We start from the raw sequence: 105,180 nt of genomic DNA, 5'->3' as shown, positions 1-105,180 counted from the left end.
GTGCAGCGGGAGCACAGGAACGCGCATGTGGTGATCGTGGGGGGTGACGATGTCAGCTATGGGGCGAGGCCCAAGGACGCGAAGAACTGGCGGGAAAAGATGCTGGCCGAGGTGGGGAGCCAGTTCGACCCCACGCGCACGCATTTCATGGGCAAGCTGCCCTATGCGGACTACAAGCGGGTGCTGCAGGTGTCGTCAGCGCATGTGTATTTGACCTATCCGTTTGTGCTGAGCTGGTCGTGTTTGGAGGCGATGGCGACGGGGTGCCGGATGGTGGCGAGTGATGTGGGGCCGGTGAGGGAGGTGATGGAGGAGGGGATGTCTATGTGCAGGCCGTTGAATGCGGGGGCCTTGGGTACTGCGCTGTCTCAGGCCTCAACGTCCTGGTCCGGGCACTCGCAGGAGCGGGAGCTCCTCCAGTCGATGCGCCGCGACGTTCGCCATCGCTATGGGACGGCGGAGGGCTTGCATCAGTTGGGCCAAGTGATCGATCCGGCCCTTGGGGCTGTGCAGCACCCAAGGCAGGCCTCTGCGGCGGCCTCGATGGTGGAAACTCCGAGGCAGGTAATGGCATGTATGGAAAGTGTTAGACCATGACGATTTCCCTGAAGACCAAGCTCCTGCTGGCTGCCGTGGTGCTGCTGGTGGGCAGCTGCAAAGTGCACTCTTTGTATGAGCGGCGACTGTATGAGCGCCCGGTAAAGGAACCGTCGCCGTGGACGGAGTTCGTGCCCGTCAAAGGGCAGCCGCTCCCCGTGCCCAAGCAATGGCTGGCCGATGAGGAAGCCCGGAAAGCGCATGACCTGGTGCTGCCGCAGAACCTGGGGCAGTTGATGGTGCCCTTCGACTTTGAAGCGGCGCGTTGGAAGGCCTGGCTGCCGCAGGGCAAGAGTGTGGGGGATCAGTATCTGGAACACCTTTGCACTTATGAGGCAGGGGAATGGGTGTTCAAGGTGACGGAGCCGCAGGACGGGATTTATATAGCAAGGACGGCTGAATATATGCCGAATGATGGTCTATACAAGGTGTGGGATTATGAGGCCCCCCTATTGGAAAATAGCTGGAACGTTCGTAAAGATGTGTCGGAAGATGCTGAAAATAGGCGTGTGGTATTTAAAGATGGCCCCGGTTCATATGTTGGTTGGGCAGGTGATGATAATAAATCGCACTATCGATTCGTTGAGATTCCCAATGTGGGTAGAATTTGGCAGAAGAAGTTTGATGCGCCCTATTTGCATTTGTGGGGTTATCATGAGGAGGTGATCAATCCGGCGAGGATTCCAGAGGTGCCAATGCAGGCTAAGGGGATTGACAGGCCAACGGCTCGGTACGGAATTACTTGGCGTGGTTTGAGGCGATTGCAAGATCGCGAGAACAGGATATCTGGTTACGAGCAGATGGCGTACGACTTGGAGACGGGGGAAGTCATTGCGCTTCGCCGGCAATTCGCAAGAATGCAACCATTTGGCGGAAAGCCGACTTTTGGCGCTCCGGATGTATGTGAAAGAATCAAAAGAGGTCCCAACTACCAGGAGTGGAGTCATGGGATTGCGGTGATTTCAATAAGATCCGTGAACCCTGCAAGTGCCAGCTTGTTTGTGGATCCATACCCAAAAAACTTTAAGGAGGAATGAAAAATGTCTGACGCAAAATTTGATGCAAAATACTACTATCTGCGATACCTGGCGCAGGTGGCTGCAGAGTCATATTTAAAAGTCAAGGACGCCGCTGGCAATGTGGTTCTCTTGGGGGGGGTGGATCTCGATAACGCGTTGAGGCTTGGGGCGAATAGAAAAGACTCTGGTCTTGGTAGCAACGGCCATACCCAATTGACGGATCAGCAGATCGCAGAGTTCCTCTCCACCTACCAACTCATCGATCAGTGGGCAGATAACCCGACGGCCATCGGTAATTCGTTCACGGCGCCGCTGAAGCTGGCCAATGGCACGATTGTGCCTTCCAATACCGGGTTTTCAGCGACGCTGATGGCGGTGAAAGATAAGCCGGGTGAGTATGTTTTTTCAATCCGCTCAACAGAGATTTCCGGATGGGAGTCTGGCGGGGACAAGTCGCGCGATGGGGTAGGTGCTGATTTCTTTGGAATTACTACTGGTGGAGGGTATGCTTGGGCACAGATAGACGCTATGCGTTATTATGTTCAGTGGCTTCGTGAGAATAATATTCTTCCCAGTGGTGCCAAAGTTCACGTGACTGGATTTAGCTTGGGTGGGCACCTTGCTCTTGCATTTGAGCAGCTATATGGTGCTGGGCAAGGTGGCTTTACATTGGTGGATGGCACGACATTTAACGGCGCAGGGTTGGGAGGGAAGTCCGCTGGATCTGGTCTGACGGAAATGTCAAACTATTATCGATCACAGCTTGCGTCGCCAACATGGTTGCCAGATCTTGATATTGATGATCCTGATAATAAGATGCTGGCTACGCAGTACAAGAATGCTAAGGCTGCGGCCAGCGCAGGTGCAAAGCTTCCGGAGGTAAACATATATGAAGACGCTCGGCACGCATGGGCGCAGGCGGCGGCAAAGAAGAAGTTTGATACGAAATGGGTGGCTGGCGGTGTTTTCTATCCAAGCCTAGGTGCTAGTCCTGGCTACGAAAGCAGTGTCGTAAAGGGTCTTTACGGTAAGGAGTTGGCTGGAAATATGAATATGACAGCCACGTCTGGGTACCATCCGGCCACAATCGGGATTCCAGTTGAATCCCAGCCACTTTTGGAAGGTGGCCTCGGATCTGATGGGGACTACACCAATGGTCATTCCATAACGCTAGTTGGAGACTCGTTAGCGCTGATTCGGGCTCTCCAGAAGCTGGATCCGACGCTCAGCCTTGAATCCTACGAGAAATTTGGAAAATGGGCATCGAATAAGCGTACGGACAACCTTGCTGGCGCTGACTATGAGTTTGATGTTCTTGAGAACTTGCTGGATGCACTAAGAAGGCTTCTGCAGGGTGACTCCATTGTGAGCACTAAAGTGGTGCCTGGTGGTAAGCCTGTTTCCCAGGGGTTTAGTGATCCTGAGGCTCGTGCGGAATATTACAAAAATATCAATGAACTGGCCTCGTTGGAAAAATTTGCAACGTTGGAGAAGAAGGTTAAATTTGTAGACCCACAGTCAGTTCCTGATAGTAAGAAGGCATGGGTTGAATTTATTGAGTTGGAGAGAACGGATTTCTCAGCATTTTTGACGTTGTATACGCTCAGTCCCTATCAAATCAAAGCAGTTGATGGGGCGGCTAACGTCGCGCTAGAGTCTGCATTGAATTCTGGTTGGAAGGATATATATACGAAGTGGAAGGCGGATCAAAACCTCTCTCCTTCGGAGCAAACATTCAGCAATCAGTGGCTGGAGGCTCGTCAGCAACTGCTTTTCGCGCTCCTTCGTGCTAATGCGCTGAACAAGGATGCTTTGTTGGCAGAGGTCCCTGGTGTGAGTGCAGGGCTGCTAGCTGACGCCAAAATTAAACGGACAGTCACTATTTCTGGTGGCAATGGTTCAGAAATTCGCTTTGGTGACGACAAGGCCAACGTAATTACAGCAAGTGAAATATCGAAGTCCGAGTTGTATGGGCAAGACGGTAACGACACTCTGACGGGCGGGCAGTTTGCTGACTATCTGGAAGGAGGTGATGGTGACGATAGTCTCGTCGGAGGTAAGGGGCTTGACACGCTTCGCGGCGGCGGCGGCGGCGACAAACTCTTCGGCGGCGACAACGCCGACTTGTTGCATGGCGGCAAAGGTAAGGATGAGCTTGACGGCGACGCGGGCGACGACGCGCTGTTTGGCGGAGCCGGTAGCGACATCCTGCGCGGTGGCGCCGACAACGACTTCTTGTTCGACGTTGGGGACGCCGAGCAAAACTCTTTGCGCGGCGGCTCCGGGAGCGACTATCTGGAGGTCAAGGGCGGTACCGGCGCCAGTATCCTGGACGGCGGCATCGGCAACGACCAGCTGCTGGGCAGCAAGGAAGCGAACAACATACTATCGGGTGGCAAAGGGAATGACTCCATCGCCGGCGGTGATGACATGGACATCATCGACGGCGATGGCAATGCGGACGGCGAAGGAGGTGGCCTTCCAGACGGCGCTGATCTGATCGAGGCCGGCGGCGGCGCCGACATCATCACCGGCGGCGGCGGTGCCGACCTGCTTCGTGGCGGCAGCGGCGATGACACCTACAAGTTTGACCTTGCCAATTTCGGGACCGATACCATCGAGGACTGGCAGGGGTCCAATGTGCTGCAATTTGGCGCGACCCCGCTGACGACGGCTGCTTACAACGCTGAAAAGAGGGCCTGGGTGGCCGGCAACGGGCTGGAGATCCGCAAGCTTGAATCCGGCGGTCGGGTCACGCTGGCCATCAGCAATCCTCTCGATGCCAAGAGCACGCTCTACCTGCGGAACTGGGCGCCGGGTGATCATGGCTTGACGCTGACGGGTGCGCCTGCCGCACCGGCCAAACCTGCTACGACGCCCCGCACGCAAACCGCCCGGCCCGAAAACAATAACGTCGATTTCATGAGAGGTGAGGACGGCGACGCCATGGACGGCGGCGCTGGCAATGACATCCTGCGCGGCACCGACGAGAACAGCCTCCTGTTGGGAGGCAGTGGACATGACCTCCTGGATGGTCGCGATGGTGATGACTGGATTGATGGCGGCGACGATGCCGACTTGATCCTGACTGGCAAAGGCAAGGACGTTGTCTACGGTGGTGCAGGCGGTGATCTGGTCCGTGTGGGCTACAAGTTCGACATGTACCGGGACCGGGTGGATTACCAGGATACGGACCCGGCGAAGATCTTCTACAACGAGGGCGCGGCCATTGGCGAATGGCTGTGGACGGGAGACGTCGATACGTCGACGCAGTTCTACTACTACGTCAGCGACAACGAGAATCCGACGAATCCAAACCGCACGCAGTACACGATTCCTCACCCGGAGCTGGCCAATTTCGACATCAGCTTCAAGGCGCAGTTGGGCAAGGAATCATCGCCACCGTCCTATCTGTGGTGGATGACTTCAGTCGGTGCCACGGTGCCAAGCCTGGAGCCCTCCGTCGACGTGACGATGACCCTTGGCTACAAGATGTGGGTGTGGCGCGATATCGAGCTAAAGCAAAGTCTGAAGCCCGATCCAGCCCAGCTTGGGCAGCCCAAGGAGTTCAAGCTCTCGCTCAGCAACGGAAAGTGGATCCTGCCCGCAGGTACAAACGCCGCTGGAGCCCAGGTCTGGGGGGGAGCAGGTGATGACGTCATCTATGGCGCCAACGACAACGACAAGCTGCAGGGTGACACCGGCAACGACCTGCTGGTCGGCTATGACGGCAACGATGAACTGGCTGGCGGGGACGGCAAGGACTCGCTGTCCGGCGGCGACGGCCGGGACCTGCTGGATGGGGGCATCGACGCGGACCAACTGATCGGAGGGCTTGGCGCTGATGTGATCTATGGCGGCACTGGCGACGACCAACTGGTGGGGGACGCCCCCTACCAGCTGGAAACGAAGGACTATCCGAAGGCATTGAATCGCAATGCCATGGGGGGCGACTTCCTGGATGGGGGCGCCGGCAAGGACACGCTGTGGGGTGACCATGGCGACGACCTGCTCTACGGAGGCACCGAGAACGACCTCGTCTTTGGTGGCGAGGGCGATGACCGAGCCTTCGGAGATCAGGGCGACGACACACTGTGGGGCAATGCCGGTGGTGATCACCTCGATGGCGGCCTTGGCAAGGACGTTCTGCTGGGTGGAGACGGTGGCGACCTGCTGCAGGGCGGAAGCGGAGAGGACAAGTTGGAGGGCGGGGCGGACGACGATCGGCTCGATGGCGGAGACGACAAGGACCTTCTCGTCGGCGGCGCTGGCAGCGACCAACTGCGAGGTGACCTCGGTGATGACGTGCTGCAAGGAGATGCTGGCGGCTCTGCAGACGGTGCAGACATCCTCGAGGGCGGAGCAGGCAACGACCAACTCGTGGGGGGTGGGGGCAGCGACCGCTACGTCTTCAATATCGGAGACGGTAAGGACGTCATCACTGATGACGGTGCCGGCGGTGCACGCAACATGCTTCTTTTCAAGTTCTCGGCAGACGAGGGTAGGGTCAAGCTTCAAAGCTCGGGCAAGGACCTGCTCGTCACCTATGGAAGCACTGATTCGATCCTGGTGAAGGGCTACTACGTCTCCAAGGCCTTCGGCCTCGGCTTCGAAGGCGTGAGCGCTGATGACAGCGACCGCGGGGAGGCCCAGCGCCCGATCGAATCCATCGTCTTCGAGGACGGCACCGTCTGGACCACGGAGGACATCCTGGCCATGGCACCGCCCCCGGAGGAGCCGCCTGCCACGGAGGACCCGTACGCGAACCTGGCACCGCTCTACTTCATCAATTCGCTGCTGAGTCGGGAAGAGACCCAGGCGGCGGGCAAGCACACGCTGAGCTTCTCCTTCTCCAACGTGCCTACTCCGGGCGCCACGGGCGCGGCCTTGTTCACCGCCGAGCAGCAGCAGGCCGTGCGCGAAGCACTGGCCTGCTACAGCGATGTGCTGAATCTGTCATTCACGGAGGTGGCCAGCGGCACGGCCTCGGACCTGACCTTCTACCTGGACGATCTCGCCTCGGCTGAGAAGTCCGCCTACAGCGGCTATGCGGAGCCCTCCACGGGCGCCATCCACTTCAACAGCACGCTCTACAGCGAGCAACTGCTGGACGAGTTCGGCCAGCTGGTCACCCGCGGCTCCCTCTCCAAGGGCTCGGCCGGCTTCCCCATCATCCTTCACGAGGTGGGCCACGCCCTGGGGCTGAAGCACCCCTTCGAGGGCCCGACGCTGCCGGCGCGCGAGGACAACTGGGACAACACCCTGATGTCCTACACCGGTGGCACGCGCATGCCTACGGAACTGGCGGCCTTTGACGTTGCGGCACTGCAGTCGCTCTATGGCGTGGCGGGCAGCCGAAATGCGGGAGACAACCGCTATGGCCTCTCGGATCGTTTCATCGCCGACAGCGGCGGGGTGGACACTGTGGACGCCAGTGCCGAAACGCAGGACGTGACGATCCAGCTGGCGCCGGGCAGCTGGAACTACCGAGGTGCCAAGAGTACGAGCATCCTCGCGGACGGCCAGTCCTTCATCGGGCTCACGACGCAGATCGAGCACGCCGTGGGCGGCTCCGGCAACGACACGCTGAGTGGCTCCGACGGTGCCAACAGCCTGCGTGGCGGCGCCGGCACCGACACCCTGAGCGGCCTGAAAGGCAGCGACACGCTGGAAGGCGGCGCAGGTGCCGACACCTACTTCTTCGCCCTGGGCGACGGTGCCGACACCGTGGTGGACAGCGGCGCAGACAGCAAGCTGGTTTTCGACAAGGGCGTGAGCCTGGCCAGCCTGGACTACGTCGACGGGCAGCTGCGCTACGGCGCGCTGGGTGACGCCATCACGGTGTCCATCAACGAGATCGCCAGCGTGGCGATGGACGAAGGGACCCTCTCCGGCGATGTCCTGCGGCAGATGCTGGTGGGCGACGTGACGCTGGCAGAGGGCGATGTGAACGGCCAGCTGCTGGGCTCGGCCAACCGCAATCTGACCGGCAACGCGCTCGACAACCTGCTCACCGGCAATGCCGGGCGCAACCTCATCGTCGGCGGCGCAGGTAAGGACACGCTCAAGGGCGCTGCAGGCGACGACTCGCTGCAGGGGGGGGGCGGTGACGACACCCTGGATGGCGGCGCCGGGAATGACCAGCTGTATGGCGGCAGCGCGACCGAGGCCGGTGGTGGCAACGACACCTACCTGTTCGGGCGCGGAAGCGGCCAGGACACCCTCTTCGAATCGCTGACTGATGCCGACCAGGATCGCGTGCGCTTCGTGGGCCTGACCGAGGCCGACGTCGACTTCAGCTCGCGCGGCAGCGACCTCGTCATCCAGGTCAAGGGCTCGGACGAGCAACTCACGATCGCCGGCTATTTCGCCTCGGCCGAGGCGCGCACGGTGGAGAGCCTCGAGTTCGAGGGAGGCCTGGTCCTGGACAAGGCAGCCGTCAGCACGCGACTGACCACCAACTTCATCGGCACGGCCGGTGACGACACGCTGACGGGCTCGGCCCTGGCCGACCGCATCGAGGGGGCGGCGGGCAACGATTCGCTGTCCGGTCAGCTGGGCGATGACACGCTGATCGGCGGGGCAGGCAATGACACCCTGGAGGGGGGCGCAGGCAATGACCTGCTCTATGGCGGCAACAGTACCGACAACGGAGGCGGCAACGACCTCTACCTCTTCGGGCGCGGCAGCGGCCAGGACACGATCTTCGAATCGCTGACGGAGGCCGACCAGGACCGCATCCGCCTGGTGGGGGTGTCCGAGCGCGACGTCGCCTTCCAGAACGTGGGCGGCGACCTGCTCATCAGCATCGAGGGGACGGACGACCGCCTGCGGGTGGTCGGCTACTTCTCTTCAGGCAGCGCGCGGACGGTGGAGACCATCCAGTTCGGCTCGGGAACCGTGCTGGACAAGACGGCCGTGAGCCGACGCCTGCCTATCCTGCTCAATGGCACGGCGGGCAATGACACGCTGAAGGGCACCAGCGGCAATGAGCGCATCAGTGGCGCCGACGGCAATGATGACCTGAGCGGCAACGACGGCAATGACACCCTCATCGGCGGTGCCGGCAATGACTTCGTGATGGGGAACGGAGGCGCAGACACCTACGTGTTCAGGCGCGGCGACGGCCAGGACGTGCTGTTCGACAGCCCGGACTATCTCGATGGCGGCAACGCCGATCGCCTGCAGTTCGGACCGGGCATCGCCCTGTCGGACCTGGTCCTCACGGCTGTGGCCGACCTGCCTTCAGACAACCCGGACTTCAAGAACACCGATGGCCTGAACTCGACCGCGCTGCTGGTGCAGCTGCGCGATTCGACGGACCGCCTGCTGGTGCGCGACTTCTTCACCGATACCGGTTTCATCGAAGAGTTCGCCTTCGCGGACGGTACCGTCTGCACCGAGGCGCAACTGCTGGAGCTGGTGAAGAAGCCGGTGGGTACCGACGGCAGCGAGGCAGTGCGCGGAGGCGCGGGCGCGGACCTGGTCCGCGGCCTTGGCGGTGACGACGTACTTCGCGGCCTGGGTGGCGATGACACCCTGGAAGGCGGCGATGGCAATGACAAGCTGCTCGGCGACCAGGGTAATGACTCGCTGCTCGGCGGGGCTGGCAAGGACACGCTCATCGGGGGGGCCGGCAACGACCGCCTGGAGGGCGGGGATGGCCTGGATCAGCTGAATGGCGGGGATGGTGACGACCTGCTCATTTCTCGCGGCGACGACGATCGCCTCTCCGGCGGCCAGGGCAACGACACGCTGGACTCCGGCATCGGCGGCCTGTCGACCGGGAACGCGACCTTCTACGGTGACCAGGGCAGCGACACCTTCATCCTGCGCGCCGGCATGGGCCGGATCTACCTCACGGTCAACGAGGACGACCCGACCGCCGTGGACGTGATCCAGATGCCGGACTTCAAGCTCGATGATGTGCTCATTACCCAGAACGGCTCGTCGCTGATCATCACGTCGAAGGCCAATCCCAAGGATGTGGCGACCATCGCCGGTCCGTGGAAAAACGGCAGCACCTCCACCATGGTGCTGGATAGCATCAAATTTGCCGACGGCACCGAGCTGACGACCGACCAGCTGATCCGCCTGTCACTCACCGGAACACCGAACAGCGACAGGCTCAAGGGCTCTGACCTGGGTGACACCATGGACGGTGGCGGCGGCTATGACCTCCTGTACGGCCAGGATGGCGACGACCTGATCCGCGGTGGCACCGGCAACGACTCGCTCTACGGCATGCGCGGCAGCGACACGCTGGAAGGCGGCGAGGGCGATGACGAGCTTTACGGCACGGGTGAGGGCATCAGTGTCGGCGACGGGTCCAACCTGCTGGTTGGCGGAGCCGGCAACGACAAGAACGTTGGCGGACTCGGCAACGACACCTATGTGTTCGGCCGCGGCGACGGCTATGACTCGATCGAGGACACGCAAGGCGGATCGGACGTCCTGAAGTTCGGCGTAGGCGTGCTTCCCACTGACGTCCAGCTTGTCCGCGACGGCAACGACCTTGTTGCCGTGATCGACGGCAGCAGCACGCAGGCCCGCATCAAGGGCTTCTACGGCGTCGCGAACCGACCCGTGGAGAGCATGGTGTTCAGCAATGGCGTGAGCTGGGACCTGGCCAAGATCGAATCCCTGGCCATCAGTGGCACCGTCAATTCGCTGACGGGCACGGCTGGCGACGATGTGTTCGTGGTCGACAACGCCAGCGACACCATCACCGAGGCGGCCAACGCCGGCATCGACGAGGTGCGCAGCTCGGTGACCTACACGCTGCCCAACAACGTCGAGAACTTCACGGCGACGGGCCTGCTGAACCTGGTCATCCAGGGCAATGACGGAGACAACGTGCTCCGCGGCAATGTCGGCAACAACGTATTCCGCGGTAGCAAGGGCAATGACCAGGTGTTCGGCGGACTGGGAGACGATACCTACTACATCGAGCAAGGCACCAAGGGGCTCGTCATCACGGAGCTTGCCGATGAGGGCATGGACACGCTGCTCCAGCTCGATGGGGACTGGGGATGGAGCTGGTGCGACGTCACCCTTCCGGCCAACGTCGAGCGCCTGATCATGGGCGCGTCATCGACGACCTGGAGCAACGGCTTCAAGGAGGACATTCCTCGCTATGGCACAGGCAACGTCCTCGACAACTACATCAGTGGTGACCGCGCTGCGGCCAACTATCTGGACGGACTCCAGGGGCGAGACACCTTGGTCGGGGGCAGCTGCTCGGATGTGTTTGCCGTGGATCGCGAAGATGATGTCGTCGTCGATGGCTACGCCAACGAGAAGGGCGATGTCAACACTGCCGTCCGACTTTTCCGGGACGCAGAGATCGTGTTTGGCACAGGGGATCTGGTGGTGTCCACGGCCGCCCGGTACACCTTGTCGGCGAACATCGAGAACCTGTTCCTGAAGGGGATCAGTCCAGCGAATGGAACGGGCAACAGTCTCGCTAACGTCATCGTTGGCAATGACGCCGTCAATCGGATCGACGGCGGGGGCGGCGATGACAAGTTGTTCGACAACGCCTACCGCACCAACGACTGGGGCAATCCGGCCAGCCCCGATGCCTACGCCTCCGACAGCGACACCCTGTTGGGTGGCGAAGGCAACGACCAGCTGACCGCCTTCAACGGCAATGACTCGCTCGAGGGCGGTGCGGGTGACGACGTGTTGACGGCCCGTGCGGGCCGCACGGTCTTCGTCGGCGGCCTGGACAACGACCTCCTGCAGGGGGGCGGCCAAGGCGCCACCTACCGCTATGCAAGGGGGGACGGGAACGACACCATCGACTGCACGACTTTCGTCGGCGGCAATGGAAAGGACGCGCTGGAGTTCGGTCCCGGCATCAATGCAGCCGACGTGACGCTGGAGCAGACGGGCACGAACAATGCCGACCTGCTGCTGCGCGTCGCGGGCGGTGGCAGCGTGCTGGTCAAGTCCTACTTCAAGGTCACGGAGGCCGACGCGAACTACCGTGGCAACGCCCTCGATTCGATCCGCTTTGCCGACGGTACTGCCTGGAAGCCCAATGCAGTGCTGATCAAGCTGGGCTTGCCCCATGACGTCGAGGGCACCGAGGGCAACGATGTGCTGCTGGGCGATGCCGGCGTCAACGAGATCCATGCCTATGGCGGGGACGACCAGATCAGCGGCGATGCCGGCAATGATCGACTCTATGGCGATGCCGGAACGGACACGATCTCTGGCGGCACCGGCAACGACCTGCTGGCGGGTGGCGCCGGCAGCGATGTCTACCGCTTCTCGCGCGGCGATGGCGTCGACGTGATCCAGGAACTGGCGCTGGTGGCGGAGGCCAACACGCTGGAGTTCGGTCCCGGCATCAGGCCTGCCGATATTGTCTTCACGCGGGCCGATTCACGGACCCCCTCCTACGCCGAACCGAGAGGCAACAGCCTGGTGCTGTCCATCAAGGGCAGCACTGACCAGGTGGTCATCGAGAACTACTTTGCCCGGGAAGATTGGTCCAACGCGAACCTGCCGCTCACGACCATCCGCTTCACGGCCGACGGGAATACCTGGACGCCCGCCCAGTTCGCGAGCCTGGCCCGCTGGAAGGTGGGCAGTGCCGGCAACGACACGCTCAGCACCGGAACGGACGGCGGCCTGCTCGAAGGCCTGGCCGGCAATGACTCGCTCAAGGGCAGCGACTACGCGGACACCCTGTTCGGCGGTGCCGGCAACGACACGCTGGACGGTGGGCGGGGCGCGGATTCGCTGGTCGGTGGCGATGGCGATGACACCTACCTCAACCCCGAAGACCAGGCGCTCATTGTTGAGGGCGTCGATGGCGGCTTCGACACCCTGGTCGGGCGCAACGACCTGCGTGGCTTGGCCAATGTCGAGGGTCTGGTTGCGAACCCCGTGGCCTGGCTGATCTATGGCAACGAGCTGGGCAATCGCATCACGGGCAACGCCGACGACAACAAGATCTACGGCGGGGCCGGCAACGACACGCTGGACGGTGGATCGGGTGGTCTCGACGAGCTGAGAGGCGAGGCAGGCGATGACACCTATCTCATCAAGGACACGGCCAAGAATGCGCTGGTCTCGGAGCAGGCCAACGAGGGGGTGGACACGATCATCAACCAGGACCTGTCCTCGGTGAACTACGTGATCTCCCTTGGCGCCAACATCGAGAACTACCGCTGGGAGGTGGGCGCTGCGCACAACATCAACGGCAACGAGCTGGACAACCAGATCACCGGTGGCGGCGGTGCCGACAGCCTGTTCGGTGGAGCCGGTAACGACACCTTGATCGGCAACGGGGGCAATGACTCGCTGCAGGGTGATGCCGGCAATGACTCCCTGGTCGGTGGCGACGGGCGGGACAGTCTCTACGGGGGCGTCGGCAACGACACGCTCGACGGCGGCACCGGCGACGACTTCCTTGTCGGTGGCGAGGGCACGGATGTGTACCTGTGGGGCCGCGGCAGCGGCTCGGACGAAATCTCCGGGTCGGTTTCCGACCTGACCGATTGCGTCAAGCTGACCGGCGGGCTGCTCGAGGCCGACCTGCTGGTCGGTGCCTCGGGCGCTTCAGGCCTGGACCTGCGCCTGTCGGTGCGGGGCATTTCTGAGGTGTTGACGGTCACCAACTTCTTCGCAGCCGGCTCTCAGATGACGCTGGCAATGGCGGATGGCCTGGTGCTCGACGTCGCCGCAGTGCGTGCCAAGCTGAGCTTTGAGGGCACGGCCGGGGATGACTTCATCGCAGGAACGGCAGCCGCCGACCGCCTGGATGGCAAGGGCGGCCAGGACACGCTGCAAGGCGGCGCCGGTCAGGACACCTACGTGATCCACAGCGGGCTCGAAACCATCAACGACCCCGACTCGGACAGCATCATCCTGCTCGCGTCGGATCTGCCCCCTGGGATGGGCTATCGCACCTCTTCCGCGGCGCGCGTCGAGCTGATGGAAGGGAGCCTGGCTACCATCTCCATCGACGGAAGCAACCCCGTCACGCTGGTGGGCAATGCCGATGGCAACCAGATGTCCGGCGGCGCCGGCAATGACACGCTCGTCGGCAATGGTGGGAACGACACCCTGACTGGCGGCGCCGGATATGACACCTACCGGGTGAGGCTTGATGATGGGCTGACCATCGTCAACGAATCCCAGGGCCTGGGCGACGGCGGTGAGCTGAAGCTCTCGGCCGCGGCACCGGGAACGTCCGTGCAGCTGTGGGTGAGCAGCGTGGACGGATCGCTGAACATCGAGCAGAACGGCGAACTGCGCGTCAAGGTCGGCGGCTTCCAGGTTGGGAACGATCTGGCGCAGCGGCCCATCAATTCCATCACGCTGCCGGATGGCACGGTGCTCACCGGCGACCTGCTCTCTGGTGCGGCCTTCGGTCGTTCCGGGAACGGCAACGACGAGTTGATGGGGTCCGCGCACGACGAGGTGCTGTGGGGGCTTGGCGGATCGGACACGCTGCATGGCGGTGGCCGCGACTGGCTTGTGGGCGGGGATGGGGCCGATCGCTATGTGATCGATGGCACCACGCTGCAGTCTCTCTACATCGAGGACAACTGGGCCGATGCCGGCAGCGCCTCCTCCATCAAGCTCGAGGGCATGCAGGCGACCGACGTGCGTGTCGCCAATATGTACGGCCTGCTGGTGGTCTACCGGTCGACGGACGGTGCGGAGATCCTGCTGTCCGGCTGGAACGACGCCAATCCGACGGGCGCCATCAACAGCCTGCAGAGCCTGACCTTTGCCGATGGCACCGTATGGACCCAGGCGCAGCTGCTCAGCAAGATGGACATGACGGTCGTCTCCAGCGGGGTCGACTACTGGCAAGGTGGCGCCGGCGCCGACGTGGTGGACCTGATGGCGGGCAACGACTATGCAGCCGGTGGCGGAGGTGACGACAGCCTGGCCGGCGGCGATGGCAACGATCTCATGCAGGGCGGCGACGGTGCCGATACCTTGCTGGGCGGGGAGGGCAATGACAGCCTCCAGGGCGAGGCCGGGGACGACCTGCTGATCGGCGGCCTGGGCAATGACGAGTTCACCGACGCCGGCCACGGCAATGACGTCTTCGACGGCGGCGAAGGGGACGACACCCTCTACGCCTCCAACTTCGGTCAGGAGAAGTCGGTGGTTCTGGCCTGGACCGGCGAGGGGCAGGACGCCATCTCTGGCGACGTCCATGGCTACGTCGACGCAGGCGCTGGCGACGACACCGTCAGCACCACGAGTCAACGCCCACTGTTCCTGGTCGCAGGCAAGGGCAACGACGACCTGAGCATCGGCAGCGATGTGGTCATCGCCGCCTTCAACCGCGGCGACGGGCAGGACCGCTTCTCGGATGCCGGCTCCTACGATCCGGTTCAAGATGCTGAGACCAAGATCCGGGTGCTGTCGCTGGGTGGAGGCATCCGCCTCTCCGACATCCAGCTCAGCTTCCCCGAGGGCGATGGCTGCGTCATTGACCTGGGCTCGGGCGACCTGATCCAACTGGTTCGTTCGCCGGCTCGCTGCGCACCCACGCGCCTGCAGCTGATCGAGCAGGGTGTGGTCCGCGTGTTCGACCTGACGGCCGTCGCAGCAGCCTATGACGTATGGAGGTCCAACGGCGGCGAGGCGAACGGGCCCTTCGACGCCCGCGCCCAGTTGCTCGCCCACGAGCAGGTGCTGTCGGCCAACACCGCCTATGGTGGACAGATGGCGGTGGACTACGCGACGGGGCGCCTGCATACGCGTGCCGACGCGGCGTCGCTGCTGCCCTTCTTCGATCGGGCGGATCGTCTGCTGGTTCCGGTGGCCTATGCGGGCACCGGCGTCAATGGCACCGCCAACGCCGACCTGCTGACCGGGACGGCCGAGGCCGATGTCATGAACGGCCTGGCCGGCAATGACACGCTGGATGGCGGCCTCGGGGCCGACACCATGGCCGGTGGCGCAGGCGATGACCGCTTCCTGGTGGACAACACCGGGGACGTCGTCGTGGAGCAGCCCGGCGAAGGCTTCGACACCGTGCGTGCGTCGGTGAGCTATGTGCTGCCGGATGAAGTCGAGGTGCTGGAACTGCAGGGCACGGCGTCCATCAATGGCAAGGGCAATGCGGGCAGCAACCGCGTGGTCGGCAACCCGGGCGCGAATCTGCTGGATGGCGGAGCGGGTGCCGACACCCTGATCGGCGGTCTCGGGAATGACGTCTACGTCGTGGATGACGCGGCGGATGTGGTCACCGAGAACGCCGGCGAGGGCACGGACACCGTGCAGGCCTGGATAAGCCGCGGCCTCGACACCGACGTCGAGAACCTGAGCCTGATGGGAACGGCGGACCTCGCCGGCACGGGCAATGCGCTCAACAATGTGCTGACCGGCAATGCGGGTGCGAACCGCCTGGACGGCGGCGCAGGCGTTGACGTGCTGCAGGGCGGTGCCGGCAACGACACCTACGTGGTGGACAGTACGACCGACACCCTCACCGAACTCGCCGGCGAGGGCCAGGACGCCGTGGAAAGCACGGTGAGCTATACCCTGGGTGCCAACCTGGAGAAGCTGACGCTGATGGGCGTGGCTGCCATCAACGGCACGGGCAACGAGTTGGCCAACACCCTGAACGGCAACGCCGGCAACAACCTCCTCGACGGCGGCACGGGTGCCGACACGATGGCGGGCGGTGCCGGCGATGACACCTACACCGTCGACAACGCCGGTGACGTGGTGAGCGAAGGCACCAGTGCCGGCAACGACCTGGTGAAGACCTCCTTGAGCCTGACACTGGCCGCCAATGTCGAGCGGCTGCTGCTGACGGGCAGCGCCAACCTCAATGGCACGGGCAATGCCCTGGGCAACACGCTGACCGGCAATGCCGGCGCCAACACCCTTGATGGCGGGGCCGGGTCGGACACGCTCATCGGCGGCGCTGGCGACGACATCTATGTGGTCGACGTCCTGGGCGACCAGATCACTGAGAACCTCAACGAAGGCACCGACACTGTGCAGGCCAGCCTGACCTGGACGTTGGGCACCAATCTGGAGAACCTCACCCTGCTGGGCAATGCGGGCAATGCAGGCACCGGCAACGAGCTGAACAACGTGATCACCGGCAATTCGGGCAGCAACAAGCTGACCGGCAATGCGGGCAATGACACGCTGGACGGCGGCGCTGGGGCCGATACCCTGCTGGGCGGGGCCGGCGACGACGTCTATTACGTCGATGCCGGCACCGACGTGGTGACCGAAAACACCGCCGAGGGCACGGACACCATCTTCACGTCTATCGGGCGCAACCTCGACATGAACGTGGAGAACCTGACTCTCACCGGCACGGGCAACGGCAACCTGACCGGCAACGGCTTGGGCAACGTGCTGACCGGAAATGCCGGTGTCAACCGCATCGAGGGCGGCGCTGGCCTCGACACCCTGGTGGGCGGCGCAGGCGACGACACCTATGTGGTCGACACCGCGACGGACACCATCACCGAGCTCGTCGGCGGAGGGACGGACACCGTGGAGTCCTCGGTGAGCCAGACCCTGTCTGCCAATGTGGAGAAGCTGGTCCTGACCAGCACAGGCTCAACGACCGGCACGGGCAATGACTTGGCCAATACCCTGACCGGCAACAGCGGCGCCAACATCCTGGACGGCGGCACGGGTGCGGACACCCTGATCGGCGGTGCGGGCGATGACGTCTACATCGTCGACCAAGCTGGCGACGTGGTGACCGAGAAGGCCGCTGAGGGCACCGACACCGTGAAGTCCTCCGTGACCATCACGGCGCTGGCGGCCGAAGTCGAGAAGCTGGTGCTGACGGGCAGCGCCAACCTCAACGGGACCGGCAATGCCCTGGCTAACACGCTGACCGGCAATGCCGGCGCCAATATCCTCGACGGCGGTGCCGGCCTTGACACCATGACCGGCGGCGCGGGCGACGACACCTACCTGGTCGATACCCTCGGCGAGGTCGTCACCGAGCTGCTGGGCGAGGGCACGGACACGGTGCGGGCCAGCCTGAGCTGGGTCCTCAGCTCCAACGTGGAGAACCTGGTGCTGCTGGGCACCGCAGGCAACACCGCCACGGGCAACACGCTCAACAACGTGCTGACCGGCAACAGCGGCGCTAACCGCTTCGACGGCGGCGCGGGCATCGACACCCTGATCGGTGGTGCCGGCGATGACGTCTACGTGGTGGATACCGCGACCGATGTCATCACCGAACTCGCCAACGAGGGGACGGATACCGTGGAGGCATCGGTGAGCGTCACCCTGGCGGCGAATGTGGAGAAGCTGGTGCTCACGAGTACCGGTTCCACCAGCGGCACCGGGAACGATCTGGCCAACACTCTGACCGGCAATGCGGGCAACAACACCCTGGACGGCGGGCTCGGGGCCGACAACCTGATCGGCGGAGCCGGAGACGATACCTACATCGTCGACAACGTCGGCGACGTGGTGACGGAGCTGGCCGCCGGTGGCAACGACACGCTGAAGGCCTCGGTGAGCATCGCCAGCCTCGCGGCGGAAGTCGAGCGGCTGGTGCTGACCGGGACGTCCAACCTCAATGGCACGGGCAATGCCCTGGCCAATGCCCTCACCGGCAACGCCGGCGCCAACATCCTGGATGGCGGCGCAGGCCTCGACACGATGACGGGCGGTGCCGGCGACGACACCTACCTGGTGGACGTGAGCGGCGAGGTGGTGACGGAATTGGCAGGGGAGGGGACGGACACCGTCAAGTCCGCGGTCTCCTGGAGTCTGGCGGCCAACCTGGAGAACCTCACCTTGCTGGGGACTGCAGGCAACACGGCCACCGGCAACTCGATCGCCAATGTGCTGACCGGCAACGCCGGCGCCAATGCACTGGTCGGCCTCGACGGCAACGACACTCTGGACGGCGGCGCCGGGGCGGACACGCTGACCGGCGGCACCGGGGCCGACACCTATGTCTTCGGCAAGGGTGCAGGGACCGACCTCATCGTCGAGAACGACAGCACCGCCGGGGTCAAGGACGTCGTCAGCCTGGGCGTGACCAAGAGCGAGCTCAAGTTCACGCGCAGCGGCAACAACCTGGTGGCCAGCATCAACGGCACCACGGACAGTCTGACCCTGCAGGACTGGTACCTGGGCACCCAGTACCAGGTCGAGGAGTTCCGCTTCAGCAATGCCGAAGTACTGACCAACGCCCAGGTGCAGGCGCTGGTGGTGGCGATGGCGGGCTTCGGCGGCGCGGCCAGCCTGGGCGTGCTGGGCGAGCCGCTGAGGCAGCAGCATCCGGTGCAGCTGGCGGCTGCGGCACTGTAAGCCACCAATGCGTGGCCGCTCGATCGCACGATCGAGCACGAGAGGGGGCTTCGGCCCCCTCTTTCTTTGTCTGATCAAGGCACGGGCCGTCACGCCCGGGGGAGGGGGCGATTGGCAGCACCACGCTGACGGTGCCGGTGGTGGCGCCGATGCTCAGGCCGATGCTAGGGCTGGTGAGGCGGGCGCGCTGAGGACACGGCCTCGGCGTCAGCGCACCTTGCTGACCCATTCGGCCTTAGGATCGCGCCAGCCGCAGGTTCCGGCGAGGCAGGCAAGCGACCGTTCCGGAACCTGCATTGATCTGCTTCAGTGGCACGCCGCCCATCCATTTGCAGGCCACCATGTTGACAGTCAGACGAGGGGGCATCGGCTTCCAGACGCACGCCCAAGGCCCGGGCGGACCTGTTCCCAAGGTGCTGTCATCAGGTGAAAGTCATGGCGCGAGCTTCGTGGCGGGCACCTGGGTGCATGCCAGGGACGGCTTGAAGCCGATCGAGTCCATTCAAGTGGGAGACGAGGTGCTGTCCAGACCGGACAGTGGCGTCGGCGAGCCCTGCTACAAGCGCGTGCTGCGGACCTTCAGGCGAGACGGCGAGGAGGTCTGGCTGCTGGACGTTGTGACAGCCGACGGCGATGAGCAGGTCAGCCTGGTCTGCACGGCAAACCACGCGTTCTGGGTGAAGGGCGTGGGCTGGACCGCGTTGGCGGATCTGGAGCCAGGGGATGACTTGGAGCGGGTCGACTCGCGGGGGCGTCCGGCGCCTTGCTTCGTGCTGCGCGTGCTGAGGATCCTGGCCACCGACCATGAGCACATGGGCTGGGCCGGTGACAGTTTCAGCCGGGACTTCGACGGCCCGACCATCGACCTGCGGCACGGGCGGGTGGCGGTATCAGCCTTGCAAGACGATGCACGCAACGCCGCGGCAGAGGCAGGCGGTGTGCCCCTGCGTCACGCGGTGTTCAATATCGAGGTGGAAGACTTTCCCACGTACTTCGTCGGCGAAGCGGGGGTATGGGTGCATTGCTGTGCAGACCGCGCGGTGAGCCGGGCGCGGGCTGGGTAGCGGACGAGTGCGGCGAGCCCACCGCCCGCAATGATTGCCGATCGAGGTGTGATGCGTCTGTCAGCCTTTCGAACAGCACCAGGGCGCCCGAGGTGTCCACCACCGCGACGGCCCTGTTAAAGCCCTGCTTGCGGGCTTCTGCCAGCGCGGCCTTGAGCGCCTGGTGGGCCGGCTCCTTGTTGACGGAGTTGCCGTAGGGCAGGGCCTGGGCTTGCGCGTCGGCGGCAAGCGCCAGGCTCAGCGACAGAGCACAGAGGAATCGAACGCGTGTCTTCATGGGAGCCTATCCTGGGGTGTCGGCCTGGCCGTGGGCCGGCTGACCCGGGGCGGTGCGGCTGCGATGTTGGTGCCGCCTGCCGGCTGCGTCCATTCGCCGCTTCAGGGGATAGGGGATGAGGGGATCACTGTCTGTCTCCCCGGACATTTCTGTCTTGCCAGCCCGGCGCCTCACAGGTACCGTGCTGCCCAGCCGCGCCAGGCAGTTGGTAGAGCGCGCCCCCAATTCAACAGCCCCGGCGCGCGCACGAGTCTGCAGCACCCTGCACCGTGAGCCGCCGCATCAGCGAGACGACTTCCGATGAGCCTCCCCGACATCGTCACCTCCATCGCCGGCAACGCCTGCCCGGCCCAGATCCCCAGCCTGCCGCAGCACCACGACGCCGAGGCGCGCAAGGCCCGGGCTTTCCAGCTCTCCATCGCGCGGACGCAGTACAACTACATGCAGAGCTACCTGGAAGGCGTGCCGCTGTCGGCCGACCTGCCGGATGCCGAGAAGTTCAGCCTGGACTACGAAGCGCAGGTGGTGCAGGTCTTCCTCGCGCTGACCGACAACTTCAAGCGCGTGGTGCTGATGCTGCTGGAGCGCGAACTGCTGGCCGACGTGCCCACGGCCGCGCTGCGCCGCGTGGAGGAGGCCTATGCCAAGCTCAACAAGGACTTCAGCATCCTTCACCCGCTGCGCGACATCGAGGAGCTCAAGGACTTCTTCGAGGCCCTGGCCGGCCTGCCTGCCGCGCTGGAGACCCTGGGCAACCTGCCCAAGGACCTGGCCAAGATGGCCGTCGGGCTGGACGCGGTGTTCAAGGAATTCCTTGCGAACGGACCGACGGCCTTCCTGAAGTCCACGCTCTTCGACATGCTCAGCGAGGAGCCCGGCCGCAACTACCTGCAGGCCCAGGGCATCGAGGACTACGAACGCCTCTTCGTGAGCCTGCCCACGCCGCTGATGCTGTCCATCCAGCAGCAGCCCTGGATGCCCCAGGGTCAGGGCAAGCCCTGCCAGCAGGACTGGTTCTTCGGCTGGCTGCAGACGGCCGGCTACAACACCACGATGCTGCGCGCCGTGGTGCCCGCACCCGTCTCGCCGGACGTGGACGACCCGATGGAAGGCATCCAGAAGATGCCGCTGGCGGACCTGCTGGCCAAGATGCCGGTCACCGACGCCATGCTGCAGAAGGAGACCGGCCAGGCCGGCCTGACCCTGGCGCAGGCCGCGGAAGCTGGCCGGCTCTTCGTGTGCGACTACGCCCTGCTGGAAGGCGCCTGGGCCGACCCGCTGCATGGCGAGCAGCGCTACATGGCCGCGCCCATCGCGCTCTTCTACTGGAACCCCACGCCGCCGGCCGGCTACCCTTCGCTGCCCGAGGGCGTGCTGCAGCCCATCGCCGCGCAGCTGGCCCAGAAGCACGACCCCGAGACCGCGCCCATCTACACACCCAAGGACGCGGGCAACGCCAACGACGCCAAGGGCTTCAAGTGGCGCATCGCCAAGTACTTCGTCAACGTGGCCGCGGCGATCCAGCATGAGGCCATCGCCCACCTGGGCGCCTGCCACCTGGTCATCGAGCCCATCGTGGTGGCCGCGCGCCGCCAGCTGGCCGATCAGCACCCCATCCTGAAGCTGCTGGCGCCGCACTTCCGCTTCACGATCAACATCAACGACTCCGCCATCCACAGCCTCATCATTCCGGGCGGCGTCGTGGCCACCAATGTGGGCCCGGCCATCGAGTGCACCCTGGGCGTGCTGGCCCAGGCCCACCAGGCCTACCGCTGGGACGACAACCATCCCGAGCGCCTCTTCCGCATCCGCGGTGTGGACGGCCTGCCCAAGTTCCCCTTCCGCGATGACACTCTGCTGCTGTGGCAGGCCACCCATCGCTTCGTCGAGCGCTACCTGCGCCTCTACTACAGCAGCGATGCCGAGGTGGCTGGCGACTACGAGCTGCAGGCCTGGATCCACGAGATGACCGCACCGCAGTTCGCCGGCTTCAAGGGCATGCGCGGGCTGACTGCCACGGGCGACCCCAAGAAACCCTGGCGCATTGACAGCCTCGCCTACCTGATCGAGGTGGTGGCGCAGATCGTCTACATCGCGGGCCCGCAGCATGCGTCGGTCAACTACGCGCAGTACCCGCTGATGTCCTACATGCCTTCGGTGGCCGGCACGCTCTACGACCCGGCGCCCGCACGCAGCACCGTGGTGGACAGCGAGCAGGACTGCATCCGCTGGTACCCGCCGCTGGATGTGTCGCTCTACACCTTCTCCTTCGAGTACCTGCTGTCGGGCGTGCAGTACGACACCTTCGGTCGCTACGAGCACAACCCGCGCAATCCTTACTTCGAGGACCCGCGCGTCGGCCCCCTGGTGGCCGAGTTCCAGACCGACCTGGCCCTGGCCGAGCGCGAGATCCGCGAGCGCAACCGCCTGCGTCCGGTCGAATACCCCTTCCAGCTGCCGTCCCAGATCCCGAATAGCATCAGCATCTGATCGACGGCAGCCAGGCGGCGCGGGGCAGGGGCTCCGCTGCCGCAGGGCTGGCAAGGAGTGATGACGATGGCAAAGAAGATCCTGGTCCTCAGCGGCAGCCTGCGCGCGGCCTCCCGCAACACGGCCCTGGCCCGCTATGCCCTGCGCAACGCCCCCGAGGGCCTGCAGCTGGAGATGGCGGACCTCAGCGAGTTCCCCTTCTACAACGCGGACCACCCCGCACCGCCCCCGCCCGTGGCCCGCTTCTTCGAGCAGCTGCGCCAGGCAGACGGCCTGCTGCTGGCCTGCCCGGAGTACAACTACTCCATCGCCCCGGTGCTCAAGAACGCGCTGGACTGGGCCTCACGCGAGAAGGACAACCACCTGCTCGCCGGCAAGACCGTGGCCCTGATGGGCGCCGGCGGCGGCATGGGCACCTCGCGCGCCCAGTACCACCTGCGCCAGGTGGCCGTGGCCCTGGACCTGCGGGTGCTGAACAAGCCCGAGGTCTTCTGCAGCGCCTTCACCGCCGGCCTCTTCGACGAGCAGAACGAGCTGGTGGACGAGCGCATCCAGGGCCTGGTGAAGCAGCTGCTGGACGCGCTCAAGACCGCCCTGGCGCGCTGAGCCTGCCTTTTCGCCGCGGGGCACGAGACTGGGCTCAAGACCTGACCCTTGCCCTGTGCTTGTCCTGTGACCCTTGCCCTGTCAGCGGCCGCAGTCTCTGCGGCGCTGCGGGGTCAGGTCTTGCCTTGAGCCCGGGCGGCCATGCCCGGCCAGGCCCGTGCGGGGCCGGTCCGGCGGGGCTCAGACCTGCGCGTCCAGGCGCGTCCAGCGCCGGCGCCCGGCCCGCTTGGCGCGGTACAGGGCCTGGTCGGCGTGGCTCAGCAGCATCTCGGGCGTGCTGGCCTCGCTGGCCTGCAGGGTGCTGCAGCCCAGGCTCAGGCTCACATGCGGGGCCGCGGCGGACTTGGCATGCGGGATGGCCAGGGCCTCGATGGCCTCCAGGCAGGCCTGGGCCAGGCGCTCGGCGGCGGCGCCGTCGGTGTCCGGCAGCAGCAGCGCGAACTCCTCGCCGCCGTAGCGCGCCACCAGGTCGCTGCCGCGGCTGGCCACGCCCTGCAGCAGCTGGGCGACGGTCTTGATGCAGCGGTCGCCCTCGAGGTGGCCGTAGTGGTCGTTGAACTGCTTGAAGTGGTCGATGTCCAGCATCAGCAGGGACAGCGGCGTGCCATGGCGCAGGCTGCGCCGCCATTCGATGGCCAGGCGCTCGTCGAAGGCGCGGCGGTTGGCGATGCCGGTGAGGCCGTCGCGCATGCTCATCTGGCGCAGCTCCTGGGTACGGCGCTCCACCTTCTCTTCCAGCTGTTCATAGAGCCGCGCATTGGCCAGGGAGATGGCGGCCTGGGAGCTCAGCAGCTCCAGGGTCTGCTGGTGGCGCGGGGTGAAGGCGTTCTCGAGCTGGCGGTTCTCCAGGTAGATCACGGCAACCAGCTTGCCCTGGTTGATCACGGGCAGGCTCAGCACGGACTTGGGCTGCTGCTGGCGCAGGTAGCGGCTTTGTGCGAAGCGCTCGTCCTCGGCCGGGCGGTTCAGCAGCTGCGTGCGGCGGCTCAGCTTGGTGTACTCGATCAGGCTGCTGGGCAGCAAGGCCTCCGGGCCCTTGTTCAGCTCGTCCAGCGGGCGGCCGATGCGGCTGGAATCCATGCGGTGGTGCTCATCCAGGCCGCCAATGACCTCCACCACGAGCTGGCCGTCGTCGTCCAGCACGATGGCGCCCCGCTCGGCGCCGGCGTTCTCCAGCAGCACCCCCAGCATCTGCGGCAGCAGGGCGTCGAGCTGGATCTCCTGGGTCAGCAGCTGGTTGGCCTTGAGGAGGGAGTGCAGGTCCAGGCGGCTGATCTGGTCCAGGGAGTCCCGCTGGTAGGGGCTGCTGCGGCTCTGGCTGCTCTGCGATCCCCGCGCGTTGGAGAAGGCCACGCCGGGCCAGCCCGTCTCGAGCTGCCGGCACTTGACTGCGGCGCCCCAGCGGCGGTAGTGGTAGTGGGCCTCGCGGATGAAGTTGCGTGCCAGCTGCTGCTGGTTCTGCTCGGCCCAGAAGCGGGCATAGAGCTCATTGGCCAGGGCGGCGCAGGGCGTGAAGCCGCTGGCCTGGGCCTGTTCGATGGCGCGGGCGTAGCAGTCCATGGCACGCTTGCTGTCGCCCTCCACGCGAGCCAGCTCGGCCGCGAGCATCAGCTGCTTGTGCCCGAAGTTGCTTTCGCCATGCGCGGCCCAGGTCTCGAAGCGGGCCAGCAGCTGGCGCGCGACCTCAACGGGCTGCTCCTGCTCCGCAAAGCCCTCGCGCAGATGGCCCAGGGCCGAGTAGAAGCTGGCCTCGACCATGGAGGGGCTGTCCGGCAGGCACAGGGCCACCATGGGCAGCAGGGGCAGGGCCTGGCGCCAGCCGTTGGCGTCGTCCAGCAGGAAACTGTGGCGCAGCCGCGCGGCCACCATCAAGGCCAGGGGAATGCTGGGCCGCAGCGGCTCGGCCTGCAGGAGTTCGCTGCTGCGGCAGCTGTGGGTGTCGAAGCTCAGCGGCGCTTCGGTGCGTCCCATCAGGGCCAGCAGCGGCTGCAGCACGCCGTGGCGCAGCATGGCCTCGGTGGCGGGCTGGCGAGTCTTGTGCAGGAACTTGAGGCCACGCTCGCAGGCGAGCTCCAGGCTCTCCAGCGACGTGCCCAGGGCGAAGTGGTTGACGGCGCTGAGCAGGGCGCAGTAGCCCGCCGCAACGGGATTGACGCCGCTCTGGCCCAGCTCCCAGCCCAGCTCGACCTGGGTGATGGCCGGGGCCAGGGGCTCGCACCAATGCTGGTAGAAGGCGCTGAAGTACTGGTAGACGGTGATGCGGAAATAGACGGCGTCCCGCTGTTCGGCCAGCTGGCGGGCCAGGTGGCCCAGGGCATAGCACTCGGGATAGGGTCGCTGCATCACCGAGCGCGAGGTCATGTGCGCGACATAGGCCACGCAGCTGAGATCGCACTGACCGTGCCGCAGCGTGGTGCTCATCATGCGGCAGGCGTTGAGCACGAAGGCGGCAAAGCGGCCGACCTGGTAGGCCGAGTAGGCCAGGGCCATGCCCAGGCGCATCTCCAGCAGGGCCTGACGGTCCTGCATCTCGGGGGCCCGAAGGATGGTGTCCTCGCCCTGCTCGGCCAGCAGCTGCTCGGTGCTGGCGAACTCGGCCGGGAAGCGGGCCTGGGCCTCTTCCTCGGTGGCAGGGAAGGGGCGGCCGATCTCGGCCAGGCCTTGCAGCAGGACGCCGACGGCATCGGCGAAGCGCCCCTGGGTGTGGTACTGCGCCGCCTGCACCAGGCCCAGCTCCACACGGCCCTCGGCGCTGGGGCACGCCGCCTGGGCGCGCGGATACAGCAGCTCGGCGGCCTGGAAGTTGCCGGCGAGGTACTCGGCCTCGGCCAGCTCCTTGTAGAGGCCCAGCGTGCCGTCGGGATCCTGCTGCCAGGCGTCGTCGGGCAGCAGCGCGTGGGCGTGACGCAGGAAATCCACCGCGGTGGCATGGGCCGAGGCGGCCTTGGCGCGCAGCCCGGCGCGCAGGTTGAGCCCGCGCAGCACGGCGAGCTCGGCGGGGTCATGGATCAGGCCGCGCCCCGCATTGAGGCAGGCCAGGATGCTGAAGAGGCGCTGCTCGCGCTGCGCTTCGTCGCTGTCGGCCAGCAGGCGGCGGCCGCAGCGCAGTTGCAGGGCCGCCTGCTCGTGCGGCGGGGTCAGGTCATGCGCGGCCTGCTGCACGCGGTCATGCAGGAAGCGGTAGCGCGCCTCGGCCAGCAGGGTGGGCGTGCCGGTGAACTTGTAGCCCTCGTCCAGGGGCAGCACCAGGCTGGCCTGCAGGGCCGGCCACAGCGCGCGGGCGCAGGACTCGCCATCGAGCTCGCTGACGGCCATCAGCTCGCTGAGCGAGAAGCTCTCGCCCAGGTGGGCCGCGCTGGCCAGCAGGTGCTGGGTGAGGGGCGGCAGCACCCGCATGCCGTCCAGCATGAGGGTCACGACGTTGTCCGTCATGTCGCGCTGGCGGATGCGGGCGATGTCCCAGGCCCAGCGGCCGCTGCGGCGCTCGTAGTGCAGGTCGCCCAGCGCATGGAGCCGGCGCAGGAACTGGTTGAGGAAGAAGGGGTTGCCGCGGGTCTTCTCCAGGCACAGGCTGGCCAGGGGCGCGATCTCGGCGGCGGTGCTGTGCAGGCTGTCGGCGATCAGCTGCGAGACGTGCTCGGGCTGCAGGTGGTCCAGGTGCAGGCGGCCGGGGCTGGCGTGGCCGGCCTGCCGCAGGCTCATCAGCATCTGCGGCAGGGGATGGCCTTCCTCCACCTCCTGGTCGCGGTAGGCGCCCACCACCAGCAGGCAGCAGTGGCCTTCCTGGTCGGACAGCAGGTGCTGCAGCAGTCGCAGGCTGGGGCCGTCCACCCACTGCAGGTCATCCAGGAACAGGGCCAGGGGATGGGCGCTGCTGGCCAGGGCCCGCGTGAAGGCGGCGAAGGCGAAGTGGAAGCGCTGCTCGTTCTCGGCGGCGGGCAGGGCGGGCAGGGGCGGGATCTCGCCGATCAGCAGGCTCAGCTGAGGCAGCAGGGCGGCGACGGAGCCAGCGGTGTCGCCCAGGGCCTGGCGCAGGGTCTCGCCCCAGTAGCCGCGGCGGTCCACGCCTTCGGAGGCCAGCAGCTCGACAAAGGGCTGGAAGGCCTGGCACAGCGCCGCATAGGGCTCGTTGCGGCGGTATTGGTCGCACTTGCCGCGCAGGAAGTAGCCCCGGCGGGCCAGGACGGGCCGGTGCAGCTCGGCCACCAGCGCAGTCTTGCCGATGCCCGACGCGCCGCTGACCAGCAGCAGCTCGGCGCGGCCCGCACTGGCGCGCTCGAAGGCGGCCAGCATGGAGGCGGCCTCGGCTTCGCGGCCATACAGCTTCTGGGCGATGCAGAAGCGCTCGGGCGTGTCATGGCGGCCCAGCTCGAAGGCCTGGAGATGGCGGTGGTCCGCCCACTCGCGGGTGCAGCGCTCGAGGTCCTGCAGCAGGCCGTAGCTGCTCTGGTAGCGCTCGTCCGGGTACTTGGCGAGCAGCTTCTGCACCAGCAGGGACAGGGGCTCGGGAATGCTGCTGTCCAGCTGGTGCAGGGGCGTGGGCATCAGGGCCAGCTGGGCGTGCAGCAGGGCCATGGGGTCGCTCAGCTGGAAGGGGCGGCGGCCCGCGAAGAGCTCGTAGAGGGTGATGCCCAGGGAATAGAAGTCGCTGCGGTAGTCCACCTCCAGGCTGGTGCGGCCGGTCTGCTCGGGGGAGATGTAGTCCAGGGTGCCGCGCAGGCCGGGCCCGGGCAGGGCTTCTTCGCGATCCAGCGGCGAGGACAGGGCGAAATCACAGAGCTTGAGCCGCATCTGGCGCAGGTCCACCAGCACGTTCTTGGGGGCGATGTCGCCGTGGATGAGCCGGTGGGCGTGCACGTCGCTCAGCGCGCGGCACAGCTGCACGGCCAGGCCCAGCTTCTCGCTCAGGTCCAGGTGCTGGCCTTCGATCAGCTGCGCCAGGCTGCTGTTGGCGAAGGCTTCCATGGCCAGCACCAGCTTGCGCCCATCCTGGTGCAGGGCATGGGCCTTGATCACCCACTCGGAGTCAATCGATTGAAGGGTCTGGAACTCATGCCGCCAACGCGCCAGCAACTCGGGCGCTGGCTGCTCGCTGTCGGAGTACTTGAGAACGACGCGTTCGCCGTCCGGCGCCACGGCGGCAGCCACCACGGTGTCTGCATTGGCGTAGATGACGTCGGTCTGGCGGTAGCCGGCAATGAGCATCGGGGCGGAAGTTGGGACCGGGAACAAGGCCGTCCAAGCCTTCTCCTGGCAGAAGGCAATGGGCGGATGAAGACAGTCGACAGAGTGTCGCAAATGACTGATGACAGTCAGCAGGAAAACACCGATGGAGTTCGGGGCTTCCATCAGGAATGTGGCAAAGAAGCCCTCCTGGGTACGGCTGTGGCGCTGGGGCGCTTCAGCGCCGGTTCAGTGCCGGCTCATTGGCCTCGCATCAGCCAGGGCAGCGAGGTGATCAGCACCCGTCCCCAGGACGGCCCCGAGCGCTGCGGCGAGCCTCGGAGCCGGGATCCCGCCTGGAAGCGTCCGCAACGTTGGCCCGGGCCCATTGCAGGACATGCGCCAACGCGGCCGCTCCCGGCGGATGACGGCCGCAGATGCGCATCGCGCGCATCGCGGCAGCGCACAAAGAAGAACACCCTGGCTGCCGGCAGGCAGGCCAGGGTGTTGTCCGGGCATCGGCCGCCTGTCAGCGGCCGGGCCTCAGCAGCCTCAGACGTTCACGCCCTTGGCGGTGTCGGCGTACTCCTCGATCTGGTCGAAGTTCAGGTACTTGTAGATGCTGCTGGCGTCCTTGTTCACGATGCCCACGGCCTCGTGGTACTCGGCCACGGTCGGGATGCGGCCCAGCTTGGAGCACACGGCGGCCAGCTCGGCCGAACCCAGGAACACATTGGTGTTCTTGCCCAGACGGTTGGGGAAGTTGCGGGTCGAGGTGGACATCACCGTAGCGCCCTCGCGCACCTGGGCCTGGTTGCCCATGCACAGCGAGCAGCCCGGCATTTCGGTGCGGGCACCGGCCGTGCCGAAGGTGGCGTAGTGGCCTTCCTTGATCAGCTCGTTCTGGTCCATCTTGGTCGGCGGGGCGACCCACAGCTTGACCGGGATGTCACGGGCACCGCCCAGGACCTTGGCGGCCGCACGGAAGTGGCCGATGTTGGTCATGCAGGAGCCGATGAAGGCTTCGTCGATCTTGGTGCCGGCGACTTCGGACATGAACTTGGCGTCGTCCGGGTCGTTGGGGCAGCAGACGATGGGTTCCTTGATGTCGGCCAGGTCGATCTCGATCACGGCGGCGTACTCGGCGTCGGCATCGGCCTCCAGCAGGTCGGGCTTGGCCAGCCAGGCTTCCACGGCCTTGATGCGGCGCTCCAGGGTGCGCTTGTCCTCGTAGCCGTCGGCGATCATGTTCTTCATCAGGACGATGTTGGAGGTCAGGTACTCCTTGATCGGTGCCGGATTCAGCTTGATCGTGCAGCCGGCGGCGGAGCGCTCGGCCGAGGCGTCGGACAGCTCGAAGGCCTGTTCCACCTTCAGGTCGGGCAGACCTTCGATTTCCAGGATGCGGCCCGAGAAGATGTTCTTCTTGCCCTTCTTCTCGACGGTCAGCAGGCCGGCCTTGATGGCGTACAGGGGGATGGCATGCACCAGGTCACGCAGGGTGACGCCGGGCTGCATCTGGCCCTTGAAGCGCACCAGCACCGATTCCGGCATGTCCAGGGGCATCACGCCGGTGGCGGCGCCGAAGGCGACAAGACCTGACCCCGCCGGGAAGGAGATGCCGATCGGGAAGCGGGTGTGGGAGTCGCCGCCGGTGCCGACGGTGTCAGGCAGCAGCAGGCGGTTCAGCCAGCTGTGGATCACGCCGTCGCCCGGGCGCAGGGAGACGCCGCCACGGTTGCTGATGAAGGCGGGCAGCTCGCGGTGCATCTTCACGTCCACCGCCTTGGGGTAGGCGGCGGTGTGGCAGAAGGACTGCATGACCAGGTCGGCCGAGAAGCCCAGGCAGGCCAGGTCCTTCAGCTCGTCGCGGGTCATGGGGCCGGTGGTGTCCTGCGAGCCCACGGTGGTCATCTTGGGTTCGCAGTAGGTGCCGGGGCGCATGCCCTTGCCTTCGGGCAGGCCGCAGGCGCGGCCGACCATCTTCTGGGCCAGGGTGTAGCCCTTGCCGCTGTCCACCGGGGCCTTGGGCAGGCGGAACAGGGTGGAGGCCGGCAGGCCCAGGAACTCGCGGGCCTTGCCGGTGAGGCTGCGGCCGATGATCAGGTTGATGCGGCCGCCGGCGCGCACTTCGTCCAGCAGCACTTCGCTCTTGAGCGCGAAGGTCTCGATGACCTCGCCGTTCTTCACGATCTGGCCAGCGTAGGGCAGCACGTCGATGACGTCACCCATCTCCAGCTTGCTCACGTCCACTTCGATGGGCAGGGAGCCCGAGTCTTCCTGCGTGTTGAAGAAGATGGGGGCGATCTTGCCGCCCAGGGTCACGCCGCCGAAGCGCTTGTTGGGCACGAAGGGGATGTCCTCGCCGGTGGCCCAGATCACGCTGTTGGTGGCGGACTTGCGCGAGGAGCCGGTGCCGACCACGTCACCGACGTAGGCGACCAGGTTGCCCTTCTTCTTCAGGTCCTCGATGAACTGGATGGGGCCGCGCTTGCCGTCTTCCTCGGGCTTGAAGGCCGCGTCGGGACGGGTGTTCTTCAGCATGGCCAGGTAGTGCAGCGGGATGTCCGGGCGGCTCCAGGCGTCGGGGGCGGGGGAGAGGTCGTCGGTGTTGGTCTCGCCGGGCACCTTGAAGACGGTGACGGTGATCTTCTGCGCGACTTCGGGGCGCGAGGTGAACCACTCGGCATCAGCCCAGCTCTGCATCACGGCCTTGGCGTGGGCGTTGCCTGCCTTGACCTTTTCGGCGACGTCATGGAAGGCGTCGAACATCAGCAGGGTCTTCTTCAGGCCGGTGGCTGCCACTTCGGCGACCGAGGCGTCATCCAGCAGGTCGATCAGGGGCTTGACGTTGTAGCCGCCCACCATGGTGCCCAGCAGCTCGGTGGCCTTGGCCTTGGAAATGAGACCGACGGCGATGTCACCGTGCGCCACGGCTGCCAGGAAGCTGGCCTTGACCTTGGCGGCGTCGTCCACGCCCGGGGGCACGCGGTGGGTCAGCAGGTCGACCAGGAAGGCCTCCTCACCGGCCGGCGGGTTCTTGATCAGCTCGATCAGCTCGGCCACCTGCTTGGCATCCAGGGGCAGCGGCGGGATGCCCAGCGCGGCGCGCTCGGCGGTGTGTTGGCGGTAGGCAGTCAGCATGAGGGGACTCCAGGGACAGGGAAAGGAAGATGACTCTCAAGGCTTGGGCGCAATGACGCGCAGGCCCTTGAAATAGTCACGAAAGAAACCGGCGTCACGGGTGATCAGGCCCTGGCATTGCAGCAGGGCATGGGCACCGATGAGGAAGTCGGGAACGGAACGCCGCGCCTGTGGCAGCTCGGACTGGCCCTGCAGGCGGGTGCGGTAGCGGCGCTGCATCTCGCCCGCGCGCAGCGCCGAGCGCAGCTCCAGGGGGGAGTAGCTGATGCCGATGGCTTCGAGCGTCTCCAGCACGATGTCGCTGTGGCCCAGACCGGCCACGACCTCGCTGACCACCACTTCGCAGGCCACCACCGGGCCGGCGGACAGCGCCACGCGCAGCAGCTGCTCGGCCTGCTCGGCCTGCGGGCCGTCACCGATGTAATCGACCAGGATGGAGGTGTCGACGGCAATCATGGGAAGGGGTGCCAGTCAATGAGGGTGGGGGGCGGGCTTCAGGCTTCGTCGGGTGGCGGATAGGGGTCGCCCGGGGCGCGGCCGCGGAGCTCGCGCATGACGTCGTCCGAGCTGGTGCCCGGCGGGAGCTTGATGCGGCCCCGCATGCGCGACAGGGCATCCCCCACATCCTTGCGCAGGATGATGCGACCGCCGTCCAACTCCACCTTGAGGGTGGTGCCTTTGGTCAGTCCCAGGGCGTCGCGGACGGCCTTGGGCAGGGTGATCTGCCCGCGTTCGGCAACAGTCGCTTCCATGCTCATGCTCCTCGGGGTATGCCGCTGAAAGTATGCATTGATTGTACGTACTTCTGACGCATCCCCAAGCCCGACAGGGAGACTCGGGCATGAAAAAAGGAGGCCGCAGCCTCCTTTCTGATTGAGCGCGGACGGCTCAGTTGCTGGCAGTCGTGCCCGGCGTGATGCCGATGCCGGTGCCGGGCTGCGGCGCGGCCGCGCCGTCGGCCACGAAGGCGCGCTGCTCGGCGTGCTGGCAGCTGTCCACCATGCGCTGGCCGGCCTTGGCGTTCATCAGCATGGACTTGGACGGGATCTGCAGCCACACCACGCCGGCATGCTTGTCCTCCAGGCGGACGGCGCCGGTCGTGGTGGGCTCCGGCGTCATGTTGTAGACCATCTTGCCGAACTGCAGGCGGAAGCGGCCGGGCTTGTCCGGGTGGGGGGTGATGTGGACCTGCTGGTTGAACTCGCACTGGGCGTCACCGGCGTGCACGCGCGGGGCCACGGCCAGTTGCTCTTCAGACAGGGTGGCATCCTCGGGCGGGGGCAGGGGGGCGACGGCCGTCTGGGGCTTCAGCTTGGAAGCCAGGCGGTTCTTGGGCGCCGCCGGCGTTTCCTTGGCGGCAGCAAAGGCCGTGCCTGCAAGCAGCAGGGCGCAGGCGCCCAGGGCGAAGGAGAGGGTGCGGAGGTGTTGCATGAGAAATCCTGTGCAGATGCTTGATTGTGCAAGCAAATGTGCTGCAAGTGTGCTGTTTGTGGCTGCCTTGTGAGGCCCCGTGGACGACCGGCGCAAGCATGCGCCCCATGCGACCGGCTGTCTATGCCAGAAATCCCTTCAACTGCAAGAAAACGTGAGGCCTTCACTGGGCTGCCCGCGGCGGGTGGCCGGGCGCCTCAGCCGCTGAAGTAGGCCGCTTCGACCTCCGCCGGCAGTGCCTGACCGGTGCGGTGGGCGCGCTCCAGCACCTGCCAGAAATAGCGGTAGCTGGCGCGGTCGTGCAGGGTGTCCCGGTGTTGGATGGGGGCCCAGGAGGCCGCCTGTGCGGCCTGGATGATCTCGATGGCCTCATCGATCTCGGCCATGCGGGGCGCGAAGGCCTCGATGATGGGGCGGATCTGGTTGGGGTGGATGCTCCACATCCGGGTGTAGCCGAACTCGCGTGCGGCGCGGCCGGCGGCCATCTCCAGGGCGTCGGTGTTCTTGAACTCGGTCACCACGCAGTGCGAGGGTGTCTTGCCGTGCGCATGGGCGGCCGCGGCGATCTCCAGCTTGGCGCGCACGACCAGGGGATGGCTGAACTGGCCGTCCACGGTCAGGCCGGCGCGGGGGATGGCGCCGCGGTGGGCCGAGACGAAGTCCATCAGGCCGAAGGACAGGGACTCGATCCGCGGATGCGCCGCGATGCGCTGCACATCGCGCAGCGCACCGTGGGTCTCGATCAGTACGTGCACGGGCAGCTCGCGCTGCAGGCCCAGGCGCGTGCGGGTGGCGTCGATGAAGGCGACGGCGCGGTCCACGTCCTCGAAGGACTGGGGCTTGGGCACCATCAGGTAGGCCAGTCGCTCGCCGCCGCCGGCCAGCAGGCCCTCCACATCGGCCTCGAAGGCCGCATGGCCCAGTGGATGCACGCGGGCGCCCACGCGGCCGTGGCGGTTCTGCGGGTCGTTGAGCACCTCGTTGACCAGCAGCACATGCTCGACCTCGCCGCCCACGGGCGCGCCGTCCTCGCAGTCGAGGGTGATGTCGAACACGGGCCCCATCTCGGCCTGCAGCTCCAGGCTCTTGCGCATGCGCGCCTCGACGCCGCAGTAGTGGTCGACGACGGGCAGCAGGGTGGCGGCATCGCCCTCTTCAAAAAGGGCCAGGCGAGGGTGCGGCGCGGTGCTCATGGGCGGGCTCGATGGATCGGTGGCTGAAATGAGAAAGGGCCGGCACGGGGCCGACCCTTCACCGTATCACGAAGCGTAGTTCGTGATGCTGTCAGGCGCTGCGCTGATTACAGCAGGTGCTTGACGCCGTTCTGCTCTTCCAGCAGTTCGTTGAGGGTCTTGTTGATGCACTCTTGCGAGAAGGCATCGATCTCCAGGCCCTCGACGATCTTGTACTCGCCGTTCTCGCAGGTCACGGGGTAGCCGAACATCACTTCGGCGGGGATGCCGTACTCGCCCTTGGACGGGATGCCCATGGTGACCCACTTGCCGTTGGTGCCCAGGGCCCAGTCGCGCATGTGGTCGATGGCGGCATTGGCGGCCGAGGCGGCCGAGGACAGGCCGCGGGCGGCGATGATGGCGGCGCCGCGCTTGCCGACGGTCGGCAGGAACACTTCACGGTTCCACTGCTCGTCGTTGATCATGGCCTTGACCGACTGGCCGCCGATGGTGGCGTAGCGGTAGTCGGCGTACATCGTGGGCGAGTGGTTGCCCCACACGGCCAGCTTTTCGATGTCGGCCACGGCCTTGCCGGTCTTGGCGGCGATCTGCGAGGCCGCGCGGTTGTGGTCCAGGCGCAGCATGGCGGTGAAGTTCTTGGCCGGCAGGTCCGGGGCCGACTTCATCGCGATGTAGGCATTGGTGTTGGCGGGGTTGCCCACGACCAGCACCTTGACGTTGCGCGAGGCCACGGCGTTCAGGGCCTTGCCCTGCACCGTGAAGATCTGGGCGTTGGCGGCCAGCAGGTCCGAACGCTCCATGCCGGGGCCGCGGGGGCGGGCGCCGACCAGCAGGGCGAAGTCGGTGTCCTTGAAGGCGGTCATCGGATCGCTGTGGGCCTCGATGCCGGCCAGCAGCGGGAAGGCGCAATCTTCCAGTTCCATGATCACGCCCTTCAGCGCGTTCTGGGCCTTCTCGTCGGGGATCTCCAGCAACTGCAGGATGACGGGCTGGTCCTTGCCCAGCATTTCGCCGGAGGCGATGCGGAACAGCAGGGCGTAGCCGATCTGGCCTGCGGCGCCGGTGACGGCAACGCGAACGGGTTTCTTGCTCATGGAGGTCTCCGAAAAGGATGAAAAAGCTGTTCGTGGCGCCACTGGTTGCGGTGCACGGCGGTCATCCTGAAACGAGCGAGACCGAAGGGCGGGCAGGCGGCGGCGCGGTGGCCGCAAGTGTAGGTCAGAGTCCGGGCGTTTCCCCTATTGACCCATTTCAACGCTGCCACTTGAGGCCGGGCAGGCGAGATTATGCGGGGTCCTTTGCATAAAACTGACTGTCTTATGTCTTATAGAAGACATTTTTGAGAGGATTTACGGAATCCGCTCGACGGGGCAGGGTGCCCTGTGCTCGAATCCTGGCCATGCCGAATCCACCTGCAGTCCCGAGCACGCCTGGCCCTGCGCTCCAGCGTGGCGAGGCTGCGTCCGGCGCGTCCGGCGGGCAGGCGTCGCCCGCGTTCTCGCCGCTGTATCGCCAGATCAAGGGCCTGATCATCCAGCGCCTCCAGGCCGGCGCCTGGAAGGCCGGCGAGGCCATTCCCAGCGAGATGGAGCTGGCCGCCAGCTTCGGCGTCAGCCAGGGCACGGTCCGTAAGGCTATTGACGAACTTGCGGCCGAGAATCTGCTGGTGCGCCGCCAGGGCAAGGGCACGTTCGTCGCCACGCATGCGGAGCAGAAACAGCAGTACCGCTTCCTGCGCCTGATGCCTGATGAAGACCAGGAACCGGGCCTGGGCCGCCAGCTGCTGGACTGCCGCCGCCAGCGTGCGCCGGCCTGGATCGCCCGCCAGCTGCAGATGCGTGCGGGCGACGCCATGGTCGAGGTGCGCCGCCTGCTGCACAGCAAGGGCCGTCCGGTGGTGCTGGATGACATCTGGCTGCCGGGCAGCCTGTTCAAGGGTTTGACGACCGAGCTGCTGAACCAGCACCGCGGTCCTTTCTATGGTTTGTTCGAGTCGGAGTTCGGGGTGCAGATGATCCGTGCCCAGGAAAAGATCCGGGCCGTGGCGGCCGATGAAGAGGTTGCCGCGCTGCTGCAGGTGGAGGTCGGTGCGCCGCTGCTGAGTGTGGAGCGCCTGTCTTTCACCTATGGCGATCGTCCGGTGGAGCTTCGGCGGGGCCTCTACAACACTTCCACACACTTTTATCGCAACGATCTGAATTGACCCTCTGAAAGAAAGAGGTTCGCAGCGGTGAAAGGCAAGGCCTGACCCTGTTGCGTTGCAATAAAATCCTCAGGTTTCACATTGATTACCAAAGGTCGGGTATGACGGACATCTCCTCCTCCACGACGACAAAGCAACGGCCGGTCTACCGCAACATCAACATCTTTACCGATGTGCGGACGTACCGACTGCCCGCGGCGGGTTTCGTCTCCATCCTGCATCGCATCAGCGGCTTGCTGATGTTCCTGCTGCTGCCCTTCGTCATCTGGATGCTGGACACCAGCCTGAGCACCGAGATCTCCTTCGACGTGTTCAAGAACGCCTTCGTGGCGGGCCTGGGTCCCATTCCCGGCGTGCTGGTCAAGCTGGTGACGCTGGCCCTGATCTGGGGCTATCTGCATCACTTCATCGCCGGCGTGCGCCACCTCTGGATGGATGCCACCCACAGCGTGAGCAAGGAGCAGGGCCGTTCCAGCGCCGTGCTGACGCTGTCGCTGTCCGTGCTGCTGACCCTGGCCCTGGGCGCCAAGCTGTTCGGCCTGTACTGATCAAGACTGAGGTTCACAGAATGAGTACTTACGGAACCAAGCGCATCGTCAGCGGTGCGCACTATGGCCTGCGCGACTGGATGGCCCAGCGTGCAACGGCCGTGCTGATGGCCCTGTTCACCATCGTGCTGCTGGCCCAGATCCTGTTCACCAAGCAGCCCCTGGGCTACGAGCTGTGGTCGGGCATCTTCTCGCAGCAATGGATGAAGTTCGTGACCTTCGCGACCATCATCTCCCTGGCGTACCACGCCTGGGTCGGTGTGCGCGACATCTGGATGGACTACGTGCCGGCCGTGGGCGTTCGCCTGGCCCTGCACGTGTTCACCCTGGTCTGGTTGGTGGGTTGCGCGGGTTGGGCGATCCAAGTCCTCTGGAGGCTGTAAAAAATGCAAGTTGGAAGCTCGCTCGCAAAGCGCAAATTTGACGTGGTGATCGTGGGTGCCGGTGGTTCCGGCATGCGCGCCTCGCTGCAACTCTCGCTGGCCGGCCTGAACGTGGCCGTGCTGTCCAAGGTCTTCCCGACCCGCTCGCACACTGTGGCTGCCCAGGGCGGCATCGGTGCCTCGCTGGGCAATATGTCGGAAGACAACTGGCACTACCACTTCTTCGACACCGTCAAGGGCTCGGACTGGCTGGGTGACCAGGACGCCATCGAGTTCATGTGCCGAGAGGCCCCGAAGGTCGTGTACGAACTCGAACACTTCGGCATGCCCTTCGACCGCAACCCGGACGGCACCATCTACCAGCGCCCCTTCGGCGGCCACACGGCCAACTACGGTGAGAAGCCCGTGCAGCGCGCCTGCGCCGCGGCGGACCGCACCGGCCACGCGCTGCTGCACACCCTGTATCAGCAGAACGTCAAGGCCAAGACGCAGTTCTTCGTGGAGTGGATGGCCCTGGACGTCATCCGCGACGCCGAGGGCGACGTGGTCGGCGTGACCGCGTTGGAAATGGAGACCGGCGAGGTCCACATCCTGCAGGCCAAGACCGTGCTGATGGCCACCGGCGGTGCCGGCCGCATCTACGCGGCCTCGACCAACGCCTTCATCAACACCGGCGACGGCCTGGGTATGGCGGCGCGTGCCGGCATCCCGCTGGAAGACATGGAGTTCTGGCAGTTCCACCCCACCGGCGTGGCCGGCGCGGGCGTGCTGCTGACCGAAGGCTGCCGCGGCGAAGGTGCCATCCTGCGCAACGCCAACGGTGAGCGCTTCATGGAACGCTACGCCCCGACCCTGAAGGACCTGGCCCCGCGTGACTTCGTGTCCCGCTCCATGGACCAGGAAATCAAGGAAGGCCGTGGCTGCGGTCCCAACAAGGACTATGTGCTGCTGGACATGACCCACCTGGGCGCCGAGACGATCATGAAGCGTCTGCCCTCGGTGTTCGAGATCGGCCACAACTTCGCCAACGTCGACATCACCAAGGAGCCGATCCCCGTGGTGCCGACCATCCACTACCAGATGGGTGGCATCCCCACCAACATCAACGGTCAGGTGGTCGTGCCCAAGAACGGCAACCCCAACGAGGTCATCAACGGCCTGTACGCGGTGGGCGAGTGCTCCTGCGTGTCGGTGCACGGCGCCAACCGCCTGGGCACCAACTCGCTGCTGGATCTGGTGGTGTTCGGCCGTGCGGCGGGCAAGCACATCGTCGAGTTCAACCTCAAGAACCGCGAGCACAAGCCCCTGCCCAAGGATGCCGCCGACCAGACCCTGGCCCGCCTGGCGCGCCTGGAGTCGGCCTCCAATGGCGAATACGCCCAGGACGTCGCCAACGATATCCGCTCGACCATGCAGAAGCACGCCGGCGTGTTCCGCACGCAGGCCGTGATGGACGAAGGCGTCAAGAAGATCATGGAAGTCGCCGAGCGCGTGAAGTCCATCGGTCTGAAGGACAAGTCCAAGGTCTTCAACACCGCGCGTGTCGAGGCCCTGGAAGTCGAGAACCTGATCGAGGCCGCCAAGGCCACGATGACCTCGGCCGCCGCCCGTCCGGAGTCCCGTGGCGCCCACGCCCACGATGACTTCCCCAACCGCGACGACGCGAACTGGATGAAGCACACCCTGTGGTACTCCGAAGGCAATCGCCTGGACTACAAGCCGGTCAAGCTGACCCCGCTGACCGTGGAATCTGTGCCGCCCAAGGTGCGTACCTTCTGAGGACAAGAACATGAGCCAAAAACGTACCTTCCAGATCTACCGCTACGACCCGGACAAGGACGCCAAGCCCTACATGCAGACCCTCGAGATCGAGCTCGAGGGCAACGAACGCATGCTGCTGGACGCGCTGATCAAGCTCAAGGCCGTGGACCCCACGCTGAGCTTCCGCCGCTCCTGCCGCGAGGGCGTCTGCGGTTCCGATGCCATGAACATCAATGGCAAGAACGGCCTGGCCTGCCTGACGAACATGCGCTCGCTGCCGCAGGTGGTGGTGCTCAAGCCGCTGCCGGGCCTGCCCGTGGTCCGCGACCTGATCGTGGACATGACGCAGTTCTTCAAGCAGTACCACTCCATCAAGCCCTACCTGGTGAACGACACGCCGCTGCCCGACAAGGAGCGCCTGCAGTCGCCGGAGGAACGCGAGGAGCTGGACGGCCTGTACGAGTGCATCCTGTGCGCCAGCTGCTCCACGAGCTGCCCGAGCTTCTGGTGGAACCCCGACAAGTTCGTGGGCCCTGCCGGTCTGCTGCAGGCCTACCGCTTCATCGCGGACAGCCGTGATCAGGCCACCGCGGAGCGCCTCGACAACCTCGAGGACCCGTACCGCCTGTTCCGCTGCCACACCATCATGAACTGCGTGGACGTCTGCCCCAAGGGCCTGAACCCCACCAAGGCCATCGGCAAGATCAAGGAACTGATGGTGCGTCGCGCCGTCTGATGCCCGGATCCGCCCTGGACTCTTTGCAAAGGCCTTCATTCGTGACAACCTTGTCCGATGCCCTCATCGACGAGAGAGCCCTCTCCAAACTGAAGTGGCGCTGCCGCCGCGGACTGCTGGAGAATGACCTCTTCATTGAGCGGTTCTTCAAACGTTACGAGACCGTGCTGACCGAGCGTCAGGCCGAAGGCCTGCGCCAGCTGATGGACCTGTCGGACAACGATCTGATGGACCTCCTGCTGGCGCGCAAGGAGCCCGAGGGCGAGTCGGTCACGCCCGAACTGCTGGAGGTCCTGGGCATGCTCAGGACCCCCCTCTGATCTGTCAGCGCCGCTGACCTGTTTTTCCAAGAAGTCATAAGGAACGCCCCATGACACCGTCTGACGTCAAAGCCACCCTGTCGTTCTCCGACGGCAGCCCCAGCATGGATCTGCCCATCTACAAGGGCTCCGTGGGTCCCGATGTGATCGACATCCGCAAGCTCTATGGCCAGACGGGCAAGTTCACCTATGACCCGGGCTTCCTGTCGACCGCCTCCTGCAACTCGACCATCACCTACATCGATGGCGACAAGGGCGAGTTGCTGTACCGCGGCTATCCCATCGAGCAGCTGGCCGTCAATTGTGACTACCTGGAAACCTGCTACCTGCTGCTGAACGGTGAGCTGCCCAACGCTGACCAGAAGGCCGAGTTCGAGAACCGCGTGATGCACCACACGATGGTCAACGAGCAGATGCAGTTCTTCCTGCGCGGCTTCCGCCGTGATGCACACCCGATGGCCGTGATGACCGGCCTGGTGGGCGCGATGTCGGCCTTCTATCACGACAGCACCGACATCAATAACCCCGAGCATCGCGAGATCGCGGCCATTCGCCTGATCGCCAAGATGCCGACGCTGGTGGCCATGGCCTACAAGTACACCATCGGCCAGCCCTACATCTATCCGAAGAACGATCTCTCGTACGCCGGCAACTTCATGCGCATGATGTTCGCCACGCCCTGCGAGGACTACAAGCCCAATGACGTGCTGGTGCGCGCCATGGACCGTATCTTCACGCTGCACGCCGACCACGAGCAGAACGCCTCGACCTCCACCGTGCGCCTGTGCGGCTCGTCCGGCACCAACCCCTTCGCGGCCATCGCCGCCGGCGTGGCCTGCCTGTGGGGCCCGGCTCACGGCGGCGCCAACGAGGCCTGCCTGAACATGCTCAACGACATCCAGCAGATGGGTGGCGTGGCCAAGATCGGCGAGTTCATCAAGCAGGTCAAGGACAAGAGCAGCAACGTCAAGCTGATGGGCTTCGGCCACCGGGTCTACAAGAACTACGACCCGCGCGCCAAGCTGATGCGCGAGACCTGCCATGAAGTTCTGGGCGAGCTGGGCCTGCACAACGACCCGCTGTTCAAGCTGGCCATGGAACTCGAGAAGATCGCGCTGGAAGACGAGTACTTCGTCGCCCGCAAGCTCTACCCGAACGTGGACTTCTACTCGGGCATCGTGCAGCGCGCGATCGGCATCCCCGTGCCGCTGTTCACCGCCATCTTCGCGCTGGCCCGTACCGTGGGCTGGATCGCCCAGCTGAACGAGATGATCGCCGACCCCGAGTACAAGATCGGCCGTCCGCGCCAGCTCTTCGTGGGCGCCACGCCCCGCAACGTCAAGCCCATCGCCGAGCGTTGATCCTTCGCCCCGGCCGGCTTGCGCTGGCCAGGGTGAATGACTGGAAGCCCCGTTGCAGTGATGCGCGGGGCTTTTGCTTTGTGGCCTGGGCTCGGTTGGGTGGGGGCTGGTCGCGCGCTGCTCCGGGCCGCTGCGCGCCTCGGCGCCACGCAAGGCGCCCAGCCGGGACGGCGCCACCACCGGGCAGAAGCACTGAGCGCAGGCCAGGAAGGCATGCCATGCCAGACTCGCCCCTGCGCGCCCTGCGCGCCTCGGTACGACGCAAGGTGCTCGGCCGGAGCAAGGAGTTCAGGCTCGAGAAGAGCAGGGGATGCATGCCCCAGCGCAGGCCCGGGGCAGGGCGCTCGCGCTATGCTGGCCGGATGACTCGACCGCCCATCCTCGATCCGCGCGCCGTGCCGGTGGCCTCCCGTGACGACGGTCTGCCGGCGGTGCCGGCTGAAGTGCTGACGGCCGAGGCCCTGCGCGCCCGCTTCCGTGCGCCGCCGGACTGGGCGCCGGAGCTGCCGGGCGATGGCGGCGTGCTGGCCCAGCGTGAGCCGGCCTCGGCGGCGGTGCTGGTGCCCCTGGTCCAACGCCCTGGCGGTCTGCAGGTGCTGCTGACCCAGCGCACGGCGCATCTGCGGGACCACGCCGGCCAGATCAGCTTCCCTGGCGGGCGCACGGAGCCGGAGGATGCCGACGCCGTCGCCACCGCCCTGCGCGAGGCCCAGGAGGAGATCGGCCTGCATCCACACCAGGTGGAGGTGCTGGGCCAGCTGCCCATCTACCGCACGGTGACGGCCTTCATGGTGCATCCCGTCGTGGCCCTGGTGCAGCCCGACTTCCGCCTGGTCCTGGACGAGTTCGAGGTGGCCGAGGCCTTCGAGGTGCCTCTGGCCTTTCTGATGGATCCGGCGCGCCACCAGCGCCATGTCTTCCGCTGGCAGGAGGGGGAGCGGCAGTTCCTCTCCATGCCCTGGACGGGGTCAGATCTTGCTGGCGTGTCGCGTGAGTACTTCATCTGGGGCGCGACGGCTGCCATGCTGCGCAACTTCTACCGCTTCCTCTCCGCCTGAGGGGCGCAGGGCCGCTATCATGCGGGCCCATGAACTTCTTCGCCGTCCTGCTGGCCCTGATCTGTGAGCAGCTCAAGCCGCTGCCGCATGGCAATGCCGTGCACGAGGGCGTGATCAGCTGGGTGCGCTGGACGGGTCGCAACTTCGACGCCGGCAAGGAACGCCACGCCCTGGTCGTCTGGGGCATCACGGTGCTGGGGCCGGCGCTGCTGGCCGCGGCGATCTACGGCCTGGTGCGCCACTTCACCGTGCTGGGCGCCCTGGCCCTGGACGTCCTGGTGCTGTACCTGACCCTGGGCTTCCGGCAGTTCAGCCACTACTTCACCGACATCCGCGACGCCCTGGAGCGCGCCGACGAGCTGGAGGCCCGCCGCCTGCTGGCCGAGTGGCGGCACCTGGACGCCAGCGAGCTGCCCCGCACCGAGCTGCTGCGCCATGTGATCGAGCATTCGCTGCTGGCCGCGCACCGCCATGTCTTCGGCGTGTTCTTCTGGTTCATCGTGCTATCCACCGTGGGCCTGGGGCCGGCGGGCGCCATCCTCTATCGCATGGCCGAGTTCGCCAGCCGCTACTGGGCTTTCAAGAGCCGCACCATCGACGCGCCCACCAATGAGCGTCTGATGCAGCTCTCCCGCCAGTTCTTCGGCTGGGTGGACTACGTGCCCGCCCGCCTGACCGCCACCGGCTTTGCCATCGTCGGCAACTTCGAGGAAGCGGTGAACGGCTGGCGGCGCGACGCCGGCCTGTGGATGCACCCCAACGAGGGCATCATCCTGGCCTCGGCCGCCGGGGCCCTGGGCGTGCAGCTGGGCGGCTCGGCCGCGCCGGGCGTCACGCCGGATCGCAGCAAGACCTTCGAGGCCGGGGGAGACATGGACGCCACGCGCGCCGAAGGCTCCACCCCTGGCATGCCGCCCGCGCTGGGTCATCTGCAGAGCGTGGTGGGCCTGGTCTGGCGTTCCGTGGTGCTGTGGATGTTCCTGCTGGCCTTGCTGACGCTGGCCAATCTGCTGGGCTGATCACTCCGCCCGGCCCAGGGTGCGGGGCCTGGTGCGGCCCCTGGTGCGGGTCTCGGCGCCCGCTGGCCTCAGGCCTCTCTCACGTCCGCGATCACCTGCTCCCCGAAATCCGGCCGCGCCAGGTAGCGCAGCACGGCCGCGGCCGTCTGGGCCGGGCTGCTGAGCTGCTGTTCGGCCTTCAGGGCGCTGAACCGCGGCTGGTCCGGGAACGCGCCGGGTGCGGCGCTGCGCAGCTGCTGCTGCATGTCGGTGTCGATGACGCCCGGCGCCAGGGAGACGATGCGGGCCGCCTTCAGCCCTTGGCTCGCCCGGTGCGCCTCGTCCAGGGCCATGGCCCGGGACAGGTGGTCCATGGCCGCCTTGGCCGCGCAATAGGCCGCCGTGCCAGCCATGGCGCGCCGCCCAAGTCCGGACGAGATGTTCAGCACGCGCAGCTCGCCCGGCACCTGGCGGCAGGCGTCCAGGAAGGCCGCGCTGAGCAGCAGGGCCGCCTCCGCGCCCACGCGCAGGGCACTGGACAGCTCGGCCAGGGGCGTGTCCTGCACCGCGCCCGGGTGGGTCACCACGCCGGCGTTGTTGATCAGCGTGAGGCTGTCGAAGCGGTCCAGGGCTTGAGCCTGCAGCCACTGCTTCAGGGCCTGAGCCACGGGCAGGGGCTGGGCGAGGTCCTGGCGCCACTGCTGCAGCACGCTGCCGGTGGAGGCGGCCAGGCCGTAGAGCGCTTCGTTGTCCCGCCGGGCAATGCCCAGGACCTGGTGCTCGGGGCTGGCCAGCAGCTCGCGCGCGAGGGCCAGGCCCAGGCCGCGTGAGCTGCCGCTGACGATGTAGAGATGGCGCTTGGGGCTGTTCATGCCTGCATTCTCGCGCTGGATTGCCTCGGATGGCGCCGGGCTGGGCGCTCAGAACGGGGGTGGGCTCTGCAGCTGCAGCGCCGGCACCTCGCCCAGGGCGGGCAGGCCCACCTCGCAGGCGTGCAGCAGCAGGCGCGGGGCGGCCTGCTGCAGGGCGGGCGGCGCATAGAGCGCATCGCCGAGGATGGGGTGACCGATGGCCAGGCAGTGCACCCGCAGCTGGTGCGAGCGCCCGGTCAGCGGCAACAGTTCGACGCGGGTCTGCTGACGGGCGGTGTCGCGCTTCAGCACCCGCAGAAGGGTCTGCGAGGGCTTGCCGCGCTGATGGCAGACCATCTGCCGCGGTCGATTCGGCCAGTCGGTGACCAGGGGCAGGTCGATGGCCTGCTCATCGGCTTCGACCAGACCGCCCAGTACCGCCACATAGCGCTTCTCGACCCGGCGCGTGGCGAAGGCATCGCTCAGCAGGCGCTGCATCTCGGGGCTGCGGGCGAAGACCAGCAGGCCGGAGGTGGCCATGTCGAGACGGTGCACCACCAGCGCCTCGGGGAAGCGCGCCTGCACGCGGCTGGCCGCGCAGTCCTGCTTGTCCTCGCCCCGGCCGGGCACGGACAGCAGGCCGCTGGGTTTGTCCACGACCACGCAGCCCGGGCCCGCGTGGACCCAGCCCAGCTGCAGCGTCTCGGGCGCCGGTGCGGGTGGCAGTGCGTTGGTGGCGCTCAGAACTGCTCCACCCAGCCGCTCTGCACGGCGGACTGGGGATTGGACCCCGCCTGCCGCACCCGCCGCAGGGACTCCTCGACCTCCAGGCCGAGGCCCTTGAGCACGCAGGCCGCCACGGTGCCGGTGCGGCCGATGCCCGCGGCGCAGTGCAGCAGCACGCGGTCGCCCACGCGCAGGCTGTGGATCAGCGTCTCCACGCCCTGGCGGAAGGCCTCGGGATTCGCGCCCAGGCCGAAATCGCGCATGGGCAGGTGCTGCCAGCGAAAGGGCAGGCGGCCCTCGCTGACGGCCTTGTGGTACAGCGGCGAGAGCTGGGCCACTTCGTCCAGCGGATTGAGGCAGCTGACCAGGCTGAGCTGGCGCAGCCGGGCTTCGTCGAGGAATGCGCCCCAGGGCTCCAGGCGGCCGGGCATGGACTGCAGCCACAGCCGGCCGCTGATGTCGGGAGGGAGTTCGAGTGCACGGAATGGCATGGCGGGATTGTGCCTTCGGTGCCTGCCGATGTCAGCGGCGCGCTCGTGGTTAATCAACGTTTTGTTGATAAATTAAAAGCCTGCCTGCATCATGCCGCCATGACGAATCGACAGCCCACCGCGGCCGCCCCCGCACCATGAGCGCCGCACTCCATCCTCCGCTGCCCCAGCCCGAGGCCCCGCAGATCCGCCATCCCTACTGGGTGCTGGGCGCCGTCTGCGCGCTGGCCCTGATGAGCACGGTGGGCGTGTCCATGCCCTATCCCATCCTGGCGCCCATCTTCGTGGACGGGCCGGCGGATGCCTTCACCCACTTCCTGGGCCTTGACCCCAAGCTGCTGATGGGCCTGGCCCTGGCGGTCAACCCGCTGGGCATCCTGCTGGGCAGCCTCTTCATCGGGCCGCTGTCCGACCGCTACGGCCGCCGCGCCACCCTCAATGTCACGCTGACGGCCACGCTGCTGGGCTATCTGCTGACCGCCTATGCCCTGCATCAGCGCTGGTTCCTGGTCTTCGTGCTGGCCCGCTTTCTGACCGGCATCACCGAGGGCAATGTGGCCGTGGCCCGCGCCCTGGTGGCGGACCTGCACGGCCAGATCGACCGCACCCGGGGCCTGGCCTGGCTCAATGCCTGCCTCTATGCGGGCTGGCTGCTGGGGCCCCTGGTCGGCGGGCTGACGCTGGGCCTGGGCGAGCCCGTGCCCTTCGTGCTGGCCGGCCTGGCCATGCTGCCCTGCCTGGTGATCCTGGGGGCGGGCGTGCCCGCCGGCAAGCGCGTGAGCGGGCCTCTGCATCTGCTGCAGTCCATGCGCGAGCAGCAGGCCCTGGGGCTGCTGCGCGAGGACCCGGTGCTGGCGCGCCTGGCCCTGCTGCAGTTCCTCTACACGGTGGGCGTGACGGCCCTTTATGAATTCGCGCCGCTGTGGATGCTGGAGCAGGCCGGGCTGGGCAGCCGCGGCATCGCCTACGTCACCGCCGCGCAGTGCGCCACCATGACGCTGGCCAGCGTCATGGCGGGGCGCTTCGGCAGCGGGCGGCGAGCCCATCCCCTGCGCGACGCCGCCTGGCTGGCCCTGCTCGCGGCGCTGGGGCTGACCCTGCTGGCGGTGCTGCCGTCCACGCCGGGGCTGGTGATGATCGCCTTCCTGGGCCTGCCCCTGGCGCTCTACAACGCGGTCATGCCGGCCTGGATGTCCGAGCGCTTCGCCAGCCATGGCCAGGGGCGGGTGATGGGCCTGCTGTCCACCATCTTCTGCCTGGCCAATGTGGTGGTGGCCCTGCTGGGGTCAGGTCTTGCCTTGCTGTCCTCGCGCTGGATCATGGGCCTGGGCGGCCTGACCTGCGTGCTGGCGGCCTGGCAGCTGGTGGCGCTGGCGCGCGCGGAGCGTCAGAGGGATTTGCAGCAGGAGGGCCAGGCATGAAGACCGAAGCCCGCCAGCGCCTGCTGCAGCAGCTCAAGAGCGGCGGCCCGCAGACGGCGGCGCAGCTGGCCGAAGGCCTGGGCCTCAGCGGCATGGGCGTGCACAAGCAGCTGCAGCAGCTGGCCGACGAAGGCCTGCTGCTGTGGCAGGACGAGGCCGGTGCCGTCGGTCGCCCGCGCCGCGTCTGGCGGCTCAGTGCCGCGGGCCATGCCGAGTTCCCGGATCGCCATGGCGAGCTCACGGTGCAGCTGATCCACCAGGTCCGCAGCCTGCTGGGCGAGCCCGCGCTGGAGCGCCTGATCGATGCCCGCGAGCAGGACAGCGAACGCCGCTACCAGGCCGCCCTGGCCGGCAAGCGCAGCCTGCGCAGCGCCCTGGTGGCGCTGGCCGCCGAGCGCGAGCGGGAGGGCTATATGGCGAGGGTCGAGCGCGCGGGCGCGGGCGCGGACTGGCTGCTGATCGAGGACCACTGCCCCATCTGCGCGGCCGCCCAGGCCTGCCAGGGCTTCTGCCGCTCGGAGCTGGCCCTGTTCCAGCGCTGCCTGGCGCCCTGGGGGCAGGTGCAGCGCACGGAGCACCAACTGGCGGGCGCGCGGCGCTGCGCCTACCGCGTCAGTCCGCACCCCTGAGGACGACGCGCAACCACGGATCGAGCTGCAGCAGCTCCTGCGCCAGCGCCTCGCGCGCCTGCGTGGCGGCCTGGGTGCAGCGCTGTTCCCAGCGCTGCCGTTCGGCCTCCAGCGCGCGGATGCGGTCCTGAGCATTGGGTCCGTCCATGGCACGCAGACTGCGCAGGGCCTGTCGCAGGACCGAGCCGTGCAGCTGCACATTGGCCTGCAGGTCAGGCTCGGCGAGCAGGCGGGCCAGGAGCTGCCAGGCTTCGCCTGGCCGGCCCCGGCGGTTCAGCAGGTCGGCCAGGGTTTCCTCGGCCGACCAGCGCCAGTAGCGCGTCCGGTCATCGACGGACCATTGCGCCAGCAGCTGGTTCAGCAGGATCTCGGCCTCGTCCAGCCGGTGCAGCAGCACCAGCAGGTGGGCCACGGCCAGCTTCAGCACGCCCTGGAAGATGGCATGCAGGCGGCCGTCCTGGGCCAGCGAGCGCGCCCCGCCCAGCTGGCGCTCGGCGCGGCGCAAGGCGAGGCGGGCCATCACCCGACCTTCCTCATCGCCGCGGTCCAGGGCCTGCTCGTGTGCGGCGGCCATGGAGACCAGCAGATTGGTGTAGGCCCGCATGCGGTCGCCGCTGTCGATGGACTCGCGGGCCAGGGAGAGGGCCCGCATGTGCAGCAGCTCGGCCTGGTCCAGCTCGCCCAGCCGGGCGTGGACATGGCCCAGGCAGCTCAGGCAGGCGGACAGCGGCTCATGCAGCTGCTCGCGCTCCAGGTAGCGCACGGAGGCGCGGGCCAGGGGCAGGGCTTCGGCAGCCAGTCCGAACTCGCACAGGGCCAGGGCGGCCTGGCGCAGGGCATGCGGGAGCGCCGTGGACGCCGGCCCGCCACTGAGGGCGGCCGCAGCGGCCAGGGCCTGGCGGCAGCTGCCCAGCAGATCACCGGTCTGCCAGGACTGGATGGCCCGCGCAAGCAGGGCCTCGCCCGTGGCAGGGGCCTCCGGGGCGTCGGCGGCGGGGCGGGGAACCTCGGCCGGGGCGGCATCGGGGTGCTGCGGGTACTGCGGGGACTGCATGCCCGGACTCTATGCCAATTCCTTGGCGCCTCGCTCCCGGGATTCACCGCTAGACTGGGGCGAGAACCGTGATGCCAGATCCTGCCATGCCCGCCGACAAATCTTCCGAAGAAGTCCGTGCCGCCCTGGACCGGCATGCCGACACCCACGAGTGGTTTGCGCTCTTCGAGCTGGCGCCGGTGTCCCTCTGGCTGGAGGACTTCAGCGCCCTGGCTCAGCTCTTCCGCCGGCTGCGGGCCGAGGGCGTGAGCGAGCTGCGACCCCACCTGCTGCGCCATCCTGAGGACCTGCGGGTGTGCACCGAGGGCCTCCGTGTGCTGTGCGTCAACCGCAGGACCCTGAGCCTGTTCGGCGCCCGGGACCAGGCCCATCTGGTGGCCAATCTGGGCGCCGTCTTCCGGGACGACATGCTGGACCACCACGTGCAGGATCTGGAGCGGCTGTGGCGCGGCGAGCTGAGCTACGAGAGTCAGACCGTCAACTACACCCTGGACGGCCGCCGCCTGGACGTGCGCCTGTCTGTGCGCGTGCTGCCGGGGCATGAGACGGACTGGTCAAGGGTGCTGCTGTCCCTCGAAGACATCACGGCGCGCGTGCAGGCCCAGCGCGAGCTGCAGGCCAGCGAGCGCTATGCCAACGGCCTCTTCGAGCACTCGCCCGTCTCGCTGTGGGTGGAGGACTTCAGCGGCGTCAAGCGCCTGCTGGACGAGGTCCGCGAGCAGGGCATCACCGACTTCCGCACCTTCACCGACGTCCATCCGGATTTCGTCGAGCGCTGCATGGCCCAGATCCGCGTGCTGCGCGTCAACCGCCAGACCCTGCGCCTGTTCCGCTCGCCCGACCAGGCCACCCTGGTGGCCCGCCTCAGCGACGTGTTCCGGGACGAGATGCGCCGCCCCTTCACCGAGCAGCTCATCGAGCTGTGGAACGGCCAGATCTTCCAGCAGCGCGAGACCGTCAACTACACCCTGGACGGCGAGCTGCTGCACGTGCACCTGCAGTTCAGCGTGCTGCCGGGGCATGAGCACGACTGGTCCCTGGTGCAGGTCTCGCTGACCGACATCAGCGCCCGCAAGAAGGCGGAGGCCTACCTCGAGTTCCTGGGCAAGCACGACGCCCTGACCAAGCTGCGCAACCGCAGCTTCTTCAGTGACGAGATCAACCGCCTGGAGCGTCGCGGGCTGGCGCCGCTGGGCATCCTGCTGCTGGATGTCAACGGGCTGAAGCGCTTCAACGACGAGACCGGCCATGCCGCGGGCGACGCCCTCCTGCGCCGTGCCGGCGAGGTGCTGGCCAAGGCGGTGGAGGCGCCGATGACGGCCTCGCGCATCGGCGGGGACGAATTCGTGCTGCTGATGCCCGGTGCCGACGAGGCCGCCGTGGAGGCCATGCAGGCCCAGGTCGAGGAGCTGCTGGAGCTCAACAATCAGTTCCATGCAGGGGCGCTGCTGGAGATGTCCGTCGGGCGGGCCGTGTGGCGCGGTGGCGAGCGCATCGAGGCCGCCGTGCATCGCGCCGACACGATGATGTACGAACACAAGAAGGCCTTTTACGCCGCCCGGACGCATGACCGGCGCGCCTGACCGCCGCTGCGGCGGCCCGGCTCAGGACACCATGTAGGCCGCCGATCCCGTGCTCAGGAGACGTCCCTGGGCATCCATGAACTCCATGCGGGTGCTGGCCACGCGGCTGCCCAGGCGCAGCACCTCGGCCCGGGCCCGGAAGCGTTCGCCGATGGCGGGGCGCAGGTAGTCCACCCGCAGGTCGATGGTGCCCAGCTTGTTGAAGCGCTGCAGGCGGGCGGCCGGGAGCTCGTCGCGGTGGCGGTCGCCGATGGCCGTCATCACGGCCAGGCCGCCCAGGGCGTCCAGCGTGGCCGAGATCACGCCGCCATGCATGCGGTGGTGGGCGAAGTGGCCGATCAGCTCGGGGCGCATGGCCACGGTGGCTTCCGCGGCCTGCGCCTCCAGTGCGGTGACCTGCAGACCCAGCACCTTGTTGAAGCTGATGTGCTCCTCGAAGATCTGGCACAGGGCGGTCGTGAAGTCGGCCTCGAAGACCGTGCGGGGCGGCGTGCTGCTCATCCCCCGACACTAACCCAGCGGCCGTCCGCCGGGGCCTGGGGCCTTCCCCTGCAGAATGACGCCCAGGCGACAAGCCGCGGGGCCGCCGAGCCGGCTTAAGCCGGGGCTAAGACGTCTGCCGGTCCTGCGCAGCACACTAGCGCCGATGATCAGCGTCCATTCCCTCCGTTCCTTCCGTCCGGCAGCGCTGCTGGCGGCCCTGGCCTTCAGCGCCACCCTGCATCTGGCGCAGGCGGCCGGCTTCAGCCTGCCGCAGGCGGCGGCCGAGGAGCCCGCCTTCCTGGCGGCCCTGGGCGTGCCGGCGCAGACCCCGCTCCGTTACCAGGACGAGGACGGCCGGGACCTGCCCCGTGAGGCCTTCTACCAGCGCCTCAAGGCGGCCGAGGGCAGGCTGAGCGTGGCCATCGCCAAGAGCGCGCAAGGAGTGGCCCTGCAGCTGCAGCCGCCCGGCAGGCGGCCGGACGCCACGCGCTTCAAGGTGTCTCCGGGCGATGCCGTGCCCGGCTTCTCGCTGCGCTCCCTGGATCAGGCGGCGCTGTCGCCGGACACGCTCAAGGGCCGCTACACCCTGATGAGCTTCTACTTTGCCGGCTGCGCCCCCTGCGTGGCGGAGGTGCCTGTGCTCAACGGGCTGCAGGCGCGCATGCCGGAGCTGCGTCTGGCCGCCGTCACCTTCGACGACGAGGCCACCAGCCGGCGCTTCGTCCAGGACCACGGTCTGCGCTGGCCCGTCTACCCCCAGGCCAAGCCCTTCCTGCAGTCCCTGGGCGTCAACAGCTTCCCGGCCTTCGCGCTGCTGAGCCCCGAGGGCAAGGTGGTGAGCATCGGGCCCCTGCACGAGCTCCAGCGCAGCGAGAAGCCCGTCGAGCTGCTGCAGCGCTGGGTCCAGGAGCAGATCGCCCGCGATGCAGGCAAGACCTGACCCCGGACCTGACTCAGGCGCCGCGGTGCCTCACTTGCTGTCCGGCGTCTTGCAGGTGCTCATGCCAAAAGGCAGGTAGGCCGGGCAGAAGCGCAGCAGGCCGGTGGCAATGAAGACCAGGCCGATCCAGCCCCAGGCGCCGATGAAGCCCAGCAGGGTGGCAGCGATCAGGACGACGCCGGCAATGACGCGCATGGCGCGGTCCAGGGTTCCGACATTGGCTTGCATGTGAGTACTCCTTCGGGGTTCAGTGGGTGAGGGGGGTGAGGGGGGTGGCAGGCTTGAGCAGGGCGCCCTCGGCATCCCGCACTTCCGTGGTGATGGCGATGCCCTGGCCCACGCTCTGCGTCACGGTGCAGAAGGCCTCGAACTGGCTCAGTACGCGATCCAGGTGCTGCAGCTGCGCGGCGGGCACGCCCAGCTGCAGTTGAGCGCGCATGGCCAGCACCCGCACCCGGCCTTCGGCATTGCGGCCGACCTGGGCCTCCACACTGCAGCGCAGCGGCTCGGGCGCCTGCTTGTACTTGCGCAGGGCGAAGAGCAGGGAGTCCGAGAGGCAGTTGGCCACGGCCGCGCACAGCAGCTGCACGGGCGACGGGCCCTGGCCGGTGCCCAGGGGGGGCGGCTCATCGGTCAGCAGGGCGGGGACCTCGCCGCCGAAGCGGGTGTCGAAGCGGTAGTCCGCCTGCTGGACCAGGTCGACGCGAACGAGTTCATCGCTCATCAGGCATGTCCTTTCTGGAGATGGGATTGAAGCCAGCGCAGCAGCTCGGCAGCCGGCATGGCGCCGCTCTGGCGCGCGATCTCGCGGCCGCCAAGGAACAGCGCCAGGGTGGGGATGCTGCGGATGCCCAGCCGCGCGGCGGTCTGAGGGCAGGCTTCCGTGTCGACCTTGACGCAGCGCACGCCGGGCGCCTGCGCGGCCGCGGCCTCGAACTGCGGCGCCATCATGCGGCAGGGACCGCACCAGGCCGCCCAGAAGTCCACCAGCACGGGAGCCTCGGTCTTGGCGATGTAGTCGGCGAACAGGGCGTCAGCGAGGGCCAGCGGGCGGGGCGGTGCGATCTCGGCCCCGCAGCGGCCACAGACCGGCTGGTCCTGCAGGCGCTCGGGCGGGACGCGATTGGTGGCGCCGCAATGGGCACAGACCAGATGCATGGACATCTCCTTGGTTCAGCAGCCCGGGCGCACCCCGAGCTTTCGCAGGATCGATTCCATCATGCACCAGCGGGTGAAGCCGCTTTGCAGCAGGTTCAGGCCGACAAAGGCGGTGAAGGCCAGCCACCATTGCGAGTGGAACACGGGACTGCCGGGCAGGCCCAGGGCCAGGGACAGCAGCACGAAGAAGCCGGCGGCGATGCGCACGATTTGCCAGGAAGTCATGTCAGTCTCCTTCAGTGGGTGAGGGCATGGGAGCGGGGGCCTGCAGCAGGTGCAGGCGGTGGCGGTAGGCGACGAAATAGAGGGTCGGGATGACGATCAGCGTCAGCAGGGTCGAGACCAGGATGCCGAAGATCAGCGAGATGGCCAGGCCGTTGAAGATGGGATCGTCCAGGATGAAGAAGGCGCCCAGCATGGCGGCCAGGCCCGTCAGCAGGATGGGCTGGGCGCGGGTGATGGCGGAGCGCAGGATGGCCGTCTCGAAGGCCAGGCCGGCCCGCAGCTGCAGCTGGATGAAGTCCACCAGCAGGATGGAGTTGCGCACGATGATGCCGGCCAGCGCGATCATGCCGATCATGCTGGTGGCGGTGAACTGGGCGCCCAGCAGCGCGTGGCCGGGCATCACGCCGATCAGGGTCAGGGGGATGGGCGCCATGATGACCAGGGGCGTCAGGTAGGAGCCGAACTGGGCCACCACCAGCAGGTAGATCAGCACCAGGCCCACAGCGTAGGCGGCGCCCATGTCGCGGAAGGTCTCGTAGGTGATCTGCCATTCGCCGTCCCATTTGAGGGCATAGCCGCGCAAGGCGTCGTCGGGCTGGCGGATGAAGTGCTCGTCCACCGGCCCGCCGTCCGGCGCCCGGATCTGGGCGATGGCGCTGCGCATCTGGAACATGCCGTAGAGCGGGCTGTCCACGCGCCCGGCCATGTCGCCGGTGACGTAGTTCACCGGCAGCAGGTCCTTGTGGAAGAGCGGCTGCTCGCGCTGCGTGTCGGACACCGTCACCAGCTCGCGCAGGGGCACCAGCGCGCCCTGGGCCGAGCGCACGCGCAGCGAGAGCAGGGCGTCCAGGCTGCCCTGCTGCTCGGGCGGCAGCTGCAGCCAGGCGGCCGTGGGGTACTTGCTCTGGTCATGCAGCCACAGCACGGCCTCGCCGGCCTGCGCCGTGCGCAGGGTGCTGACGATGGCCGCCTGGCTCACGCCCAGCTGCGCCGCGCGGGCGCGCTGCACCAGCAGCAGCTGGCGCGGGGCCGCGGCGATGCTGCTGTCGTCCACGTCGACCACGCCGGCCTGCTGCTCGAAGACCTGGCGCACCTGGCGGGCCAGCTGCTGGCGGCCGGCGTCGTCGGGGCCGTAGACCTCGGCCACCAGCGGGGCCAGCACCGGCGGACCCGGCGGCACCTCGACCACCTTCAGCTTGGCGCCGAAGCGCCGGGCGATGGCCTGCAGCGGCGGGCGCAGGCGCGTGGCGATCGCGTGGCTCTGGTCCTTGCGGTGCTGCTTGTCGACCAGGCTGACCTGGAGATCACCCTGCTCGCTGCCGGAGCGCAGCCCGTACTGGCGCACCAGACCGTTGAAGTTGATGGGCGAGGCCGTGCCGGCATAGGCCTGGTAGTGCAGCACTTCGGGCACGGTGGCCAGGTAGGCGCCCAGCTCGTGCATCACCGCGGCCGTCTGCTCCAGCGGCGTGCCGGCGGGCAGGTCCACCACCAGCTGCAGCTCGGACTTGTTGTCGAAGGGCAGCATCTTCAGCATCACCAGGCCGGCCATGGGCAGGGCCAGGGACAGGGCGATCAGCCCCGCGATGCCCAGGCCCAGCAGGCGGCGGCTGCGCGGGCCCTGCTTGGCGTCCAGCAGCGGCGTGAACAGCCGCGTGAAGACGGGCGCCAGCTTCGCCGAGAGGCCGTGCAGCGCGTCCGGATCCGCCGCCTGGTCGGCCGGCAGGGCCTTCATCCACAGGCGGGCCAGCCAGGGCGTCACCACGAAGGCGATGGCCAGGGACAGCAGCATGCCCATGCTGGCATTGATGGGGATGGGGCCCATGTACGGCCCCATCAGCCCGCTGACGAAGGCCATGGGCAGCAGAGCGGCAATCACCGTCAGCGTGGCCAGGATGGTGGGGCCGCCCACCTCGTCCACGGCGCCGGGGATCAGCTGCGCCAGGCCGCGGCCGGGATGCAGCTGCTGGTGGCGGTGGATGTTCTCGACCACCACGATGGCATCGTCCACCAGAATGCCGATGGAGAAGATCAGCGCGAACAGCGACACCCGGTTGAGCGTGAAGCCCCAGGCCCAGGAGGCGAAGAGGGTGACGGTCAGCGTGAGGATCACGGCCGTGCCCACGATGGCTGCCTCGCGCCGGCCCAGGGCCAGGAAGACCAGGGCCACCACGGAAGCCGTGGCGAAGAGCAGCTTCTGGATCAGCTTCTGCGCCTTGTCGTTGGCGGTGGCGCCGTAGTTGCGCGTCTCCTGCACCTGCACGTCGGCGGGGATGATGGTGTTGCGCAGGGTGTCCACGCGCTGCATCAGGGCGTTGGCGACGTCGATGGCGTTCTCGCCGGCCTTCTTGGTGATGGCCATCGTGATGGCCGGATATTCGCCACGCACGCCGGAGGCCGCACCAGGCGGCAGCGGTGCGCCGCCTGTGCCATGCCAGACATAGCGGCTGGGCGTCAGCGGGCCGTCCACGATGCGGGCCACCTCGCGCAGGAACAGGGGCTTGCCCTCGCGCACGCCCACCACCAGCGCCTCCAGGTCCCGGGCCGAGGCGAGCCAAGGGCCGGCTTCCAGCGCGACGGCCTGGCCGCCCTGCAGCAGATCGCCCAGGGGCAGACCCATCTGGGCCGACTGCAGGGCCTGGCGCAGCTCGCCCAGGCTCAGCCCCGCCTTGGCCAGGCGGGCGGCATCGATGTGGATCTGCACGGCGCGGCCCGGGCCGCCCAGGCTCACCACGTCACGGGTGCCGGGCACGCGCTTGAGCTCGCTCTCCAGGCTGTGGGCCACGCGTTCGAGCGCATAGGCCCCGGTCTCGGGCTGCGTGCTGAAGAGGGTGAGGCTGACGATGGGCACGTCGTCGATGCCCAGGGGCTTGACCAGGGGCTGCTGCACGCCCAGGCCGGCGGGCAGCCAGTCCGCATGGCTGCTGACGGTGTCATGCAGGCGCACCAGGGCCTCGGTGCGCGGCACGCCCACCTTGAACTGCACGGTCAGCACCGCGAGGCCCGGCCGCGAAACCGACATCACATGCTCGACGCCCGCCATCCGCGACAGCACCTGCTCGCCGGGGCTGGCCACCATCTGCTCCACGTCCTTGACCGAGGCGCCGGGGAAAGGCACCAGCACCTGGGCCATGGTGACGTTGATCTGCGGCTCCTCCTCGCGAGGCGTGACCATCACCGCGAAGATGCCCAGCAGCAGGGCCACCAGGGCCAGCAGGGGCGTGATCTGCGCAGACTGGAAGAAGGCCGCGATGCGACCCGAGACGCCCAGTGCAGGCTTGTCCATTGATTTCATGAAGCCTCCCGCTCAACGCACCCGGGCGGCGGCCTGCGGCTCCAGGGCCACGCGCTCGCCGGCCCTGAGGCCGCTGAGGATCTCGATCTCGCCGCCACGGCGCTCACCCAGGCGCACCTGGCGCAGCAAGGGGCGGCCTTCGGCGTTGAGCACATAGAGCCCCGTCATCTCGGCGCGCCGGACCACGGCCTCCGCGGGCACGAGCAGGACCGCGGGCCCTGCCGGTTCCGGCGCGGTCCCGCCGAGCCGGATGCGGGCAAACTGCCCCGGCACCAGGCCCTTGAGCGTGGACGGCAGCTCGGCCCGCAGCTCCACGGTGCCGCTGCCGCTGTCGACGGTGGGCAGCCATTGCACGCGGCTGGGCATCTGGCCCTGCATGCCGAGGCCGGGGATGTCCACCAGCACGGTGTGGCCCGAGCCCTGGGCGAGCTGGGCCTGGGCCTGCGGCACATGGGCGGTGACGCGCAGGGCGGCCGGGTCGTAGAGCACGGCGAGGCTGCGGCCGGGCAGGGCCATGTCACCCTGCACCACGGGCACCTCGGCGATCACGCCGGCATAGGGCGCGCGCAGCTGGTACCAGGCGCTCTGGCTGCGCGCTGCGCCGGCCTGGGCCAGCTGGGCCTGCACCTGAGCCTCGGTCGTCTTGAACTGGGCTTCCGCCTGATCCAGGGCAGCCTGGCTGATGAAGCGCTGGCGGAAGAGCTGCTGCTGGCGGTCCAGCTCGCGCCGCGCCAGCTCCAGTTGCGCACGGGCGACCTGGGCCTGGGCCTCGCTGGCCTGGGCGCTCTGGTCGGCGCTGCGCGCGTCCAGACGCATGAGGAGCTGGCCGGCCTTGACGGCGTCTCCCGGCTTGATGCGCAGCTCGAGCACCGCGCCAGCCACCTGGGCGGCCAGCGTGGTCTGGCGCAGGGCCTCGACGCGAGCCTCGTGCGCCTGGCTCAGCCCGCCGGTGCCGGCCTGCACGGTGTAGGTCTTGAGCGCCGGCTGAGCCGCCTCGGACGCCAGGGCCGGCAGGCCGGCCAGGGACCAGGCCAGTGTCAGCGCGGCGGCCGGAGCCCAGGCGGGCAGGCGCCAGAGCGGGAGCGGGGGGGGAGGGGTCTTGCGCATGATGGGTGTCGCGGGCTGGACAGAGGGCTGTGTTGGATTTATTATTTGCGCAATCACGCAAATAGTCAAATGAATCTGAACCGGCAAGGCGGACCGAAGCCCGCCTGCCGCCGCGCCGGAGGTCGGCCTTCCATGCCCCAGTCCCGTTCTGATGCTGATCCGCCGCTGCCCGTGCCGCCGCCGGCGGCCGTCGCGCTGCATTGCGGCATCCGCGACCTGCCCGACAGCGCCCTGGAGCAGGTGGCAGGCTTCTTCCAGTTGCTGGCCGAGCCCAGCCGGCTGCGCGTGCTCAACCTCCTGCGCGAGCAGCCGCAGTGCGTGGGAGATCTGGCCCGGGCCTGCGGCAGCAGCGCCGCCAACATCTCCCGCCACCTGGCGCAGCTGCAGCGCCACGGCCTGGTGCACCGCGAGGGCCGGGGCACCAGCGTGTACTACCGCATCGCCGATCCCTCGGTCTACGCGCTGTGCGACCTTGTCTGCGGCCAACTGGCCCGCCAGCAGGCCCATCTCGCCGAGGCCGGGGCCCGCTTTCTCAAGCCCTGAACGCCCGACGCTCACGGTCCCTCTTGAACGCAACGGAATCCCGCAATGAACCCTCCCCTGCTGTCACTCGATCCCCGTGCCGCCCTGGAAGCCCTGGCGCAAGGGGCCTGGCTGGTCGATGTCCGCGAGGCCCACGAGGTCCGGAGAATGGCGTATGGCGTGGAGCGGGTGCTGCACCTGCCCCTGAGCGAGCTCGAGCGGCGCCACCACGAGCTGCCCATGGATGCCGAGCTGCTGATGGCCTGCGCGGCCGGCGGCCGCAGCCAGCAGGCCATGCACTACCTCCGCCATCATGGGCACCGCAAGGTACGCAACCTGGCAGGGGGCATGGCCGCCTGGCTGGCCCACGGCCTGCCGGTGCGGGCTTCCTGAGGGAATCGGCCGCCAGCCGCAGGCCCGGATTCGCGGCATCTGTCGCATATCAAGGCTTGTCCCTGTGGCGTAGACGCCCATGCAACGGGCCGGCCGTCGCCCGCTTCCTCTAGGATGGTTGGATGGTGTTGCGCATCCTGCTGGTTTTGTCATGCCTTCTGGGATTCCCGGGCCTGCCGGCCCCGGCTGCGGCGCAGCCGGCGGCCAAAGTTCTGCGCGTGCTGGCCTGGCCGGGCTATGCCGATCCGGAGGTGCTGCAGGGCTTCACGCAGAAGACCGGGGCGCGGGTCGAGCTCACCGTGGTGGGATCGGACGAGGCCATGCGGCAGCGCCTGCTGGCCAACAAAGGCCGGGACTTCGACGTCTTCGCGCTCAACACCGCCGAGCTCCAGCAGTACATCGATCAGGGCATGGCCCTGCCCATCGAGCTCCAGCGCATCCCCAACACCCGCCGCCAGCTGACGCGCTTTCGCGAGCTCTCGTCCATTCCGGGCCTGAGCCGCCGGCGCGAGGGCCAGCTGCAGGTCTTTGCCGTGCCCTACACCTTTTCTGAGATGGGCCTGATCTACGACCGGCGCCAGGTCACAGCCCCGCCTGCCTCCCTGCAGGAGCTGTGGGATCCGCGCTGGAAGGGCAAGGTCTTGGCCTATGCGGGCGGCACCCACAACTTCTCGCTGGCCGCCCTGGCCCTGGGACAGAGCCAGCCCTTCCGCATCGAGGACTCGCGCTGGCCGGCGGCCGTGGACAAGCTGGTCGCCCTGCGGCGCAATGTGCTGGGCTTCTACAGCCTGCCGGAGGAATCCGTGCAGCTCTTCCTGCGGCACCGCGTGGCGCTGATGTACGCCAACTACGGCATGCAGCAGGTGCACCTGCTGAAGGCGGCCGGCGCCGACGTCGGCTATGTCATCCCGCGCGAGGGGGCGCTGGCGTGGCTGGACTGCTGGGCCATCTCCGCCGCAACACAGCAGGTCGAGCTGGCCCACGCCTGGATCAACTTCATGCTGGAGGAGCCCGCCAGCAGCCTGCTGGTGACGCGCCAGGGCCTGGCCAACACGGTCAGCGAATCGGTGAGCAGCGCGCCGCAGGTGACGCTGCGCTGGCTGGAGCCGGTGGAGGATGAGCAGCGGCGCGAGCAGCTGTGGTCCCGCATCCAGTCCGGCGACCGGCCGTCCAAGGTGCTGCAGCGATGAAGGGCGGCATCTCCTGGCGCCTGGGCCTCGCCCTCGCCCTGAGCGGCGTGCTGGCCGCCGGGCTGACGGGCTATTACGCCTACAGCGCCAGCCGCCAGCTCCTGGTGTCCGCCGCCGAGCAGCGCCTGGTGACGGCCACCCGGGTGCTGGTCCGGCAGCTGGCCGTGGGCCTGGACGGCACGGCCCGCGACGTGCTGATGGTGGCCGGCCACCCCGGGGCTGGCCGTATGCTGCTGCGCACCGACCCCGAGCTGGTGGCCCGCAACGAGACCACCCTGGCCCAGCTGTTCCGCCAGATGCTGGAGACGCATCCGGAGTACTTCCAGATGCGCCTCATGGACGCGGCCAACCATGGCCTCGAACGGGTGCGCGTGGACCGCGACGACATCGGCGTGACCCGCGTGCAGGGCGAGGACCTGCAGGAGAAGGGCCACTATCCCTACGTCTACGAGGCGCTGCGCCTGGGTGCCGGCCAGGTCTATGTCTCCCGTGCGGTGATCAACCACGAGGTCGGCGCCCATGCCGGCCATGGCAAGCCGGCGCTGGAGGTGTCCGCGCCGGTGCTGGATCCCCATGGCGTGGCCCTGGGCGTCATTGTGATCAATGTGGACCTGAACGGTCTCTTCGGTCAGCTGGCCGCCGACCTCCCGCCGAGCCTGCAGCTCTACCTCAGCAATGCCCAGGGCGAGTACCTGGTCCATCCCGACCGGAGCAAGACCTTTGCCTTCGACCGCGGACAGTCCTCGCTCGTGCAGGACGAGTTTCCCGGCGTGCGCGAGCTGCTGGTGAACCCGCCCGCCCAGGACGAGCAGACCGTGGTGACCCGCTCCGAGGGCAGCGATGCCTCCGTGCAGGTGGCGGCCTTCGTGCGCCAGCCGGCTACCGCGCTGAAGGCCGAGGAGGACTTCGTGCTGGGCCTTTCGCAGCCCCTGTCCGAGGTGCTGTCTGAGAGCGACAGCCTGGGGCGCATGGTGCTGCGCATCGTCGCGGCCTTCAGTGCCATGGCGGTGCTGCTGGCCGCCCTGCTGGCGCGCGCCCTGACGCGGCCGCTGGCGCAGATCGTCCGTGCGGTCGAGGGCTTCGTGGGCGGGCTGCGCAGCGACGAACTGCCCACCGACCGTCGGGACGAGATCGGCATGCTGGCCCGCTCCATCGAGCACATGCAGCTGCAGATCAGCGGCCAGTTCGCCAAGCTCGCCCAGAAGCAGCACGAGCTGGACCACCTGGCCAGCCACGACAGCCTCACCGGCCTGCAGAACCGGCGCTTCTTCATGGATCGCCTGGACCACGCCCTGGCCCATGCCCGGCGCGACCAGGGCCGCCTGGCCATGCTCTTCGTGGACCTGGACGGCTTCAAGGAGATCAATGACAGCGTGGGCCATGCGGCCGGCGATGCCGTGCTCAAGGCCCTGGCCCTGCGGCTGCGGCACCTGGTGCGGGAGTCCGACACCGTGGCCCGCATCGGCGGCGACGAGTTCGTGATCCTCATCGACCAGGTCAGCGACCCCGAAGACGTGGACGTGGTCGCCCGCAAGATCCGCGACGCCCTGGCCGAGCCCGTGCAGTGGGAAGGGCGCGAGCTGCGGGTGGGCGCCAGCGTGGGGGTGGGGCGCTTCCCCGAGCATGGCCAGGACGCCGAGACGCTGATGGTCGCGGCCGATCAGGCCATGTACCGCGCCAAGAGCGGCGGTGGCGGCCTCATCTGCCATGCCGAGGCGCCACCGCGGCGCCTGCCCTGAAGAAGGCCGGGCCAGTCTGCCGCCCGATCAGGGCCGCCGCGCGCGGCAGCGCATGGCCATCAGCAGACCGAATCCCAGCAGGGACAGACCATGCAGCCAGGCCGCGCAGGGCAGCAGGTGCGAGGCTGCCACACCCACCTGGCCCAGGGCCCGCAGCAGCAGGCTCAGCGCCATCAGGCCCAGGGGCGCCAGTGCCCAGGGGCTGTAGCGCGGCTGCAGGCGCAGCAGGGCGGGCAGCATGATGGGCGCATGGCCGAAGACCATGGCCATCACGAAGCCCAGCCACAGCCAGTGCCAGGCCAGCTGCGGCAGGCCCAGCAGCCCCGCCAGTGCGGCCGCCGCGGCCCAGGCGTAGCCCAGCAGCAGGCAGTGCGCCGTGTGGCCGGCCCAGGCCTTTGCGCGCCACTGGCGGCGGGCGATGTCGAAGACCAGCAGCCACAGGGCCAGGCCCAGCAGCAGCGGCCAGGCCAGCCGCGCGGCGAGCGCAGGCTGCCAGAGGCTCAGGCCGCCGCTGGCCAGCAGCCCCGCCCACAGCAGCAGGAAACCGTGGCGGGCCAGCGGGCTTAGGGGCAGCAGCCGGCACAGCTCGCGCCGCTCGCCCGCGATGGTCAGCAGCAGGAAGAGGGAGCCGTTCCAGCGCAGGGCGAAGTCCGAGCCCTGCGCCTGCCCGGCCACGGCCATCAGCAGGGGCAGGGCGGCGCTGGCCTCGATCAGCAGGGGCAGGGACCAGGCCCGCGAATGCCCCGCCCACAGGTACAGCGCCAGCAGGCCCAGCGCGGCAGCGGCCCAGAGACCCAGGGCCACGCCGGGCAGGCCGGCAACCAGGACCACGCCGGCCAGGCCGCAGGCCAGGGGCACCGCAAAGCCACGGCCCAGCGCGGCCGCCCGCTCCAGTGAAATCAGGGTGGCGAAGAAGCCGCCCAGCATCAACAGCCCATGGTGCTGCAGGGCCTGCTGGGCGATGAAGGACAGGCCCACGGGCAGGCCGCCCAGGCGCTGCAGCCCGCCGGCCAGGGCCAGCAGCAGGTTCAGCAGGGCCAGGGGCAGCGCGAGGCGCAGGCCCAGGGGCAGGGGGCGGCGCGCGTGGGTGTTCATGGGGCGAGGGTGACGCCGGCGGAGCTCAGGCCCAGCCCAGGCGCAGCCGCAGGGCGGTGGACATGCGCTGGGGCGTCCAGGTGGCGTCCCAGTCCATCTCGACCGCCACCGCCCAGTCCGCAGGGCAGGCCTGGCGCAGGGCGGTCTCGGCATCCTCGATCAGCACGTCGGCCATGGGGCAGGTGGCGCTGGTGGGGATCAGCGTCAGGGTCACGCCGGCGGGGCCCACCACGAGGCTGTCCACCAGGCCCAGGTCCACGATGCTCTCGCCGATCTCGGGGTCGGCCACGCGGCGCAGCACAGCCATGAGGCGCTCACGCTCGGGGTCGGCTGAGGAACTGATGGCAGGGTCAGGTCTTGCGTCGTCCATGCGGGCTCCGGGTTGCGCTGTCAGCGCGGCACGAAGAAGCTGGCCTCGGCCTGGAAGGCGGGGGCCTCGGGATGGTCGAGGTCGCGGGCCAGCAGCTGCACGCGGCGCGCACCGCTCTCCCGGACCACGCCCGGCGGCAGGCGCAGCTGCACGGGCAAGGACACGATGGCGGCCGGCGCCACCTCCACCCGTTCACCGCCCAGCACGCGCAGGCCTGGCAGGCCGGCGGCCTCCAGCGTCAGGTGCAGGGTGCGCTCGCTGCGGTTGAGCAGCTGCAGGCGGTAGACGTTCTCGACCTGGCCATCGTCGACCAGGCGGGCCATGACCCCGCGGTCCTTGATGACGTCGATCAGCAGGGCGCTTCGCTGGCTCAGCTGCCAGACCATCAGTGCGCCCAGGACGGCCAGGGCGCCGCCGTAGATCAGCACCCGCGGCCGCAGGGTGCGGCGCCACATCTGGGCGCGTGTGAGCCCCTGGGCCACGCCGTTCTCCGTGGCGTAGCGGATCAGGCCGTGCGGGGCGCCGATCTTGTCCATCACCTGGTCGCAGACGTCGATACAGGCGGCGCAGCCGATGCACTCGTTCTGCAGGCCCTTGCGGATGTCGATGCCGGTGGGGCAGACCTGCACGCACAGGGTGCAGTCCACGCAGTCGCCGCGGCCCTGGGCCAGCACCTCGGCCGACTTGCGCGAACGTGCGCCGCGCGGTTCGCCGCGTCTGGCGTCGTAGGTGATGATGAGCGAGTCGGCGTCGATCAGGGCGCTCTGGAAGCGGGCATAGGGGCAGATGTACTTGCACATCTGCTCGCGCAGCCAGCCCGCGTTGCCATAGGTGGCGCCGGCGTAGAACAGCACCCAGAACAGCTCCCAGGGCGAGAGCGCGAACTGCATCAGCGCCGCGCTCAGCTCGCGGATGGGGCTGAAGTAGCCGACGAAGCTGAAACCGGTGAACAGGGCCAGCAAGATCCAGCCGGCGTGCTTGGCGGACTTGCGGGCCAGCTTCTCGGGGCTCCAGGGCGAGGCGTCCAGGCGCATGCGGGCCTGGCGGTCGCCCTCGGTGTGGCGCTCGATCCAGAGGAAGAGCTCCGTGTAGACGGTCTGCGGGCAGGCATAGCCGCACCACAGCCGCCCAGCCACGGCGGTGAAGAAGAAGAGCAGCAGGGCGCTGAAGACCAGCAGGGTCGCCAGGTAGATCAGGTCCTGCGGATAGAAGACCAGACCGCCGATGTAGAAGCGCCCGCCCACCAGGTCGAAGAGCAGGGCCTGTCGGCCTTCCCATTGCACCCAGGGCATGCCGTAGAAGAAGAGCTGGGTCAGCGCCACCAGGGCCCAGCGCCAGTTGGCGAAGCGGCCGCTGACGGAGCGCGGGTAGATCTTCTGCTCGGCCACGTAGAGCGAGCTGCCGGCCGCTGCGGCAGCGGCCTGGATGGGAATGACGCGGCGGGCCGCCGGGTCGGCGGCGGGGGGCTCGGCGGAGGACATGCGCGGGGTCAGGCCTTGAGGGCGCGGATGGGGAAGTCGGGAGGCGGGCGCAGGGGCAGCTTGCGGCCCGGCGGCGGGAGCAGCTCGGCCAGCGTGTGCTGGTCCAGCTCGCCCAGGAAGGCCGCGAGCGCTTCCTTGAAGATGCGGGTGAGGCGGCAGCGCTGGGTCAGGCGGCAGTCGCTGCCATCGCCCAGGCATTCCACCAGCATGAAGTCGGGCTCCACGGCGCGCACCAGGGCGCCGAGGTTGATCGCCGAGGGCTCATGCGCCAGGCGCATGCCACCGCCCTTGCCGCGTACGGTGGTGATCCAGCCGCCCAGCCCCAGCTGGTGGGTGATCTTGGTCAGGTGGGCCTCCGAGATCTCATAGGCTTGTGCGATCTCGGCGGTGGTGCACAGGCGCTCCGGATGGCTGCCGAGGTAGATCAGCAGTCGCAGCGCGTAGTCGGTCATGGTGGTGAGGCGCATGGGGGCATTGTCTCCCTGCCAGGCTCAACCGGGCTGGCCATCTGCGCGGGTGCGCACCAGGAACGGTGCATAGCGCCACAGATAGAGCGCGAACGAGACGCTCCACAGCAGGGACGAGGCCAGGCCCGCTTCCATCAGCCACTGCGGCCGCAGCAGCGGCAGGGCCACGCGGACCAGGGCTGCGGCGAACATGCAGAGGTAGGCGAGGGTCTCCACCGGACCGGCCTGCAGGCGGCGCCCGGTGTGCCCCAGGGCCGTGCGGGTGATCATGCCCAGGGTGATCATGCCGATCACGCCCACCGTCAGCGCATGGGTGGCCGGGCCGCTGGGCAGCTGCCACAGCAGGGCGGCGATGCGCAGCAGCAGATGCACCGGCAGCCACAGATAGGCGGCGTGCAGCACCCACACCAGCGGATTGCGCCAGGTCTTCCAGGGCTGCCACAGCAGCAGGCGCCAGCTGTGGGCCAGCAGCGCGAAGCTCAGCACGGCAAAGCTCAGGCCGCCGCCCACGCCCAGGGCGTCCAGCACGAGGAGGGCGATCACGCTGCCCAGCGAGGCCTGCTCCACCCAGGGCTCGCGCCGCGCCTGCATGCCCGGCACGCCGTTGTTGGAGAACATGGGCACCACGCGCCCGGCCATCACCGCGATCATGAAGAGCACGATGTCCAGCCCCAGCGGCAGGCCGGCGGCGCTCAGCAGCGGCAGGTTCAGCAGGCCCATGCTGCCCAGGTGCAGCAGCGCGCTGCCCAGGCCCATCAGGACCAGCAGGCCGACGAAGAAATAGTTGCGGCGGTTGTTCCCCTTGTGCAGGGCCTGCCACAGGCCCCAGGCCGCGGCCCAGGGCACGGCCACATTGAGCAGCAGCGACAGCCAGGCCCAGGGGCTCAGCACCGCCAGCCGGGCCAGCACCCACAGGGCCGCGAGGGCCTGCAGCGGGCGCCCGGTCGGCGTGGCCTGGCCGGACCAGTTGCGCCCGGCCGTGAACAGGAAGCCGATCACCACCGCCAGCGCATAGCCGAACACCATCTCGTGCGCGTGCCAGGCCGGGCCCTTGAGCAGCGCGTGCGGCAGCCAGCCACTGAACTGAAGCGCCCACAGGGGCACCATCAGCAGAGCCTGCAACGCGGCCAGCAGGTAGAAGGGCCGGAAGCCCAGGGCCCACAGGGCGAAGCCATCCCGCCGGGCCGGCGGTTCCTCAAGGCGCAACAGGACGGTGCTCATGGTGTCAGTCTTTCTTTCGAAGCCGTCAGGGCGAGGACTCAGCCTCCGCAGCAGCCACAGCAGCTCTTGCCGGCGGGCTTGCGGGAGATGCGCACGCGCCACTGCTCGGGGCCGGATTCCAGCGCTTCCCACTCGAACTGGCCGGGCCACATCACCTGGAACTGGCGGTGCAGGGGCTCTGGGTTGTGGTCGTTGCTGAGCTCCAGCCACCCACCGACGGGCAGGGCTTCGAAGGTGCCGAAGATGGCCGGGTGGCGCTCCTGCGGTGGCAGGCTGGGCACATGGATGTGGGGCATGGCGGTGGTGTTCATCTTTAAACCTTCATGTTAGATGTAGGAATTGTGCCGATCGGGATGATGTAAAGCAATATTCAGGATATTTCTTTTGACCTGGATCAAGTGGTGCCGGCCGCCTGGGCGGCGCCGCTGGCCCTGGTGCTCAGTCTTCGGGCATGGACAGGCGCTTGACCGCCTGCACGAAGCGGCTCAGCGTGGGCGACAGCGAGCCGGCCGGCAGCCGGGCGTCGATCAGCTGGAAGCGGCCGCGCTCCTGGAGCGCCTGGTCCAGCGCCATGCGCAGCTCGCCCACGGTGGCGGCGCGGTGGCCGGCGCCGCCCATGCCGGCGGCCATGGCGGCGAAGTCCCAGTCGCCGCGGCCGTGGTACTGACCCTCCGGCTGGAAGGTGCGCAGCATCTCCCAGCTGCTGTTGTTGAAGACCACGACGATGGGATCCACGCCCAGGGCCCGGGCGTTGCCCAGCTCCCAGCCCGTCATCTGGAAGGCGCCGTCACCGACGAGGATCAACGGCCGGCGACCGGTGGCCACCTGCAGGCCCAGGCCGGCGGGCACGCCGTAGCCCATGCTGGCGTAGTAGCCCGGCGCGAGCAGGTCGCCCGGGGCCAGGTCCAGGGCACTGAAGAGGCAGTCGCCCACATCGCTGGCCACGGGCATGGCGCCGTGGCGCTGCTGGAACTCGTTGAGCACGCTGATGATGGCGCCCGGGCTCAGCGGTGCGTCCGCGCTGGGCAGCAGGGGGGCGGGCCAGGGCTGGGGCGGCGCGGCCGGGCGCAGGGGCCGGGTCAGCAGGCGCAGCAGCAGGGCCTCGACCAGGTCCTTGATGGGCACGTCGTGGTAGCTGTGGTGGCCCATCTCCACCTGGCCCTGCCACACGCGGATGCCGTGGCGGAAGTTGATGGGCCGGCGGGCGGCGGCGAAGTTGGTGTCGCTGAGGATGGCGCCCAGCAGCAGCAGGCCGTCCGAGCTCTCGATCTGCTCGGTCAGCGCCGCGTCGCCGGCCAGGCCCAGGTAGGTGCCCAGCAGGGGCACGCCGGCATCGTGCAGCAGGCCGCGACCCATCAGCGTGGTGGCCACGGGGATGTCCAGGCGCCGGGCCAGCTCGGCCACCTGCTCCTCGATGCCGTAGCGGCGGATCTCCACGCCCACCAGCATCAGCGGATGACGGGCCTGGCGCAGGCGGGCCAGCAGCTCGTCGGCGCAGGCGGCCAGGCGCTCGGCGTCCACGGGGCGCGTCTGTCGCGCGGGCACGGGCTCGCAGGGGCGGGCGGGCATGTCGCGCGGGATCTCGAGGTAGACCGGCCCGGCCTCGCGCAGGGCCGAATCCAGCACGCGGGCGATCAGGGCCGGCGCGGTGCGCGGGTCATCCAGGCGGGCCTGATCGACGGTGATCTCCTGGAAGATGCGCCACTGGCTGTCCAGGGACTTGACCTGGTGATGCAGCATCAGCCCGCTGGCCGCCTCGTGCGCGGCCGGGGCGCCGGACAGAATCACCAGCGGCACCCGTTCCGCATAGGCACTGGCCACGCCGTTGACGAGGTTGAGCGCGCCGGCGCCGTAGGTCACCGCGGCCACGCCCAGGCCGCCCCGGGCGCGCGAAGCCGCATCCGCCGCGAAGGCCAGCGCGGGCTCGTGCGAGAGCGGATGCAGCGGCAGCACCGCGGCCTTCTGCATCTCCAGGAACAGGGGCAGGGCGAAGTCGCCTGGGATGCCGAAGACCTCGGTGGCGCCGCGCGCCTGGAGAGCCTGCAGCAGGGCTTGGGTGAGATTCATGGCGGGCTCCGGCAGGCGGCGGTTCGAGGCGTCAGAGAGGGCGCCCGAAGGCGGTGGCGGGCAGCAGGGGGCCGATGGCATCGAGGGTGTTCTTGAGCATCAGGCCGAACTCGGTGTCGCCTTCCATGACGAGTGCGCGGTCGAAGAAGAGGCGGTCGGCGTCCTCCTCGCCGCGCAGCAGCCGCCACAGGGCCGGCGTGCGGGCGCGGATGCGCAGCAGCACCGGCGCCTCGCGCGGGGCCAGCATGAATCCGGCATCGCCCAGCTGCAGGCGCAGGCGGATGCCGGGTTCCAGCAGCTCCAGCTCCATCACCTTGTGAGACAGGCCTTGGCGCTGGCTGGCATCCAGGCGCGGCAGCAGGACCTGGTCCAGCAGGCGAGCGGCGACGAAGGAGGGCGGCTCCACGGGTAGGCGCCGCACCACGCCGCGGACGTGGTCCAGCAGCATCTGGTGCAGGCCGGCCGGGGCCGGGGGGCGTGCAGTGGCGTCGCGCGGGGAGGCTTGCATGGGAGTCCTTTCAGGCCAGGGCCTGCATGCCCGGCTGCTGGTGGGCGAAGCCATGGACCAGGCTGCCGGGCAGGTCCAGGGATTGCAGTTGGGCCAGGGCCTCGTCGGCATCGGCGCCCTGGCGATAGACGGCGTCGAAGAGCGCCAGCACGCGAGAGAAGCCGCCGCTGCAGGGTGAGAGCCGCAGGGCCTTCACGCCCGCGGCGCGCACGGCCTCGTGTTCCTGGAGCAGGCACTGCAGGCCGGCAGACTGCGTCGAGATGCCGTTTAGCGCGAGGAAGGGCTGGCCCTCGCTGGTGCGCAGCAGCAGGCCGTCGGCGTCGTCACGGCAGCGGAACTCGCACTGGTCCTTGCTCAGGCGATGGTGGCGCGCAGTGAAACAGCGGGCCGAGAAGGCCAGGGGCATGCGGCCGAAAGTCAGCAGCTCGGTGGCCACGGGCCGGCCCTGCGCCTGCACCGGATCCAGCGGCGGATTGCAGCGAGCGAGGGCCGCGAGAGACATCTCCGCCGGCGGCACCCAGACGTCCGCGCCCAGGCTGGCCAGCTCCTCCAGCGCGGGCCGGTTGTAGACGTTGATATGCGGCCCCAGCACCAGCTGGCTGCGGCGCTCCTGCGCGGGCAGCTCGCGGGTGAGGCCGTGCCAGACCTGCAGGGCCGAGGCGTCACCCGCCTCGAAGTCCATGGGCGTGTCGGCACTGAGGGCGGCCTCGGCCAGGCGGCGCAGGCCGCGCAGCTCGGCCTCTGACATCAGCAGCGGCATGCTGGCCAGGCGCACGCGCTTGCCGGCCTGCTGCAGCTCGCGCGCGATGGCCAGCCAGTCCTCCAGCGAGAACTCGTTGCGGCGCGAGCAGGTGACCTCGCCCAGCACGATGGCATGGGCGGGGCTGTCCGCCAGCTCGGCGTAGAAGTGCATCAGCGTCTGGCGCGGCCACCAGTACTGCAGCGGGCCGACGGTGAGGGTGGGGGCGTTCATGGGACTCATGGAGGGGCGCTCGCTGCGGTTCATCGCCAGGGGCGGTCGAAGGCGCCCAGGGTGCTCTGCTGGCCCTCGGCCCAGTGCGAGAGCGCCTGCTGCCAGGCGGGCGTGACGGTGTAGCGCTCGCCCGAGGCGGCGCGGTCGATGGCTTCTCGCCAGACCTTGCTGACCTGGGCCACATAGGCCGGGCTGCGCTGGCGACCCTCGATCTTGAGGGCCCGCACGCCGGACTCGATCAGCTGCGGCAGCAAGGCCAGGGTGTTGAGGCTGGTGGGCTCCTCCAGTGCGTAGTCGCGCTGGCCCTGCACGTCGAAGCGGCCCTTGCACAGCGTGGGGTAGCCGCGCGCCTCCTCGGGCGCGTAGTGGTCGATCAGCACGCCGTTGAGCCGGGCCTCGACGCCGTCCCCGCGCTCCTGCCACTGCACGGCCGAGGGGGGCGAGCACACCCCATGCGTGTTGGGCGACTGGCCCGTCGCGTAGGAGGACAGCGCGCAGCGCCCCTCGACCATCACGCAGAGGCTGCCGAAGCCGAAGACTTCGATCTCCACATCGGTATGGCGGATCACATGCTGAACCTGCTGCAGCGTCAGCACGCGGGGCAGCACGGCACGCTGGATGCCGTAGCGCTCGCGGTAGAAGTTGATGGCCTCGTAGCTCGTGGCCGAGGCCTGCACCGAGAGGTGCAGGCGAAGCTGCGGATGGGTCTTGGCCGCATAGGCCAGCACCGCGCTGTCGGCGACGATCAGCGCATCGGCGCCCAGGCTCGCGGCGCTGTCCACCGCGGCGAACCAGGGGGCCAGGTCTTGCGACTGGCCGTAGGTGTTGAGCGCCATCAGCACCTTGCGCCCGCGCTGGTGCGCATAGCTCATGCCGCTGCGCACCTGCTCCAGGTCGAAGTTGAGGCCGCCGAAGTTGCGGGCATTGGTGGCGTCCTTGAGGCCCAGGTAGACGGCGTCAGCGCCCGCATCCACCGCCATCTGAAGGGCGCGCAGGCTGCCGGCCGGACACACCAGTTCTGGCTTGTTCAGGCTCATGAATAGAAGGGGCGGGCCCCCGCTTTTTAAAGTTGCAAAATATATGAACCTTATTCGCGCATGGTTTTGCGCCCGCGCAAATGCGGGTGGCCCCGCGACCTGGGGGAAGCGCTGATCCGTCGGAAGGGCCGGGCGTTGATGCCGCTCAAACTGGATCGATCAGCGGCGCCGCAAAGTGTGGCTTGTGCACGATTCAGTGGCACGACTCCGAGGAGACCCGCATGGGATCGATCGACTACGCATCGACGGCGGCGCCAACACCCGAGGGCGCCCTGGAAAGGACGCATCGCCGGCGCGCCGCCGCGATGGCTCAACCGCTTATTTCCGAACGTGTGGCAGCACCGCTGCGCGAAGTGCTGATAGAGGCCGGCCAGTGGCGCCGCGTGCCCGCCGGCCAGCCCCTGTTCGAGCAGGGCGAGCACTGCGAGACCATGTGGCTGCTGCTGGAAGGCAGCGTCTGCCTGGGCCACCACGACAGCCAGGGCGAATGGCGCCAGTTCCGCCTGGCCGAGGCCGGCGAGTGGATGGGCTGCGCCGCCTGCTGGCTGCGCGAATCCCACAACCTGCGCGCCGTGGCCGCGGTGGACGTGCTGGCCGTGGGCATGAGCCGCGCACAGATCGACGCCTGGGCCGCCGAGGACCCGGCCGCCTGGCGCGCGGCCATGGAATCCGTGGTCGATGCCCTGGCCGAGCTGCAGCTGCAGCAGACCCGCCAGGCCGTGCGCCGCGAAAGCCTGGATGCGCTGGGCCGCGTGTCCGAGTGGCTGCTGGACATGTGGCGCCGCCAGGGCAGCACGGTGCGCTTCATCCAGCGCAAGAAGTACGTGGCCTCGCAGCTGGCGATCACGCCCGAGACCTTCTCGCGCTGCCTGCGCCAGCTGGAGGAGGAGCAGTGCATCAGCGGCGCAGGCTACGAGCTGCAGATCCTGGCGCCCGACCTGCTGCGCCAGAAGGCCAGGCCGCGTTGCGAGGACAAGGCCGCTGCGGCTCGCGCAGGCGCCTGAGCGGCCGGCCCACGGCAACGCGGGACAGGGGGCCGGCATGCCGCTAAGCTCTGGGCTGGCAAATTTCCGGAGCCGCCCATGCAAGCCCCCGTGCACCGCTTTTCCGACCTCTTCGCCCAGCTGGGCCTGGCCAACGACGCCGCCAGCATCGAGGCCTTCCTGCTGAGCCATTCCCCGCTGCCCGACACGCTGCGGCTGGAGGAGGCGCCTTGCTGGAATGCCGCGCAGGCCGCGCTGCTGTGCGAGGAACTCCGGGCCGATGCCGACTGGGCCGAGCTGGTGGACCAGCTCAACGCGGCCCTGCGCTGAGCGGCGCCTCGACCGTGGCATCCGCTACGGTGGCGCGCTAGCGTCGGCGGGGCTGGCCTTCAAAAAGGCAAACTGCATCAAGGATTCCTGGCGCCTGCATCCCTAGACTGGCCACTTCGTCAAGCAGAGGCAGGGAGTCTCGCGATGGAGTTCATGCGCCGCCGTCAATGTCTTCTGTGGGTACCGGCCCTCTGGCTGGCCGGCCAGGCCCACGCCGAGGTCCGTGACCTGCCCGATGCCATCAACAAGGCCGGCCGCCTGCGCATGCTGAGCCAGCGCTGCGCCAAGGCCTATATGGCCCTGGGCCAGAAGGTGCGATCGGAGCAGGCGGAGAAGGTCCTGTCCGATTCCATGGCTCTGTTCGACCGCCACCTGGTCGAGCTGCGGGCCTTTTCACACAGCCCTGCCGTGGCCAAGGTCTACGAGCAGATGGATGGCAGCTGGAGCGCCTACAAGCTGCTGCTGGTCGGCGAGCGGCCTCATCCCAAGGGTGCCGAGGCCGTGATGGCGGCGGCGACCCAGGTGCTGGCCCAGGCCCAGCAGGGCACGGGGCTGCTGGAGCAGGCCTCGGGCAAGGCGGTGGGTCGCCTCGTCAACCTGGCGGGGCGGCAGCGCATGCTCAGCCAGCGCATGGCCTCGGCCTACCTCGGTGCCGCCTGGGGCGTGCAGAGCGAGGGCCTGGTCAAGCAGCTGAATCAGGCCCGCGAGGAATTCACGCAGGCCCAATCCAACCTCAAGGCCGCGCCTGAGACCACGGCGGCCCTGCGCTCGGAGCTGGAGATGGTGGACCAGCAGTACGTCTTCTTCGACGCCGCGCTGCGCGCCCTGCGGCCCGGCAACACCGACACCCGCTCGCTCAGCGAGGTCTTCACCACCAGCGAGCGCATCCTGCAGCTCATGGACGAGGTGACGCAGCAGTACGCCCGGCAGGCCTGAGGTCAGGGGGCGCTTTCTGCCGCGGCTGGCCCAACAGGCCATGGACCGGGAGAGGGCCCGCCACGAGGTCCACCGCAAGGCCCACCCGCAGGGCATGCCGGACCCCACGGCCCTCGCCCGAGCCAGGCGCTCCGGCGGCGCGGCGGGTGCCAAGTCCCGGCGTCTGCAGGGGATGCCGCTGCATGCTAGGCTGCCGCCCCATGAGCAAGCCCACACTGATCTACTTCGACGCCCCGGTCAGCCGCGGCGAGGAATGCCGCCTGGCCCTGCACCTCGCAGGGGTGGATTTCGAGGACCGGCGCATCCCGTCCGCCGACTGGCCGGCGCTGAAGCCCTCGACGCCCTATGGCGCCATGCCCATCCTGGAGATTCCCGGCCACGCGCCGCTGGGCCAGACCAACGCCATCCTGGTGCTGATCGGCCGCCGCCACGGCCTGCATCCCAAGGACGACTTCGAGGCCGCGCGCCACGAGGCCATGATGGCCCACGTGGAGGACCTGCGCGCCGCGGTGGGCCCCACCATCCGCATGGAGGCCGAGGAAAAGCGCCGCGTGCGCGAAAGCCTGGTGGCCGGCTTCCTGCCCGACTGGGCGGCCGCGGCCGAGCGCAACATCCTGGCCCAGCCCTTCTTCGGTGGCGCGCAGCTGAACGTGGTGGACCTGAAACTGCACATGGCCGTGCGCTGGTTCCTGGGCGGCAAGGTCGATCACATCCCGGCCGACATCTTCGCGGCCTACCCGCGCCTGATGGGCGTGCACGACGCCGTGCGCGAGCACGCCGGCGTGAAGGCCTGGTACGCCAGGGGCTGAGCGCGCACAGCGCCCGGCGCCTCGACGGCCGGGCCGTGAGGGGCTTGACCTTCCCACCGGGGCAAGCCTCACAGTGCGACTGCCGCGACATGCGCGGCCGTCCTCTTACACTTCGAACATGAGCACCTTCTGGCGGATCGCACTGGCATGGATGCTGGCCCTGGCCTTGCCCCTGCAAGGCCATGCCGCCCAGCGCCTGCTCGCCAGCGCCTTCTCGCCGGTGCTCGCCGGTGTTGAACACATTCAAGCCCGCGATGCAGCCGGCGAGCCCGGTCTGCACGAGGGCCTGATGACCGGCCTGGCGAGCGCCCATGCCAGCCATTGCGACCAGACCGCCGCCGCCGCGGATGGCGATCCCGCCAAGCCCGCCTCCACGGGCAGCTGCAGCGCCTGCGCCTCCTGCTGTCACGCCGCGGCCCTGCCTCCGGCGGTGCCCCAGCTGCCCCTGATGCCTCTGGCCCTGCCCGAGGCGCCCGAGTTCCACCTGGCCCTGGCCTTCGTGTGGCTGGACGGGCTGGAGCGCCCACCCAGGCCCGCCCTGCGCTGAAGCGCGCGCGGCCCTTCGGCGCCGCCACACCGTGCGGCCCTGTCCCGGGCCTTCCATCCTTGATGCCGTCGATGCCAGGCCTGCGCACCCGAGCCGGGCCGGTCGGCGTTCAACGCACCCGCTGCCCGTCGACGCCTGCGCCAGCCCATGGCGGCCGGCTCCGTCGGGCGAGCCCTGACGATTCCCAGGGTCTCCACGCCAATGAACGATCTGCCCATGCACCCCCACATCACCCGAGTCCGCCTGTCGCGGCTGGCCCTGGCGCTGGCCCCGCTGCTGCTGGGCGCCTGCGCCAGCCTCAGCCCCGATGAGGGCATGGCCCCCCTTCAGTCCACCGCGAGGCAGCAGCTCCAGGCCGAGCTGCAGACGGCGCGCACGCCGCAGGACCAGGACCGCATCGCTGCCCGCGTGGCCGAACTGCTGCGGCAGCCCCTCAGCGCGGACAGCGCCGTGCAGATGGCCCTGCTCAACAACCGCGGCCTGCAGGCCGGCTTCCAGTCCCTGGGGATTGCCGATGCCGAGCGGGTGCAGGCCAGTCGCCTGCCCAATCCCGGCTTCCGCCTGGGCCGACTGAAGCAGGGCGAGGAGCGCGAGATCGAGCGCACGCTGGGGCTGGACCTCGGGGCCCTGATCAGCCTGCCCCTGCGCCGCCAGCAAGCACAGCAAAGCCTGGTGGCCCAGCAGCGCGAGGTGGCGCTGCAGATGCTGGCCCTGGCCGCCGACACCCGCAAGGCGTTCTACGAGGCCGTGGCCGCGCAGCAGATCGCCGCCTACCGCCACGACGCCCGCGAAGCTGCGCAGGCCGCCGCCGAGCTGGCGCGTCGCATGCAGCAGGCCGGCAACTGGAGCGCTCTGGACCAGGCCCGGGAGCAGGGTTTCCTGGCCGAGGCCCGGCTGGGTGCCCTGCAGGCCGAGCTGGCACAGGGCCGCGCCCGCGAGCGGCTGGCGCGCCTGCTGGGTCTGGCCAGTCCCGATGCATTGCAGCTGCCGGACCGGTTGCCCGCGCTGCCGGCCCAGGTGGAGGCGCCGCCGGACATCGAGCGGCAGGCCCTGCAGGGTCGCCTGGACCTGCAGGCGGCCCGGGCTCGGATGGAGGCCAGCGCCCGCGGCCTCGGGCTGAGCCGCGTGACCCGCTTCGTCGATGTGCTGGAACTGGACCTCAAGCGCAACAGCGCCAGCGAGGCCCCGCGCCAGACCGGCGTCGAGCTCGGCTTCGAGATTCCGCTCTTCGACTGGGGCGAGGCGCGTGTCGCCCGGGCCGAGGCCCAGTACCTGCAGGACGCCCACCTGGCCGCGCAGGCTGTGATCGAGGCCCGCTCCGAGCTGCGCGAGGCCTACCAGGGCTACCGCAGCGCCCATGAGCTAGCCCGCCACTACCGCGACGAGCTGCTGCCCCTGGCGCGGCGGGTTTCGGAGGAACAGCTGCTGCGCTACAACGGCATGTTCATCGGCGTCTTCGAGTTGCTGGCCGATGCGCGCACGCAGATCGGCACCGTCAGCGCCTCCATCGAGGCCCTGCGCGATTTCTGGATCGCCCGGGCGGACCTGGACCTGGCCCTGGTCGGCCGGCCCGCGCTCGCACCGGCCGTGGCGCCCGCCCCCTCGAACAGCGCCCGCGGCGCCGCGCACTGAAAGGACAGCCCATGTTTTCCCGACGCAATTTCTTCCGTGGTGCCGGTGCGCTGACGGCCGCCGTGTCAGCCGCCTCCGTCAGCCGCGTGGCCCTGGCCGCGCTGCCCGAGGCCGTCCAGCAGACCAGCCCCGACACCCAGCCGCCCGTGGCGCCCAGCGCAGGCCGCCCCTACCGCCCGGTGGTCACGCTCAATGGCTGGACGTTGCCCTTTCGCATGAACCAGGGCGTCAAGGAGTTCCACCTCGTGGCCGAGCCCGTGCTGCGCGAGCTCGCGCCCGGCATGAAGGCCCGGCTGTGGGGCTACAACGGCCAGTCGCCCGGGCCCACCATCGAGGTGGTGGAGGGCGACCGCGTGCGCGTCTTCGTCACCAACCGCCTGCCCGAGCACACCAGCGTGCACTGGCACGGCCAGCGCCTGCCCAACGGCATGGATGGCGTCTCCGGCCTGACGCAGAAGGCCATCCAGCCCGGGCAGACCTATGTCTACGAGTTCGTGGCCCGCCGCCCCGGCACCTTCATGTACCACCCGCATGCCGACGAGATGACGCAGATGGCCATGGGCATGATGGGCCTGTGGATCACGCACCCCAAGGGCCGGCACCCGCTGATCGAGGAGGTGGACCGCGACTTCTGCTTCCTGCTCAACGCCTTCGACATCGATCCCGGCTCCGCCACGCCGCGCATCATGACCATGCTGGACTTCAACCTCTGGTGCTGGAACAGCCGTGTCTTCCCCGGCATCGACACGCTCAATGTGCGCAGGAACGACAAGGTCCGCATCCGCGTGGGCAACCTCACCATGACCAACCATCCCATCCACGTGCACGGCCACGAGTTCACCGTGACCGGCACCGACGGCGGCCCTGTGCCCAAGACTGCGCGCTGGCCCGAGGTCACCACCGACGTGGCCGTGGGCCAGATGCGCCAGGTCGAGTTCGTCGCGGACGAGGAGGGCGACTGGGCCTTCCACTGCCACAAGAGCCACCACACCATGAACGCCATGGGCCACCAGGTGCCCACCATGATCGGGGTGAAGCAGCAGGACCTCGCCGGGAAGATCGCGAAGCTGGTGCCCGACTACATGGCCATGGGCGAAAGCGGCATGGCCGAGATGGGCAGCATGCAGATGCCCCTGCCGGACAACACCCTGCCCATGATGACGGGCGACGGCCCCTTTGGTGGCGTCGAGATGGGCGGCATGTTCTCCATCCTCAAGGTGCGCAAGGACCAGAAGCCCGGCGACTACAGCGACCCGGGCTGGTACCGCCACCCGCCCGGCACCGTGGCGCGCGAATGGACGGGCGGCCTGCCCGATGCCGAGCGCTCCGGCACGGCAGGCGGCCAGTCCATGCCCCGCCAGGCCCCCTCGGAGACCGAGCTGCGCGCGCGCAAGCCAGGTGCTCATGGAGGGCACGGCGGGCATGGCGAGCATTGAGGGCGGCCAGCGAAAGGCATCACGATGAAGACGAACGAAACGGCAAGACCTGACCCCCAGCGCCGCCACGCCCTGCAGCTGGCCCTGGGCCTCGGCGCCCTGGCCATGCCCGGCCTGGCTCTTGCGGTGGCGCCGCGCGTGCAGGTCTGGAAGGGCCCGGCCTGCGGCTGCTGCACGGACTGGATCCGGCATCTGCAGGCCCAGGGCTTCCAGGTCGACGTGACCGAGGGCGGCAACACCCAGGCGCGCCAGCGGCTGGGCATCCCCCTGGCCCTGGGCTCCTGCCACACCGCGCTCGTGGGCGGCTATGCCCTCGAAGGCCACGTGCCCGCCCGCGAGATCCGCCGCCTCCTGCAGGAACGCCCGCAGGCCCTGGGTCTGGCCGTGCCCGCAATGCCCCTGGGGTCGCCCGGCATGGACGGGCCGGCCTACGGCGCTCGCAAGGATCCCTACGAGGTGCTGCTGCTCCTGAAGGACGGCAGCACCCGTGTCTACCAAAACTATCCATGAAGGACGTACGCATGCACACGATCAAGCTCAAGCTCAATCCCAAACACCTCGCACTCGCCGCACTGATCGCCGCGGGCGCTCCCCTCGCGACACCTGTCCTGGCCCAGAGCACGGCCGCCTCCACGCCGGCCAGCGAGCTGAGCGAGGGCGAGATCCGCAAGGTCGACAAGGAGGCACGCAAGCTGACCATCAAGCATGGCGAGCTCCGCAATCTGGACATGGCCGCCATGACCATGGTGTTCCAGGTGAAGGACCCGGCCATGCTGGACCAGGTCAAGGCCGGCGACCACGTGCGCTTCAAGGCCGAGCGCAAGGGCGCCAGCCTGGTGGTGACGGAGCTGCAACCCTCGCTGCGCTAAGGCCGCCCCCCTTGACCTGAGGCAAGCCGCCGCTGCCGCCGCCTTCTATGCTTGCGACCATGCAACTCGCCAAGCGCCTTCGCTGCTGGATGGGCTCCGGCCTGTCGCTGGCCCTGCTGTTCATGCAGCTGGCCACGGCGGCCTATGCCTGCCCGCAGCTGGCGGCTGCTTCGGCAGCGGTCGCGATGGCGGCCCGGATGCCGGGCTGCGAAGGCATGGGCGCCGGCATGGACGAGGACCAGCCCCAGCTGTGCAAGGCCCATTGCGAGAAGGACGCGCAGGGCAGGGCGCTGTCGGCCGTGCCTGACCTGCAGCCCAACGCCTCGGCGCCGGCCCTGCTGATGGGCGTCGTCACGCCGCTGCAGCCGGCTCTGCCGCCGCTTCTGCAGCGCATGCATGCCGGCGCGCCGCTGCGCCCGCCCGGGGCGCCGCCCTTGTACCTTTCACTGCTGATCCTCAGGAATTGAGCTGGACCCGCGTCGCCGCGCATGGGGCGCGGCCGACCGTCGTCCTGTCTCGATGCCGAGGATCATCATGTCTGCCTTTCTCCCCGGCCGTGCGCGCAGTCGCCCGGCCCCTGCCGGCGCCGCCTGTGCGCGGGCAGCGCTCCTGACCTTCGCCCTGCTGGCCGGTCCGGCCATCGCGCTGGACCCGACCGAGGCGCTGCGCCTTGCCGAACAGCTGAACCCCGCCCTGCGCGCCCAGCAGGCCAGTGCCGACGGCGCCCGGGCTTCGCAGGGCGCCGCCGCCGCACTGCCCGACCCGCGCCTGAGCCTGGGCGTGGAGAACCTGCCCACCAGCGGCCCCGACCGCTGGAGCCTGACGCGCGACTTCATGACCATGCAGCGCCTGGCGCTCATGCAGGAGGTGCCCAACGCCGCCAAGCGTGCCGCCCGCGCCGAGGCCGCCCAGGCCCGTGCCGACCGGGAGCGCGCACTCCTCGTGCTGCAGCGCCTGCAGCTGCGCCAGGCCCTGGGCACGGCGTGGATCGCGGTGCAGTCCGCGCAGCGCGGGCGCGACCTGCTGCAGGCCCTGGTGGACGAGAACCTCCAGCTGCAACGCACCCTGCCGGCCCGCATCGCCGGAGGCAGCGCGGCGGCTGCCGAGCTCGTGATGGCGCGCCAGGAAGCCCTGGCCCTGGCTGACCGGCAGGATGAGCTGACGCGTGAGCTGCTCAAGGCGCGCGCGGCTCTGCGCCGGCTTGTCGGCCCGCGGGGCGACGAGCCCCTCAGCGGCGAGCTGCCCCTGCCCCCCGTCCAGGCCGAGGCGCTGCGGGCCCGCCTGCATGCCCATGCCGAGCTCGCCGCCTTCCCGGCTCAGCAGGCCCTGGCCCAGGCCGAGCTGCGCGAGGCCGAGTCCGAATCTCGCGGCGACTGGGCCTGGGAGCTGGCCTACAGCCGCCGTGGCCGGCAGTGGGGCGACATGCTCTCCTTCCAGCTCAGCTTCGACCTGCCTTGGCAGCGGGAGCGCCGCCAGCAGCCCATGGCCGCAGCACGCCAGCGGGAGCTGGAACGGGTGCAGCTGGAGCGCGAAGAGGCCGAGCAGCGCCACCGCCTGGCGCTGGAGGAGGACCTCGCCGAGCTGCAGTCCCTGGCAAGTCAGCACGAGCGCCTGTCCTCGCTGGGCCTGCCCCTGGCGCAGGACCGGCTGAGCCTGGCCTTGAGCGCCTACCAGTCCGGCAAGTCCGACCTGGGAGCGGTGCTGGCGGCGCGCGCCCAGCTGCTGGAGCTGCGCCTGCGCCAGAACGAGCTGCAGACACGGCAGGCGCTGCTGCAGCTGCGCCTGAACAGCCTGGCCGAGGAGTGAAACCATGAATCGCAAGATGATCCCCTGGGCCCTGGTCCTGCTCGCGCTCGGCGCGGGTGCCGGCTGGTGGGTGTCCCGCTGGAGTGCCAGCCCCACGTCGCCGGCTGCGTCCGCCGAGCGCCGGGTGCTGTACTGGTACGACCCCATGGTGCCGGGCCAGCGCTTCGACAAGCCCGGCAAGTCCCCCTTCATGGACATGCAGCTGCAGCCCCGCTATGCCGACGAGCCCGAGCCCGGCGGCCCGGCCCTGCAGCTGGATGCCCGCACCGTGCAGGCCCTGGGCCTTCGCACGGTACAGGTGCAGCGGCGTGAGGTGGCCGCGGCGGTCGAGGTGCCGGGCACGCTGCAGCTGAACGAGCGCGATGTGAGCCTGGTGCAGGCGCGCAGCGGCGGCTTCGTCGAGAAGGTGCACGCCCATGCGCCGGGTGAAGTCATCGCGGCGGGTGCGCCCCTTGCGGACCTGCTGCTGCCGGACTGGCTGGCCGCGCAACGGGAGTTCCTGGCCGTGCGAGCCCTGGGCGACGCCGCCCTGACCGACGCCGCCCGCCAGCGCCTGCCCTTGCTGGGCATGCCGGCGGCGCTGGTCGCCGAGGTCGAGCGCAGCGGCCAGGTGCAGGCACGGCACACCGTCGTGGCGCCGCGCACAGGCCTGCTGGCCGAGCTGATGGTGCGCCAGGGGATGACGGTCTCGGCCGGCATGAGCCTGGCCCGCATCAATGGCCTGGACCCGCTGTGGTTCGAGGTGGCGGTGCCGGAGCAGCAGGCCGGTGCCATCGCCCTCGGGCAGGAGGCCGAGCTGCGCCTCGCGGCCTACGGTGCCGACGTCTTCAAGGCCCGCGTGAGCGCCGTGCTGCCCGAGGCCAGCCGGGAGACGCGCACCCTGCGTCTGCGTCTGGAGCTGCCCAATCCGGGCCTGCGGCTGCAGGCCGGCCTGTCCGGCCACGCCCGCCTGCAGGGGCCGCCGCGCACGGCCCTGCTGCTGCCCAGCGAGGCGGTGGTGCGCAGCGGGCGCCGTGCGATCGTGTATGGGGTCGATGCCCCTGGCCGCTTCCATCCCGTCGAGGTCCAGCTGGGCGCCGAGCTGGGGGACGAGCTCGTCATCACCGGCGGGCTGGAGGCCGGGCAGTCGGTGGTGGCCTCGGCCACCTTCCTCATCGACTCGGAGGCCAGCCTGCGCGGGGTGCTGCCCCTGCCGGCCGCGAGTGAGCCTGCGCCGGTGGCTCAGTCCGTGAGCCACAGCGCGCTGGGCCGCATCGAGGACCTGGGGGCGGGCGAGCTGATGCTGTCCCACGAGGCCATCCCGGCCCTGCGCTGGCCGGCCATGACCATGGGCTTCAAGCTGGCCGAGCCACGCCTGGCAGCCGGGCTGACGCGGGGGCAGGCTGTGCGGTTCAGCTTCGTGCAGCGGGGCGACGAGCCCGTGATCACGGCGATCCAGCCCGTTGCGCCGGCAGCCGCGGCCTCGCGGACCGGAGGCCGGCCATGATCGCCCGGTTGATCCGCTGGTCCGTCGGCAACCGCTTCCTGGTGCTGCTGGCGACCCTGCTGCTGACCGGCTGGGGCCTGTGGGCCGTGCGCGGCACGGCCATCGACGCCTTGCCCGACCTGTCCGACGTGCAGGTCATCATCCGCACCTCCTACCCGGGGCAGGCGCCGCAGATCGTCGAGAACCAGGTGAGCTATCCGCTGTCCAGCACCATGCTCTCGGTGCCCGGCGCCAAGGCCGTGCGTGCCTTCTCCTTCTACGGCGATTCCTTCGTGTACGTGCTCTTCGAGGAAGGGACCGACCTCTACTGGGCGCGCTCCCGTGTGCTGGAGTACCTCAACCAGGTGCAGGGCCGCCTGCCGGCCTCCGCGCGCCCGGCGCTGGGACCGGACGCCACCGGCGTCGGCTGGATCTACCAGTACGCCCTGGTGGATCGCAGCGGCCGCAACGATCTTTCCCAGCTGCGATCCCTGCAGGACTGGTTCCTGAAGTTCGAGCTCAAGAGCCTGTCCGGCGTGGCCGAGGTGGCCAGCGTGGGCGGCATGGTGCGGCAGTACCAGGTGGTGCTGGACCCTCTGCGGCTGAGCGCGCTGGGCATCACCCAGGCCCAGGTCCGCGAGGCCCTGACGGCCGCCAACCAGGAGACCGGCGGCTCGGTGCTGGAGCTGGCCGGCGCCGAGTACATGGTCCGGGCCGACGGCTACCTCAAGACCCTGGACGACTTCCGCGCCGTGCCGCTGGCTCTGCGCTCGGGCCTGCCGGTGCGCCTGGGTGACGTCGCCACCGTGCAGCTGGGCCCAGAGATGCGGCGCGGCATCGCCGAGCTGGACGGCGAGGGCGAGGTGGCCGGCGGCGTGGTGATCCTCCGCTCCGGAGGCAACGCGCAGGAGACCATCGCGGCGGTGCGCGCCCGGCTGGCCGCACTGCAGGCGGCGCTGCCGCAGGGCGTCGAGATCGTCACCACCTACGACCGCAGTGCCCTCATCGAGCGTGCCGTCAGCAATCTGAGCCACAAGCTGCTCGAGGAGTTCCTCGTCGTGGCCCTGGTCTGCGCCGTCTTCCTGTGGCACCTGCGCTCGGCCCTGGTGGCCATTCTGGCGCTGCCCCTGGGCGTGCTGGCCGCCTTCATCGTGATGCGTTACCAGGGCATCAACGCCAACATGATGTCTCTGGGCGGCATCGCCATCGCCATCGGCGCCATGGTGGATGCGGCCGTGGTGATGATCGAGCACGCGCACAAGAAGCTGGAGGCCTGGCAGCATGCGCACGAGGGGCGGATCCCGTCCGGCGGCGAGCGCTGGCAGCTCATCACCGAAGCCGCCGTGGAGGTGGGACCGGCGCTGTTCTTCTCGCTGCTGGTGATCACGCTGTCCTTCGTGCCCGTCTTCACGCTGGAGGCGCAGGAAGGGCGCCTCTTCGGCCCGCTGGCCTTTACCAAGACCTATGCCATGGCGGCGGCGGCGGGGCTGTCCGTCACCCTGGTCCCGGTGCTGATGGGCTTCTGGATCCGCGGCCGGATCCCGGATGAGCAGCGCAACCCCATCACCCGCGCGCTGATCGCCGTCTACCGACCCGCGCTGGAATGGGTGCTGTGCCGGCCGCGCGGCACGCTGGCCCTGGCCCTGCTGGTGCTCGCCAGCACGACCTGGCCCTTGATGCGCCTGGGCGGCGAGTTCCTGCCCGCCATCGACGAGGGCGACCTGCTCTACATGCCCTCGGCCCTGCCGGGACTCTCGGCCCAGCGTGCGACCGAGCTGCTGCAGCTGAGCAACCGCATGATCCGCACGGTGCCCGAGGTCGAGCATGTCTTCGGCAAGGCCGGCCGCGCCGAGACCGCCACGGACCCGGCGCCGCTGGAGATGTTCGAGACCACCGTCAAGCTCCGGCCCCGCGAACAGTGGCGCCCCGGCATGACGCCGGAGAAGCTGGTGGAGGAGCTGGACCGGGCGGTGCGCATCCCCGGCCTGTCCAACCTGTGGATCCCGCCGATCCGCAACCGCGTGGACATGCTGGCCACGGGCATCAAGAGCCCCATCGGCGTCAAGGTCAGCGGCCCGGATCTGGCGGCCATCGAACGCATGAGCCTGAGCATCGAGCAGGTGGCACGCACGGTACCGGGCGTGAGCTCGGCCCTGGCCGAGCGCCTCACCGGCGGACGCTATCTCGACGTGCACATCGACCGAGCTGCCGCTGCCCGCTACGGCCTCAACGTGGCCGATGTGCAGGCCGTGGTGGCGGGCGCCATCGGCGGCGAGAACATCGCCGAGACGGTGGAGGGCCTGGCTCGCTACCCCATCAACCTGCGCTATCCGCGTGAATGGCGGGACTCGCCGCAGCGCCTGGCCGAGCTGCCCCTGCTGACGCCCGCGGGCCTGCAGATCACCTTGGGCAGCGTGGCCCGGCTGCGCCTGGGCGAAGGCCCGCCCATGCTGCGCAGCGAGAACGCGCGACCCACAGGCTGGGTCTATGTCGACGTGCGCGGCCGCGACCTGGCCGCGGTGACCCGCGAGCTGCGGGCCGCCGTGGCGAGGTCGGTGAAGTCGGAGCCCGGCACGAGCGTCGCCTACTCCGGCCAGTTCGAGTATCTGGAGCGCGCCAATGCCAGGCTGCAGGTGGTGGTGCCGGCCACGCTGCTGATCATCTTCCTGCTGCTGTACCTGACCTTCCGCCGGCTGGACGAGGCCTTGCTGATCATGGCCACGCTGCCCTTCGCGCTGACCGGCGGCGTCTGGTTCCTCTACCTCATGGGCATGCATCTGTCGGTGGCCACCGGGGTGGGCTTCATCGCGCTGGCGGGGGTGTCGGCGGAGTTCGGCGTGGTGATGCTGGTCTATCTGCGGCATGCGCTGGAGGCGCGGCAGCGCGAGGGCGAGGCGCTGTCGCGCGCCGAGCTGCTGGACGCCATCCGCGAAGGTGCCGTGCTGCGCGTGCGGCCCAAGGCCATGACGGTGGCGGTGATCCTGGCCGGCCTCCTGCCCATCGTCTTCGGAAGCGGCACGGGCATCGAGGTGATGAGCCGCATCGCCGCGCCCATGCTGGGCGGCATGCTCAGCGCTCCGCTGCTGTCGCTGTTTCTGATCCCGGCCGCCTTTCTGCTGCGCAGGGGCAGGGCTTGAGCCGGCGCAAGCTCCGCGGCGATGCCAGGCTGCGCTCGTTATGCATGGGTGTATATTGCGCTCGATTGAATCCACCGCCTCCACAAGCCACAAGGACTGCGCACCGTCATGCTCCTTCCACACCGTCTCCTGCTGAAGGCCGCGCTTGGCGGCGCCATGCTCGGCGCACTGCCGGCCCTGGCGGCTGATCTCACCGTCTCCGCCGCGGCCAGCCTGGGCAATGCCTTCAAGGAGATCGCACCGGCCTTTGAAGCCCGCCACCCCGGCACGCGCGTGCTGCTCAATGTCGGGGCCTCGGACGCTCTGCTGGCCCAGATTTCCAAGGGTGCGCCGGTGGATGTCTTCGCCTCCGCGGACCAGGAGACCATGGACCGCGCCGAGGCACAGAAGGCCTTGCTCACGGGCACGCGGCGCGACTTCGTGGCCAACAGCCTGGTGCTGGTCGTGCCTGCGACCGGCGCGGTGGCTCTCAAGGCCCTGACAGACCTGCAGCTGCCTGCCGTGCAGCGCGTGGCCCTGGGCAAGCCCGAGGGCGTGCCGGCGGGACGCTATGCCAAGGGCGCCCTGGAGGCCGCCAGGCTGTGGCCTGCGGTGGCGCCCAAGGCTGTCTATGCCAGCAATGTGCGGCAGGCCCTGGACTATGTGGCACGGGCCGAGGTGGACGCCGGCTTCGTCTATGCCACCGATGCGGCCGTGCAGCAGGAGAAGGTCCGTGTGGTCGCCGTGGTGCCGACCGTCTCGCCCATCCGCTACCCCGTGGCGGCCGTGGCCGGCGGCGGCAATGCCGAGGCCGCCCGCCAGTTCATCGACTACCTGCTCTCGCCGGCCGGCCAGGCGGTGCTGGCCCGCCACGGATTCCAGAAGCCCTGAGGCACGGCTCAGATCATGCTGTCCCAGGGCGCCGAGAGCCGCACGGCGCTGTGGATGATGCCCACCATGGAGTAGGTCTGCGGGAAGTTGCCCCACAGTTCGCCCGTGGCCGGGGCCAGGTCCTCGCTCAGCAGGCCCAGCTTGTTGCGGCGGGACAGCATGGCCTCGAAGTTCTCCCGGGCCTGCGCCCGCCGGCCGGTGCGCGCCAGGGCGTCGATGTGCCAGAAGGTGCAGACGTTGAAGGCGGTCTCGGGGAAGCCGAAGTCGTCGCGGCCTTCGTAGCGGCGCATGAAGTAGCCGTCGCACAGCGTGGTCTCCAGGGCGCGGACGGTGCTGATGAAGCGCGGGTCCTGCGGGTTCAGGAAGCCCACCTCGCCCATCAGCAGCACGCTGGCGTCCAGGTCTGAGCCCTCGAAGCTCTCGACGAAGGCCTGGCGCTTCTCGTTCCAGGAGCGGGCCAGGATCTTGGCCTGGATGGCATGGGCCCGCGTGCGCCAGAGGGCGGCGCGCTCCGGTTGCGACATGCGTTGCGCCACGTGGGCCAGGCGGTCACAGGCGGCCCAGCACATGAGGGCCGAGGACGTGTGGATGCGTGCCCGCGTGCGCAGCTCCCAGATGCCGGCGTCGGGCTGCTCGTGCAGCAGCCAGGCCTGCTCACCCATGGACTCCAGGGCCTCGAAGTCCTTGGTGTCCGCCTGCCTGAAGAGGCGCATGTCATGGAAGGCCTGGGCCGCGCCCAGCACCACGCTGCCGTACACATCGTGCTGGAAATGCTCGTAGGCCTGGTTGCCAATGCGCACCGGGCCCATGCCCCGGTAGCCGTACACGCCTTCCACGATGGACTCCGGAAGATCGGCCTCCAGGCCCAGGCCGTAGAGCGGCTGGACATGACCGTCGCGCGCGCTGCGGATCACGTTGTAGAGCCAGTTCAGGTAGCCCTCCATGGTGCCCACCTCGGAGAGGCCGTTGAGTGCGCGCACCACGAAAAAGGCGTCGCGGATCCAGCAGTAGCGGTAGTCCCAGTTGCGGCCGCTGTTCGGGGCCTCGGGAATGCTGGTCGTCATGGCGGCCACGATGGCGCCGGTCTCCTCGTACTGGCACAGCTTGAGCGTGATGGCCGCGCGGATCACCGCTTCCTGCCATTCCAGGGGCAGGGCCAGGCGGTGGGTCCAGTGGCGCCAGTACAGGGAGGTCTGCTCCTCGAAGCTGCGCGCCGTCTCCTCGATGCCGGCGTCGAGGGTCTCGTCCGGCCCCAGCAGCAGGCTCACCGGCTTGTGCAGGGAGAACCAGCTCTGGTCGACCAGGTAGGTCAGCGGCACATTGGTGCTGAGCCTCAGAACCAGTTCGGGCAGGATGTAGCGCAGGTGATGGCTGCCGCGGGTGAGGGTGGGGGCCGTGCGGCCCCAGTCGCCACGCGGTGTCGCGCGGAAGCGAACGCGGGGATGCCCGGCCAGGGGCCGCACACGGCGCACGAGTTGCGCGGGCCTGAAGGGGCGGTCGCGGGTGATGAAGCGAGGGGCGAAGTCGATCACCTCGATGCCCTGGCCCTGCGCGTCCCACAGCTCGGTGCGCACGATGGCCGTGCCCGGCTCGTAGCGCTGCTCGGATCGCGCCAGGTGCTCGATCTCCACGCTGAAGACGCCTTCCGAGCCGATGCCCTCTGCCGAATGCATCAGCGCGTCGAAGACGGGTGTGCTGTCGAAGCGCGGCATGCAGCACCAGACGATGTGGGCCTTCGCGTCCACCAGGGCGCTGATCTGGCAGTTGCCGATGAGTGCCAGGTCCAGGGACGCCGGCGAGGTTTGCAGCGATTGCTTGTCCTGCATACAGAGACCTCTTGTTGCTGATCGAAACCTATGAAGCGCACGTCGTTGACGCAATATTGGTACAAGAACGCTCGCATGGCACCGGGCCCCGCCTCGGAATCCGGGCCCATGCCGGAATCCAGGGATGAAGACACTCAGACTCCAACTGCGCTTCCTGCTTCCTCTGGCGGTGGCGCTGGTAGGGGCGGCCTACATCGCGCTGCCACTGCTGGATCAGGTTACCTTGCGATGGTTCTCACGGGACCTCAATAGCCGTGGCGCCTTGATGGTCAATGCCATGTCGGACGCCGTGGCGGAGGCCCTGCTGGACCCGCGCGGGGAACGGCTGTCCACGCTGCTCGACCGGGCGGTGCAGGACGAGCGCCTGTTCGCCATCGCCGCCTGCGATGCCCAGGGCAGGCTGCTGCATGCCACGCATGCCTTTCCGGACGGGCTCAGCTGTGCGCGCAGCCTCTCCATCGCCAACCGCCAGGATCCGCGTCTCAAGCTGGCGGGTGGTGCCGTGCATGTGGGCGTGCACAACATCATGCGGCCGGCGCCTGATCTGCCCGCAGAGCCCTGGGGCAATCCCGCCAGCGGGCCGGCGACCTTCGACGCCGCCTCGGCGGCGCCCGCCCAGGACGCGGCCGCCGCGGCTCAGGGTCCTGCGATCGTCGGCCGCCTGGTGCTGCTGCATGACATGAGCTTCATCGAGAAGCGCAGTCAGGACACCCGGCGCTACCTGGTCGGCTTCATCGCCATCCTGGGCTTTGTCATCGCCCTCATTACCGTCAGCGTGGCACAGCTGAGCTGGCGCGGCTGGGTCAAGGGTGCGCGGGCCATCATGCGGGGCGAGGGGCTGGTCAGCCCGCTGCTGCCGCCGCCGGAGCTGGCGCCCTTTGTCGACGAACTCCGCAACAGCCTGCGCGACCTCGAGGACGAATACCGCCGCATGCAGGGCCCGGCCCTGGAATGGACCGGCGAGCGCCTGCGCAACCTGCTGCAGACCCAGCTGCGGGGGGACCAGGTCATCGTGGTTTCCAACCGCGAGCCCTACATCCATGAGCAGGGGCCGGAAGGCATCGTGGTGCGCCGGCCCGCCAGCGGCCTGGTCACCGCGGTGGAGCCGGTGATGCGGGCCTGCTCGGGCACCTGGATTGCCCACGGCAGCGGCAGCGCGGACCGCGAGGCCGTGGACCGCCACGACCGCGTGGCCGTGCCGCCCGGCGTGGAGGACTACCAGCTGCGCCGCATCTGGCTGACACCCGAGGAGGAGCAGGGCTACTACTATGGCTTCGCCAACGAAGGGCTGTGGCCGCTGTGCCATGTGGCGCACGTGCGGCCGGTCTTCCGGGAATCGGACTGGGAGGCCTACCAGCGGGTCAACCAGCGCTTCGCCGATGCCGTCGTGGCCGAGGCCCGCAGCGAGGATCCCGTGGTGCTGGTGCAGGACTACCACTTCGCCCTGCTGCCGGCCATGATCCGTGCCCAGCTGCCTCAGGCCACGGTGCTGACCTTCTGGCACATCCCCTGGCCCAATCCGGAGTCCTTCGGCATCTGCCCCTGGCACAAGGAGATCCTGCAGGGGCTGCTGGGCAGCACCATCCTGGGCTTCCATACCCGCTTCCATTGCCGCAATTTCATGGAGACGGTGGACCGCTCCCTGGAGGCTCGCATCGAGGCCGAGTACTCCACCATCCGCTTCCAGGACAAGGAGACGCTGGTGGAGAGCTACCCCATCTCCATCGAATGGCCGGAGCCCGCCACGGTGGCCGCCTGGCCCAGCGTGGCCCAGTGCCGCCAGCAGGTGATCGACCGCCTGGGCCTGCCGCAGGACCTGTGCCTGGCGGTGGGCGTGGACCGCTTCGACTACACCAAGGGCATCCTGGAGCGGCTCAATGCCGTGGAGCGGCTGCTGGAGAAGGCGCCCGAATGGATCGGCCGCTTCGTCTTTGTGCAGGTGGCCGCGCCCACACGCGCCTCGCTGGACGAATACCGCAGCTTCCAGGAACATGTGGAGCGGGTCGCCGAGCGCATCAACACGCGCTTCGGTCGGCCCGGCTACCGGCCGGTACACCTGCTGGCCCAGCACCATGAGCCGGACGCCGTGAACGAGCTGTTCCGCGCCGCGGACATCGGCGTGGTCACCAGCCTTCACGACGGCATGAACCTGGTGTGCAAGGAGTTCGTGGCAGCCCGTGACGACCAGCAGGGCGTGCTGGTGCTGAGCCGCTTTGCCGGCGCAGCCCGTGAGATGACGGAGGCGCTGATCGTGAATCCCTACCACGTCGAGGAGACCGCCGACGCCCTGCTGCGCGCCGCCACGATGCCGCCGGCCGAACAGCGCGAGCGCATGGTGAGCCTGCGCAGCACGGTGCGGGAGTTCAACGTCTTCCGCTGGGCGGCCCGCATGCTGGCCGATGCCGGCCGCTGGCGACTGCGGGCGCGCGTGGAGGCGCGCGTGCGGCGGCTCGGCTCGGGCTGAGGGCAGGGCGGGCCATGAAGCTGCACATCTTCAGCCCGCAGGGGGAGCTGGCACTGGCCGCCACCATGGCGTCCCGCCCGCTGCTGGCTTTCGATTTCGACGGCACGCTGGCCCCCATCGTCGCCCTGCCCGACATGGCCCGCATGCCGCCTGGTGTGGTCAGCCGCCTGCGGCTGCTGTCGCTGCGCCTGCCGGTGGCCATCGTGACGGGCCGGGAGGTGGCCGATGTGCGCAAGCGCCTGGACTTCACGCCGACCTACATCGTCGGCAGCCATGGCGCCGAGAGCGATCTGATCGACCCATCTCCCGTGTGGGTGAGCGCCATGGAATCGGCCCGGGAGTGGCTGCAGCCCTTTCGTGCCGAGCTGCAGGCGCTGGGCGTGCAGGTCGAGGACAAGCGCAGCTCCATCGCCTTGCACTACCGCATGGCGCGGGACCGCGAGTGGGCGCGGCAGCGGCTGGAGGAGATCATCAAGACGGCGGGCCCGGCCCTGCACGTCTTCGGGGGCAAGCTGGTCTTCAACATCGTGGCCGCCCGGGCGCCGGACAAGGCCGATGCCGTGCATGCCGTCGTGGCCCGCGAGGGGGCGGCCGCAGCGGTCTTCATCGGCGATGACATCAATGACGAGCCGGTGTTCCAGCGGGCCCCGGCGCATTGGCTGACCATCAAGGTCGGCCGCACCAGCTGGCAGTCCAGGGCCCGCTTCTACCTGGACAGCCCGCGTGAGATGGCCCTGCTGCTGGACCGCATGCTGGCGCAGTCCGGCGCCCCGCCAGCCCGGCCTGCCGGCCTTCAGTGAGCAGCGCCGGCCGCAGGTGGAAGCTGGCCACGGCCTGCAGCAGCCCCTGGGCCTGGTTGCGCAGGTTGTCCGCGGCAGCGGCACGCTCCTCAACCAGGGCGGCGTTCTGCTGCGTCACCAGGCACATCGCCTTCGACCGCGACGGGGTGCTGCTTGTCCACAGATTTTGTGGGCAAGTCGCTCAGCTGGCTTACCACCACCTCCCCGGAGCGTCACAGCCCTGACACGAACCCGGCGCAGCCTTGGCTGAGTGCCGAGTCCTCAGTTGGGAGCGCTGTCATGAACATCGACCTGCCTGCCTTTCTCGCCGAACATCGCTGGGCCCTGCGCGATGCCATGGCGCGGACCCTGGACCGCTTGGCGCCCTGCGTGCCCGTGGACATCTACGACGCCACCGACACGATGTGCCAGGAGCTGGTTCGCGCCCTGGGCAGTCGTGCGGCTGCGCGAGCGGCGGAGCCCTCCCTGTTCAAATTGCCGGGCAGATCAGCCCGGCACCTTCAAGATCCAGCGTGAGAGGCGAGGCTCAGTCCGACGTATCAACGCCTCGCCGGGCCCACTGCAAGTAGGACTGCACCAGCTCCGAGATGGAGTGGACGAGGGGTGCCTGTGAGGCCGTCAGCCCGGCCACGCTCCAGGCGATGAACTCCCCCTGAGTGACGCCCGCGGCCCTGCACGCCGTTGCCATGTCTTGGCCGTCCTGCTCAGCAAGTCGAACCACTTCCTTGCATCGACGGCCCAGCCCTTCAGCGCTGGTCGATCTCGGGACCATTCGGCCCCCGTCGTGGATCCTCTTTACCCATGACAACTCCCTGTCTGGCAAGCCATGGGGCGCTTGGGCGACGCGGCATGCAAGAGTCAGCACTCTCCCATGAGAGGGAGCCGTGTGGTCATCGCCCGACCGGGAGTCCTGGCTTTGCATTGGGTCAGCTTTGCCGCATTCAGGACTTGATTTTGCTGCATTGCAGCATGAGGATTTCCTGACCGGCTTCACAACAAAGAGGGGTCCTCATGCGCAATCTGTCCCAAGCCCTGTTCCTCGATTCGGAGGTGGGCGCGCTCACCGAGCTGCCGAAGGCAGGTACCACCCTGGAAGTGCCGCTTGTGTACGACCGCGTCGCCGACGATTTGTGCCAGATGGCGAGGGCCGGCGTGCTGGAGGTGGTGGCTCGCGATGTGCAAACCGTCCGGGGCGAGAAGCTCATCACACATTTGGCGTTCAGACGCCTGCGTTGACTGCCGTTGGCGGCGGATTGACATCGGTACGTCATGACTGGCCGTTCCACTGGGACTCGCGTTACACCCCTATGCGAGGAGTACAGGCATGGCGCAGCAGTTCATGGTGGATCGCGATGACCCCCGACAGGCATTGCAGTCGCTCATCTCCCGCGCGGGCTTTGACCCGGCCGATTTCGAGATTGATGAGGACCTGAGCGGCGACTACATCGACTGGGCCGGGCACTCAGTGCGGGCCTTGTCGCTGCGCCGCAGAGGCACGTCACTCCGGCACACCTATGCGGTGGCGGTCAACAGCCCCTGGATGTTTGCACCCTTCGCCGATCTCACGTCGGGCAAGTATGGCGCCCCCAAACGGCAAAGACTGAATTGACGGGTGCCCGCTCTTGGGAGGCCCAGTGCCGCACTCCAGGCGGGGGGAGCGCCCCGTGGCCTTGACCGGATCCTTGCACGTTCGCAGGATCTCTGCCGCATCGGCATGCAGTCCCCTGCCTGCCCAGCCCCACAGCACCCGTGCCCGCGTCGGCGGCTGACGCCCTCGTCGTGGCCCAGTGCCGCTGCTTCGCCGGGGAGTGAACGGCGCCCCGCAGCCCCTCGGGCCAGTCGCCGCCGATGCCATGTGACACCCGGCAGTCGCCAGCTCCTCTGAACGGCCTGCGTCAGGGTCGGCGTCGCTTCACGGGGGTTTCATTCCTGATTCCTATGGTGCGGCCTTGCCACGACAGCTTCAGCCATGCCGTATGGGCATGGAACTAATGCGCTGGGCACTCACCACCACACGATTGGAGACAGAGACAATGAAGAAGCAGCAGGAACATGTCAACGACAAGCGCCGGGAACTCTTGCGCAATGGCCTTGTCGGCGCAGGCCTCGTGTCAACCGGGGCCAGCCATGCCTGGATCACCAACCTGCCTCCGGTTCCGCCCCAGGTGCAGACCGCGGAGGGGCTGCAAGCCCTGGCCTTTGCTGGCGGTTTCGGCCCCCTGCAGACGGCTGATGCCAACGGCGTGCGCCTGCCCGTGGGCTTCAGCTCCCGCATCCTGGCGCGCAGCGGCCAGCCGGTAGCGGCGACCAGGTACAACTGGCACTCGACGCCCGATGGCGGCGCGTGTGCACCGGTGGCCGGCGGGGGCTGGCGCTACATCGGCAACAGCGAGGTGGACAGCCGCGGAGGCGGTGTCTCCGTCATGGAATTCGACAGCTTGGGTACGATCACACGAGCCTATGCCATCTGCACCGGCACCAGCCGCAACTGCGCCGGCGGCATGAGCCCGTGGGGCACATGGATCACCTGCGAAGAGGTCGAGAACGGCCGCGCCATCGAATGCGACCCGGCGGGCCTCAAGGCACCGGTGGTGCGCAATGCCATGGGCTGGTTCTATCGCGAGGGCGTGGCCTTTGACATCAAGACCGGCTACGTCTACATGACCGAGGACAAGTCGGACGGTCGCCTGTACCGCTTCATTCCCAAGGTGCCCGGGGACCTGAGTACGGGCAAGGTGCAGGTGGCCCGCCGCTCAGGGAGCAACCCCCATTACACGGTCAGCTGGATCGACCTCCCCAACCCCAACCCCACCAGCAGCAGCAACTACACCCGCAAGCAGGTCAGCAGCAGCTCTGCTTTCAATGGCGGCGAGGGTATCTGGTACCAGAACGGCTTTGTCTACTTCACGACCAAGGGAGACAACCGCGTCTGGGCTCTGGAGACGGCCACCAGCAAGCTGGACATCATCTACGATCCCTCGACCTCCGCGACGCCCGTCCTGAGCGGCGTGGACAACATCGTGGGTGCCAAGGACGGCAATCTCTACGTGGCCGAGGACGGCGGCGATCTGCAGGTGTGCGTCATCAATGCGAAGCGCGAAGTCAGCCCCGTTCTCCAGTTGGTGGGCCACAACGCCTCCGAAGTCACCGGTATCGCCTTCAGCCCCGACGGCACGCGGCTCTACTTCAGCTCGCAGCGCGGCACCACAGGCAGTGGCTCCGGTGGCATGACCTTCGAAGTTCGTGGTCCCTTCCTGACGTCCGGGGCCTGACCCCTGTCGCTCCCCTGACCGGTCTTGTTCCTGGCCACTACAGCCGAAGGCGCGGTGGCGATGCGGCGGGACTGCAGCGGACGTATGCGGTCCGGTCGGGCCCGAGACTGCAGCCTAGGCGCTGGGCGCCGGGCGGCTTTGCGCGATCGGCTCAATCACACAACGGACCCAGTTGCGTGAGCGCGGCTCCGGGCCGTGCTCACGCAGGTAGTTCTCGACTGCGTCGTCCGCATCCAGGAACACCAGGCCCTGCAGGTCGCCGCTATGGGAGACGGTGCGGCGCCACAGCCGTTGGACCCGGGTGCTGAACTGGTGCACGGCTGCGGGCCCGTCCTCCCCGTCCAGCAGGTGCAGCCGCAGGGGCTCTGGGCCCCACTCAATGCCAGGCGGAGTGAAGACCTGGATCCCCTTCCGCTGAGATTCATGACCAGGGCGGCAGTGCCATGCTGAAAGTTGGAGGGCACAAAGACCCACACTGGGATCAGCTCCCGCTCCACGGGCAGAAGGAAGAAGGTGATGCGCTCCTGCTGCAGAGCGTCGGCAGCAGGCGAACGGGGGGAAACAGGCGAATGGGCGCTCATGAGCCCTGGGTGGTCAGATAGGGCAGCCTCGTTGACTGAACCTTTCGAGCATGCGTTCCCAAAACCTGGCATCGCGCGGGACCCCTGTCGTCGAGTCCCGCCACCAAGAGCGGGTCGACTTTTCCTGCTGCCCGTCGACCGTGAGCACCTCTCCGTCTGGGGCTTTGTCCCGCCGGCTTTTCAGCATGGCATCGCGGGACTGGTCATGCACCTCAGCGAGCGCGGGAGCCAGGTGTTGACGCCACCGGATGTCGGGCGGAGCGCGGACCCCTTGCGGCTGATGGCGACAAGGGCGAGGCGCCTACCCACCATTTCAGTGCGCGCGTCCAGGGGCTTTGGCGTCGCACCATCTCGCACCTCGCTGTTCCTGGATCCCGACGAAGCGGTCGAGGTCTATTTGCGCGAGCGCCGATCCGAGCCCCGATCTCGCAACTGGGTTTCCCGCGTCATCGAGCCGTTCGGCGCGAACGGCTCGTCAGGCAGGCGGGACCCTGTTGTCGCAACGATCCGCCTTGCTCGATGTCAATGGTCGTGCGACACGCGCAACAGTTGTCCCCGAAGCTGGGTAAATGGATTGCCAGCCGGTGCCCAGGCTTGCACAGTGGCGTCAAAGGGTGCGCTGCGACTCGCTCTCGTCGAGAAGCACATGTGCACAGGCCTGCATCGGCCGCATGGCGCCCAGGGGATCGATGGACAGTCAATCTCGGATGCGTCCGCCAGGCGGGGTCGCTCACCGAGAGGCCAATCACTGTTGACTCTTCAAAGGAGCACGACGTGGAACTTGTCACTCGTACGCTTTGCCGGGCGGCATTCGCGGCCCTTCCCTTGAGCTTTTCAGTCGGTGCGCTGGCCGCTGATCATTTGGTCGTTGTGGTCAGTGCTTCCAGCAATGCGCCCAAGCTGACGGGCGAGCAGGTCTCGGCGATCTTCCTGGGCAGCGTCAAGAGCTTCCCGAATGGAGACAAGGCGATCCCCATCGACCAGACGGCAGGCTCCCCGGCGTACGGGCAGTTCTACAGCCAGGTTGCCGGACGTAGCGAGGCCCAGATCAAGGCGTATTGGTCACGCATGGTGTTCACCGGAAAAGGGGCCCCTCCACAGGAGGCCGGCGACGCCGGTGCGGTCAAGAAGCTGGTGGCCAGCAACCCCAACCTGGTGGGCTACATCGACGCGGCGCAGGTGGACGGCAGCGTCAAGGTCCTGGCAGAGATCAAGTGAAAGGATGGCGAGCATGAATACCTCCAAGAACGCCGTACTGATGCTTCGGATCGCCGCACTGGGCGCTGCGCTGGGCGGAGCGGCTCCCACGCAGGCGGACGACATGCGCTTCACCTGGTCCGGCTTTGCACAGCTGACCGTGGCCAAGGTGCTCAGCGGCACCGATCGCAAGTACATGGAATGGCAATGCCCCTGCGCGATCCAGAACTGGGAGTACGTGGGCGTCTACGAGAAGTCCCGGGGCTGGCAGGCCGACCAGGAATCGCTCCTGGGCCTGCAGGGCACGCTGCATGTCAATGACGCGCTGTCAGCGACGGCGCAGGTCGTTTCCAGGGCCAACAACAAGAACTACCGCCCAACCCTGGACTGGGCCTACCTCTCGTATGCGCTCAATGATTCCTGGACCCTGCAGGCGGGTCGCAAGCGCATCCCGCTGTACTACTACAGCGACTTCCTCTACATCGGCACGGCCTATCCGTGGGTGCGTCCGGCGCCGGACGTCTACGGCTGGCCCATCTACGCCTACGACGGGGCCAACCTGGCCTACAGCGGCGCACTCAAGGGCAGCTGGACCCTGGAGGGCAATGTCTGGGCGGGCAACTTCCAGAATGACAACGCGCCCTACAACACGCGCATCTACTGGGGTGACCCGACCACGGAGAAGTGGCGCAACATCCTGGGCGGCTACGTGACGGTGTCGGACGGTGTCTACAGCGCCCGCGTCATGCTCATGCGCTTCGACAACTACCAGTGGAGCGACCTGGCCGACGGCACCCGGCGCGACAACCTCCCGGGCTATCGCACCACCATTGCGGGCCTGTCCTTCAACTACGACGGCCGCGAGTGGATCCTGCGCAGCGAGATCAACCGCTTCCAGCAGGCGACCTCCGACTTCGTCTACAACTACTTCCTCGTTGGCCTCGGCTACCGGTGGCACGACTGGACCGGCATGGCGACGGTCTCGCGGTACCGCACGCAGGAGAACAACCTGGGCTTCGCCATCGAGGGGCGCCGCACGCAGAGCCTGGCCCTGCGCTACGACCTGAACAAGAACGTGGCGCTCAAGGCCCAGTACGACGTCTCCAAGGATCAGTCCAAGTACGACTTCTTCGGGGACCACAAGCTGTTGTCCCTTTCTGTGCAGACTTCGTTTTGATCGCCGGGAACTCGCTCGCCATTGCATGCATCTCAGCACTGAGCCGGTGGCTTGTCGCAGGGCTTGTCGTCGGCATCGCCGCCCCCAGCGGAGCTGCGATACCGCCGGCAATGCCCTTGGTTCAGCGCGCTCCACCGGCGCGGCCCTACAACTGGCGCTCGGCACCGTCGCCTCCCCGCGTCTGCGCCTTGCTGCCCGATGCCAAGGACAACTACTGGTGGGGCGTCTCGTGGGCGCTTGCCTCGCATGCCAGGCAAAAAGGCGTCTCCCTGGGCATCTACTTCTCGGCGGGCTACGCGGATGTCGCCTCGCAGCAGCGCCAGTGGGCCCTGTGCGAATCGCTGGGGGCTCAAGCGATCGTCGTCGCAGCGGTCAATGCAGAGGGGTTGAAGGCGGAGGCTGCACGGGCGATGAAGCAAGGGATTTTCGTCGTCGACTTTGTCAATGGCGCCAGTTACAGGACGAGCTTGCAAGCGGCGCTCAACTTCAACCAGATCGCCGATTTGGTGGGGGCCCGAGTCAAGGCCGTATCTCAAAAGGCCAGGCCCGTGGTCGCCTGGTTTCCCGGACCCGCCGATAGCGCTCAAGTGAACGACACCGAAGTGCGCTTGCGTCAGGTCTTTGCACAGCAGGGCGTCCAGCTTGGCATCGGCGGCTATGGGCCACCAGATCCTGGACACCAGGCGGGCTTGGTGCGCGGCTACCTCCAAGCAAAGGGCACCCCCGACTTCATCGTGGGCAACGCCGCTGCGGTGGTGTTTGCCGGAAGGTACTTCAAGCGTCGGCCGCCCCCCGCGCCGATTCTGATTTCGGTGGGCGTCTCGCATGAGGTGGTTTCATTGCTCCGGGAGGGTCTGATCGACTCCATCGTCACAGATACGCCGATTCACAATGCCCGAGCGGTGCTGGATGCTGTCGTTGCCGCAGTTCAGGGGCCTCGCTCTGGCGCCGCCAGTCTGGAGCTGCCAGTGCTGCTCCTGACCCAAGCTTCGCTCCCCCAGGTAGACCTTTCCTCTCTGCTGCCTCCCGCCAGCCAGTGGATCGTGCAGCAACCGCTGCCGCCTTACTTCTCCTTTGATCAAGCGGACCGCTGAAGGTGAGCGCCAGGATGTTCTTCGAAGGCTCCCGGCTGTAGCCGGTAGTGGGGCGTCACAGTCTTCGAGGTATGCCAGCTCGCGGTGCAACAAGCCGCACTCATCCTTGAAAAAATGAGCGGAGTAACGGCGGCACCAAGTCAACACGCGCGTTGCAACGACGGGCCTCGACATGCAGAGGCCCTCGACGTGTTGATCGGCCGTTGCGCAGCATCAACTTTGCAAGGCACACTGACTGTCCAACTTCTGGGGGTCAGTTCACGATTACGTGGACACGATCCTCACAGCCGCGATGCGTCCATTAAAGAAGGGATGGCCGGACGCATACGTTCCGAAAGCGGGCCGAGCCGACCTCTTGACTGGCGGCAGTGGAGCGTCCTGCAAGTTGGGGGCCTAAGCCCCCAAGGCGTCGCCCACGCCCTTGGGGCGCCTATGAACATTGCCTACCTTACGCGGGCTGCTGCTGGGTGGCTCAGAGGACTTACCTCTCCGTCGTACCGCCAAAGCGGAAGTCCGGATCGAGGCCTTTCGCCGAATCCATGACCTTGCCACAGGCCCCGGAAACCACAAACCTGCCAACGCGGCAGCTTTATGGTTCGAGGCACAAAAAACGGCTTCCCCTAGGAAGACGGTGGTGGAGAGGAGGAGGATCGAACTCCCGACCTTCGCATTGCGAACGCGACGCTCTCCCAGCTGAGCTACCCCCCCACGGTCGCGAAAAGTATAGCCACGCACTGTGACGTGTGCGAGTGCCCGTTGGAACTGAGCGAAACTGCGGGCCTTGCCACGGAGTCCGGGCTTGTGCACCCGGGAGCAGCCATGTCCGAACACAGCGCCGATTGGTTTGAATCGCAGTACAACAACCGTCGCCGTGTCCCCGAGGCCGAGGTCCTGTTGCAGCGCTGGGCCGAGGCGTCGGCGCTGGTGCGGGAGCAGGCACGCTGCCAGCTCGATCTGCGCTACGGTGCCGGGCCGCGGCAGCGCCTGGACGTGTTCAGTGACAGCGTCGCCAAGGCGCCCGTGCTGGTCTTCATCCACGGCGGCTACTGGCGGGCGCTGTCCAAGGAGGACCTCTCCTTCGTCGCGCCGGGCTTCACCAGCGAAGGCGCGGTCGTGGTCATCCCGGGCTATGACCTGTGCCCCGAGGTCAGCATGGAGCGCATCCCGCTGCAACTGGCCGAGGCGCTGGCCTGGGTCTGGCGCCATGTCGCGGACTATGGCGGCGACCCCAATCACATCGTGCTGGCCGGCCATTCGGCGGGCGGGCATCTGGCCGCCTTGCTGAGCTGCTTCGACTGGAAGAGCCTGGCACCGGACCTGCCGCGCCAATTGGTCAAGGGCGTGCTGTCCCTCTCAGGCCTGCATGAGCTCGAGCCCCTGGTGCACACGCCTTTCCTGCAGGCCGACCTGCGCCTGGACGAGGCCAGCGCCCGCCGCCTGAGCCCCGTGCACCAGGCGCCGCCGGATTCCCCGCTCTATGCCGTCGTCGGCGGAGCGGAAAGCGAGGAGTTCAAGCGACAGTGCCGCCTCATCCAGGAGGCCTGGGGGCCACAGGCCGTGCCTGTGCTCGAAGAGGTGCCGGGCTACAACCACTTCGACCTGCTCTACGACCTGGTGGCGCCCGAAGGCATCAGCCATGCCCTGGCGCGCCGCCTGCTGGACCTGCGCTGGTACAGCCCGCTGCTCTGAAGTCGCGGCGGCTCAGACCGCCATGTAGCGCCCCGGGCGGTGGTTGATGGCCAGGGCGGCGTTCATCGCGGCCATGCCCAGCAGGGAATAGCCGATGCGCTCGGGGCTGACCACCGCCATGGAAGCCAGCAGGATGCTCGCATCCAGCGCGGCCTGCATGTAGCCTGCACGCCAGCCGCGGCTGTCCTGGAGGTAGAGCACCAGGATGTTGAGCCCGCCCAGGCTGGCCCGGTGGCGGAACAGGATCAGCATCCCCGCGCCAATCATCAGGCCGCCGGCGATCGCCGCGAACCAGGTGTTGATCTGGGAGAACTGGACCAGGCGCGGCAGCGCCTCGGACAGCGTGGACATCAGCGTCACCGCCGCCACGGTCTTGAGCGTGAAGGCCAGGCCCATGCGCCGGTAGGCCAGCCAGTAGAAGGGCAGGTTGATGCAGAAGAACAGCAGGCCGAAGGGCCAGCCGCTGGTGTAGTGCAGCAGGAAGGCGATGCCCACGGTGCCGCCGGTGAGCATGCCCACCTGCTTGAACAGGGCCACGCCCAGGGCCACGAAGAGCGTGCCTGTCAACAGGGCCTGCGCGTCCTCGAACAGCGTGTGCCGGAAGCTCTTGGTACTGATCACGCCCATGCGGACCTCATTCGCCGACGCCGGACAGAAAGAACTTGATCAGACCCTTGGCGGCAAAGCCCACCAGGCCGAAGCCCAGGCCCAGCAGCAGGATGAAGGTGCCGAACTTGCCCGCCTTGGACTCGCGCGCCAGCTGCAGGATGATGAAGACCATGTACAGCATGAAGGCCGTGACGCCCACGCTGAGCCCGAACTGGGCGATCTGTTCCTCGGTATAGCCAAACATCTCTTCAATCGTTGCGGGTCAGGCCCGAGGTGTCGACGAGGTCCCGATAGGCATGCCAGCTGGCATGCCCCAGCCAGGGCAGCACGACGACGAAGCCCAGCATCAGCGTGGCCATGCCCAGCAGGGTCAGGCCCATGATGAGGACGGCCCACAGCGCCACCGGCGCGGGGTACTCCATCACCACGCGCCAGCTGGTGAACACGGCGCCCAGCACGCCGATCTGGCGGTCCAGCAGCAGGGGCACGGCGATCACGGTGGAGGCGAAGACGGGAGCGGCCAGCAGGGCGCCCAGCGCCAGCCAGGCCTCGAAGAGATGGCTTTGCTCGTTGAGCACCACATGGCGCAGGAAGTCCAGGGGCTTCAGGATGGGCACGCCCGCAAAGCCGGTGATCAGCGAGGCCGAGGTCATCACCCAGCCGGTGCCGGCAAAGGCCAGCAGCACGCCGAAGAGCACCAGCCGCCCGTCGCGGGGCTTCCAGACGTTCAGCACCGTGCGCAGGCCGGGGTGGCGGTTCGCCTCGATCTCGCGGCTGATGGCGTAGAGCCCCGTGGCAAGAATGGGTGCGACCAGCAGGAAGCCGCTGAAGGCGCCGGCCAGCAGCCAGAAGCGGTCACGGCCGAGCAGGAAGATCAGCGCACCGAGCAGGGCCAGCACCAGGCCGTGCAGCAGCGAGGGGCCGGGGCAGCGCGTCATGTCGGCCCAGCCGCGGGCCAGCCAGCCCAGCGGGCGCAGTGGCGGCACGGGCTTGACGCCGAAGCGGCGCGACTCCTGCAGGGCTTTCTCGGTGTACTTGTTGGGCATCAGGATGTTCATGCTGCCATGCTCGACCCTGGCGGGCCTTGATGGGCATCAAGACTAACCCTGATGCCCGCGGATCGTCCGGCCGAGAAAGGCGCAGGCCATGAAAAAGCCGCCCCGGCCGGTGGCGGGGGCGGCTTTCGCTGAGGCCGTCAGCCTCAGATCAGGGGCACGATGCGGTTCAGGTCATCGTCCTCGCCAGGCGCCTTGCGCAGCGGAACCAGCTGGTGGTGCAGCACGCCGTGGTGACCCGGCTGGGTGACCCCGTCGCCCAGCAGATTGCCCGCCGGTCCGGCCAGGACGTCGCCCAGGCTCAGCTTGGGTTCGCCGGACTTGCCGTGCTCCGGCGTCGCCGCATGGGCGTCACCCGTGCTGGCGGCGCTGCTGGCGGACTCGCCCGTGTCCTTGGCGAACCAGACGTCCGCCATGTCATGGGTCTTGCCGTCGCTGGTCGTGTAGCCGGAGACCAGGCCCAGCAGGTTGCCGTTGTTCACCGCCGTGCCGGTCTGCGCATGCAGGTCCAGCGAGGTGATGCCCAGATCCGCCAGGGACTTCAGCTCGCCCGCGTCGGTCTTGCCGTCGTGGTTGGCATCCACCCAGACCTTGAGCTGGCCGAACTGGGCGTCGGTGACGTTCAGTGCGCCGTCATGGTTGCTGTCCAGCGTGGCCATGGCCTGGTAGCCGTTGGCGGCGCGGCTGCCGTCCGCCAGCTGGGTGCCGCTGCCGAACAGTTCCTTGCCGTCGTTGATCTGGCCATCGCCGTTGCGGTCCATGACCAGCAGGCCGTCATTGCCGCCCACCCAGCCCCACTTCTGGGCGTTGCCGGTGCCGTTCAGGTCGAAGCTGACGCCCTGGGCCGCCGCGGTCGTCGAGACGCCGTTGCCGTCCAGGTCCAGCACGATGGGCGAGGTCAGCCACAGCGCGTCGAGCTGGGCTCCCGTCATCGCGTGGATGACTTCCGTGGTCAGCGCGCCGAACTGGGTCATGTTCAGCTTGGCGATGTCCTCGGACTCCATGCCGACGATCTGCTCCGTCGTGAGGCTGTGGATCTGCTCCGTTGTCAGCCCGGCGATCTGCGAGGTGGTCAGGGCCTTGATGTCATCGCTGGCGAGGTGCGAGAACTGGTCCGTCGTGAGCGCGTGGATCTGGGCCGAGCTGAAGGCCGCGATCTGCGTGGTGCTCAGCGCATTGATGTCATCGCTGCTGAAGGTGCTGATCTGGTCCGTGGTCAGCGCCAGCACCTGGGCCGTGCTCAGTGCGGCGATGTGCTCGGTGCCCAGCGCCGAGAACTGCTCCGTCGACAGCGCATGCAGGGCGGAGGTCGACAGCAGCTTGATGTCATCGCTGCTGAAGGCCGCCATGTCGGCGCTGTCGATGCCCTTCACCTGGGCCGAGGTCAGCAGACCGATCTGCGTGCTGGTGAAGGCATCGATCTGGTCGGAGCTGAAGGCCTGGAGGTCATCAGACTGCAGGGCGCGGAAGGCCGCCGTGCTCAGGGCGCGGATGTCCTCGGACGAGAAGGTCACGATCTGGTCCGAAGTCATGGCCGTGACCTGGGCCGCACTGAGCGAGGCCACCTGGTCGGAGCCCAGCGCCTGGATGTCGGCGGTCTCCCACTTCTGGACCTGCGCCGTCGTCAGCGCAGCCACCTGCACCACGCTCAGCGTCGGCACCTGGTCGCTGGTCAGGGCATTCAGCTGGTCGCTGCTCAGGGCGCGGACGGCGAAGGCGTTCAGCGCGCGGAGGTCGTCCGTCTGCATGGCCGCGATCATGCCCACGCTGATGCCGGGCACCTGGACCGAGGTCAGGGCGGCCATCTGGGCGGTGCCCATGGCGTTGAAGTCGTCCGAGCCCATCGCGTTGATCTGGGCCGAGCTCAGCGCCGCCACCTGGGTCACCGTCAGCGCGGCGACCTGGTCGGAGGTCAGCGCCACGAACTGGTCGGTGCTGAAGCTGCGCAGGGCCGCGGTGCTCAGGGCACGCAGGTCATCCGTGGCCAGGGCCGCGATCTGGTCGGAGTGCAGGCCGGCGACCTGGTTGGAGGTCAGCCCGCTGTACTGCGCCGTGGTCAGCGCCACCAGCTGGTCCGTGCCCATGGCGCCCAGCTGGACGCTGCTGATGCCGCGGATGCCGGCACTGCTGATGGCCTGCAGATCGTCGGTGGCCAGCTTCATGAACTGGTCGGTGCCGATGGCCGCGACCTGTGTCGAGCTCATGGCTGCGTACTGGTCGGTCGTGAAGGCCACCAGGTCCTCGCTGCCCAGGCCGCGGATCTGTGCGCTGGTCAGCGCATTGACCTGGGCCGTGGTCATGGCTGCGAACTGGTCGGAGCCGAGCGTGCCCAGCACATCCGTGCTGATGGCGCGCAGGGCGGCCGTGCTGATGGCACGCAGATCGTCCGACTGCATCTTGGCCAGCTGATCGCTGCTGAAGCCCACGATCTGGCTGCTGGTGAGGGCCGCGGCCTGGGCCGTGGTCAGTGCCACGACCTCATCCGTGGTCAGCGCGGCGATCTGGGCCGAGCTCAGGCTGCGCAGGGCGGCCGTGTTGAGCGCCGCGAAGTCCTCGGTCTGCAGGGCACGCAGCTGGTCGGTGCCCAGGGCGGAGACCTGCGCCGAGGTGAGCACGGCGAACTGGTCGGTGCCCAGCGCGTTCAGGTCGTCGCTGACCATGCCCTTGATCTGCGCGCTGGTGAGCGCGGCCACCTGGGCGGTGGTCAGGGCGCCGATCTGGTCGGAGCCGAGGGCACCGATCTGCTCGGTGCCGAGGGCCCGGATGGCCGAGGTGCTGATCGCACGGAGGTCGTCGGTCTCCAGCGCGGCGATCTGGTCGGTGCTCAGGCCCTTGACCTGCGCACTGGTGAGCGCCGCGGCCTGGGCCGTGGTCAGTGCCTTGATCTCGTCGGTCGAGAAGCCGCCGAACTGGTTGCCCGGGCTGGTGGCCAGCGAGGCGATCTGGGCCGAGGTGAGGGCCACGATCTGGTCGGAGGTCAGCGCGGCGATCTGGTCGCTGCTCAGCGCCTTGATCGTGGCGGTGCTGAGGGCGCGCAGATCGTCGGTCTCGATCTTGGCGATCTGGTCGCTGGTGAGGCCGGTGACCTGGCTGCTGGTGAGGGCCGCGGCCTGGGCGGTGCTCAGGGCCACGATCTCATCGGTGGTTAGGGCGCCGATCTGGACGGAGCTCATGCCACGCAGGGCCGCCGTGTTGATGGCGGCGAGGTCCTCGGTCTGCAGGGTCTTGATCTGATCGCTCGTCAGGGCGGCCACCTGGCTGGAGCTCAGGGCCTTGAACTGGTCGGTGCCCAGCGCGTTGAGGTCGTCGCTGGCGAGGCTCTTGAGCTGGCTGCTGGTCAGCGCCTGGACCTGGCTCGTGGTCAGTGCGCCCAGCTGGTCCGAGGTCAGCTGTGCCAGCTGGTCGGTGCCCAGCGCCTTGATCACCGAAGTGCTCAGGGCACGCAGGTCCTGGGTCTCGAGCTTGATCAGCTGGTCGCTGGTCAGTCCGCCGATCTGTGCCGAGGTCAGGGACGCCGCCTGGTCGGTGGACAGCCCGATGATCTGGTCGCTGGTCAGCGCGCTCAGCTGCGCCGAGGTCAGACCCTTCAGGGCGGCCGTGCTGATGTTGCCGAAGTCGTCGGTGGTCATGGTGCGGATCTGGTCCGTACCGATGGCCGCGATCTGGGCCGAGCTCAGCACCTTGATCTGGTCGGACACCAGGGCATTGAGGTCGTCGCTGCCCAGGCCCTTGATCTGGGCGGTGGTCAGGGCCGAGACCTGAGCGGTCGTCAGCGCGCCGATCTGGTCGGAGCCCAGGGCGGCGATCTGCTCGGTGCTGAGGGCCTTGATGGCGGCCGTGCTGAGGGCACGCAGGTCATCGGTCTCGAAGGCGGCCACCTGGTCGGTGCTCAGGCCCTTGACCTGTGCACTGGTCAGCGCAGCGGCCTG

Annotated in this window: 81 protein-coding genes and 1 tRNA gene; 47 read left to right on the top strand and 35 right to left on the bottom strand. The window is 68.1% G+C overall.

Annotation, left to right across the window (positions count from 1 at the left end; translation table 11 throughout):
• From ABDJ40_RS13295 to ABDJ40_RS13280, 4 genes are all read left to right on the top strand, one after another.
• Positions 1-597, top strand: a 597-nt coding sequence (locus ABDJ40_RS13295) for a glycosyltransferase (RefSeq protein WP_347610389.1), incomplete at its 5' end; no start/stop codon positions are given.
• Positions 594-1,634, top strand: a complete 1,041-nt coding sequence (locus tag ABDJ40_RS13290) for a hypothetical protein (protein ID WP_347610387.1) — start codon at positions 594-596, stop codon at positions 1,632-1,634. The genes ABDJ40_RS13295 and ABDJ40_RS13290, both read left to right, overlap by 4 nt.
• Positions 1,635-1,637: 3 nt before the next feature.
• Positions 1,638-18,908 (top strand): calcium-binding protein, encoded by a 17,271-nt coding sequence (locus ABDJ40_RS13285; protein ID WP_347610385.1) that lies wholly within the window; start codon positions 1,638-1,640, stop codon positions 18,906-18,908.
• A 341-nt stretch (positions 18,909-19,249) separates the two neighbouring features.
• Positions 19,250-19,972 carry a polymorphic toxin-type HINT domain-containing protein gene (locus ABDJ40_RS13280; RefSeq protein ID WP_347610383.1) on the top strand — a complete coding sequence of 241 codons (723 nt, stop codon included), beginning with the start codon at positions 19,250-19,252 and terminating at the stop codon, positions 19,970-19,972.
• Here ABDJ40_RS13280 and ABDJ40_RS13275 read toward each other — a convergent pair.
• A complete protein-coding gene (locus tag ABDJ40_RS13275) occupies positions 19,869-20,249 on the bottom strand; it encodes a heme-binding protein (protein ID WP_347610381.1) in 381 nt (126 codons plus the stop codon). The two genes, ABDJ40_RS13280 and ABDJ40_RS13275, sit on opposite strands and share 104 nt — an antisense overlap.
• A gap of 300 nt (positions 20,250-20,549) precedes the next feature.
• Between ABDJ40_RS13275 and ABDJ40_RS13270 the strand changes: the two genes are divergently transcribed.
• Together ABDJ40_RS13270 and ABDJ40_RS13265 are read left to right on the top strand one after the other, a co-directional pair.
• A complete protein-coding gene (locus tag ABDJ40_RS13270; protein WP_347610379.1) occupies positions 20,550-22,739 on the top strand; it encodes a lipoxygenase family protein in 2,190 nt (729 codons plus the stop codon).
• Between the two features lie 66 nt (positions 22,740-22,805).
• Entirely contained in the window at positions 22,806-23,345 is a 540-nt protein-coding gene (locus ABDJ40_RS13265; RefSeq protein WP_347610377.1) for an NADPH-dependent FMN reductase, read from the top strand.
• Between the two features lie 180 nt (positions 23,346-23,525).
• On the opposite strand, the gene ABDJ40_RS13260 is transcribed toward ABDJ40_RS13265, so the two are convergent.
• The 7 genes from ABDJ40_RS13260 to ABDJ40_RS13230 all read right to left on the bottom strand — a co-directional run bounded on the left by ABDJ40_RS13260 (position 23,526) and on the right by ABDJ40_RS13230 (position 35,370).
• Positions 23,526-28,550 carry a diguanylate cyclase domain-containing protein gene (locus ABDJ40_RS13260; protein ID WP_347610375.1) on the bottom strand — a complete coding sequence of 1,675 codons (5,025 nt, stop codon included), beginning with the start codon at positions 28,548-28,550 and terminating at the stop codon, positions 23,526-23,528.
• Positions 28,551-29,060: 510 nt separating this feature from the next.
• Positions 29,061-31,652 (bottom strand): bifunctional aconitate hydratase 2/2-methylisocitrate dehydratase, encoded by a 2,592-nt coding sequence (gene acnB, locus ABDJ40_RS13255; protein WP_347610373.1) that lies wholly within the window; start codon positions 31,650-31,652, stop codon positions 29,061-29,063.
• Between the two features lie 36 nt (positions 31,653-31,688).
• A complete protein-coding gene (locus tag ABDJ40_RS13250) occupies positions 31,689-32,108 on the bottom strand; it encodes a type II toxin-antitoxin system VapC family toxin (RefSeq protein ID WP_269632572.1) in 420 nt (139 codons plus the stop codon).
• A 38-nt stretch (positions 32,109-32,146) separates the two neighbouring features.
• Positions 32,147-32,404 (bottom strand): AbrB/MazE/SpoVT family DNA-binding domain-containing protein, encoded by a 258-nt coding sequence (locus tag ABDJ40_RS13245; protein WP_183102869.1) that lies wholly within the window; start codon positions 32,402-32,404, stop codon positions 32,147-32,149.
• A 136-nt stretch (positions 32,405-32,540) separates the two neighbouring features.
• The gene (locus ABDJ40_RS13240) at positions 32,541-33,083 is read right to left on the bottom strand and encodes a hypothetical protein (RefSeq protein ID WP_347610370.1); all 543 of its coding nucleotides are present in this window, start codon (positions 33,081-33,083) and stop codon (positions 32,541-32,543) included.
• 197 nt (positions 33,084-33,280) lie between these two features.
• Entirely contained in the window at positions 33,281-34,276 is a 996-nt protein-coding gene (locus ABDJ40_RS13235; protein ID WP_347610368.1) for an HpcH/HpaI aldolase/citrate lyase family protein, read from the bottom strand.
• 107 nt (positions 34,277-34,383) lie between these two features.
• Positions 34,384-35,370: a malate dehydrogenase gene (locus ABDJ40_RS13230; protein ID WP_269632575.1), complete on the bottom strand. Its 987-nt coding sequence runs from the start codon at positions 35,368-35,370 to the stop codon at positions 34,384-34,386.
• A 305-nt stretch (positions 35,371-35,675) separates the two neighbouring features.
• Here ABDJ40_RS13230 and ABDJ40_RS13225 point away from each other — a divergent pair, with 305 nt between their 5' ends.
• From ABDJ40_RS13225 to ABDJ40_RS13185, 9 genes are all read left to right on the top strand, one after another.
• Positions 35,676-36,479: a GntR family transcriptional regulator gene (locus ABDJ40_RS13225; protein WP_347610365.1), complete on the top strand. Its 804-nt coding sequence runs from the start codon at positions 35,676-35,678 to the stop codon at positions 36,477-36,479.
• A 101-nt stretch (positions 36,480-36,580) separates the two neighbouring features.
• Complete coding sequence (gene sdhC, locus ABDJ40_RS13220) at positions 36,581-37,027, top strand: succinate dehydrogenase, cytochrome b556 subunit (RefSeq protein WP_269632577.1); 447 nt, start codon at positions 36,581-36,583, stop codon at positions 37,025-37,027.
• A gap of 20 nt (positions 37,028-37,047) precedes the next feature.
• Complete coding sequence (gene sdhD / locus ABDJ40_RS13215) at positions 37,048-37,410, top strand: succinate dehydrogenase, hydrophobic membrane anchor protein (protein WP_269632578.1); 363 nt, start codon at positions 37,048-37,050, stop codon at positions 37,408-37,410.
• 3 nt (positions 37,411-37,413) lie between these two features.
• A complete protein-coding gene (gene sdhA / locus ABDJ40_RS13210) occupies positions 37,414-39,189 on the top strand; it encodes a succinate dehydrogenase flavoprotein subunit (protein ID WP_347610362.1) in 1,776 nt (591 codons plus the stop codon).
• Positions 39,190-39,199: 10 nt separating this feature from the next.
• Positions 39,200-39,907: a succinate dehydrogenase iron-sulfur subunit gene (locus ABDJ40_RS13205; protein WP_285984164.1), complete on the top strand. Its 708-nt coding sequence runs from the start codon at positions 39,200-39,202 to the stop codon at positions 39,905-39,907.
• A 50-nt stretch (positions 39,908-39,957) separates the two neighbouring features.
• The gene (locus ABDJ40_RS13200; RefSeq protein ID WP_269632879.1) at positions 39,958-40,227 is read left to right on the top strand and encodes an FAD assembly factor SdhE; all 270 of its coding nucleotides are present in this window, start codon (positions 39,958-39,960) and stop codon (positions 40,225-40,227) included.
• Between the two features lie 50 nt (positions 40,228-40,277).
• Entirely contained in the window at positions 40,278-41,588 is a 1,311-nt protein-coding gene (gltA, locus tag ABDJ40_RS13195) for a citrate synthase (protein WP_347610359.1), read from the top strand.
• Between the two features lie 362 nt (positions 41,589-41,950).
• Positions 41,951-42,646, top strand: coding sequence for a CoA pyrophosphatase (locus ABDJ40_RS13190; protein ID WP_347610357.1), 696 nt, complete (start codon positions 41,951-41,953; stop codon positions 42,644-42,646).
• Positions 42,647-42,675: 29 nt separating this feature from the next.
• Complete coding sequence (locus ABDJ40_RS13185) at positions 42,676-43,665, top strand: CobD/CbiB family protein (protein ID WP_347610355.1); 990 nt, start codon at positions 42,676-42,678, stop codon at positions 43,663-43,665.
• 68 nt (positions 43,666-43,733) lie between these two features.
• Here ABDJ40_RS13185 and ABDJ40_RS13180 read toward each other — a convergent pair whose 3' ends face one another.
• From ABDJ40_RS13180 to ABDJ40_RS13170, 3 genes are all read right to left on the bottom strand, one after another.
• On the bottom strand, positions 43,734-44,516 hold the full coding sequence (locus ABDJ40_RS13180; RefSeq protein WP_347610353.1) for an SDR family NAD(P)-dependent oxidoreductase: 783 nt from the start codon (positions 44,514-44,516) through the stop codon (positions 43,734-43,736).
• 48 nt (positions 44,517-44,564) lie between these two features.
• Positions 44,565-45,152: an RluA family pseudouridine synthase gene (locus ABDJ40_RS13175; protein WP_347610351.1), complete on the bottom strand. Its 588-nt coding sequence runs from the start codon at positions 45,150-45,152 to the stop codon at positions 44,565-44,567.
• Positions 45,153-45,235: 83 nt separating this feature from the next.
• Entirely contained in the window at positions 45,236-45,712 is a 477-nt protein-coding gene (locus ABDJ40_RS13170) for a protein-tyrosine phosphatase family protein (RefSeq protein WP_347610349.1), read from the bottom strand.
• Between the two features lie 137 nt (positions 45,713-45,849).
• Between ABDJ40_RS13170 and ABDJ40_RS13165 the strand changes: the two genes are divergently transcribed.
• A complete protein-coding gene (locus ABDJ40_RS13165) occupies positions 45,850-47,133 on the top strand; it encodes an MFS transporter (RefSeq protein WP_347610347.1) in 1,284 nt (427 codons plus the stop codon).
• Complete coding sequence (locus ABDJ40_RS13160; RefSeq protein WP_347610345.1) at positions 47,130-47,762, top strand: helix-turn-helix transcriptional regulator; 633 nt, start codon at positions 47,130-47,132, stop codon at positions 47,760-47,762. The genes ABDJ40_RS13165 and ABDJ40_RS13160 overlap by 4 nt, the downstream gene beginning before the upstream one ends.
• Here the strand turns inward: ABDJ40_RS13160 and ABDJ40_RS13155 are convergent.
• A complete protein-coding gene (locus ABDJ40_RS13155) occupies positions 47,746-48,816 on the bottom strand; it encodes a hypothetical protein (protein WP_347610343.1) in 1,071 nt (356 codons plus the stop codon). The genes ABDJ40_RS13160 and ABDJ40_RS13155 overlap by 17 nt on opposite strands.
• Positions 48,817-48,902: 86 nt before the next feature.
• Between ABDJ40_RS13155 and ABDJ40_RS13150 the strand changes: the two genes are divergently transcribed.
• Positions 48,903-50,399, top strand: a complete 1,497-nt coding sequence (locus ABDJ40_RS13150; RefSeq protein ID WP_347610341.1) for a sensor domain-containing diguanylate cyclase — start codon at positions 48,903-48,905, stop codon at positions 50,397-50,399.
• Between the two features lie 21 nt (positions 50,400-50,420).
• Here ABDJ40_RS13150 and ABDJ40_RS13145 read toward each other — a convergent pair whose 3' ends face one another.
• Positions 50,421-50,900 carry a thioesterase family protein gene (locus ABDJ40_RS13145; protein WP_269632589.1) on the bottom strand — a complete coding sequence of 160 codons (480 nt, stop codon included), beginning with the start codon at positions 50,898-50,900 and terminating at the stop codon, positions 50,421-50,423.
• A 145-nt stretch (positions 50,901-51,045) separates the two neighbouring features.
• Between ABDJ40_RS13145 and ABDJ40_RS13140 the strand changes: the two genes are divergently transcribed.
• Positions 51,046-51,822 carry a TlpA family protein disulfide reductase gene (locus tag ABDJ40_RS13140; RefSeq protein WP_347610338.1) on the top strand — a complete coding sequence of 259 codons (777 nt, stop codon included), beginning with the start codon at positions 51,046-51,048 and terminating at the stop codon, positions 51,820-51,822.
• Between the two features lie 30 nt (positions 51,823-51,852).
• Here ABDJ40_RS13140 and ABDJ40_RS13135 read toward each other — a convergent pair whose 3' ends face one another.
• Genes ABDJ40_RS13135 through ABDJ40_RS13110 form a run of 6 tightly spaced genes read right to left on the bottom strand, consistent with a single transcriptional unit; the run spans position 51,853 to position 57,604 of the window.
• Positions 51,853-52,050, bottom strand: a complete 198-nt coding sequence (locus ABDJ40_RS13135) for a YgaP family membrane protein (RefSeq protein WP_269632591.1) — start codon at positions 52,048-52,050, stop codon at positions 51,853-51,855.
• Between the two features lie 19 nt (positions 52,051-52,069).
• On the bottom strand, positions 52,070-52,546 hold the full coding sequence (locus ABDJ40_RS13130; RefSeq protein WP_347610336.1) for an OsmC family protein: 477 nt from the start codon (positions 52,544-52,546) through the stop codon (positions 52,070-52,072).
• On the bottom strand, positions 52,546-52,980 hold the full coding sequence (gene trxC, locus ABDJ40_RS13125; RefSeq protein ID WP_347610334.1) for a thioredoxin TrxC: 435 nt from the start codon (positions 52,978-52,980) through the stop codon (positions 52,546-52,548). The genes ABDJ40_RS13130 and trxC overlap by 1 nt, the downstream gene beginning before the upstream one ends.
• A gap of 15 nt (positions 52,981-52,995) precedes the next feature.
• Positions 52,996-53,205 carry a YgaP family membrane protein gene (locus ABDJ40_RS13120; protein ID WP_269632594.1) on the bottom strand — a complete coding sequence of 70 codons (210 nt, stop codon included), beginning with the start codon at positions 53,203-53,205 and terminating at the stop codon, positions 52,996-52,998.
• A gap of 1 nt (position 53,206) precedes the next feature.
• Positions 53,207-56,488: an efflux RND transporter permease subunit gene (locus ABDJ40_RS13115; protein ID WP_347610331.1), complete on the bottom strand. Its 3,282-nt coding sequence runs from the start codon at positions 56,486-56,488 to the stop codon at positions 53,207-53,209.
• Positions 56,489-56,509: 21 nt separating this feature from the next.
• A complete protein-coding gene (locus ABDJ40_RS13110) occupies positions 56,510-57,604 on the bottom strand; it encodes an efflux RND transporter periplasmic adaptor subunit (RefSeq protein WP_347610329.1) in 1,095 nt (364 codons plus the stop codon).
• Positions 57,605-57,811: 207 nt separating this feature from the next.
• Between ABDJ40_RS13110 and ABDJ40_RS13105 the strand changes: the two genes are divergently transcribed.
• The 4 genes from ABDJ40_RS13105 (at position 57,812) to ABDJ40_RS13090 (ending at position 61,448) form a co-directional block, all read left to right on the top strand.
• Complete coding sequence (locus ABDJ40_RS13105; protein ID WP_347610413.1) at positions 57,812-58,147, top strand: ArsR/SmtB family transcription factor; 336 nt, start codon at positions 57,812-57,814, stop codon at positions 58,145-58,147.
• A gap of 45 nt (positions 58,148-58,192) precedes the next feature.
• Positions 58,193-58,519: a rhodanese-like domain-containing protein gene (locus ABDJ40_RS13100; RefSeq protein WP_347610327.1), complete on the top strand. Its 327-nt coding sequence runs from the start codon at positions 58,193-58,195 to the stop codon at positions 58,517-58,519.
• Between the two features lie 122 nt (positions 58,520-58,641).
• Positions 58,642-59,709, top strand: a complete 1,068-nt coding sequence (locus ABDJ40_RS13095; protein ID WP_347610325.1) for an ABC transporter substrate-binding protein — start codon at positions 58,642-58,644, stop codon at positions 59,707-59,709.
• A complete protein-coding gene (locus ABDJ40_RS13090; protein WP_347610323.1) occupies positions 59,706-61,448 on the top strand; it encodes a bifunctional diguanylate cyclase/phosphodiesterase in 1,743 nt (580 codons plus the stop codon). Before ABDJ40_RS13095 ends, ABDJ40_RS13090 begins: the two co-directional genes overlap by 4 nt.
• Positions 61,449-61,475: 27 nt before the next feature.
• Here the strand turns inward: ABDJ40_RS13090 and ABDJ40_RS13085 are convergent, their stop codons facing one another.
• From ABDJ40_RS13085 to ubiU, 10 genes are all read right to left on the bottom strand, one after another.
• A complete protein-coding gene (locus ABDJ40_RS13085; protein WP_347610321.1) occupies positions 61,476-62,543 on the bottom strand; it encodes a hypothetical protein in 1,068 nt (355 codons plus the stop codon).
• 25 nt (positions 62,544-62,568) lie between these two features.
• Complete coding sequence (locus ABDJ40_RS13080; protein WP_347610319.1) at positions 62,569-62,913, bottom strand: metal-sulfur cluster assembly factor; 345 nt, start codon at positions 62,911-62,913, stop codon at positions 62,569-62,571.
• Positions 62,914-62,933: 20 nt separating this feature from the next.
• Positions 62,934-64,394, bottom strand: a complete 1,461-nt coding sequence (gene ccoG / locus ABDJ40_RS13075; RefSeq protein ID WP_347610317.1) for a cytochrome c oxidase accessory protein CcoG — start codon at positions 64,392-64,394, stop codon at positions 62,934-62,936.
• Positions 64,395-64,402: 8 nt separating this feature from the next.
• Entirely contained in the window at positions 64,403-64,861 is a 459-nt protein-coding gene (locus ABDJ40_RS13070) for an RrF2 family transcriptional regulator (protein WP_347610315.1), read from the bottom strand.
• A 24-nt stretch (positions 64,862-64,885) separates the two neighbouring features.
• A complete protein-coding gene (locus ABDJ40_RS13065; protein ID WP_347610313.1) occupies positions 64,886-66,082 on the bottom strand; it encodes an NnrS family protein in 1,197 nt (398 codons plus the stop codon).
• Positions 66,083-66,120: 38 nt separating this feature from the next.
• On the bottom strand, positions 66,121-66,393 hold the full coding sequence (locus ABDJ40_RS13060) for a DUF2249 domain-containing protein (RefSeq protein ID WP_347610311.1): 273 nt from the start codon (positions 66,391-66,393) through the stop codon (positions 66,121-66,123).
• Positions 66,394-66,520: 127 nt separating this feature from the next.
• A complete protein-coding gene (gene ipdC, locus ABDJ40_RS13055) occupies positions 66,521-68,149 on the bottom strand; it encodes an indolepyruvate/phenylpyruvate decarboxylase (protein ID WP_347610309.1) in 1,629 nt (542 codons plus the stop codon).
• Between the two features lie 31 nt (positions 68,150-68,180).
• Positions 68,181-68,657 carry a ubiquinone anaerobic biosynthesis accessory factor UbiT gene (gene ubiT / locus ABDJ40_RS13050; RefSeq protein WP_347610306.1) on the bottom strand — a complete coding sequence of 159 codons (477 nt, stop codon included), beginning with the start codon at positions 68,655-68,657 and terminating at the stop codon, positions 68,181-68,183.
• A 10-nt stretch (positions 68,658-68,667) separates the two neighbouring features.
• Positions 68,668-69,630: a U32 family peptidase gene (locus tag ABDJ40_RS13045; RefSeq protein WP_347610304.1), complete on the bottom strand. Its 963-nt coding sequence runs from the start codon at positions 69,628-69,630 to the stop codon at positions 68,668-68,670.
• Positions 69,631-69,659: 29 nt separating this feature from the next.
• Positions 69,660-70,667, bottom strand: coding sequence for a ubiquinone anaerobic biosynthesis protein UbiU (ubiU, locus tag ABDJ40_RS13040; RefSeq protein WP_347610302.1), 1,008 nt, complete (start codon positions 70,665-70,667; stop codon positions 69,660-69,662).
• Between the two features lie 221 nt (positions 70,668-70,888).
• On the opposite strand from ubiU, the gene ABDJ40_RS13035 reads away from it, so the two are divergent.
• The 14 genes from ABDJ40_RS13035 to modA all read left to right on the top strand — a co-directional run bounded on the left by ABDJ40_RS13035 (position 70,889) and on the right by modA (position 85,487).
• Positions 70,889-71,671 carry a Crp/Fnr family transcriptional regulator gene (locus ABDJ40_RS13035; protein WP_347610300.1) on the top strand — a complete coding sequence of 261 codons (783 nt, stop codon included), beginning with the start codon at positions 70,889-70,891 and terminating at the stop codon, positions 71,669-71,671.
• A gap of 78 nt (positions 71,672-71,749) precedes the next feature.
• On the top strand, positions 71,750-71,980 hold the full coding sequence (locus tag ABDJ40_RS13030; protein ID WP_347610298.1) for a DUF2789 domain-containing protein: 231 nt from the start codon (positions 71,750-71,752) through the stop codon (positions 71,978-71,980).
• Between the two features lie 153 nt (positions 71,981-72,133).
• Positions 72,134-72,916: a type IV pili methyl-accepting chemotaxis transducer N-terminal domain-containing protein gene (locus ABDJ40_RS13025; RefSeq protein ID WP_347610296.1), complete on the top strand. Its 783-nt coding sequence runs from the start codon at positions 72,134-72,136 to the stop codon at positions 72,914-72,916.
• Positions 72,917-73,116: 200 nt separating this feature from the next.
• Positions 73,117-73,725, top strand: coding sequence for a glutathione S-transferase family protein (locus tag ABDJ40_RS13020; protein WP_347610294.1), 609 nt, complete (start codon positions 73,117-73,119; stop codon positions 73,723-73,725).
• Positions 73,726-73,843: 118 nt separating this feature from the next.
• A complete protein-coding gene (locus tag ABDJ40_RS13015; protein WP_347610292.1) occupies positions 73,844-74,272 on the top strand; it encodes a hypothetical protein in 429 nt (142 codons plus the stop codon).
• 216 nt (positions 74,273-74,488) lie between these two features.
• The gene (locus tag ABDJ40_RS13010) at positions 74,489-75,904 is read left to right on the top strand and encodes a TolC family protein (RefSeq protein WP_347610290.1); all 1,416 of its coding nucleotides are present in this window, start codon (positions 74,489-74,491) and stop codon (positions 75,902-75,904) included.
• A gap of 11 nt (positions 75,905-75,915) precedes the next feature.
• Positions 75,916-77,340 (top strand): multicopper oxidase domain-containing protein, encoded by a 1,425-nt coding sequence (locus tag ABDJ40_RS13005; protein ID WP_347610288.1) that lies wholly within the window; start codon positions 75,916-75,918, stop codon positions 77,338-77,340.
• Between the two features lie 24 nt (positions 77,341-77,364).
• On the top strand, positions 77,365-77,850 hold the full coding sequence (locus tag ABDJ40_RS13000) for a DUF411 domain-containing protein (RefSeq protein ID WP_430765640.1): 486 nt from the start codon (positions 77,365-77,367) through the stop codon (positions 77,848-77,850).
• 11 nt (positions 77,851-77,861) lie between these two features.
• On the top strand, positions 77,862-78,209 hold the full coding sequence (locus ABDJ40_RS12995) for a copper-binding protein (protein ID WP_347610286.1): 348 nt from the start codon (positions 77,862-77,864) through the stop codon (positions 78,207-78,209).
• A 59-nt stretch (positions 78,210-78,268) separates the two neighbouring features.
• Positions 78,269-78,676 (top strand): hypothetical protein, encoded by a 408-nt coding sequence (locus ABDJ40_RS12990; RefSeq protein ID WP_347610284.1) that lies wholly within the window; start codon positions 78,269-78,271, stop codon positions 78,674-78,676.
• Between the two features lie 67 nt (positions 78,677-78,743).
• Positions 78,744-80,015: a TolC family protein gene (locus ABDJ40_RS12985; RefSeq protein ID WP_347610282.1), complete on the top strand. Its 1,272-nt coding sequence runs from the start codon at positions 78,744-78,746 to the stop codon at positions 80,013-80,015.
• 4 nt (positions 80,016-80,019) lie between these two features.
• Positions 80,020-81,501: an efflux RND transporter periplasmic adaptor subunit gene (locus ABDJ40_RS12980; protein WP_347610280.1), complete on the top strand. Its 1,482-nt coding sequence runs from the start codon at positions 80,020-80,022 to the stop codon at positions 81,499-81,501.
• Entirely contained in the window at positions 81,498-84,617 is a 3,120-nt protein-coding gene (locus ABDJ40_RS12975) for an efflux RND transporter permease subunit (protein WP_347610278.1), read from the top strand. The genes ABDJ40_RS12980 and ABDJ40_RS12975 overlap by 4 nt, the downstream gene beginning before the upstream one ends.
• A gap of 108 nt (positions 84,618-84,725) precedes the next feature.
• Positions 84,726-85,487 (top strand): molybdate ABC transporter substrate-binding protein, encoded by a 762-nt coding sequence (gene modA / locus ABDJ40_RS12970; RefSeq protein WP_347610276.1) that lies wholly within the window; start codon positions 84,726-84,728, stop codon positions 85,485-85,487.
• Between the two features lie 8 nt (positions 85,488-85,495).
• Here modA and ABDJ40_RS12965 read toward each other — a convergent pair whose 3' ends face one another.
• The gene (locus ABDJ40_RS12965; protein ID WP_347610274.1) at positions 85,496-87,313 is read right to left on the bottom strand and encodes a glycoside hydrolase family 15 protein; all 1,818 of its coding nucleotides are present in this window, start codon (positions 87,311-87,313) and stop codon (positions 85,496-85,498) included.
• A gap of 124 nt (positions 87,314-87,437) precedes the next feature.
• Between ABDJ40_RS12965 and ABDJ40_RS12960 the strand changes: the two genes are divergently transcribed.
• The 9 genes from ABDJ40_RS12960 (at position 87,438) to ABDJ40_RS12920 (ending at position 97,898) form a co-directional block, all read left to right on the top strand.
• On the top strand, positions 87,438-89,777 hold the full coding sequence (locus ABDJ40_RS12960; protein WP_347610272.1) for an alpha,alpha-trehalose-phosphate synthase (UDP-forming): 2,340 nt from the start codon (positions 87,438-87,440) through the stop codon (positions 89,775-89,777).
• A 14-nt stretch (positions 89,778-89,791) separates the two neighbouring features.
• Positions 89,792-90,577 (top strand): trehalose-phosphatase, encoded by a 786-nt coding sequence (gene otsB, locus ABDJ40_RS12955; RefSeq protein WP_347610270.1) that lies wholly within the window; start codon positions 89,792-89,794, stop codon positions 90,575-90,577.
• 279 nt (positions 90,578-90,856) lie between these two features.
• Positions 90,857-91,093, top strand: coding sequence for a hypothetical protein (locus ABDJ40_RS12950; protein ID WP_347610268.1), 237 nt, complete (start codon positions 90,857-90,859; stop codon positions 91,091-91,093).
• 495 nt (positions 91,094-91,588) lie between these two features.
• Positions 91,589-91,813: a hypothetical protein gene (locus ABDJ40_RS12945; RefSeq protein WP_347610266.1), complete on the top strand. Its 225-nt coding sequence runs from the start codon at positions 91,589-91,591 to the stop codon at positions 91,811-91,813.
• 88 nt (positions 91,814-91,901) lie between these two features.
• Complete coding sequence (locus ABDJ40_RS12940) at positions 91,902-92,186, top strand: hypothetical protein (RefSeq protein ID WP_347610264.1); 285 nt, start codon at positions 91,902-91,904, stop codon at positions 92,184-92,186.
• A 424-nt stretch (positions 92,187-92,610) separates the two neighbouring features.
• Entirely contained in the window at positions 92,611-93,849 is a 1,239-nt protein-coding gene (locus ABDJ40_RS12935) for an alkaline phosphatase PhoX (RefSeq protein WP_347610262.1), read from the top strand.
• A 1,355-nt stretch (positions 93,850-95,204) separates the two neighbouring features.
• The gene (locus ABDJ40_RS12930; protein WP_347610260.1) at positions 95,205-95,648 is read left to right on the top strand and encodes a type 2 periplasmic-binding domain-containing protein; all 444 of its coding nucleotides are present in this window, start codon (positions 95,205-95,207) and stop codon (positions 95,646-95,648) included.
• A 13-nt stretch (positions 95,649-95,661) separates the two neighbouring features.
• Positions 95,662-96,804, top strand: a complete 1,143-nt coding sequence (locus ABDJ40_RS12925; protein ID WP_347610258.1) for a hypothetical protein — start codon at positions 95,662-95,664, stop codon at positions 96,802-96,804.
• Positions 96,805-96,992: 188 nt separating this feature from the next.
• A complete protein-coding gene (locus ABDJ40_RS12920) occupies positions 96,993-97,898 on the top strand; it encodes a substrate-binding domain-containing protein (protein ID WP_347610256.1) in 906 nt (301 codons plus the stop codon).
• A 632-nt stretch (positions 97,899-98,530) separates the two neighbouring features.
• Here the strand turns inward: ABDJ40_RS12920 and ABDJ40_RS12915 are convergent.
• Positions 98,531-98,606 (bottom strand) — tRNA-Ala (locus ABDJ40_RS12915).
• Positions 98,607-98,717: 111 nt separating this feature from the next.
• Here ABDJ40_RS12915 and ABDJ40_RS12910 point away from each other — a divergent pair.
• Entirely contained in the window at positions 98,718-99,587 is an 870-nt protein-coding gene (locus ABDJ40_RS12910) for an alpha/beta hydrolase (protein ID WP_347610254.1), read from the top strand.
• Positions 99,588-99,599: 12 nt separating this feature from the next.
• On the opposite strand, the gene ABDJ40_RS12905 is transcribed toward ABDJ40_RS12910, so the two are convergent.
• From ABDJ40_RS12905 to ABDJ40_RS12890, 4 genes are all read right to left on the bottom strand, one after another.
• A complete protein-coding gene (locus ABDJ40_RS12905) occupies positions 99,600-100,214 on the bottom strand; it encodes a YitT family protein (protein WP_269632636.1) in 615 nt (204 codons plus the stop codon).
• Positions 100,215-100,221: 7 nt separating this feature from the next.
• Complete coding sequence (locus tag ABDJ40_RS12900; protein ID WP_269632637.1) at positions 100,222-100,440, bottom strand: DUF2788 domain-containing protein; 219 nt, start codon at positions 100,438-100,440, stop codon at positions 100,222-100,224.
• A gap of 4 nt (positions 100,441-100,444) precedes the next feature.
• Positions 100,445-101,254 carry a DUF2189 domain-containing protein gene (locus ABDJ40_RS12895; protein ID WP_347610251.1) on the bottom strand — a complete coding sequence of 270 codons (810 nt, stop codon included), beginning with the start codon at positions 101,252-101,254 and terminating at the stop codon, positions 100,445-100,447.
• A 143-nt stretch (positions 101,255-101,397) separates the two neighbouring features.
• Positions 101,398-105,180, bottom strand: a 3,783-nt coding sequence (locus ABDJ40_RS12890) for a heme utilization protein (protein ID WP_347610249.1), incomplete at its 5' end; no start/stop codon positions are given.

This window comes from Roseateles flavus (genome assembly GCF_039872765.1).
Lineage (GTDB): Bacteria > Pseudomonadota > Gammaproteobacteria > Burkholderiales > Burkholderiaceae_C > Roseateles_B > Roseateles_B flavus.
The sequence above is the reverse complement of the archived record's forward strand: the minus strand, read 5'-3'. Positions and strand labels throughout refer to the sequence as shown.

Coding starts and splice junctions, on each gene's coding strand:
- ABDJ40_RS13290 (WP_347610387.1), top strand. CDS start 594: ATGACGATTTCCCTGAAGACCAAGCTCCTGCTGGCTGCCGTGGTGCTG.
- ABDJ40_RS13285 (WP_347610385.1), top strand. CDS start 1,638: ATGTCTGACGCAAAATTTGATGCAAAATACTACTATCTGCGATACCTG.
- ABDJ40_RS13280 (WP_347610383.1), top strand. CDS start 19,250: ATGTTGACAGTCAGACGAGGGGGCATCGGCTTCCAGACGCACGCCCAA.
- ABDJ40_RS13275 (WP_347610381.1), bottom strand. CDS start 20,249: ATGAAGACACGCGTTCGATTCCTCTGTGCTCTGTCGCTGAGCCTGGCG.
- ABDJ40_RS13270 (WP_347610379.1), top strand. CDS start 20,550: ATGAGCCTCCCCGACATCGTCACCTCCATCGCCGGCAACGCCTGCCCG.
- ABDJ40_RS13265 (WP_347610377.1), top strand. CDS start 22,806: ATGGCAAAGAAGATCCTGGTCCTCAGCGGCAGCCTGCGCGCGGCCTCC.
- ABDJ40_RS13260 (WP_347610375.1), bottom strand. CDS start 28,550: ATGCTCATTGCCGGCTACCGCCAGACCGACGTCATCTACGCCAATGCA.
- acnB (WP_347610373.1), bottom strand. CDS start 31,652: ATGCTGACTGCCTACCGCCAACACACCGCCGAGCGCGCCGCGCTGGGC.
- ABDJ40_RS13250 (WP_269632572.1), bottom strand. CDS start 32,108: ATGATTGCCGTCGACACCTCCATCCTGGTCGATTACATCGGTGACGGC.
- ABDJ40_RS13245 (WP_183102869.1), bottom strand. CDS start 32,404: ATGGAAGCGACTGTTGCCGAACGCGGGCAGATCACCCTGCCCAAGGCC.
- ABDJ40_RS13240 (WP_347610370.1), bottom strand. CDS start 33,083: ATGCAACACCTCCGCACCCTCTCCTTCGCCCTGGGCGCCTGCGCCCTG.
- ABDJ40_RS13235 (WP_347610368.1), bottom strand. CDS start 34,276: ATGAGCACCGCGCCGCACCCTCGCCTGGCCCTTTTTGAAGAGGGCGAT.
- ABDJ40_RS13230 (WP_269632575.1), bottom strand. CDS start 35,370: ATGAGCAAGAAACCCGTTCGCGTTGCCGTCACCGGCGCCGCAGGCCAG.
- ABDJ40_RS13225 (WP_347610365.1), top strand. CDS start 35,676: ATGCCGAATCCACCTGCAGTCCCGAGCACGCCTGGCCCTGCGCTCCAG.
- sdhC (WP_269632577.1), top strand. CDS start 36,581: ATGACGGACATCTCCTCCTCCACGACGACAAAGCAACGGCCGGTCTAC.
- sdhD (WP_269632578.1), top strand. CDS start 37,048: ATGAGTACTTACGGAACCAAGCGCATCGTCAGCGGTGCGCACTATGGC.
- sdhA (WP_347610362.1), top strand. CDS start 37,414: ATGCAAGTTGGAAGCTCGCTCGCAAAGCGCAAATTTGACGTGGTGATC.
- ABDJ40_RS13205 (WP_285984164.1), top strand. CDS start 39,200: ATGAGCCAAAAACGTACCTTCCAGATCTACCGCTACGACCCGGACAAG.
- gltA (WP_347610359.1), top strand. CDS start 40,278: ATGACACCGTCTGACGTCAAAGCCACCCTGTCGTTCTCCGACGGCAGC.
- ABDJ40_RS13190 (WP_347610357.1), top strand. CDS start 41,951: ATGACTCGACCGCCCATCCTCGATCCGCGCGCCGTGCCGGTGGCCTCC.
- ABDJ40_RS13185 (WP_347610355.1), top strand. CDS start 42,676: ATGAACTTCTTCGCCGTCCTGCTGGCCCTGATCTGTGAGCAGCTCAAG.
- ABDJ40_RS13180 (WP_347610353.1), bottom strand. CDS start 44,516: ATGAACAGCCCCAAGCGCCATCTCTACATCGTCAGCGGCAGCTCACGC.
- ABDJ40_RS13170 (WP_347610349.1), bottom strand. CDS start 45,712: ATGCCATTCCGTGCACTCGAACTCCCTCCCGACATCAGCGGCCGGCTG.
- ABDJ40_RS13165 (WP_347610347.1), top strand. CDS start 45,850: ATGAGCGCCGCACTCCATCCTCCGCTGCCCCAGCCCGAGGCCCCGCAG.
- ABDJ40_RS13160 (WP_347610345.1), top strand. CDS start 47,130: ATGAAGACCGAAGCCCGCCAGCGCCTGCTGCAGCAGCTCAAGAGCGGC.
- ABDJ40_RS13155 (WP_347610343.1), bottom strand. CDS start 48,816: ATGCAGTCCCCGCAGTACCCGCAGCACCCCGATGCCGCCCCGGCCGAG.
- ABDJ40_RS13150 (WP_347610341.1), top strand. CDS start 48,903: ATGCCCGCCGACAAATCTTCCGAAGAAGTCCGTGCCGCCCTGGACCGG.
- ABDJ40_RS13145 (WP_269632589.1), bottom strand. CDS start 50,900: ATGAGCAGCACGCCGCCCCGCACGGTCTTCGAGGCCGACTTCACGACC.
- ABDJ40_RS13140 (WP_347610338.1), top strand. CDS start 51,046: ATGATCAGCGTCCATTCCCTCCGTTCCTTCCGTCCGGCAGCGCTGCTG.
- ABDJ40_RS13135 (WP_269632591.1), bottom strand. CDS start 52,050: ATGCAAGCCAATGTCGGAACCCTGGACCGCGCCATGCGCGTCATTGCC.
- ABDJ40_RS13130 (WP_347610336.1), bottom strand. CDS start 52,546: ATGAGCGATGAACTCGTTCGCGTCGACCTGGTCCAGCAGGCGGACTAC.
- trxC (WP_347610334.1), bottom strand. CDS start 52,980: ATGCATCTGGTCTGTGCCCATTGCGGCGCCACCAATCGCGTCCCGCCC.
- ABDJ40_RS13120 (WP_269632594.1), bottom strand. CDS start 53,205: ATGACTTCCTGGCAAATCGTGCGCATCGCCGCCGGCTTCTTCGTGCTG.
- ABDJ40_RS13115 (WP_347610331.1), bottom strand. CDS start 56,488: ATGGACAAGCCTGCACTGGGCGTCTCGGGTCGCATCGCGGCCTTCTTC.
- ABDJ40_RS13110 (WP_347610329.1), bottom strand. CDS start 57,604: ATGCGCAAGACCCCTCCCCCCCCGCTCCCGCTCTGGCGCCTGCCCGCC.
- ABDJ40_RS13100 (WP_347610327.1), top strand. CDS start 58,193: ATGAACCCTCCCCTGCTGTCACTCGATCCCCGTGCCGCCCTGGAAGCC.
- ABDJ40_RS13095 (WP_347610325.1), top strand. CDS start 58,642: ATGGTGTTGCGCATCCTGCTGGTTTTGTCATGCCTTCTGGGATTCCCG.
- ABDJ40_RS13090 (WP_347610323.1), top strand. CDS start 59,706: ATGAAGGGCGGCATCTCCTGGCGCCTGGGCCTCGCCCTCGCCCTGAGC.
- ABDJ40_RS13085 (WP_347610321.1), bottom strand. CDS start 62,543: ATGAACACCCACGCGCGCCGCCCCCTGCCCCTGGGCCTGCGCCTCGCG.
- ABDJ40_RS13080 (WP_347610319.1), bottom strand. CDS start 62,913: ATGGACGACGCAAGACCTGACCCTGCCATCAGTTCCTCAGCCGACCCC.
- ccoG (WP_347610317.1), bottom strand. CDS start 64,394: ATGTCCTCCGCCGAGCCCCCCGCCGCCGACCCGGCGGCCCGCCGCGTC.
- ABDJ40_RS13070 (WP_347610315.1), bottom strand. CDS start 64,861: ATGCGCCTCACCACCATGACCGACTACGCGCTGCGACTGCTGATCTAC.
- ABDJ40_RS13065 (WP_347610313.1), bottom strand. CDS start 66,082: ATGAGCACCGTCCTGTTGCGCCTTGAGGAACCGCCGGCCCGGCGGGAT.
- ABDJ40_RS13060 (WP_347610311.1), bottom strand. CDS start 66,393: ATGAACACCACCGCCATGCCCCACATCCATGTGCCCAGCCTGCCACCG.
- ipdC (WP_347610309.1), bottom strand. CDS start 68,149: ATGAATCTCACCCAAGCCCTGCTGCAGGCTCTCCAGGCGCGCGGCGCC.
- ubiT (WP_347610306.1), bottom strand. CDS start 68,657: ATGCAAGCCTCCCCGCGCGACGCCACTGCACGCCCCCCGGCCCCGGCC.
- ABDJ40_RS13045 (WP_347610304.1), bottom strand. CDS start 69,630: ATGAACGCCCCCACCCTCACCGTCGGCCCGCTGCAGTACTGGTGGCCG.
- ubiU (WP_347610302.1), bottom strand. CDS start 70,667: ATGAGCCTGAACAAGCCAGAACTGGTGTGTCCGGCCGGCAGCCTGCGC.
- ABDJ40_RS13035 (WP_347610300.1), top strand. CDS start 70,889: ATGGGATCGATCGACTACGCATCGACGGCGGCGCCAACACCCGAGGGC.
- ABDJ40_RS13030 (WP_347610298.1), top strand. CDS start 71,750: ATGCAAGCCCCCGTGCACCGCTTTTCCGACCTCTTCGCCCAGCTGGGC.
- ABDJ40_RS13025 (WP_347610296.1), top strand. CDS start 72,134: ATGCGCCGCCGTCAATGTCTTCTGTGGGTACCGGCCCTCTGGCTGGCC.
- ABDJ40_RS13020 (WP_347610294.1), top strand. CDS start 73,117: ATGAGCAAGCCCACACTGATCTACTTCGACGCCCCGGTCAGCCGCGGC.
- ABDJ40_RS13015 (WP_347610292.1), top strand. CDS start 73,844: ATGAGCACCTTCTGGCGGATCGCACTGGCATGGATGCTGGCCCTGGCC.
- ABDJ40_RS13010 (WP_347610290.1), top strand. CDS start 74,489: ATGCACCCCCACATCACCCGAGTCCGCCTGTCGCGGCTGGCCCTGGCG.
- ABDJ40_RS13005 (WP_347610288.1), top strand. CDS start 75,916: ATGTTTTCCCGACGCAATTTCTTCCGTGGTGCCGGTGCGCTGACGGCC.
- ABDJ40_RS13000 (WP_430765640.1), top strand. CDS start 77,365: ATGAAGACGAACGAAACGGCAAGACCTGACCCCCAGCGCCGCCACGCC.
- ABDJ40_RS12995 (WP_347610286.1), top strand. CDS start 77,862: ATGCACACGATCAAGCTCAAGCTCAATCCCAAACACCTCGCACTCGCC.
- ABDJ40_RS12990 (WP_347610284.1), top strand. CDS start 78,269: ATGCAACTCGCCAAGCGCCTTCGCTGCTGGATGGGCTCCGGCCTGTCG.
- ABDJ40_RS12985 (WP_347610282.1), top strand. CDS start 78,744: ATGTCTGCCTTTCTCCCCGGCCGTGCGCGCAGTCGCCCGGCCCCTGCC.
- ABDJ40_RS12980 (WP_347610280.1), top strand. CDS start 80,020: ATGAATCGCAAGATGATCCCCTGGGCCCTGGTCCTGCTCGCGCTCGGC.
- ABDJ40_RS12975 (WP_347610278.1), top strand. CDS start 81,498: ATGATCGCCCGGTTGATCCGCTGGTCCGTCGGCAACCGCTTCCTGGTG.
- modA (WP_347610276.1), top strand. CDS start 84,726: ATGCTCCTTCCACACCGTCTCCTGCTGAAGGCCGCGCTTGGCGGCGCC.
- ABDJ40_RS12965 (WP_347610274.1), bottom strand. CDS start 87,313: ATGCAGGACAAGCAATCGCTGCAAACCTCGCCGGCGTCCCTGGACCTG.
- ABDJ40_RS12960 (WP_347610272.1), top strand. CDS start 87,438: ATGAAGACACTCAGACTCCAACTGCGCTTCCTGCTTCCTCTGGCGGTG.
- otsB (WP_347610270.1), top strand. CDS start 89,792: ATGAAGCTGCACATCTTCAGCCCGCAGGGGGAGCTGGCACTGGCCGCC.
- ABDJ40_RS12950 (WP_347610268.1), top strand. CDS start 90,857: ATGAACATCGACCTGCCTGCCTTTCTCGCCGAACATCGCTGGGCCCTG.
- ABDJ40_RS12945 (WP_347610266.1), top strand. CDS start 91,589: ATGCGCAATCTGTCCCAAGCCCTGTTCCTCGATTCGGAGGTGGGCGCG.
- ABDJ40_RS12940 (WP_347610264.1), top strand. CDS start 91,902: ATGGCGCAGCAGTTCATGGTGGATCGCGATGACCCCCGACAGGCATTG.
- ABDJ40_RS12935 (WP_347610262.1), top strand. CDS start 92,611: ATGAAGAAGCAGCAGGAACATGTCAACGACAAGCGCCGGGAACTCTTG.
- ABDJ40_RS12925 (WP_347610258.1), top strand. CDS start 95,662: ATGAATACCTCCAAGAACGCCGTACTGATGCTTCGGATCGCCGCACTG.
- ABDJ40_RS12910 (WP_347610254.1), top strand. CDS start 98,718: ATGTCCGAACACAGCGCCGATTGGTTTGAATCGCAGTACAACAACCGT.
- ABDJ40_RS12905 (WP_269632636.1), bottom strand. CDS start 100,214: ATGGGCGTGATCAGTACCAAGAGCTTCCGGCACACGCTGTTCGAGGAC.
- ABDJ40_RS12900 (WP_269632637.1), bottom strand. CDS start 100,440: ATGTTTGGCTATACCGAGGAACAGATCGCCCAGTTCGGGCTCAGCGTG.
- ABDJ40_RS12895 (WP_347610251.1), bottom strand. CDS start 101,254: ATGAACATCCTGATGCCCAACAAGTACACCGAGAAAGCCCTGCAGGAG.